The organism is Arenibacter aquaticus (genome assembly GCF_003957295.1).
Classification (GTDB): domain Bacteria; phylum Bacteroidota; class Bacteroidia; order Flavobacteriales; family Flavobacteriaceae; genus Arenibacter; species Arenibacter aquaticus.
The window spans coordinates 57,672-173,014 of record NZ_RQPJ01000005.1 but is presented as its reverse complement, the minus strand read 5'-3'; the positions used below and the strand labels follow the sequence as shown (position 1 = coordinate 173,014).

At 39.5% G+C, this 115,343-nt stretch carries 99 protein-coding genes, 2 tRNA genes, 1 other RNA gene and 1 pseudogene (2 of these 103 cut by a window edge); 39 read left to right on the top strand and 64 right to left on the bottom strand.

What is annotated here, in order from left to right; all coding sequences use genetic code 11:
• The 4 genes in view from EHW67_RS10235 to EHW67_RS10220 are tightly spaced (at most 3 nt apart) and all read left to right on the top strand, a layout consistent with a single transcriptional unit that may run on beyond the window.
• Nucleotides 1–240: the end of a 3-dehydroquinate synthase gene (locus tag EHW67_RS10235; RefSeq protein ID WP_126162290.1), read on the top strand. The gene continues 942 nt to the left of window position 1, outside the view; 240 of the gene's 1,182 nt are visible here — the last part of the coding sequence; the start codon falls outside the window, past its left edge; its stop codon occupies nucleotides 238–240.
• Nucleotides 234–1,427, top strand: coding sequence for a metabolite traffic protein EboE (eboE, locus tag EHW67_RS10230; RefSeq protein ID WP_126162289.1), 1,194 nt, complete (start codon nucleotides 234–236; stop codon nucleotides 1,425–1,427). The genes EHW67_RS10235 and eboE overlap by 7 nt, the downstream gene beginning before the upstream one ends.
• 3 nt (nucleotides 1,428–1,430) lie before the next feature.
• Nucleotides 1,431–2,807, top strand: coding sequence for an alkaline phosphatase family protein (locus EHW67_RS10225; RefSeq protein ID WP_126162288.1), 1,377 nt, complete (start codon nucleotides 1,431–1,433; stop codon nucleotides 2,805–2,807).
• Between the two features lies 1 nt (nucleotide 2,808).
• Nucleotides 2,809–3,171: a transmembrane 220 family protein gene (locus EHW67_RS10220; RefSeq protein WP_126162287.1), complete on the top strand. Its 363-nt coding sequence runs from the start codon at nucleotides 2,809–2,811 to the stop codon at nucleotides 3,169–3,171.
• On the opposite strand, the pseudogene EHW67_RS10215 reads toward EHW67_RS10220, so the two are convergent.
• Nucleotides 3,160–4,967 (bottom strand): annotated as a pseudogene (locus tag EHW67_RS10215) (DNA polymerase III subunit gamma/tau). The gene EHW67_RS10220 and the pseudogene EHW67_RS10215 overlap by 12 nt on opposite strands.
• Before the next feature lie 134 nt (nucleotides 4,968–5,101).
• Here EHW67_RS10215 and rnpB point away from each other — a divergent pair.
• Nucleotides 5,102–5,418: RNase P RNA component class A (rnpB, locus tag EHW67_RS10210), an RNA gene on the top strand.
• 333 nt (nucleotides 5,419–5,751) lie between these two features.
• On the opposite strand, the gene EHW67_RS10205 is transcribed toward rnpB, so the two are convergent.
• Genes EHW67_RS10205 through EHW67_RS10195 form a run of 3 tightly spaced genes read right to left on the bottom strand, consistent with a single transcriptional unit; the run spans nucleotide 5,752 to nucleotide 7,767 of the window.
• Complete coding sequence (locus tag EHW67_RS10205; RefSeq protein ID WP_126162286.1) at nucleotides 5,752–6,303, bottom strand: RsmD family RNA methyltransferase; 552 nt, start codon at nucleotides 6,301–6,303, stop codon at nucleotides 5,752–5,754.
• A complete protein-coding gene (locus EHW67_RS10200; RefSeq protein ID WP_126162285.1) occupies nucleotides 6,303–7,139 on the bottom strand; it encodes a DUF3822 family protein in 837 nt (278 codons plus the stop codon). The genes EHW67_RS10205 and EHW67_RS10200 overlap by 1 nt, the downstream gene beginning before the upstream one ends.
• Nucleotides 7,117–7,767 (bottom strand): hypothetical protein, encoded by a 651-nt coding sequence (locus EHW67_RS10195; protein WP_126162284.1) that lies wholly within the window; start codon nucleotides 7,765–7,767, stop codon nucleotides 7,117–7,119. Before EHW67_RS10195 ends, EHW67_RS10200 begins: the two co-directional genes overlap by 23 nt.
• Before the next feature lie 101 nt (nucleotides 7,768–7,868).
• Here EHW67_RS10195 and EHW67_RS10190 point away from each other — a divergent pair, with 101 nt between their 5' ends.
• The 7 genes from EHW67_RS10190 to EHW67_RS10160 all read left to right on the top strand — a co-directional run bounded on the left by EHW67_RS10190 (nucleotide 7,869) and on the right by EHW67_RS10160 (nucleotide 15,031).
• The gene (locus EHW67_RS10190; protein ID WP_126162283.1) at nucleotides 7,869–9,302 is read left to right on the top strand and encodes an ATP-dependent DNA helicase; all 1,434 of its coding nucleotides are present in this window, start codon (nucleotides 7,869–7,871) and stop codon (nucleotides 9,300–9,302) included.
• A gap of 32 nt (nucleotides 9,303–9,334) precedes the next feature.
• Nucleotides 9,335–9,898 carry a DUF4126 domain-containing protein gene (locus EHW67_RS10185; protein WP_126162282.1) on the top strand — a complete coding sequence of 188 codons (564 nt, stop codon included), beginning with the start codon at nucleotides 9,335–9,337 and terminating at the stop codon, nucleotides 9,896–9,898.
• A 42-nt stretch (nucleotides 9,899–9,940) separates the two neighbouring features.
• Entirely contained in the window at nucleotides 9,941–10,654 is a 714-nt protein-coding gene (gene kdsB, locus EHW67_RS10180; RefSeq protein WP_202911965.1) for a 3-deoxy-manno-octulosonate cytidylyltransferase, read from the top strand.
• On the top strand, nucleotides 10,645–11,346 hold the full coding sequence (locus EHW67_RS10175) for an HAD family hydrolase (protein ID WP_126162280.1): 702 nt from the start codon (nucleotides 10,645–10,647) through the stop codon (nucleotides 11,344–11,346). Before kdsB ends, EHW67_RS10175 begins: the two co-directional genes overlap by 10 nt.
• A gap of 52 nt (nucleotides 11,347–11,398) precedes the next feature.
• Nucleotides 11,399–12,478, top strand: a complete 1,080-nt coding sequence (locus EHW67_RS10170) for an iron-containing alcohol dehydrogenase family protein (protein ID WP_126162279.1) — start codon at nucleotides 11,399–11,401, stop codon at nucleotides 12,476–12,478.
• Nucleotides 12,479–12,590: 112 nt separating this feature from the next.
• Complete coding sequence (locus EHW67_RS10165; RefSeq protein WP_126162278.1) at nucleotides 12,591–13,130, top strand: 1-acyl-sn-glycerol-3-phosphate acyltransferase; 540 nt, start codon at nucleotides 12,591–12,593, stop codon at nucleotides 13,128–13,130.
• Between the two features lie 806 nt (nucleotides 13,131–13,936).
• A complete protein-coding gene (locus tag EHW67_RS10160) occupies nucleotides 13,937–15,031 on the top strand; it encodes a right-handed parallel beta-helix repeat-containing protein (protein ID WP_126162277.1) in 1,095 nt (364 codons plus the stop codon).
• 116 nt (nucleotides 15,032–15,147) lie between these two features.
• Here the strand turns inward: EHW67_RS10160 and EHW67_RS10155 are convergent, their stop codons facing one another.
• The 4 genes from EHW67_RS10155 to gcvT all read right to left on the bottom strand — a co-directional run bounded on the left by EHW67_RS10155 (nucleotide 15,148) and on the right by gcvT (nucleotide 18,204).
• Nucleotides 15,148–15,858, bottom strand: a complete 711-nt coding sequence (locus tag EHW67_RS10155) for a YebC/PmpR family DNA-binding transcriptional regulator (protein ID WP_126162276.1) — start codon at nucleotides 15,856–15,858, stop codon at nucleotides 15,148–15,150.
• Between the two features lie 70 nt (nucleotides 15,859–15,928).
• Nucleotides 15,929–16,213 (bottom strand): 4a-hydroxytetrahydrobiopterin dehydratase, encoded by a 285-nt coding sequence (locus EHW67_RS10150; protein WP_126162275.1) that lies wholly within the window; start codon nucleotides 16,211–16,213, stop codon nucleotides 15,929–15,931.
• Nucleotides 16,214–16,260: 47 nt separating this feature from the next.
• Entirely contained in the window at nucleotides 16,261–17,079 is an 819-nt protein-coding gene (locus tag EHW67_RS10145) for a sugar nucleotide-binding protein (protein WP_126162274.1), read from the bottom strand.
• Between the two features lie 39 nt (nucleotides 17,080–17,118).
• Nucleotides 17,119–18,204, bottom strand: a complete 1,086-nt coding sequence (gene gcvT / locus EHW67_RS10140) for a glycine cleavage system aminomethyltransferase GcvT (RefSeq protein ID WP_126162273.1) — start codon at nucleotides 18,202–18,204, stop codon at nucleotides 17,119–17,121.
• A 270-nt stretch (nucleotides 18,205–18,474) separates the two neighbouring features.
• Between gcvT and EHW67_RS10135 the strand changes: the two genes are divergently transcribed.
• On the top strand, nucleotides 18,475–20,097 hold the full coding sequence (locus EHW67_RS10135; RefSeq protein WP_126162272.1) for an aminopeptidase P family protein: 1,623 nt from the start codon (nucleotides 18,475–18,477) through the stop codon (nucleotides 20,095–20,097).
• Nucleotides 20,098–20,116: 19 nt separating this feature from the next.
• Here the strand turns inward: EHW67_RS10135 and EHW67_RS10130 are convergent, their stop codons facing one another.
• Entirely contained in the window at nucleotides 20,117–21,160 is a 1,044-nt protein-coding gene (locus tag EHW67_RS10130; RefSeq protein WP_126162271.1) for a beta-1,6-galactofuranosyltransferase, read from the bottom strand.
• A 140-nt stretch (nucleotides 21,161–21,300) separates the two neighbouring features.
• On the opposite strand from EHW67_RS10130, the gene glf reads away from it, so the two are divergent.
• Nucleotides 21,301–22,404 carry a UDP-galactopyranose mutase gene (gene glf / locus EHW67_RS10125; RefSeq protein WP_126162270.1) on the top strand — a complete coding sequence of 368 codons (1,104 nt, stop codon included), beginning with the start codon at nucleotides 21,301–21,303 and terminating at the stop codon, nucleotides 22,402–22,404.
• Between the two features lie 5 nt (nucleotides 22,405–22,409).
• Here the strand turns inward: glf and thrC are convergent, their stop codons facing one another.
• The 3 genes from thrC to thrA form a co-directional block, all read right to left on the bottom strand.
• The gene (gene thrC / locus EHW67_RS10120; RefSeq protein WP_126162269.1) at nucleotides 22,410–23,705 is read right to left on the bottom strand and encodes a threonine synthase; all 1,296 of its coding nucleotides are present in this window, start codon (nucleotides 23,703–23,705) and stop codon (nucleotides 22,410–22,412) included.
• Between the two features lie 72 nt (nucleotides 23,706–23,777).
• Nucleotides 23,778–24,704 carry a homoserine kinase gene (locus tag EHW67_RS10115; RefSeq protein WP_126162268.1) on the bottom strand — a complete coding sequence of 309 codons (927 nt, stop codon included), beginning with the start codon at nucleotides 24,702–24,704 and terminating at the stop codon, nucleotides 23,778–23,780.
• 36 nt (nucleotides 24,705–24,740) lie between these two features.
• The gene (gene thrA / locus EHW67_RS10110) at nucleotides 24,741–27,185 is read right to left on the bottom strand and encodes a bifunctional aspartate kinase/homoserine dehydrogenase I (RefSeq protein WP_126162267.1); all 2,445 of its coding nucleotides are present in this window, start codon (nucleotides 27,183–27,185) and stop codon (nucleotides 24,741–24,743) included.
• A 268-nt stretch (nucleotides 27,186–27,453) separates the two neighbouring features.
• On the opposite strand from thrA, the gene EHW67_RS10105 reads away from it, so the two are divergent.
• Nucleotides 27,454–28,998 carry an NAD(P)H-hydrate dehydratase gene (locus tag EHW67_RS10105; protein WP_126162266.1) on the top strand — a complete coding sequence of 515 codons (1,545 nt, stop codon included), beginning with the start codon at nucleotides 27,454–27,456 and terminating at the stop codon, nucleotides 28,996–28,998.
• 44 nt (nucleotides 28,999–29,042) lie between these two features.
• Here the strand turns inward: EHW67_RS10105 and EHW67_RS10100 are convergent, their stop codons facing one another.
• Together EHW67_RS10100 and EHW67_RS10095 are read right to left on the bottom strand one after the other, a co-directional pair.
• On the bottom strand, nucleotides 29,043–29,450 hold the full coding sequence (locus EHW67_RS10100; RefSeq protein WP_126162265.1) for an STAS/SEC14 domain-containing protein: 408 nt from the start codon (nucleotides 29,448–29,450) through the stop codon (nucleotides 29,043–29,045).
• Nucleotides 29,451–29,654: 204 nt separating this feature from the next.
• On the bottom strand, nucleotides 29,655–32,207 hold the full coding sequence (locus tag EHW67_RS10095) for an ATP-dependent Clp protease ATP-binding subunit (protein ID WP_126162264.1): 2,553 nt from the start codon (nucleotides 32,205–32,207) through the stop codon (nucleotides 29,655–29,657).
• A gap of 257 nt (nucleotides 32,208–32,464) precedes the next feature.
• Here EHW67_RS10095 and gyrA point away from each other — a divergent pair, with 257 nt between their 5' ends.
• Both gyrA and EHW67_RS10085 read left to right on the top strand, forming a co-directional pair.
• On the top strand, nucleotides 32,465–34,996 hold the full coding sequence (gyrA, locus tag EHW67_RS10090) for a DNA gyrase subunit A (RefSeq protein ID WP_126162263.1): 2,532 nt from the start codon (nucleotides 32,465–32,467) through the stop codon (nucleotides 34,994–34,996).
• A 37-nt stretch (nucleotides 34,997–35,033) separates the two neighbouring features.
• Entirely contained in the window at nucleotides 35,034–36,296 is a 1,263-nt protein-coding gene (locus tag EHW67_RS10085) for a tetratricopeptide repeat protein (protein WP_126162262.1), read from the top strand.
• Between the two features lie 51 nt (nucleotides 36,297–36,347).
• Here EHW67_RS10085 and EHW67_RS10080 read toward each other — a convergent pair whose 3' ends face one another.
• A complete protein-coding gene (locus tag EHW67_RS10080; RefSeq protein ID WP_126162261.1) occupies nucleotides 36,348–37,100 on the bottom strand; it encodes a C40 family peptidase in 753 nt (250 codons plus the stop codon).
• Nucleotides 37,101–37,119: 19 nt separating this feature from the next.
• Nucleotides 37,120–38,298, bottom strand: coding sequence for an acetyl-CoA C-acyltransferase (locus EHW67_RS10075; RefSeq protein ID WP_126162601.1), 1,179 nt, complete (start codon nucleotides 38,296–38,298; stop codon nucleotides 37,120–37,122).
• Between the two features lie 236 nt (nucleotides 38,299–38,534).
• Here EHW67_RS10075 and EHW67_RS10070 point away from each other — a divergent pair, with 236 nt between their 5' ends.
• From EHW67_RS10070 to EHW67_RS10055, 4 genes are all read left to right on the top strand, one after another.
• Nucleotides 38,535–40,583 carry an HD family phosphohydrolase gene (locus EHW67_RS10070; RefSeq protein ID WP_126162260.1) on the top strand — a complete coding sequence of 683 codons (2,049 nt, stop codon included), beginning with the start codon at nucleotides 38,535–38,537 and terminating at the stop codon, nucleotides 40,581–40,583.
• A 174-nt stretch (nucleotides 40,584–40,757) separates the two neighbouring features.
• Nucleotides 40,758–40,841, top strand: a tRNA-Ser gene (locus tag EHW67_RS10065).
• A gap of 42 nt (nucleotides 40,842–40,883) precedes the next feature.
• A tRNA-Pro gene (locus tag EHW67_RS10060) sits at nucleotides 40,884–40,961 on the top strand.
• Between the two features lie 998 nt (nucleotides 40,962–41,959).
• Nucleotides 41,960–43,870 (top strand): PAS domain-containing protein, encoded by a 1,911-nt coding sequence (locus EHW67_RS10055; RefSeq protein WP_158285119.1) that lies wholly within the window; start codon nucleotides 41,960–41,962, stop codon nucleotides 43,868–43,870.
• 499 nt (nucleotides 43,871–44,369) lie between these two features.
• Here the strand turns inward: EHW67_RS10055 and EHW67_RS10050 are convergent, their stop codons facing one another.
• The 7 genes from EHW67_RS10050 to EHW67_RS10020 all read right to left on the bottom strand — a co-directional run bounded on the left by EHW67_RS10050 (nucleotide 44,370) and on the right by EHW67_RS10020 (nucleotide 50,922).
• Nucleotides 44,370–44,849 carry a DUF4625 domain-containing protein gene (locus EHW67_RS10050; protein ID WP_126162258.1) on the bottom strand — a complete coding sequence of 160 codons (480 nt, stop codon included), beginning with the start codon at nucleotides 44,847–44,849 and terminating at the stop codon, nucleotides 44,370–44,372.
• Between the two features lie 64 nt (nucleotides 44,850–44,913).
• A complete protein-coding gene (locus EHW67_RS10045; RefSeq protein WP_238389891.1) occupies nucleotides 44,914–45,705 on the bottom strand; it encodes a DUF4625 domain-containing protein in 792 nt (263 codons plus the stop codon).
• A 41-nt stretch (nucleotides 45,706–45,746) separates the two neighbouring features.
• A complete protein-coding gene (locus EHW67_RS10040) occupies nucleotides 45,747–48,116 on the bottom strand; it encodes a TonB-dependent receptor (protein ID WP_126162257.1) in 2,370 nt (789 codons plus the stop codon).
• 254 nt (nucleotides 48,117–48,370) lie between these two features.
• Entirely contained in the window at nucleotides 48,371–48,679 is a 309-nt protein-coding gene (locus tag EHW67_RS10035) for a hypothetical protein (protein ID WP_126162256.1), read from the bottom strand.
• A gap of 57 nt (nucleotides 48,680–48,736) precedes the next feature.
• On the bottom strand, nucleotides 48,737–49,123 hold the full coding sequence (locus tag EHW67_RS10030; RefSeq protein ID WP_126162255.1) for a MerC domain-containing protein: 387 nt from the start codon (nucleotides 49,121–49,123) through the stop codon (nucleotides 48,737–48,739).
• A gap of 11 nt (nucleotides 49,124–49,134) precedes the next feature.
• Nucleotides 49,135–49,749 carry a class I SAM-dependent methyltransferase gene (locus EHW67_RS10025; protein ID WP_126162254.1) on the bottom strand — a complete coding sequence of 205 codons (615 nt, stop codon included), beginning with the start codon at nucleotides 49,747–49,749 and terminating at the stop codon, nucleotides 49,135–49,137.
• A gap of 267 nt (nucleotides 49,750–50,016) precedes the next feature.
• A complete protein-coding gene (locus tag EHW67_RS10020) occupies nucleotides 50,017–50,922 on the bottom strand; it encodes an NAD(P)/FAD-dependent oxidoreductase (RefSeq protein WP_126162253.1) in 906 nt (301 codons plus the stop codon).
• Between the two features lie 112 nt (nucleotides 50,923–51,034).
• Here EHW67_RS10020 and EHW67_RS10015 point away from each other — a divergent pair, with 112 nt between their 5' ends.
• A complete protein-coding gene (locus tag EHW67_RS10015; RefSeq protein ID WP_126162252.1) occupies nucleotides 51,035–51,418 on the top strand; it encodes a Fur family transcriptional regulator in 384 nt (127 codons plus the stop codon).
• A 372-nt stretch (nucleotides 51,419–51,790) separates the two neighbouring features.
• Here the strand turns inward: EHW67_RS10015 and EHW67_RS10010 are convergent, their stop codons facing one another.
• Nucleotides 51,791–52,633, bottom strand: coding sequence for a helix-turn-helix domain-containing protein (locus EHW67_RS10010; protein WP_126162251.1), 843 nt, complete (start codon nucleotides 52,631–52,633; stop codon nucleotides 51,791–51,793).
• Between the two features lie 228 nt (nucleotides 52,634–52,861).
• Between EHW67_RS10010 and hxlB the strand changes: the two genes are divergently transcribed.
• Both hxlB and hxlA read left to right on the top strand, forming a co-directional pair.
• Nucleotides 52,862–53,446 carry a 6-phospho-3-hexuloisomerase gene (gene hxlB, locus EHW67_RS10005; protein WP_126162250.1) on the top strand — a complete coding sequence of 195 codons (585 nt, stop codon included), beginning with the start codon at nucleotides 52,862–52,864 and terminating at the stop codon, nucleotides 53,444–53,446.
• A gap of 52 nt (nucleotides 53,447–53,498) precedes the next feature.
• Nucleotides 53,499–54,128, top strand: a complete 630-nt coding sequence (gene hxlA, locus EHW67_RS10000) for a 3-hexulose-6-phosphate synthase (protein ID WP_126162249.1) — start codon at nucleotides 53,499–53,501, stop codon at nucleotides 54,126–54,128.
• A gap of 346 nt (nucleotides 54,129–54,474) precedes the next feature.
• Here hxlA and EHW67_RS09995 read toward each other — a convergent pair whose 3' ends face one another.
• The 10 genes from EHW67_RS09995 to EHW67_RS09950 all read right to left on the bottom strand — a co-directional run bounded on the left by EHW67_RS09995 (nucleotide 54,475) and on the right by EHW67_RS09950 (nucleotide 64,973).
• Complete coding sequence (locus EHW67_RS09995) at nucleotides 54,475–54,876, bottom strand: response regulator (RefSeq protein ID WP_126162248.1); 402 nt, start codon at nucleotides 54,874–54,876, stop codon at nucleotides 54,475–54,477.
• A gap of 6 nt (nucleotides 54,877–54,882) precedes the next feature.
• A complete protein-coding gene (locus EHW67_RS09990) occupies nucleotides 54,883–57,552 on the bottom strand; it encodes a PAS domain-containing protein (RefSeq protein WP_126162247.1) in 2,670 nt (889 codons plus the stop codon).
• A 370-nt stretch (nucleotides 57,553–57,922) separates the two neighbouring features.
• Nucleotides 57,923–58,606, bottom strand: a complete 684-nt coding sequence (locus tag EHW67_RS09985) for an SDR family NAD(P)-dependent oxidoreductase (RefSeq protein ID WP_126162246.1) — start codon at nucleotides 58,604–58,606, stop codon at nucleotides 57,923–57,925.
• 10 nt (nucleotides 58,607–58,616) lie between these two features.
• Nucleotides 58,617–58,847: a hypothetical protein gene (locus EHW67_RS09980; protein WP_126162245.1), complete on the bottom strand. Its 231-nt coding sequence runs from the start codon at nucleotides 58,845–58,847 to the stop codon at nucleotides 58,617–58,619.
• Nucleotides 58,848–58,850: 3 nt separating this feature from the next.
• A complete protein-coding gene (folE, locus tag EHW67_RS09975; RefSeq protein ID WP_126162244.1) occupies nucleotides 58,851–59,549 on the bottom strand; it encodes a GTP cyclohydrolase I FolE in 699 nt (232 codons plus the stop codon).
• Nucleotides 59,550–59,842: 293 nt separating this feature from the next.
• The gene (locus EHW67_RS09970; protein WP_126162243.1) at nucleotides 59,843–60,280 is read right to left on the bottom strand and encodes a hypothetical protein; all 438 of its coding nucleotides are present in this window, start codon (nucleotides 60,278–60,280) and stop codon (nucleotides 59,843–59,845) included.
• Nucleotides 60,281–60,394: 114 nt separating this feature from the next.
• A complete protein-coding gene (locus EHW67_RS09965) occupies nucleotides 60,395–61,819 on the bottom strand; it encodes an SDR family oxidoreductase (RefSeq protein WP_126162242.1) in 1,425 nt (474 codons plus the stop codon).
• Between the two features lie 41 nt (nucleotides 61,820–61,860).
• A complete protein-coding gene (locus EHW67_RS09960) occupies nucleotides 61,861–63,171 on the bottom strand; it encodes an ABC1 kinase family protein (protein ID WP_126162241.1) in 1,311 nt (436 codons plus the stop codon).
• A gap of 9 nt (nucleotides 63,172–63,180) precedes the next feature.
• Nucleotides 63,181–63,837 carry a TetR family transcriptional regulator C-terminal domain-containing protein gene (locus EHW67_RS09955; RefSeq protein WP_126162240.1) on the bottom strand — a complete coding sequence of 219 codons (657 nt, stop codon included), beginning with the start codon at nucleotides 63,835–63,837 and terminating at the stop codon, nucleotides 63,181–63,183.
• A gap of 236 nt (nucleotides 63,838–64,073) precedes the next feature.
• A complete protein-coding gene (locus EHW67_RS09950; protein WP_126162239.1) occupies nucleotides 64,074–64,973 on the bottom strand; it encodes a MerR family transcriptional regulator in 900 nt (299 codons plus the stop codon).
• A gap of 169 nt (nucleotides 64,974–65,142) precedes the next feature.
• On the opposite strand from EHW67_RS09950, the gene EHW67_RS09945 reads away from it, so the two are divergent.
• Both EHW67_RS09945 and nhaA read left to right on the top strand, forming a co-directional pair.
• Nucleotides 65,143–67,377 (top strand): FUSC family protein, encoded by a 2,235-nt coding sequence (locus EHW67_RS09945; RefSeq protein ID WP_126162238.1) that lies wholly within the window; start codon nucleotides 65,143–65,145, stop codon nucleotides 67,375–67,377.
• Between the two features lie 210 nt (nucleotides 67,378–67,587).
• Nucleotides 67,588–68,895 (top strand): Na+/H+ antiporter NhaA, encoded by a 1,308-nt coding sequence (gene nhaA / locus EHW67_RS09940; RefSeq protein ID WP_126162237.1) that lies wholly within the window; start codon nucleotides 67,588–67,590, stop codon nucleotides 68,893–68,895.
• Nucleotides 68,896–68,939: 44 nt separating this feature from the next.
• Here nhaA and EHW67_RS09935 read toward each other — a convergent pair whose 3' ends face one another.
• The 3 genes from EHW67_RS09935 to EHW67_RS09925 all read right to left on the bottom strand — a co-directional run bounded on the left by EHW67_RS09935 (nucleotide 68,940) and on the right by EHW67_RS09925 (nucleotide 73,710).
• Complete coding sequence (locus tag EHW67_RS09935; protein WP_126162236.1) at nucleotides 68,940–70,094, bottom strand: PepSY-associated TM helix domain-containing protein; 1,155 nt, start codon at nucleotides 70,092–70,094, stop codon at nucleotides 68,940–68,942.
• 20 nt (nucleotides 70,095–70,114) lie between these two features.
• Nucleotides 70,115–72,493, bottom strand: a complete 2,379-nt coding sequence (locus EHW67_RS09930; RefSeq protein ID WP_126162235.1) for a TonB-dependent receptor — start codon at nucleotides 72,491–72,493, stop codon at nucleotides 70,115–70,117.
• Nucleotides 72,494–72,864: 371 nt separating this feature from the next.
• On the bottom strand, nucleotides 72,865–73,710 hold the full coding sequence (locus EHW67_RS09925; RefSeq protein ID WP_126162234.1) for a universal stress protein: 846 nt from the start codon (nucleotides 73,708–73,710) through the stop codon (nucleotides 72,865–72,867).
• A gap of 454 nt (nucleotides 73,711–74,164) precedes the next feature.
• On the opposite strand from EHW67_RS09925, the gene EHW67_RS09920 reads away from it, so the two are divergent.
• From EHW67_RS09920 to EHW67_RS09905, 4 genes are all read left to right on the top strand, one after another.
• Entirely contained in the window at nucleotides 74,165–74,383 is a 219-nt protein-coding gene (locus tag EHW67_RS09920; RefSeq protein WP_126162233.1) for a hypothetical protein, read from the top strand.
• A complete protein-coding gene (locus EHW67_RS09915; RefSeq protein ID WP_126162232.1) occupies nucleotides 74,380–74,910 on the top strand; it encodes a hypothetical protein in 531 nt (176 codons plus the stop codon). The genes EHW67_RS09920 and EHW67_RS09915 overlap by 4 nt, the downstream gene beginning before the upstream one ends.
• Nucleotides 74,911–74,950: 40 nt before the next feature.
• The gene (locus tag EHW67_RS09910; RefSeq protein WP_126162231.1) at nucleotides 74,951–75,982 is read left to right on the top strand and encodes a zinc-dependent alcohol dehydrogenase family protein; all 1,032 of its coding nucleotides are present in this window, start codon (nucleotides 74,951–74,953) and stop codon (nucleotides 75,980–75,982) included.
• Between the two features lie 236 nt (nucleotides 75,983–76,218).
• Nucleotides 76,219–77,181, top strand: coding sequence for a bile acid:sodium symporter family protein (locus EHW67_RS09905; RefSeq protein ID WP_126162230.1), 963 nt, complete (start codon nucleotides 76,219–76,221; stop codon nucleotides 77,179–77,181).
• An 83-nt stretch (nucleotides 77,182–77,264) separates the two neighbouring features.
• Here the strand turns inward: EHW67_RS09905 and EHW67_RS09900 are convergent, their stop codons facing one another.
• Entirely contained in the window at nucleotides 77,265–78,686 is a 1,422-nt protein-coding gene (locus EHW67_RS09900) for a sulfatase family protein (RefSeq protein ID WP_126162229.1), read from the bottom strand.
• A 58-nt stretch (nucleotides 78,687–78,744) separates the two neighbouring features.
• Nucleotides 78,745–79,884 carry a response regulator gene (locus EHW67_RS09895; protein ID WP_126162228.1) on the bottom strand — a complete coding sequence of 380 codons (1,140 nt, stop codon included), beginning with the start codon at nucleotides 79,882–79,884 and terminating at the stop codon, nucleotides 78,745–78,747.
• Nucleotides 79,885–80,092: 208 nt separating this feature from the next.
• Between EHW67_RS09895 and EHW67_RS09890 the strand changes: the two genes are divergently transcribed.
• Genes EHW67_RS09890 through EHW67_RS09880 form a run of 3 tightly spaced genes read left to right on the top strand, consistent with a single transcriptional unit; the run spans nucleotide 80,093 to nucleotide 85,956 of the window.
• Nucleotides 80,093–83,179 (top strand): hypothetical protein, encoded by a 3,087-nt coding sequence (locus tag EHW67_RS09890; RefSeq protein ID WP_126162227.1) that lies wholly within the window; start codon nucleotides 80,093–80,095, stop codon nucleotides 83,177–83,179.
• 1 nt (nucleotide 83,180) lies between these two features.
• The gene (locus EHW67_RS09885) at nucleotides 83,181–84,413 is read left to right on the top strand and encodes a hypothetical protein (protein WP_126162226.1); all 1,233 of its coding nucleotides are present in this window, start codon (nucleotides 83,181–83,183) and stop codon (nucleotides 84,411–84,413) included.
• Entirely contained in the window at nucleotides 84,400–85,956 is a 1,557-nt protein-coding gene (locus EHW67_RS09880) for a cellulase family glycosylhydrolase (protein WP_126162225.1), read from the top strand. The genes EHW67_RS09885 and EHW67_RS09880 overlap by 14 nt, the downstream gene beginning before the upstream one ends.
• A gap of 199 nt (nucleotides 85,957–86,155) precedes the next feature.
• Here the strand turns inward: EHW67_RS09880 and EHW67_RS09875 are convergent, their stop codons facing one another.
• Both EHW67_RS09875 and EHW67_RS09870 read right to left on the bottom strand, forming a co-directional pair.
• Entirely contained in the window at nucleotides 86,156–87,385 is a 1,230-nt protein-coding gene (locus EHW67_RS09875; protein WP_126162224.1) for a glycosyltransferase, read from the bottom strand.
• Nucleotides 87,386–87,625: 240 nt separating this feature from the next.
• The gene (locus tag EHW67_RS09870) at nucleotides 87,626–88,861 is read right to left on the bottom strand and encodes an oligosaccharide flippase family protein (RefSeq protein WP_238389890.1); all 1,236 of its coding nucleotides are present in this window, start codon (nucleotides 88,859–88,861) and stop codon (nucleotides 87,626–87,628) included.
• Between the two features lie 249 nt (nucleotides 88,862–89,110).
• Between EHW67_RS09870 and EHW67_RS09865 the strand changes: the two genes are divergently transcribed.
• Entirely contained in the window at nucleotides 89,111–91,186 is a 2,076-nt protein-coding gene (locus EHW67_RS09865; RefSeq protein WP_126162223.1) for a tetratricopeptide repeat protein, read from the top strand.
• Between the two features lie 46 nt (nucleotides 91,187–91,232).
• Here the strand turns inward: EHW67_RS09865 and EHW67_RS09860 are convergent, their stop codons facing one another.
• The 9 genes from EHW67_RS09860 to EHW67_RS09820 all read right to left on the bottom strand — a co-directional run bounded on the left by EHW67_RS09860 (nucleotide 91,233) and on the right by EHW67_RS09820 (nucleotide 98,726).
• The gene (locus tag EHW67_RS09860) at nucleotides 91,233–91,940 is read right to left on the bottom strand and encodes a LytR/AlgR family response regulator transcription factor (protein ID WP_126162222.1); all 708 of its coding nucleotides are present in this window, start codon (nucleotides 91,938–91,940) and stop codon (nucleotides 91,233–91,235) included.
• A 2-nt stretch (nucleotides 91,941–91,942) separates the two neighbouring features.
• Nucleotides 91,943–92,263 (bottom strand): Hpt domain-containing protein, encoded by a 321-nt coding sequence (locus EHW67_RS09855; RefSeq protein ID WP_126162221.1) that lies wholly within the window; start codon nucleotides 92,261–92,263, stop codon nucleotides 91,943–91,945.
• A complete protein-coding gene (locus EHW67_RS09850; protein ID WP_126162220.1) occupies nucleotides 92,260–94,620 on the bottom strand; it encodes a PAS domain S-box protein in 2,361 nt (786 codons plus the stop codon). Before EHW67_RS09850 ends, EHW67_RS09855 begins: the two co-directional genes overlap by 4 nt.
• On the bottom strand, nucleotides 94,610–95,155 hold the full coding sequence (locus tag EHW67_RS09845; RefSeq protein WP_126162219.1) for a heme NO-binding domain-containing protein: 546 nt from the start codon (nucleotides 95,153–95,155) through the stop codon (nucleotides 94,610–94,612). Before EHW67_RS09845 ends, EHW67_RS09850 begins: the two co-directional genes overlap by 11 nt.
• A gap of 75 nt (nucleotides 95,156–95,230) precedes the next feature.
• On the bottom strand, nucleotides 95,231–95,632 hold the full coding sequence (locus tag EHW67_RS09840) for a response regulator (protein WP_126162218.1): 402 nt from the start codon (nucleotides 95,630–95,632) through the stop codon (nucleotides 95,231–95,233).
• Nucleotides 95,633–95,754: 122 nt separating this feature from the next.
• The gene (locus EHW67_RS09835) at nucleotides 95,755–96,252 is read right to left on the bottom strand and encodes a MaoC family dehydratase (RefSeq protein WP_126162217.1); all 498 of its coding nucleotides are present in this window, start codon (nucleotides 96,250–96,252) and stop codon (nucleotides 95,755–95,757) included.
• 63 nt (nucleotides 96,253–96,315) lie between these two features.
• Nucleotides 96,316–97,104 (bottom strand): glucose 1-dehydrogenase, encoded by a 789-nt coding sequence (locus EHW67_RS09830; RefSeq protein WP_126162216.1) that lies wholly within the window; start codon nucleotides 97,102–97,104, stop codon nucleotides 96,316–96,318.
• A gap of 78 nt (nucleotides 97,105–97,182) precedes the next feature.
• Entirely contained in the window at nucleotides 97,183–97,926 is a 744-nt protein-coding gene (locus EHW67_RS09825; protein ID WP_126162215.1) for an SDR family NAD(P)-dependent oxidoreductase, read from the bottom strand.
• A 329-nt stretch (nucleotides 97,927–98,255) separates the two neighbouring features.
• Complete coding sequence (locus EHW67_RS09820) at nucleotides 98,256–98,726, bottom strand: hypothetical protein (protein WP_126162214.1); 471 nt, start codon at nucleotides 98,724–98,726, stop codon at nucleotides 98,256–98,258.
• 207 nt (nucleotides 98,727–98,933) lie between these two features.
• Here EHW67_RS09820 and EHW67_RS09815 point away from each other — a divergent pair, with 207 nt between their 5' ends.
• From EHW67_RS09815 to EHW67_RS09805, 3 genes are all read left to right on the top strand, one after another.
• Nucleotides 98,934–100,505 (top strand): hypothetical protein, encoded by a 1,572-nt coding sequence (locus EHW67_RS09815; RefSeq protein ID WP_126162213.1) that lies wholly within the window; start codon nucleotides 98,934–98,936, stop codon nucleotides 100,503–100,505.
• Between the two features lie 87 nt (nucleotides 100,506–100,592).
• Entirely contained in the window at nucleotides 100,593–101,003 is a 411-nt protein-coding gene (locus tag EHW67_RS09810) for a hypothetical protein (protein WP_126162212.1), read from the top strand.
• Between the two features lie 127 nt (nucleotides 101,004–101,130).
• Entirely contained in the window at nucleotides 101,131–101,619 is a 489-nt protein-coding gene (locus EHW67_RS09805; protein ID WP_126162211.1) for a Dps family protein, read from the top strand.
• Between the two features lie 269 nt (nucleotides 101,620–101,888).
• Here the strand turns inward: EHW67_RS09805 and EHW67_RS09800 are convergent, their stop codons facing one another.
• From EHW67_RS09800 to EHW67_RS09750, 12 genes are all read right to left on the bottom strand, one after another.
• Nucleotides 101,889–102,920 carry an AraC family transcriptional regulator gene (locus EHW67_RS09800; RefSeq protein WP_126162210.1) on the bottom strand — a complete coding sequence of 344 codons (1,032 nt, stop codon included), beginning with the start codon at nucleotides 102,918–102,920 and terminating at the stop codon, nucleotides 101,889–101,891.
• Between the two features lie 25 nt (nucleotides 102,921–102,945).
• On the bottom strand, nucleotides 102,946–103,083 hold the full coding sequence (locus EHW67_RS21000; RefSeq protein ID WP_158285118.1) for a lmo0937 family membrane protein: 138 nt from the start codon (nucleotides 103,081–103,083) through the stop codon (nucleotides 102,946–102,948).
• A gap of 69 nt (nucleotides 103,084–103,152) precedes the next feature.
• The gene (locus EHW67_RS20375) at nucleotides 103,153–103,293 is read right to left on the bottom strand and encodes a hypothetical protein (protein WP_158285117.1); all 141 of its coding nucleotides are present in this window, start codon (nucleotides 103,291–103,293) and stop codon (nucleotides 103,153–103,155) included.
• 269 nt (nucleotides 103,294–103,562) lie between these two features.
• Nucleotides 103,563–106,142, bottom strand: coding sequence for an ATP-binding protein (locus EHW67_RS09790; RefSeq protein ID WP_126162208.1), 2,580 nt, complete (start codon nucleotides 106,140–106,142; stop codon nucleotides 103,563–103,565).
• A 12-nt stretch (nucleotides 106,143–106,154) separates the two neighbouring features.
• Nucleotides 106,155–106,601, bottom strand: a complete 447-nt coding sequence (locus tag EHW67_RS09785; protein ID WP_126162207.1) for a response regulator — start codon at nucleotides 106,599–106,601, stop codon at nucleotides 106,155–106,157.
• A gap of 12 nt (nucleotides 106,602–106,613) precedes the next feature.
• A complete protein-coding gene (locus EHW67_RS09780; protein ID WP_126162206.1) occupies nucleotides 106,614–107,177 on the bottom strand; it encodes a helix-turn-helix domain-containing protein in 564 nt (187 codons plus the stop codon).
• A gap of 260 nt (nucleotides 107,178–107,437) precedes the next feature.
• Nucleotides 107,438–107,752, bottom strand: coding sequence for a hypothetical protein (locus EHW67_RS09775; RefSeq protein ID WP_126162205.1), 315 nt, complete (start codon nucleotides 107,750–107,752; stop codon nucleotides 107,438–107,440).
• A gap of 213 nt (nucleotides 107,753–107,965) precedes the next feature.
• Nucleotides 107,966–108,151: a hypothetical protein gene (locus tag EHW67_RS09770; protein ID WP_126162204.1), complete on the bottom strand. Its 186-nt coding sequence runs from the start codon at nucleotides 108,149–108,151 to the stop codon at nucleotides 107,966–107,968.
• 84 nt (nucleotides 108,152–108,235) lie between these two features.
• Nucleotides 108,236–108,397 carry a DUF1328 family protein gene (locus tag EHW67_RS09765; protein ID WP_126162203.1) on the bottom strand — a complete coding sequence of 54 codons (162 nt, stop codon included), beginning with the start codon at nucleotides 108,395–108,397 and terminating at the stop codon, nucleotides 108,236–108,238.
• A 333-nt stretch (nucleotides 108,398–108,730) separates the two neighbouring features.
• Complete coding sequence (locus tag EHW67_RS09760; protein WP_126162202.1) at nucleotides 108,731–109,468, bottom strand: SOS response-associated peptidase; 738 nt, start codon at nucleotides 109,466–109,468, stop codon at nucleotides 108,731–108,733.
• Nucleotides 109,469–109,603: 135 nt separating this feature from the next.
• Nucleotides 109,604–110,053: a ferritin-like domain-containing protein gene (locus tag EHW67_RS09755; protein WP_126162201.1), complete on the bottom strand. Its 450-nt coding sequence runs from the start codon at nucleotides 110,051–110,053 to the stop codon at nucleotides 109,604–109,606.
• Between the two features lie 306 nt (nucleotides 110,054–110,359).
• Nucleotides 110,360–111,232 carry a mechanosensitive ion channel family protein gene (locus EHW67_RS09750; RefSeq protein ID WP_126162200.1) on the bottom strand — a complete coding sequence of 291 codons (873 nt, stop codon included), beginning with the start codon at nucleotides 111,230–111,232 and terminating at the stop codon, nucleotides 110,360–110,362.
• Between the two features lie 463 nt (nucleotides 111,233–111,695).
• Here EHW67_RS09750 and EHW67_RS09745 point away from each other — a divergent pair, with 463 nt between their 5' ends.
• Together EHW67_RS09745 and EHW67_RS09740 are read left to right on the top strand one after the other, a co-directional pair.
• Entirely contained in the window at nucleotides 111,696–112,994 is a 1,299-nt protein-coding gene (locus tag EHW67_RS09745) for a DUF2254 domain-containing protein (protein ID WP_126162199.1), read from the top strand.
• A 48-nt stretch (nucleotides 112,995–113,042) separates the two neighbouring features.
• Nucleotides 113,043–114,404 (top strand): NAD-dependent succinate-semialdehyde dehydrogenase, encoded by a 1,362-nt coding sequence (locus EHW67_RS09740; RefSeq protein ID WP_126162198.1) that lies wholly within the window; start codon nucleotides 113,043–113,045, stop codon nucleotides 114,402–114,404.
• A gap of 8 nt (nucleotides 114,405–114,412) precedes the next feature.
• Here the strand turns inward: EHW67_RS09740 and EHW67_RS09735 are convergent, their stop codons facing one another.
• Both EHW67_RS09735 and EHW67_RS09730 read right to left on the bottom strand, forming a co-directional pair.
• Entirely contained in the window at nucleotides 114,413–115,102 is a 690-nt protein-coding gene (locus EHW67_RS09735; RefSeq protein WP_126162197.1) for a hypothetical protein, read from the bottom strand.
• Nucleotides 115,103–115,130: 28 nt separating this feature from the next.
• Nucleotides 115,131–115,343, bottom strand: the final stretch of a protein-coding gene (locus tag EHW67_RS09730) for a hypothetical protein (protein WP_126162196.1). 480 nt of this gene lie beyond the right edge of the window; the window shows 213 of its 693 coding nt (coding positions 481–693); its start codon lies beyond the right edge, outside the window; the stop codon is at nucleotides 115,131–115,133.

Below are 115,343 nucleotides of genomic sequence, written 5' to 3'. Positions count from 1 at the left end.
GTGTTGGAAGATATAGGTTTTAACCTGTGTATTCCTCTTGATACCGATGATGAATTGGAAGAGTTGCTTGGCGGAATTCAAGAATTTAGGGAGCATTTGGGAGGAGAGCTTACCATAACCCTTATCTCTAGGATAGGAGCAAAGCACGATGTGCATGAAATTGATATTAATATGATGAGAAATGCCATAGTTTGGTTAAAAGAAATGTACAAGTCCAAAGTTTCCAATAGCATATGTTAATAGATAATAAATATCACTTAAGTTACTGTACCAATATACATCCGGGCGAGGATTGGGAACAGACTTTTGATAGTCTTAAAACCTATCTGCCCAATATTAAAGAAGAAGTTTCCAGGGAAACGGCCTTTGGTATTGGATTGCGATTGTCCAATGTGGCAAGTTTGGGCTTGGACGAGGGCAATAGCTTACAGGAGTTCAAGGATTGGTTGGAGAGCAATCAGTTATATGTCTTTACCATGAACGGATTTCCTTATGGTAATTTTCATAATGAACGGGTAAAGGATCTGGTACATGCCCCAGATTGGACCACCAACGAAAGATTGGAGTATACCCAAAGGCTTTTTAATCAGTTGGCATTTTTAGTTCCCCCGGGTATTTCTGGCGGTATATCTACCTCCCCCGTTAGTTATAAGCATTGGCACGGTTCTGATGAGGCCTTGGATAAAGCTTTTAGGACTGGGGCTGGGAATATGGCGCAGATTGTACTGCAGTTGGTTGAAATTGAAATAAACACGGGCAAATGCCTGCACTTGGATATTGAGCCGGAACCGGACGGGATGATTGAAAATAGTGACGAAGTCATTCATTTTTATGAATCCTATTTAGTGCCCATAGCCAGTAAATTGCTGATGGCAAATTTGGGGTGTGGGGAAAACCAAGCCAAGGAATTGGTCTTGAGACATATAATGGTGTGCTACGATGTTTGCCATTTTTCCTTAGCTTACGAAGAACCAAAGATGACCTTGGAGAAATTTGATAGGGCTGGCATTAAGGTGGGGAAAATACAGGTTAGTTCGGCGCTGAAAATTTTGTTCAATAATGAAAACAGGGAAGAGGTATGGGAGTCTTTGGCGCAATTTGACGAGCCAACCTATCTGCATCAGGTAACCGAAAAAGTTGGTGATAAGGTGATAACCTATGGGGACTTGCCCCAGGTTTTGGCCAAGAAGGAAAACCGAACGGAACTAAGGGCCCATTTTCATGTGCCTATATTTTTGGAAAAATACGGTCAGTTGTTTTCTACCCAAGACCAGATAATTAAGGTTTTGGAGTATCTTAAGAACAACAAGTTTTCAGATCAATTGGAAATAGAGACCTACACGTGGGATGTATTGCCACAAGATTTAAAAGCAGAATTGTCCAGTTCCATTGTTCGTGAAATTGAATGGTTAAAAAGCAAGTTGTAATAAATGGAGAAAACCGTTGTAATTAATGTTGTTGGCTTAACCCGTGGCCTAATTGGGGAGCATACACCTTTTATAAAATCTTTTCTAAATAAAGGGGCGTCTGCAAGTATTAGCCCACAGCTACCTGCTGTGACCTGTTCGGCCCAAGCAACCTATTTAACGGGTAAGACACCTGCACAACACGGTATTGTAGCCAATGGTTGGTATTTTAAGGAGGAGCATGAGGTGAAATTTTGGCGACAGTCCAACAGTCTTATTCAAAGCGAAAAAATCTGGGAAAAACTCAAGAAAAAAAATAAGGATTTTACCTGCGCCAATATGTTCTGGTGGTACAATATGTATTCCAGTGTGGATTACAGTGTAACCCCCAGACCAAATTATTTGGCAGATGGTAGAAAAATACCGGATGTGTATTCCTATCCTGCGGAGTTGCGAGACAGCTTACAAGCGGAGCTTGGCACCTTTCCTTTATTTCATTTTTGGGGGCCTAAAACCTCCATTAAATCCAGTCAGTGGATCGCTGATGCCACTATAAAAACCGATGCCTTGCACAATCCTACTTTAACTTTGGTGTATTTGCCCCACTTGGATTATAATATGCAGCGTTATGGGACAGACCAAAATGTTATAGGCAAGGATTTAAGGGAGGTAGATACAGTTGTGGAGCAGTTGGTGCGTTACTATGAAAAACAATCGGCAAATATTATTTTGCTTTCGGAGTATGGGATAACCAACGTAAATAATCCTATACATTTAAATAGAAAGTTGCGACAAGAAGGTTATCTAAATGTGCGCATAGAAAGAGGTTTGGAACTCTTGGATGCCGGAGCCAGTAAGGCCTTTGCGGTTGCAGACCATCAATTGGCGCATATTTATGTAAAAGACCCTTCGGAAATAGAAACGGTTAAAAAATTACTACAAGACGTTAAGGGTGTAGAGCGTGTACTTAGTGGTCCTGAACTAAAGGAGGTGGGCTTGGATCACGATCGTTCTGGGGATTTGGTGGCTATTGCGGACAAGGATTCATGGTTTACCTATTATTTTTGGATGGATGATAAAAAGGCCCCGGATTACGCAAGAATGGTGGATATACATAAGAAACCGGGCTATGATCCGGTAGAGATGCTTACCAATCCAAAAGATAAATTGGTTATGGCCAAGGTAGTATGGAAGTTGTTGAAGAAGAAACTGGGCTTTAGAACGGTGATGGATGTTATTCCTCTGGACGCAAGCCTTATAAAGGGATCGCATGGAAGGATTCCAGAAGATGCCAATGACCACCCAATTCTTATTACCAATAAAGACAATCTTGCTTTGGGCGATACTTTATTGGCAACTGAAGTCTGTGGGATTATAGAAAATCATTTAATAGAAGGCTAATATGTTAAGCGGTTACAAGGTACTTTCAGGGGTGTTTGCCATATTGTTTGTTTGGGCAGCAATTTTACAATACAATGACCCAGATCCAGTATTGTGGTATTTTATCTATGGGGTAGCCGCTGTGGTGTCCTTTTTGTTTGCTATACAAAAACTGCCTTTGTTGCTTCCGGTGGTCCTTTCTTTTGTTTATTTATTTGGCGCCTATGTCTTTTGGCCCGATGAGTTTGAAGGGGTTGCCATAGGAGAAGGCAATATCAATAATATAGAGCATGCCAGAGAATCTTTGGGCCTGTTTATTATGGCCTTGGTGATGTTATTTTACGCATGGAGGATTAAGGTGGCCAGAAATGGCCTAGATGTCTAGGTCAAACTCTTGTCTAAGTAAATCTATTACAGGGTTTTTCTCCCTTAGTTTTTGATATTTTTCCTCTGGGGTAAATGCAAATTTTTTGGCGGTAGCCTCGTTAACCGTGATTTTTAGTTGAATAAAATGATTGTCGAGTTTTAGTTTTAAATACTCCATTAAGTCGTACTTGTCCCTTTCAATCTCTTTTTTCATGGTGCCATTGGGGAGTTCTATCCAAATGGTATGATCTTTTAGCAGTTTAGGGACGTCGGAATGCAGATTGGATGCCAATATTTTACGTCCATTCTCATCCAAAATTTCCACGAAATCGGCCCAATGTTTTTGCATTTCCTCTTCCGTAAAGGGGCTTCTGGGCAGATTTTTTTCATCTATCACTACCTCTTTTTTGTTGAGCTCATGTTCCTTTTTAGCCTTTAAACTGGAAAGGGATAGTCCGGATACACGCTTTTTAGGGTTCTTGAGGTTTATTTTCGGCTTGGGTGCGGGAGTAGTCGCCGTTTCTTGGTTGCTATGACTACTGCCTTGTGCAGCTTCGTCGGGTTGTTGTTGTTCGGGAGCAGCTACTGCTTTAGGGGCAGGCTGAGCCGTGGATGCACTATGCTGTTGGTTTTGTGAGGGGTTGCTTCCCTTGGCCTCTGTATTCTGTTGTGAGGGGGCTGCCCTGTAGTGTGAGGCGGGTATTATAAAATTTGGCCTGTACTTACCGCTCCCTAGGAATTCAGATTTTTTTTTTCTCCATCAAAATCAATGGAGGCCAATTTCATAAGGGTCAATTCTACCAGAAGACGTTGATTTTTGCTGGATTTGTATTTTATATCACAGTCGTTCGCCAAGTCTATGGCATGCAGTAGAAAGGGTCTCGATGTTTTTTTGGACTGTTCGCTATACTGTTTTTTAGCCTCCTCGCCAACTTCCAAAAGAGCAATGGTGTTTTGGTGTTGACATACCATTAAATCACGGAAATGGGAGGCGAGTCCACTTATAAAATGATGTCCGTCAAATCCCTTGGACAAAGTTTCGTTAAAAAGTATTAAAAGACCCGGAATGTCGTGATTTAAGATAAGCTCTGTAGCACTAAAGTACGTATCGTAATCTAGGACATTTAAGTTCTCGGTTACGGCCTTTCGGGTTAAATTCTTACCGCAATAACTTACTACACGGTCAAATATGGAAAGGGCATCGCGCATGGCTCCATCCGCTTTTTGGGCAATGATGTGCAAGGCATCGTCCTCGGCCTCTATTTCTTGACTTTGAGCAATGTATTTTAAATACTCCGCAGCATCCTTGACAGTTATACGCTTAAAATCGAAAATTTGGCAGCGCGAAAGGATAGTGGGTATAATTTTGTGTTTTTCTGTAGTGGCCAGAATAAATATGGCATGGGCGGGTGGTTCCTCCAAGGTCTTTAAAAAAGCATTAAAGGCCGCTTGGGATAACATGTGTACCTCATCAATAATATACACCTTGTACTTGCCTACCTGAGGTGGTATACGTACCTGGCTGGTAAGTTCCCTAATGTCATCCACGGAATTATTGGAAGCGGCATCGAGCTCAAAAATATTAAAAGCAAAATCCTCTTCCTCATCTTCCCTGCCCTCTTGGTTGATCTGCTTGGCCAAAATACGCGCGCAGCTGGTTTTGCCAACTCCCCTGGGTCCAGTAAACAATAAGGCCTGTGCCAAATGATTGTTGTCAATGGCATTGGTCAACGTATTGGTAATAGCCTGTTGCCCAACAACATCCTTAAATGTTTGGGGCCTGTATTTTCGGGCAGATACAATAAAAGGTTCCAAGACTATTAACTTAACTATTGGCAAATAAATGTACTTGCCGTTATTGAATTACAAATATAAAAATAGCATCCTATTTACAGAGCTATTTAACTTTGTTTAGTATTTTATTTATCAACAATTGAACTACCTTTGCAAAAGCAGGTCGCCTTATCGCTCCCCGTGTTATGCAGGGAGAGGAAAGTCCGGACACCACAGTGCAGTATAGCGGGTAACGCCCGTCCATTGTAAGATGAGGACAAGTGCAACAGAAAGTATGTACAGGTTATGCTGTAGTGAAACCAGGTAAACTCTATACGGTGCAACGTCATGTAAATCAGTGTTTGAGGGCTGCACGCCCAAGCTGAAGGGTAGGCGGTTAGAGTCTATGGGCAACCATGGGCCTAGATAAATGATAAGGAGGCCTTGAAATGCTTCAGGGTTAACAGAATCCGGCTTATGACCTGCTTTTATTTTTAATGAGACAGCATTTTCGCAGAAAATGCGTAGTCGAATTAATGCCGCCATAGGCGGTATCATTTAAGAATGGGAGGGTCTTTTGATTAATGCCGCCATAGGTGGTATCATTATAAGTTAAGGAATGTCTTTTTGGATAATGCCGCCGCAGGCGGTATCAAGTTGGTTATTTATTGGAGAAGGATAATTTTTTTAATCCATGCTCCAAAGGTCAGTTTGCGGCCTTTAACCTGACATTGGTGCCAAATAATTTCTTAAGGCTAGAAAACATCTTGTTTTCCAATTGGTTCAACTTCATCAATGAAAGCAAAGTGTTATTGTAAATGCACTACTATTCGTCCTCTTCGGTCCATTCAAAAAAGCTGAATACACTACTTCCGTACCTTCTGTGGTCTGTGAAGTGTCGCAAATGGGAAAGATCGGTGTGTTTGGAGTGCTCTATGATCAAGACACCATTCTCCAAAAGCAGTTCTTTTTCAAACACTAGTTGGGCAATTTTTGTAAAATCCTCTGTGGGCATGTCGTAAGGTGGGTCGGCAAATATAATGTGGGCCTTAACGGCATTGCCTTCCAGATATTGAAATACGTCCCTTTTAATGGCAGTAATGGGGAAACCGAAATTAGTTGCAGTCTCGGAAATATATCTAATACAGCCCATGTCACCATCTACAGCGGTAATGGTTTCGCTCCCCCGGGAAGCAAATTCATAACTAATATTGCCAGTACCTGCAAAGAGATCCAATACAATTACATCACTGAAGTAATATTGATTGTTCAGGATGTTGAACAAGGATTCTTTTGCCATGTCGGTTGTAGGCCGTACTGGAAGTTTTTTTGGTGCTATAAGCCTCTGTCCTTTATTTTTTCCTGATATAATACGCATTATAAGCTGTTTAGCAGGGTGAAATCTATGGTTTCCTTTTCTAGTTCCCCAAAGTGGTAGAATGAGGTATTGGAAGGTATAAAGATAGAAATATCCTTTATATACCTATGGCACATATCGTATAGTGCATCCCCTTCTTCTATAGACCCAAATAATTTAAGTTTGGTACTTTCGGTGTCCAATTTTAATTGTTCAAAGGTAAATAGAAGATAGTAGATAAAATCCTCCTTGGTGGCAAAACTAAAATTGTTGTACAGTATTAGCTTTTTCTGTGAAATGACAGTGATGTCCATATGGCCCTCAATGAGGTGAACATAGCAAATGGGCTCGTTACTATTGCCCTGGCTGTTGGTCAATGTTTGAATAAGGACACTGGCATGGTGCATAAATTCAAATTCCCCGAAAAGGTCATAGATGTAATTGTTGATGTTAACAAAGGGTACATATACATTTACCAGGTCCAAGTTGTTTACCTCATCATATTCCAAATGGTCATTGGCCAATATTTTGGCATTGAATTTAAGGTAATTGGCCAGTTCGTCTTCATTGAACAGTGGCTTGGGAACAAGGCTAAAAAGGTTGTTTCTGTGGATAACAACCAGCTCAGAAAATGTAATATCCCCAATTTTGTTCTGTTCAAAGAGGTGTTTTATTTCTTTTTGAACGGCATAAGGGGTCAATTCATTTTCGAATACTATTCGCTCTGAGGCAAGAATGGTATTGGAAAGTGTGTCCAGAACACAAAAAGAAAGTCCATTCAAGCTAACTTGAATGGACAATTTATGATATTCCGATTTAGAATTTTCTAAGATGCTATTGGTCGATTCGTTTGTCATAAATAGAAGGCCAATTTCCACTGGTACTTACCTCGGTCAACGATCCAACTTTAATAACATTTCCATTGACCTCGTCAACGTTTACTTGTGTATTCTCTTTGGCCAAAAGTGTTTTAGGCTGATCGTGCAAAACAACGTCCTTGCTAACCTTTACTTCAAAAACTGGGGCCTTATAACCGCCTTTTTCAATGATGCTAGCTTTCATGTCAAATTTTTCTCCGTTGGGAGCAAAGGGAACATTCATCATGTTCTTGTAACGGTTATCTTTCTTAAATAAAGAATCTTTTACCGCTACGGTACCCAAGGTATCTATAATCTTTACCTCTTTCAACATGTCTATCCCATAAGTCTTGTCAAATTCCATATAAGAAGAGTCCCTCTGTTGTGTTATGGTATAGTTTGCGGTATCGATAAAACTTACAAGGGAATTAAAATCTTTAGCATATCTACCATTTACAGTTTTATAAGCTTCTTGGGAATCTCTAATGTCCTTTAATTTAGCTATTACTTGGGCAAATCGCTCTTGCTTAACTTTTTTAAACTCGATAGGTCCATTTACGGAATTGTAAATCATATAACCCAACCCGATACATACTAGCCAAAGAAAAATTTGTAATATGGTCTTCATTTTATTATGTGTTATTATATTTAGTGGTTGTCACAAATCTACAATTTTTTTTTAATGCCAAAAGTATTTGGCCTTAAAAATACTGATTATCTTTGATGGCCATGAATTCTATCACTGACGCTACTTTTTATAAATTACTGAAAGATAAGTTTCCACATGATCCAACCCTAAAACAGTCCGTGGCCTTGGAGAAATTGGCAAAATTTGTTTTATCCAAGGAAAAAGACTGTGTTTTCCTTCTTAAAGGCTTTGCCGGAACCGGAAAAACAACCATTGTTGGTACCATTGTCACCAATCTATGGAAAACAACCATGAAGGCAGTATTAATGGCACCTACGGGTAGGGCTGCAAAGGTTATGTCCAATTATTCCGGAACCCAGGCCTTTACCATACATAGGAAAATTTATTTCCCCAAAAAGCAAAGTGGGGGAGGCATACAGTTTGTATTGGCACCCAATAAGCACAGGAATACCCTTTTTATTGTGGATGAGGCTTCTATGATCCCGGATTCACCGGCAGATTCCAAACTATTTGAAAATGGCTCCCTATTGGACGACCTGTTAATGTATATTTATTCTGGTCATAACTGCAAGCTTATACTTATAGGCGATACGGCCCAGCTTCCTCCAGTTCATTTAGATATTAGTCCCGCCTTGGACCAGGATCAATTATCCCTAAACTATAATAAGGAAGTGATAAAACTGGAGTTGGACGAGGTGGTTAGGCAGGCCGAGGATTCTGGGATTTTGGTCAATGCCACTAATTTAAGGGAACAGTTGCAGGGCGATTTTTTTGATGATTTTAAATTCTCCGTTGCTTCGTACTCCGATATAGTTAGGTTGGTGGATGGGAATGATATACAGGAGGCAATAGACGAATCCTATTCCCAGAATGGTAAGGAGGAAACAGCCATTATAGTGCGTTCTAATAAAAGAGCAAATCTATATAATGAAAATATAAGGAATAGAATACTCTTCCTGGAGAACGAATTGGCAGTAGGGGACTATATGATGGTGGTTAAAAACAACTATTCCTGGTTAAAACCTACTTCAGAGGCCGGATTTATAGCTAATGGAGATATTATAGAAGTACTTGAAATTTTTGCCATCAAGGAACTTTACGGTTTTAGATTTGCCGAGGTAAAGGTGAAAATGGTAGACTACCCAGATCAAAAACCCTTTGAAACGGTACTTTTATTGGATACCATCATGGCGGTGACCCCTTCCTTGTCCTATGATGACGGAAATAGGCTTTATCAGGAGGTCATGAAAGATTATGCCGAAGAAAAATCGAAATACAAAAAGTTTTTGGCAGTTAAGAACAACAAATACTTCAATGCCCTACAGGTTAAGTTTTCCTATGCCATTACCTGTCATAAATCCCAAGGTGGTCAGTGGAATACCGTATTCGTGGAACAGCCCTATTTACCAAACGGTATAGATAAGGAGTACCTGCGCTGGTTGTACACTGCTGTTACCCGGGCCAAGCATAAACTATACCTTATTGGCTTTAAGAACGATTTTTTTGTTGATTAGGAATAGCCTAATTTCGCATTAAAGTTTAGTATATGGCTTTTGAGACCATTTTAAGCATATTTTTAGGTGTGGGACTTGCTGCCTCGGCCGGATTTAGGGTTTTTTTACCCTTGTTTTCCCTGAGTTTGGCAGCCTACTTCAATGTATGGGAACTGAATGAAAATTGGCAATGGGTAGGAAGTTTGGCAACTTTGATAACGTTAGGGGTAGCAACTGTGGTAGAGGTCTTTGCCTATCTAATTCCGTGGGTAGATAATATATTGGACAGTGTAGCTATTCCTTTGGCAGCCTTGGCAGGAACCGCCGTTATGGTCTCTACAGTGGCTAATTTAGACCCATTGATCACTTGGACCCTGGCCATTATAGCCGGAGGAGGTACCGCTACGGCAATAAAAGGTGCCTCGGCAACTGGTAGATTGGCATCAACAGCCAGTACAGGCGGAATGGCCAATCCCATTTTGGGTCTAGTAGAAACTACTACAGCGGTAGTAGTCTCTACGGCATCCATTTTTGCGCCTGCCGTGGCCGCGGTTTTGGTGCTTATTATTTTGATCGTCATGTATAGGTTTTATAGAAAATTCAGACCTAAAGGCTAATCCAAATTAATCTTAAACTATTTTCAAGTGAAAATTATTGCAATGATACCGGCTCGTTATGCGGCCTCTAGATTCCCTGGCAAATTAATGCAAGACCTGCAAGGGAAACCCGTAATTCAAAGAACCTATGAAGCGGCAGTGAATACTGGGCTGTTTGACGATGTATATGTGGTGACCGATAGTACGGTTATTTATGATACCATTTCCAAAATAGGAGGTAAGGCCATCATGAGTAAAAAAGAGCACGAATGTGGAAGCGATCGTATTGCAGAGGCCGTTGAACCCATGGAGGTGGATATCATAGTAAATGTACAGGGGGATGAACCCTTTACAGACCGGGAGAGCCTGGCAAGTGTTATCGAGGTATTTAAAGACGATGTTTCCAAGGAAATAGACCTAGCTTCCCTAATGACCAGGATTTCAGATTGGGTAGAGATCAACGATCCCAATACCGTAAAGGTAATTGTGGATAATCAGAATTTTGCGCTCTACTTTTCCAGGGCACCAATTCCATACCCTAGGTCCAGGGAATTGGATATTCCATATTATAAGCACAAAGGGATTTATGCCTTTAGAAAAAGTGCCCTGATGGATTTTCAAAGGTTGCCCATGCAGATATTGGAAGCTACTGAGAAAATTGAGGCTATTCGTTATCTGGAATACGGCAAGAAGATAAAGATGGTAGAAACCAATGTAACAGGTATAGAAATAGATACTCCCGAGGATTTGGAAAAAGCCAAAAAAGAATGGAAATAGATCTTAGCAATATAAAAGTAGTGGGTTTTGATGCCGATGATACCTTATGGGTCAATGAAACCTATTTTAGGGAGGCCGAGGAGAAATTTGCCTCTTTGTTGGAAAAATACGAGACAAAGAACCAAATAGATCAGGAGTTGTTTAAAATGGAGATCAAGAACCTGGAATTATATGGTTACGGTATTAAGGGGTTTATGCTCTCCATGATAGAATCGGCCCTACAATTGAGCAATAACAATGTTTCACAGAGAACTATTACTGAGATTCTGAACCTTGGTAAGGAAATGTTGACGCGTCCCGTGGAACTATTGGAAGGTGTGGAAGAGGTGTTGCAAACATTGGAGAACAAATATCGTTTGATTGTTTTGACAAAAGGCGATTTGTTAGATCAGGAGCGAAAGCTGGAGAAGTCGGGCTTGTCAAAGTACTTCCATCATGTAGAGGTACTCAGTGATAAAAAAGAGGATAACTATAAAAATCTTTTGGAGCATTTGGAAATACAGGTAGGTGAGTTCCTAATGATAGGAAATTCACTTAAATCCGATGTGTTGCCTATTATAAATATTGGTGCACAGGCCGTACATATTCCCTTTCATACCACTTGGGAGCATGAGGTGGTAGGCCCGGAAGAGCACAATAACGATCACCTTACACTAAACAACATTAAGGATATATTAAAATACCTAAGTTAGGTTTATGAATACCGAACAAATTAATAATAGTATCATTTCTGTCCCAAAACCTATGACAAATTATAAAAACTTTCCTATGGTGCCCAGGGTTATTTTTGGCCCTGGCTGTTTTGATCAATTGGGAGAGATTTTATTACCAAAGCGAATACATTCAGAGGCACCCTTTATTTTTTTGGTGGATGATGTTTTTGAGGGATCCCCATTGGTTTCTAGAATTCCTCTGATGTTCAATGACCAGATTATTTTTATTTCCGCTGATGAGGAACCCAAAACAGATCAGGTAGATGTATTGGTAGAAAAGATAAAGTTCCAATATGGGGCACTGCCTTCGGGAATTATAGGAATAGGAGGAGGAACATTGTTGGATTTGGCCAAGGCGGTAGCCATTATGCTTGCCAATCCAGGCAAAGCTTATGAATACCAAGGCTGGGATCTGGTGAAAAAGCCATCTATATATCATGTTGGTATCCCAACAATAAGTGGTACGGGGGCAGAAGTTTCCCGTACCACAGTATTATTGGGGCCAGAGAAAAAGCTTGGGATAAATTCGGATTTCACCACTTTTGATCAAGTGCTCCTAGATCCAGAGCTTACAAAGGGGGTTCCCAAAGAGCAGTGGTTTTATACCGGTATGGATTGTTATATACACTGTATTGAGTCCCTCAACGGTACTTTTTTAAACGCCTTTAGTCAAAGTTATGGGGAGAAGGCCCTGGACCTGTGTAAGGAGGTGTATTTGGAAGAATTGCAGGAGGGTGATGCCAGGGACAAATTAATGATGGCTTCCTGGCACGGAGGGATGAGCATTGCTTATTCCCAGGTAGGGGTTGCCCATGCCATGAGTTATGGGCTGTCCTATTTATTGGGGGTAAGACACGGTGTTGGGAACTGCTTGGTATTCCAACACCTGGAGGAATTTTATCCGGAAGGGGTAGCACTGTTTAACGCTATGAAAGATAGGCACCATATTGTGCTCCCAGAGGGAATTTGTAAAAATTTGACGGAGGACGATTTTGATATAATGATCAAAGTAGCCCTAAGTTTGGAACCCCTTTGGGAAAATGCCTTGGGAAAAGAATGGCGTAAACAGATCACTCCCGATAAATTGAGATCTATTTACCAAATGATATAATTTTTAACCAAAATTAGCCTTTTGGCGTTATACTTGGAATAGGGATATAAAATTTAGGATAGATAGAGACAGGGGAAGGCTGTTGCCTAATGTTTTATTAATTGGATGGTCTATGCAGGCACTTGCCAAATTTATTTACTTCAAAATTCTAGGCTGGCAACTGCTTGGGTCTTTTCCACAGTTGGATAAATGCGTGGTCATTGTAGTGCCGCATACCAGCTGGGTAGATTTTTTCTTGGGACTTTTGTTGCGAAGTGTATTGAAAGAGGATATTCATTTTATAGGCAAGAAGTCACTTTTTAAACCTCCTTTTGGTTGGTTTTTCCGATGGATGGGCGGTGCGCCTATTGATAGGTCCAAGAGGTTGGATACGGTAGCTGCCATCGCTAAAATATTTAAGGAAAAAAGGAAGTTTAGATTGGCACTCTCCCCGGAAGGGACCCGGAAGAAGGTGACCAAGTGGAAAACGGGCTTCTACTATATTGCCAAGGAGGCCAATGTACCCATTGTGATGGTGGCCTTCGATTTCGGAAAAAAACAGGTCAAAATTTCGGAACCTCAGTATCCCACTCCACAGCAGGAAAAGGATTTTACTACTTATAAATCATTTTTTAAGGGAGTGGTGGGCAAGGTGCCCCAGAATAGTTTTTAAGGAGGGTATTCATAATAAAAAGCAGGACGTTGATGATGAATATAAATGTTCACAAAGTTGAACCAACGTATATGAAGTTAGGAGATGTAGCCAAGCGGTACTAAGCCAGAAGACTAAGCGAGGCGTAATCTATGCTGTTCTTTATACTGCATTTGGGATACGTCACTTCGGGTAGTTTTATGAGGGCAGCATAATAAAATTGTGTCGAGAAGATATTCTACGGAGGTATTTTAAATCGGGAGGCTCCGGGAGGCGGTAGTACAAAAGTCACTTCGCCAGCCTCTTTTTTCAGGACGACGGGAAGTCGCACATATTATGGTTTTGGCTAACATTAATTTATTCTACGGCCACTTGGTGGCTGTATGTAAATTTTATGTGCGAGCGCTAGGTCAGGAGTCTTAGTGAAACGGTTCAATAATTCTTACCGGTAAACCTAACCTCTCTCCAGAGGATAATTTAAGGGTTGCCAAGCGCTAAAAGCATAAAATGGGACCGCTATATTACAATAATGTTGGACCTATTGGGACCGGAATAACCAATCAAACTATTACAGCTAAATTTTTGTAATTAGGCTTATACTTTTGGCACGAAATTGGTTATATGCTAAAAAAGCTAACCGCTTTATTTTGGTGGTTCACAACATATTTTAACACTTATACATCTTTGATGTCCCGTTAAAAGAGGTTTTAGGGTTATAATACTAATTTTGATCATAATACGTTATAAATGAACATGGTGTATGTTGGTTTAAAAGTAGAAAAAAGGAATTGTATTAATCAGCATTTAAAGTATAAAGTACATCGAAAATGAAAGCACATAAAATTCTATACTTTGTTTTGGCTATCTTCAGTTTTTCGGTATCCCTTGCACAAAATGAATTGATGGTTAGTAGCCTAAATGATAATAATAGCGAAGGTACTTTGCGTTGGGCCATCACTACGGCCAATAAGAACAGTGATGTAAAGGAAATCATATTTACGCCAGACCTATCAGGAACCCTAAGGTTGTCTGCTGATTTGCCCCCGATTAATAGCGATATTAAAATAATGGGCCCTGGGGCCGAAAATGTGGTTATTTCCGGCGGCGGTAAGTATCACATGTTTGTAGTGAACAAGGGATCTAATTTGGAGATTTCGGGATTTACCTTTACGAATTCTGCCAACAACTATAACAAAGGTACCATTTTTGATGTGTCCGGATCCACCGTAAAAGCTTCGGATATAGTGGTGGAGGGAATTGCTAACCCAACGGCTTTTTGGTCTAAGGGAGAGCATTCCAATATAAGTATTTCTAACGCTACCTTTAAGAACAATGCCGCCACACTTTTTAGGAGCCATGGCGGGTCTACGCCTATTTATACCTCGGACAATGAAAGTGACTATACCAATAGGATAACGGTAAGCCGTTCTACCTTTAGCTATAATCGTGATCTAATTTTTTCTACAGAGAATTATGTAAAAATAGACGACTGTACCTTTAAAAAGAACTATGGACAAATTGCCAGTTTTAGAGGGGTAAACCGCTATCAGGTATTAAACTCCAACTTTGTGGAGAATAAAGGACATCTCTTATTTACTTTCTCCAGTAAAATTGGGGATACTCCCTCTTGGGGCCGTGATACCTTGGGTGCCAATAACACCCTTTTTGATGGTAACCTATTTCAGGGTAATAGGGGAACCATACTCAATACCGGCGGAGGGTTCAAGTATGATTCCAAAACCACCATTACCAATAATATTTTTATAAACAATGGGAACAAATGGTACGGAAACCCCATTGTAGCAACAGGTAACCAAGAAAATAATTTTATCACTTCGGTAAAAAAGTCTGAGGATGATGGTACTGTTTTTCTAACCCTCAATAAGTCTTTATTGTTGGAAACGGAAGATGAGGGGTATTAAAAAAAATATGGATTTACTAAGGATTAAAAGAGGTTTAAGGCCGAAGAAAAGTAAATAAAACAAAAAAGAGGCCACAATCAGGGCCTCTTTTTTATTGTGGTGTAGTTAATCTTTGGCTACTCTTTCATGGTATGATATACATTCTGTACATCATCGTCTTCCTCAATTTTTTCAAGAAGCTTTTCTACATCTGCCGCTTCTTCCTCACTTAGTTCTTTGGTAACCTGGGGGATACGTTCAAAGCCAGAGGATAATATTTCTATTTCCCTATTTTCCAATTCCTTTTGTATGGCTCCAAAACTCTCAAAAGGGGCGTATATCAATATACCATCCTCATCAGAAAAAACTTCCTCTGCTCCAAAGTCGATCATTTCCAGTTCCAGTTCCTCAGGGTCTATCCCCTCTGCGGGTATCCTGAAATTACAGGTATGGTCAAACATGAACTCCACCGAACCGGAAGTTCCCAAACTGCCGTTACATTTATTAAAGTAACTTCTTATATTGGCTACTGTTCTGGTATTGTTGTCGGTTGCGGTTTCTACCAATATGGCGATCCCATGGGGGGCATATCCTTCAAAAAGTACTTCCTTATAATCGCCCAAACTCTTGTCCGAAGCTCTTTTAATGGCCCTTTCCACATTGTCCTTGGGCATATTTACCGCCTTGGCATTTTGGATAACAGCCCTTAGTCTGGCATTGGAATTTGGATCGGGTCCGCCTTCTTTTACTGCTATAACAATATCTTTGCCTATACGGGTAAAGGCTTTAGACATAGCAGACCACCTTTTCATTTTACGCGCTTTTCTAAATTCAAAAGCTCTTCCCATTTCTTTATTTTATTAGAATAATTTGAAACAAATTTAACAATTTTTACTGCTGCTGCAAGTGCCTAAGGCACTAGCTTTCTATAATTTCCTCAATACTGTGGGCCAATTTAAAATCTTTTTCCGTTACCCCATCGGCATCATGTGTAGATAACCTTATATTGAGGGAGTTGTAAACGTTGCTCCAGTCGGGGTGATGGTTCTGCGCCTCACATTCAAAGGCAATGCGCGTCATAACGGAGAAGGCATCCTTAAAGTTTTTAAATTCGAACGAGGTCTCAATGGCACGGTCTACCAATTCCCAACCGTCCAATTCAGTCAAATGTTTTTCTATTTCCTTTTCTGATAGTTTTTTCATTCCGATAGTTTTTATAAAGTTAATTAAAACGCTACAATGGACAGGGTTTATTCGCTAAAGATGTGATGGTCTATAATTTCCTGACAGGTAAATTGTAAGTTCTGTGGCAAGGGGTTTATTTTTGGCAATACCGCCAAATAGCGATCTTCATTGGTGGTGAAGACGCGTTTGTATATGGGGTTATAGTGGCCCAACCTACCTACTATTTCCTTAATAAAATCTTCATGGTGAATTAAGTCTACACTGCCCAGATGAAAAACTCCCGACTTATTGTGGTTTATCAGGTAATGTATTTGTTGGGTTAGTTTGTCGTCATTGGTGACATTCATGATTAAATTGGGAAAGACTTCCAAGGGTTCTTTATTGGTCAATGCTGTCTTTATTTCCTTGATTCTCGGGGAATTATTGCCAAAAACCATAGGTACACGTAATATGGCCATTTTGGAGGGAGATATCCTAAGTAGCATATTCTCTATCTTAATTTTTAAACGGCCATAAATGCTCAAAGACAGGGTTTTGTCATTTTCATAAGAGGGGTATTTGCTATAGGCATCAAAGACATTGGCCGATGAGATAAAGAATATTTTGCAATTTTTATCTTGAATATACTCTACCATATGTTGATGCGCTATGACCTGGGCCTGGAAATTACCGCGAAGCGCAGAAATAATCAGATCGGGCTTAACCTCTTCCAAAATGTCAAAAATATCATCTTCCTCCAAGTCGTACCTAAAAAACTGCTGATTGTTCTCAAAGCTCCTTCTGGACAAGTGATAGGTTCCGTAGGTGTCAAAGTAGGAATGCAATTCCTTATAAATGGCATTACCTATAAAACCACTTGCTCCTAAAATGAGTATTTTATTCATTCTATCACCTTCGTTTTCCAAACCCAATTCTCACCTTTGTCAACCCTTATAAAATGGCAATTTTACTATTGTTGCCGGAACCGTGTTCTTTCTTATTTGTATTTGTATTTGGTTAGCTGTTTTGGAGTTTTGTGTAGGTACATAGCCTAGGCCAATACCTTTTCCCAAAGAAGGGGACATGGTACCAGAAGTAACCACACCTATTTTATTTCCTCCTTCATCAACAATATCATAACCCTGTCTGGGAATACCTTTGCCATCCAATATAAACGCCACCAATTTTTTAGCTACGCCCTCTTCTTTTTGCTTGGCCAAGGCCTCGCTATTCACAAAGTCTTTGGTGAATTTGGTGATCCAGCCCAAACCGGCCTCTAATGGGGAGGTAGTGTCGTTAATATCATTGCCATATAAGCAGTAACCCATTTCCAAACGTAGGGTGTCACGGGCGGCCAGTCCAATAGGTTTTATATTGTACGGGGCTCCAGCTTCAAATACTTTGTTCCAGATCTGTTCTACTTCTTCATTTTTACAATATATTTCAAATCCACCGGAACCTGTATAGCCGGTAGCGGAAATGATAACATGGCCTATACCTGCAAAATCGGCCACCTCAAAAGAGTAGAACTTTATGGCCCCCAAATCTATGGAAGTAAGGGACTGCATGGCTTCTACCGCTTTAGGGCCCTGAATGGCCAAAAGGGAATAACCATCTGATATATTTCGCATGTCAGCACCAAAGTCTTTGTTGTACTTGCTAATATGATCCCAGTCTTTCTCAATATTGGAGGCGTTTACCACCAACAGGTACTGTTCTTCCTTAATTTTATATATGATAAGGTCGTCTACAATACCTCCAGTTTCATTGGGCATACAACTGTATTGCGCCTTTCCAACGGTTAGTTTGGATGCGTCGTTGGAGCTTACTTTTTGTATAAGGTCCAAGGCATTTGGCCCCCCTATTAGGAATTCTCCCATATGGGATACGTCAAAAACACCCACCCCATCACGAACGGTTTGGTGTTCTGCATTGACCCCTTCGTAGGAAACGGGCATATTGTAACCAGCAAATGGTACCATTTTGGCACCAAGCCCTTCGTGGACTTTTGTCAGTGTAGTATTTTTCATTGGATATGATTAAGGGGTAAAAATATCGAAAATTAATCGATGTGAAAATCTATATACTTATTGTTTTACATAAAAAAATGTTAATAGGGGTTGGCTATAGGGACTCCTAAATTGGAATTGGACCATTTATTAGGACAAGGTAACAATATGTATAGTGGGGAATGGTAAATAACCGAAATAAACTATCAATAGATGAATTTGGTTATTGGGGAATGATAACTGCTGTATAAAATCATTAATTTTGGATCTAGATTATTATATGGAGGTTTTATGAAGAATACAATAGTGGGCTGTTTTTTGCTCTTTGTAGGTTTAATGGCTTGGTCACAGAATGTTCCAACTGATTATTTATCGGCCGATTTCCATAAGGGAAGGCGTAAGGCAGTTAGGGATCTAATGCCCAAGAATAGTGTGGCCGTTTTTTTTGCCAATCCGGTAAGGAACAGGGCCAACGATGTGGACTACGTATACCACCAAGATCCGGATTTTTATTATTTAACCGGATATAAGGAGCCCAATGCAGTGTTGCTTATTTTTTCGGATGCACAAATAGACGCAATAGACGCAATAGGCGCTAGTTTTAATGAGGTGCTATTTGTTCAAAAAAGGGACGAAAAGGCCGAACAGTGGACCGGTAGGCGTTTGGGAGTGCAAGGGGTTCTAAAGCAATTGGGCTTTACGCACGCTTTCAATGCCGAGGATTTTATCACCTTCGATATCGATTTCTCCAAGTTTGATAAGGTTTTGTTTTTCAATTTTAAACATGATTATAGGGATAGCAGAGACCCAGCAGATCTTTATGATTTAATACGCAGTTTTAAAGAGAAATCCAATTACCCATCGGATTACGACCCTACCAAGCAACAGCTATATACAATGATAAAGTCTACAGAAATTGAAAATGCTGCCAATGTGGCCCAAACGGTGGGGCGTTACTTGAGGTATCATAAGGAATTAAATTCCGATAGCTTATTATTGGGGTATGCAGAGGCTGTCGATCTCCAGTCCAGGGCCGAAATTAGGGAGCAGGTTTCCCTTAAACTAAAATCTAATAATTTGGATAGCAATATGTTGGGGGAGATAATGAATATTTTAAGGGAAACAAAGACCAAGGAAGAGCTGAAGTTATTAAAAAAGGCCGTGGAAATTTCAGCGGTCGGACAATTGGAAGTGATGAAGGCCATGCACTCCAATATGTCGGAAACGGAGATTCAAGGTGTGCATGAGTTTGTATATAAGAAATACGGAGCAGAATATGAGGGATATCCCTCCATTGTTGGCGGAGGTAATAATGGCTGTATATTGCATTATATAGAAAATAACAAACCCAAAGTGGGCAATGATCTGGTTTTAATGGACCTTGGAGCCGAGTATCATGGTTATACGGCCGATGTTACCCGCACCATTCCGGCCAATGGGAGATTTAATAAAGAGCAGAAACAAATATATAGTATAGTTTTTGAAGCACAGGAAGCCGGTATTAAGGCAAGTGTGGTAGGGGCACCTTTTCAAGCCCCGGGGATGGCGGCCAAGGAGGTCATAGCAAGAGGTTTAAAAAAACTGGGGATCATAGCAGACCCAAAGGAGGTTGGTAAGTACTTCCCCCATGGCACTTCTCACTATTTGGGACTGGATGTGCATGACAAGGGTACTTATGGGCCCCTGAAGGAAAATGCCGTTATTACGGTAGAACCGGGTATCTACATCCCCGAGGGCAGTGCATGTGATGAAAAATGGTGGGGTATTGCTGTGCGTATAGAGGACGACATTCTTATTACTGGGGATGGTCCAGTAAATTTATCCCAAATGGCCCCAAGGACCATTAAGGAAATAGAGGCGGTTATGAGGGAAGCGAGTCCCTTGGACAATTTTATTCTACCCCATTTGGATTAAGAAAGCCCTTATATTTGGGTTAAGACAGGTGTAAAAGTGCCTTTTTCATTGCGGTTTTTAAAAATCCTCCCGATATAATCTGTTCCCGAACTTCGGAAACGTTCTGTACCATCTTTTGATATTCCGCCTCAGACAAGTTTTTCAGCTTTTCATCCAACTCTTCAAGAGAAGATATACAAATTCCCAATTGCCGCTCTTTAATAACATTGGCAACAGCGGCTTTGTCCCAAATAATGATAGGCAATCCGCAGAGCAAATAAAGGGAGGTTTTATGAGGGTTGTTGTATAATAGGTATTGTCCAAAATGACCGGCACATTCGTGAATGGAATTACCGTTCCATACAAGACCAAAAGAGCCACTTATGTGTTTGGCTACATCATCTGGTGAAAACATACCCTCAAAACTTATGATAGAGTTGGAAGGGTCTACATCTTCCTTTATAAAACCACTTCCGTAAAGTTTTAAGTGAAAGCTATTGTTTTTTAAGGCATCCAGCTTATAGATAAAGGCACTTTTTTGCATGCCAAGACCACCGGCAAATACTACGTCGAAGGTACTTTCTTTGGACATGGACGGAGCCGTATAGGTATTGGTGTCATCCAAATAATCAAAGAGGTATAAGGGCACCAACTTAGCTCTGGAACCTTGATCCTGGAACCATTTTTTCATGCTTTCGTTGTGAACAATGATTACATCGGCACAGGAGAATTTTTTCATTTCCCTGGCAATGTCCTTGTTCTTGCCCATGAGGTACTTTACATCATGAACTATAAGGATAATCCTGCACTTTTTTATCCTCGCAATGGTAGTGATATATTTATAGTATTTACTAAGAGGGTATTGTATGGCCAGGGTTGCATGTTTGGGCAAACGGATAACTCCTTTGGTGATACCCAAAAAACTAATTACCGCACCTATGGCAGAACTGGCATAAGTGGTCTGTTTAAAACCTAGATTCTGAAATCCAATGGTATCCAAAATGCGTTCGCAATCTGTCTTGGGTTTGGAGGCGGCGCTGTTGGTAGCTTTGTAGTTGCGGGAGATATAAAATAATTTGGACATTTTAAGTAGCTTGATTATGCCCTGCAAATATAGTTATGTTATCCTAATGCACATTTTTTTTTGAAATCAATAAAAATACAACATATTATGACTTAGTTTTACTCTTTGATAATATAGCAGTGTGTTGTAAATATTCATAAATGAAATATGACTACCTAATTGTTGGAGCCGGACTTTTTGGTTCTGTTTTTGCCCATGAGGCCCAAAAAAAAGGAAAAAAGTGTTTGGTGATAGACAGGCGTTCCCATCTGGGGGGCAATGTGTATTGCGAGGAGATTGAAGGGATTAATGTTCATAAGTACGGGGCGCATATCTTTCATACCAATGATAAGGAGATCTGGGACTATGTAAATAGCTTTGTAGCATTTAACCGCTATACCAATTCGCCTATGGCCAACTACCGGGACCAGCTATACAACCTGCCTTTTAACATGAATACCTTTTACCAATTGTGGAAGGTAAAAACGCCGGCAGAGGCCAGGGCCTTTATAAATAAGCAGGTGCAACAGGAGGGGATTAAAAACCCCAAGAATTTGGAAGAACAGGCCTTGTCCCTAGTAGGCAGGGATATCTATGAAAAATTAATCAAGGGCTATACGGAGAAGCAATGGGGAAGAAAGGCTACGGAATTGCCAGCTTTTATTATAAAAAGATTACCCCTGCGATTTACCTTTGACAATAATTATTTTAACGACAAATACCAAGGTATTCCCATTGGTGGCTATAACAAGTTGATCAATGCATTATTGGAGGGGGTTGAGACTCGCTTGGAGGTCGACTTTTTCCAAGATAAGACGGCCTTGATGTCTATGGCAGATAAGTTGGTTTTTACCGGGAAGATTGATGAGTTTTATGATTATCGCTACGGAAAATTGGAGTATAGGAGCTTGGATTTTAAGCACCAAACCTTGAATATGGAGAACTATCAGGGCAATGCCGTAGTAAATTATACAGACGCCGAAATTCCGTATACCCGTATTTTGGAACATAAACATTTTGAGTTTGGAACCCAGAAAAAGACGGTTATAACCAAGGAGTATCCCACGGAATGGTCAGGGAACAAGGAGCCCTATTATCCCATTAATGATAAGAGAAACAATGAAATGTATATTAAGTATAGGGACCTTTCCCTGCAAGATGACATTATTTTTGGGGGTAGGCTGGCAGAGTACAAATACTATGATATGCATCAAGTAATTGCCTCTGCCCTGGCCAAGAGTAAAAAAATATTCAACGCACAGTAGTGCTGTTAACTATTTAGTAAAAAGTCTTTTAGTTCCTGGTATTCGGATATTTGAACAGATTTTTTAGTTTTATCCATTACCGCTATAATACTGTCCGGTAAGGCAATGTTATCGCGTATGGTATCTTCCACTACGTCCAGGAATTTTACTGGGTGTGCGGTTTCCAAAAATATTCCATAGGTATTGGGGTGGCTTTCTTGATATTTCTTTAGCCCTAAATAACCCACGGCACCATGTGGATCGGCTACATAGTTATAATCGTTGTGCAATTTTAGGATGGTTGCTTTGGTCTCTTCATCTGTAAACGAATAGGAGGACAAGTTGTTGGACAAGGAATCAAAATTGTCTTCAAATAAATGTCTTATCCTGATAAAGTTGCTAGGGTCCCCCACATCCATGGCATTTGAGATAGTTGCTATGGAGGATTTTGGCTCGTACTTTGCCGATTGCATATAGCGGGGAACAACATCGTTTACATTGGTAGAGGCAATAAAGTGACGGCAGGGCATCCCTAAGCGTTGGGCCATGATACCTGCACAGATATTTCCAAAATTACCGCTTGGCACAGAGAATACTATGTCCTTGCCTTTTGATTTCATTTCCTTATAGGCGAATAAAAAATAGAACATCTGGGGAAGCCATCTGGCTACGTTGATACTATTGGCCGAGGTCAACTGCATGTTATTCGTTATTCCTTCGTCCAAAAAGGCTGTTTTTACCATGGTCTGACAATCGTCAAAGGTACCTTCCACTTCAAGGGCCGTAATGTTTTGGCCCAGGGTGGTCAACTGCTTTTCTTGAATATCGCTAACTTTTCCGCTGGGATATAGGATTACTACTTTTACCCCATCTACACCCAGAAATCCGTTAGCTACAGCTCCACCGGTATCTCCGGAGGTGGCTACCAATACGGTTACATCCTCGGTCTTTTCAGTGGAAAAATATCCTAAGCACCTTGCCATAAAACGGGCACCTACATCCTTAAAGGCAAGTGTTGGGCCATGGAAGAGTTCCAAGGTAGCTGCATTGTCCTCAATTTCAACCACCGGAAACTCAAAGTCCAGGACCTCTGCCAGAATTTCTTTTAGGGCATCCGCTGGAATATCCTCGCCTACAAACTGTTCAATGGCCCTAAAGGCAATCTCGAGGTTTGAATAGTCTTCTATGTTATTAAAAAAGGTCTCTGGTAATGCTGTAATTTTCTCAGGGAAATATAACCCTCTATCTGGAGCTATACCTTTTATTACAGCTTCTTTAAAGGAGACACTGGGTGCTTGTTTGTTAAGGCTATAGAAGTTCATATTTATTATAGTTTAGGTATAATGTTAGTTTATAGATATATTATGGCCCCAAGAGGTGCTACAGGGATGGCCCTATATAGTTTTAACTCCCTCCGTATTTATTTTAGAAACGTGAATATCATATTCAACACCAATCTTTTCGTATACGTTTCTCATAGCTTCCCCTACCTTGGCAGCGGTTTCCTTTCCTTTGCTCAATGCAAAAATAGATGGACCAGATCCCGATATGCCGCAGCCTAGGGCACCGGCACCCATGGCGTTTTCCTTTACCTTGTCGAACCCTGGGATTAGGATAGACCTAATAGGTTCTACAATGTGGTCTACCAGGGATCTGCCAATAAGATCGTAGTCATTGGTGTAGAGACCGGCTATTAGGCCACCTACATTGCCCCACTGCTTTATGCCGTCCTCCAAGGAAATGGAGGTTTTAAGGATACGTCTGGAATCTGAGGTCCTTACTTCTATTTGCGGGTGAATAACGGTGGCGTACAATTCAGGCGGAGTAGGAACCTTAATAATGTCCAAGGGCTGGTAACTGCGAACAAGTGTAAAGCCCCCAAAAAGAGCAGGAGCTACATTGTCTGCATGGGCCACCCCACTGGCCAATCGCTCTCCTTCCATCGCAAATTTAACAAGGTCTAGGTTGCTGAAAGGGGAACCCAATAGTTGGTTCATGGCCCATACTGCCCCGGTAGAACTGGCAGCACTACTTCCAATACCACTACCCGCCTTTATTTTCTTGTATATCTCGATCTCAAAACCACCTACATGATCACTTTCTGCCAATAAGGCCAAGCCGGCTACCCCGGCCACGTTCTGCAGGGTTTCGGTAGGTAGGTCCTGCCCGGTGAGTTTGGTGATCTTGATACCTTTTTCATCGGTTTTTCTTACTACCATCTCGTCACCAACGGCATCCAATGCCAATCCCAATACGTCAAAACCACAGGATACATTGGCTATGGTGGCCGGACAGAAAATTCTAATTTCCTCAGTTTTCATTATAGGTTGTTATGATTTCAATTCTTATAAACAATCTTAAAAATTTCCGATACGTACAATATCCGCAAATATCCCCGAAGCGGTAACATCGGCCCCGGCTCCGGCTCCTTTAATGATCATTGGTTGATCTGGATAACGTTCCGTATAGAACAGGACAATATTGTCACTTCCTTCCAAATTATAAAAATCATGTCCTCTAGGTATGCGTTGTAGCCCAACACTGGCCTTGCCATTTTCATATTGGGCTACGTATTTTAGCTTGCTATCTTCTTCTACAGCCTTGCGGTACATTTCTTGAAATGACTCCTCGTGCTTGGTCAGGGTCTTAAAGAAATCGGCATTGTTGTTGGTCTCCAAACTCTCTTTGGGCAGAAAGGAATCGTTTTGGATATCCTCAATATCCAAAACATTGCCACTTTCCCTGGCCAAGATCAGGATTTTTCGCATAACGTCCACACCACTTAAATCTATAGTGGGGTCCGGTTCTGTATAGCCCTCCTCCTGCGCTTGCTTTACAACATCGTGAAAGGTGGTGGTATCATTAAAGTTGTTGAATACAAAATTTAAACTGCCCGATAAAACCGCTTGTATCTTAAGTATTTTATCGCCAGAAGCCACAAGGTGTTTAAGGGTGTCTATAATTGGTAGTCCTGCTCCTACATTGGTTTCAAATAGGAAAGGTGCATTGTATTGGCGGGCCAAATCCTTTAATTCCTGATAATTACTGTATTCTGAAGAGCAGGCTATTTTGTTGCAAGTTACTACCGATATGCTATTTCTTAGGTAAGAGTTATAAGTCTCTGAAACCTCCTGACTAGCGGTGTTGTCTACAAAAATGCTGTTTCTGAAGTTTAGCTTATTTACGGTTTCAAAAAATAGCTCTTTATCAGCCTTCTGTCCCTTGGCCAATAGCTCTGGCCAGTTTTTAAGGGCAATTCCGTCTTCATCAAAAACCATGGTCCTTGAGTTGGAAATACCAATGACCCTAATGGAAAGTTTAAGCTTTTCCTTTAAATATTTCTTTTGAGTTAGAATTTGGTTTAAGAATTTAGCACCAACGTTCCCAACACCCATTACAAATAAGTTCAGCTGCTTAACGTTTTCTTCAAAAAATTCTTCGTGCAGTGTATTGAGGGCCTTTTTTACGTCTTCTTTAAGGATAACGGCAGATATATTACGTTCCGATGCTCCCTGGGCAATTGCGCGAATATTAACATTGTTCTTGCCCAAGGTACTGAACATCTTACCGCTTAGTCCCTGGTGACTTTTCATATTGTCTCCCACAAGGGCTATGATGGCCAAGTCTTTTTCGGCCACCACAGTTTTTATTTTACCCTGGGAAATTTCAACGTTAAAGGCATCGTTTATAACCTGTACGGCATGGTCCGCATCATGGTTGTCCACACCTATACAGATAGAATGCTCTGAAGAGGCCTGTGTTATCATTACTACACTGATGCCGGCTGTAGATAGTACTTCAAAAAAACGTTTGGAAATACCGGTAATACCAACCATTCCAGGACCTTCTAACGAAATAAGCGCTATGTTTTCTACATGACTGATACCGCGAACGGTTTTGCCTTCCCCATTTTTATTTTTGGTAATCAAGGTACCTGGCGCATGGGGGTCAAAAGTGTTTTTTATGAGGATTGAAATGCCTTTGGACAGTACGGGTTGTATGGTTGGAGGATAAAGAACTTTGGCTCCAAAGTGCGATAGTTCCATGGCTTCCTCATAGGATATTTTTGGGATGGCCATGGCCTGCTTTACTATTCTAGGGTTGGCGGTATACATGCCACTAACATCTGTCCATATTTCCAAAGCCTCAGCATTGCCGGCGTTGGCTATTATGGCAGCGGTATAGTCCGATCCCCCGCGTCCCAAAGTGGTAGAATCCCCGTTCACCGAAGAGGCTATAAAGCCCCCCATTACTGCTGTACTGTTACTACAGTTGGTTAAGAAATTGGAGATATTATGGTTGGTGCGTTCAAAATTAACGGCTGCCTTTCCATAGGTGGAATTGGTTTTTATTAGTTCCCTACTGTCGGCATAGGCAGTGTCTATTCCTTCTGAAATAAAGTATTCACTTATTATATAGGAAGAAAGAAGTTCTCCATAGCTAACTATTTTGTCCGATAACTTAGGGGTGATCTCACCAATTAAAAAGGCCCCCTCAAGAAGGGTTTCCAAGGTGTTTAGTTCACTTTTTACCTTGCTGAGCACTTTGCTCTGGGATTGGATAGGGATAAGTTCTTTAATGGTTACAAGGTGCCTATCCTCTATTTCTTTTAGCGAGGTCATGTAGCTTTTGTCCTGCTGGGAGGCCAAGGCAGCTGTTTTTAATATGAGGTCTGTAATTCCCCCAAGGGCAGATACCACAACTACGGTTTTGTCGGATTTTAAATCGGCAATAATATTTTTTACTAGGCTTATGTTTTTTGCGTTGGCAACTGAAGTGCCCCCGAATTTAAGAACTTTCATGGTTCAATAGAATTAGATAATAAAAACTGAATTTTGATAAAATTGTATGACAGACGTATATGTAGTAGCTTACCCCAAAGGGGTAGTGGTGCCGATAACGGTACTTGTAATGCAACCATTGAATAATGGTGAATGATTAGGTTTTATATCCGTATTGCTTCTTGTCATTCTTAAAATAAAGAACCAAATGTAGTATTTTTGACTTCCCAATCAAATGTTTGGTTGAATTTTTACTAAATCATCAATTTTTTATAAATAATCTTGTGGAATGAAGATTTTTAGTGGTAAACAGATATACGATGCTGATAAATTCACAATAGAAAAGCAACAAATTACTAGTGAGCAACTTATGGAAAGGGCTGCAATCCAGATTTTTAATTGGATTCATTCCAGATTGCAGGGTGCACAGATAAAAATTCATTTGTTCTGTGGCATAGGGAACAATGGGGGAGATGGCTTGGTTTTGGCAAGGCATCTTAACGAACATGGGTATAATATTGATGTTCATATTGTTAATTATAGCGATAGTAGATCTGAGGACTTTTTAATTAATTTGGATCGACTAAAAGAGAAAGGTATCTGGCCAAATTTCTTAAATGAGGACGCTACCTTCCCTGCAATTGCCCAAGAGGATGTTGTGGTGGATGCTATTTTTGGAATAGGTTTAAATAGGGCCCCGGATGATTGGGTGCAAAACTTAATAGTGCACTTGAACAATTCCCAGGCTTTTATTTTAGCAATCGATATGCCATCCGGGGTGTTTATGCAGGATATGGTGCCTAGTTCCGAAGGGGCTATAAGGGCAAATTATGTGTTGACGTTTCAGGTTCCCAAATTGGCCTTTTTTCTGCCTCAGACAGGTGTTTTTGTGGAGCAATGGGAGATTTTGGATATAGGTTTGGATTGGGAATTTTTGCAGGGAATGGAGACCGATTATGAGCTGATAGGGAAAAATGAAGTATTGGCCATGTATAGGCCAAGGGAGAAATATTCCCACAAGGGCACCTATGGGCATGCCCTAATTGTTGGGGGGAGCTATGGGAAGATTGGGGCGGTTACCCTTGCCTGCAAAGGCAGTTTGTTGGTCGGAAGTGGCTTGGTTACAGCTTTTGTTCCCAAATGTGGGTATCTACCCTTGCAGAGTTCTTTTCCGGAAGCTATGGTATTGACCGATAGTGCGGAGGAAAAGATTTCCAATATTGATTTTAGTATTTCCCCCAATGTTATAGGAATGGGAGTGGGGATTGGGACCCATCCCACAACAGCGCAGGCACTCTCAAATTTTTTGGATAACAACACCATACCTTTGGTCCTTGATGCGGATGCACTTAATATATTGTCCGAAACCCCAGGTCTATTGGATAAAATGCCGGCTCAATCCGTTCTAACCCCGCACCCTAAAGAGTTGGAGCGCTTGCTGGGCAAGTGGGAAAATGATTTTGATAAGCTTAGAAAGGTCAAGGAGTTTTCGCAGAAATACGACTGTATAGTGGTAATAAAAGGAGCTCATACCATTACGGTTTACGGCAATCGTGGATATGTGAATACTAGTGGAAATCCGGGAATGGCCACCGGGGGTAGTGGTGATGTGCTTACAGGTATAATTACGGGTCTAAGGGCTCAGGGGTATTCTGCGCTTCATGCGGCTATTTTTGGAGTATACTTACACGGTAGGGCAGCAGATATTGCGGTTGGGGAAACTGGCTTTCAAGCTTTGATCGCCAGCAGTATTCTAGATCATATAGGCAAGTCTTACTTGGATCTGTTTAAGGTGGTTGAACCTGAAGATGCCAAAGAAGAAAAGGGAAAATAAGGTACTGTCTGGTTTTGGAAGTATTGGGGGCTATAAGTAGGTCGTTAGGATTTTGCCGTTCTTACACGTCTTTTTATCCAGTTGAGAGCGTTGTCCTGGTCTATGAAAAATTTCATCGGTTTCTTGTAAAATAACCTTTCTATATTGAAATTGTGCATATCAATTTCTTTGATGGAAACCACGGCAAGCGCTTTCATATTTTCTATCTCCCGTATTTGATTGTATACCATTGGATCTATGGCATAAGAGTTTTTTCTTAGGCTTATATAACCGAAATTTTTATTTCTAAAATGAATTTCCATTATTCCAATGAGTTGAAAAACTCTCTCCTTTGTCATGGTGATTCCTTCATTAAAAATGGAAATCATGTGATCGTCAAATACCTGGACTTTTCCAATATCCAATTGGTATTCTCTTACGATAATAGTCTTCTTGGGTCGTCCGACTTTCATTCTTCGTATTTTATATAGTGTGTCTGTGGCGAATGTAGAATTAAGTGTATGCAATAGAAAAATTATTAGATAAAAGACAGTTTAATCGTTTATGTGGAAAGGAATTGGCTTAGATGTCTATTATTTCTTACAATTCAAGATGAATTCATAAAAAAAGGAGTAGCTGTTTGCTACTCCTTTTTTAGTAAAAATACGGTTCAATTTTTATGTTTTGGAGGATTTCTCCGACTTGATGATCTTTATGCTCAGTTCGTCTTTTTTGCCTTCTAGATCCATGTGAATGGTATCGCCTTCCTCTAGTTTGGAGTTGACGATTTCTTCGGCAAGGGCATCTTCAATGTATTTCTGAATTGCTCTTTTAAGTGGTCTGGCGCCATATTGTTTGTCAAATCCTTTTTCGGCTATATAGTCCTTGGCCTTATCGGTAAGTTGTAGATCATACCCAATATCCTTGATTCTAATGAACAATTTGTTCAGTTCAATGTCTATAATTTTATGGATATCTTCCCGTTCCAAGGCGTTAAATACGATTACATCATCTATTCTGTTAAGGAATTCCGGAGCAAAGGCCTTTTTCAGGGCATTTTCAATAACACTTTTCTGGTGACTGTCTGCCTGTGCCTTTTTTGCCGAGGTTCCAAAGCCTACACCTTGTCCAAAGTCTTTTAGCTGTCTGGCCCCAATATTGGACGTCATAATGATAATGGTATTCCTAAAGTCGATCTTTCTGCCTAGACTGTCGGTCAAATATCCATCGTCAAGTACTTGCAACAGCATATTGAACACGTCTGGATGGGCTTTTTCTATCTCGTCCAAAAGAATAACGGAGTAGGGCTTACGCCGTACTTTTTCGGTTAATTGGCCACCTTCCTCGTAGCCAACGTATCCTGGAGGTGCTCCAACAAGTCGGGATATGGCAAATTTTTCCATATACTCGCTCATGTCTACCCTGATCAGGGCGTCTTCCGAATCAAAAAGTTCCTTGGCCAATACCTTGGCCAATTGGGTTTTACCCACCCCTGTTTGGCCCAAGAATATAAAGGAGCCAATAGGTTTGTTGGGATCTTTTAAACCGGCGCGGTTACGCTGAATGGCCTTGGCCACTTTGGCTACGGCATCATCTTGACCAATTACATTGCTTTTGATGAGCTTCGGCAGTTCGGCCAATTTGTTGCTTTCGGTCTGTGCAATCCTGTTTACCGGGATGCCGCTCATCATGGAAACTACGTCTGCAACATTATCTTCGGTAACCGTTTCTTTATGCAATTTACTGTCTTCTTCCCATCTTTCTTGAGCTACGGCCAAATCTTTTTCTATTCGTTTTTCGTCGTCCCTTAGTTTGGCTGCTTCCTCGTATTTCTGTTTTTTAACCACGGTATTTTTTAATTCCCGTACATCTTCCAGCTGTTTTTCCAGTTCTAGAATTTGTTTGGGCACATCCATATTAACTATATGTACCCGGGAACCGGCCTCGTCCAAGGCATCTATAGCCTTGTCCGGTAGGTACCTGTCCGTCATATATCTGTTTGTTAACTTAACACAGGCCACTATGGCCTCATCCGTGTATATAACGTTGTGGTGGTCCTCGTACTTGCTTTTTATGTTTTTTAGTATTTCAATGGTTTCCACTACGGAGGTAGGTTCAACTATAACCTTCTGGAAGCGTCTTTCCAGAGCGCCGTCCTTTTCTATATACTGTCTGTATTCGTCCAGAGTTGTGGCTCCAATGCATTGAATTTCGCCCCTGGCCAATGCAGGTTTAAACATGTTGGAGGCATCCAAACTGCCAGTGGCGCCACCAGCACCTACAATGGTGTGGATTTCGTCTATGAACAGAATAACGTCATCGTTCTTTTCCAGTTCGTTCATGACGGCCTTCATTCTTTCTTCAAACTGACCGCGGTACTTGGTGCCTGCCACTAAGGAAGCCAAATCCAAGGTTACCACCCTTTTATTGTAGAGTATTCTGGATACCTTTTTATTGATGATCCTAAGGGCTAAGCCTTCGGCTATGGCACTTTTACCTACACCGGGTTCGCCTATCAACAGGGGATTGTTCTTTTTTCTTCTGCTAAGAATTTGGGAAACACGTTCTATTTCCTTTTCACGTCCCACTACGGGATCCAGCTTATTTTCTTCTGCCATTCTGGTAAGGTCGCGTCCAAAATTGTCCAATACCGGGGTTTTGGATTTTTTGCTACCTTTTTGACCGGTGCCCGAACTACCAAAAGTACCCTCTTTTTCATCTCCGGGTTCGTCCGAATCGCTTGGGAACGATTCCGAAGTAGGGGTGTCTATATAATCGTCATCACTAGTTATCATTGATTTAAACTGGTCTTTTACTCCGTCGTAATCAACTTTTAGTTTGTGTAATAATTTTGTAGTAGGGTCGTTCTCGTTTCGCAAAATGCAAAGTAATAAATGAGCGGTATTAATAGAAGAGCTTTGAAATAATTTAGCTTCAAGAAATGTTGTCTTTAGCGCACGCTCTGCCTGTCTGGTCAAATGCAGATTCTTTTTGTCTTTTTGTGAGCTACCGGCATTGGGATTGGCTGGACTCAAAATCTCCACTTTTCTTCTCAAGTGGTCTAAATCCACGTCCAAGGCATCCAATATACTGATGGCTTTTCCGTTACCGTCCCGCAGTAATCCCAGCATTAAGTGCTCAGTACCAATGAAGTCGTGGCCTAATCTTAAGGCCTCTTCCTTGCTATAAGCAATTACATCTTTTACTCTAGGGGAAAAATTGTCGTCCATAAAATATCCTTTCAACTTTAAAAATAGTAAATCTATACCAATCTATGGCAAATACTGTACCTAATATTCGACAAAGGTGGTGTAATTGACGAAAAAATCCACTAATAACAAAAATATTAACAATCAATTTGTTAACCGAAGCCTATAGTTAAAGTGTTAATAAATTATTTACAAAAGTATGTTGTAAGTGCTTGTATAGTATCGATTTTACGTATATTGTCGTGCTTTTTTAACTATAAATAAATAGAAGATTTTAAATGGCAGAAGGAGAAAAATTAATTCCGATCAACATTGAAGATGAAATGAAATCTGCGTACATTGATTATTCAATGTCGGTCATTGTGTCACGTGCCCTGCCAGATGTAAGGGATGGTTTAAAGCCCGTACATAGAAGGGTTTTGTTCGGAATGCACGAATTAGGGGTTAGATCTACTAGCGCCCATAAGAAGTCGGCTCGTATTGTCGGGGAAGTTTTGGGTAAGTATCACCCACATGGTGATACCTCTGTTTATGATTCTATGGTGCGTATGGCCCAGGAGTGGAGTTTGCGATATATGTTGGTCGATGGTCAGGGTAACTTTGGTTCCATAGATGGCGATAGTCCGGCAGCTATGCGTTATACGGAGGCGCGTATGCGAAAGATTGCCGATGATATGTTGATCGATATCGAGAAAGATACCGTAGATCATCAGCTTAACTTTGATGATTCCTTAAAAGAGCCAACGGTTCTTCCTACCAGGATACCTAATTTGTTGATAAATGGGGCTTCCGGTATTGCTGTGGGTATGGCTACCAATATGCCTCCCCATAACTTATCCGAGGTAGTTGATGGTACTGTGGCCTATATAGAGAACAATGATATTGAGGTAGATGAATTGATTACCCACATAAAAGCACCAGATTTCCCAACTGGGGGTGTTATATATGGTTATGACGGGGTCAAGGAAGCTTTTCATACCGGACGTGGCCGTGTTGTAATGAGGGCCAAGGCAAGTTTTGAAGAGGTGCAGGGTCGCGAATGTATCGTGGTAACAGAAATTCCCTACCAGATCAATAAGGCGGATATGATTAAGAAAACCGCCGATTTGATCAATGAGAAAAAGATTGAGGGTATTTCCTCCATAAGGGATGAGTCCGATAGGAGTGGTATGCGGATCGTATACATTCTTAAAAGGGACGCTATTCCCAATATAGTACTTAATACCCTATTTAAATATACTTCGCTTCAATCTTCGTTTAGCGTCAATAATATAGCCTTGGTAAATGGAAGGCCGCAGTTGTTGAACGTTAAGGATATGATCCACTATTTTGTGGAGCATCGCCATGAAGTAGTAGTTAGGCGTACAGAATTTGAGCTTAAAAAAGCAGAAGATAGGGCCCATATCTTGGAAGGACTTATAATTGCTTCTGACAATATAGATGAGGTTATCGCTATCATAAGAGGGTCTTCCAACGCGGATGAAGCTAGGGAGAAGTTAATGGAGCGCTTTAAGCTTAGTGAAATTCAGGCCAAGGCCATTGTAGAAATGCGTTTGCGACAGTTGACCGGACTGGAGCAGGACAAACTAAGGTCTGAATACGATGAGATAATTCTAACAATTGCCGATTTAAAGGATATCCTAGCCAGGAAAGAAAGAAGGATGGATATCATTAAGGAAGAGCTTTTGGAGATAAAGGATAAATACGGTGATAACCGTAGGTCCGAAATTAATTTTGCCGGGGGTGACCTTAGCATGGAAGATATGATTCCGGATGAGCAGGTGGTGATTACCATTTCCCATGCCGGTTATATTAAAAGGACCCCTCTTACGGAGTATAAGACACAGCATAGGGGAGGTGTAGGTCAAAAAGCATCCTCTACTAGGAATGAAGATTTCTTGGAGCATCTTTTTGTTGGGACCAACCACCAGTATATGTTGTTCTTTACCCAGAAGGGAAAATGTTTCTGGATGCGGGTGTTTGAAATTCCGGAAGGAACCAAAACATCTAAGGGAAGGGCTATACAGAACCTGATCAATATTGAGAATGACGATATGGTGAAGGCCTTTATCTGTACACAGGACCTTAAGGATGAGGAATACGTAAACAGTCATTTTGTAATCATGGCCACTAAGAAGGGGGTTGTGAAAAAGACTTCTTTGGAGCAGTATTCAAGGCCTAGACAAAATGGTATTAATGCCATAAGTATTAGGGAGGATGACGAGCTGCTGGAAGCTAAGCTTACCACTGGATCCAGTCAGATATTCCTTGGCTTAAAATCTGGTAAGGCCATTAGATTTGAAGAGGTTAAGACCAGACCTATGGGTAGAAATGCCTCTGGGGTACGTGGAATAACCTTGGCACATGAAAATGACGAGGTAATTGGAATGGTAAGTGTGCATAATTTTGAAGAAGAAATATTGGTAGTTTCTGAAAAAGGTTATGGAAAACGATCCAGTATAGATGATTATAGGGTTACCAATAGAGGAGGTAAAGGGGTGAAAACGATATCCATTACCGAAAAGACCGGTGGTCTGGTGGCAATTAAAAACGTATCGGATTCGGATGATTTAATGATCATCAACAAATCGGGTATCGCCATTAGAATGAGTGTCGAGGATCTAAGGGTAATGGGTAGGGCAACACAAGGTGTTAAGCTCATCAATATTAAAGGTAAGGATTCCATTGCAGCAGTGGCCAAGGTAATGAAGGAAGAGGACGATATTGATGACATAAGCACTATGGATGTTGATGCTAAAGAAGAGGATGGCACGGCTCTTGATAATGATAGTGCAGAAACAAAAGAATAACATTTAAACACTAACAGGTAATTTAATAAATATAGAAATGAGAACAAGTATTATCATAATGGGGGCTATGTTGATTTCCGTAGCTGGATTTTCCCAAAAAAGTGAGATTAAAGCGGCCGATAAGGCCTTGAAGTCGGGCGATGCCATGGCGGCCAAATCTGCTTTGGAGTCGGCATCTTCATTGATTGGCAGTGCCGATCCAAAAATGCAGGCCCAGTATTATTTTTTAAGAGGTAGCGCCTATGCCGATTTGGCAAAGAAGGGCACTGAAGGAGCTTTTGATGAAGCTATTTCTTCCTTAAAAAAAGTAAGTGAAATTGAAGAAGAAAGTGGTAAAAACAAATATGGGGCAGATGCCCAAGAGAAGCTTTCCAATATGACCGCCGATCTAATCAATTCTGCTGTTGAGGACAACAACAATAAAGAATACGAGGCTGCTGCCGATAAACTCTATATGGGGTATAAGCTTAGTCCAAAGGATACCGTATATCTTTATTATGCTGCTAGTAGTGCCGTTAATGGCGGACACTATGAAAAGGCACTTACTTTTTACAATGAGCTTAAGGATTTAGGCTTTGACGGTAGCGCTGTTGTATATAAGGCTACCAATGTATCTACAGGAGAGGTAGAGGAGATGGACAAGACCCAAAGGGATTTGATGATCAAATCTGGAGCATATAAGGATCCAATTGAGGAAAAAACACCGTCCAAGACTACTGAAATAGTAAAGAATATTGCTTTGATATATACCCAATTAGGTCAAGATGACAAGGCGTTGGAGGCGTACAAGGATGCTAGGGAAAAAGATCCACAAGATGTGAACCTTATTTTGAACGAGGCCAATTTATACTATAAGTTGGGTGATAAGGAAAAATTTAAGGCGCTAATGGCCGAGGCTTCAGAAGTAGCCCCTGATAATCCAGATTTGTTTTATAACGTAGGGGTAATTAATATGGAGCAAGGTAACTTGGAAGATGCTAGGAAGGCCTACAAAAGGGCTATCGAAATTAATCCGGGTTATGTAAACGCTCAATTGAACCTTTCAACTACCTATGTAAATGAGGGGAACGAATTAATTGATGAAATGAATTCTTTGGGGAATTCCAAAAAGGATATTGCCAGATATGACGAATTAAAGGCCAAAAAAGATAGTTTATTCCGTGACGGGGCTATTATTTTGGAGGATGCCTTAAAATTAAATCCGGACAACCAAAGTATTCTTTCCCAGTTGAAAAATATTTACGGGGCTTTGGGAGACAATGAAAACTTCTTACGTCTTAAAAAGTTAATGGGTGAGTAATTTGAACCTATTACTAAGAAAAAGGGCCAACGGAAAACGTTGGCCCTTTTTTTATATAATTTTTTTAATGACCCTTAGTTTGTGGGTGTAGGTATTGGTCTCTGTATTGAAGATACCTGTATGGTCTATCCTGTCTATGCGTACTTTGCCATAGGAGTGGATAACATAGTTGTTCTCCATGATTATCCCTACGTGGTCTATGATGCCTTCATTATTATCAAAAAAGGCCAGATCCCCTGGTTCGCTCTCTTCAATAAAGCTTAATGCTTCCCCTTGTGTGGATTGTTCTTGGGCACCTCTAAGTAGACGGTAGCCATTTATTTTGTAAACCATTTGGGTAAAGCCGGGTCCGTCTATACCAAATGTTGTTTTGCCGCCCCATAAAAAAGGGGCGTTTAAATAGAGCAGGGCCTTGTTAACTATTTCTCTCTTGTCCTGCATTCCATCGCTGTAGGAGCCGTCAAAACTGTTTTGCAACAGGCAGTGTTTAGGAATGGGAGAGCCTAGTACAATAGGTAGTAGAACAGTATTTTCTGTTTCTATAAAAGAAATTAATTCTGATGTTATTCTGTAGGTACCCAAATCTTCAATTCCGTTGAATTCATCTTCAGATATAAGGGTAAACTGCTGATTGCTTATCCAGCCTTCACATTTATCAAAAGCGTTTCGGATCCTACTCCATTTTTTTCGTTGTTCCAGAACTTTAAAATGTTCTCCATACAAAAGTTGGGAAACCATTTCGCCTGCGTCATCCGCAATGGCACGTACAGGGACAATACTAAGGTGGCAAATACCGTATTGCATGGGCTTGCTTTACAAGAACTTATTTATTTCTTTCAATAATTATGGCCGAAGCTCCACCGCCACCATTGCATATGGCTGCGGCTCCGGTTTTTGCATTGTTTTGTTTTAGAATACTGAGCAATGTAATAATGATCCTAGCTCCTGAACAGCCTAAGGGGTGGCCTAGTGAAACCGCTCCACCATTCACATTTACATTTTTATCGTCTAGCCCGAGAATTTTCATATTGGCTAGGCCTACAACGGAAAAGGCCTCGTTAAACTCAAAGAAATCTACATCTGCCAAACTAAGACCCGCTTTGGCCAGGGCCTTGGGGAGTGCTTTGGCAGGAGCCGTGGTAAACCATTCTGGTTCCTGGGCAGCGTCGGCATAGCTTTTTATGGTGGCCAAAGGGGTAAGCCCCAGTTCTTTGGCTTTTTCACTGCTCATCAATACCATTGCCGCAGCCCCGTCATTTATGGTAGAAGCGTTGGCGGCCGTAACGGTGCCCTCCTTGGAAAAGGCAGGTCTTAAATGTGGAATTTTATCGAGCTTTACGTTTTTGTACTCCTCGTCTTCAGTGACCATAATGGGTTCCCCTCTTCGTTGGGGGACTTCTACGGGTACAACTTCATCTGCAAATTTACCGATCTTCCAAGCTTCCTCAGATCTCTTGTATGATTGTATAGCGTAATTATCCTGTTCTTCCCTGCTAAAATTATATTTTGTGGCACAGGCATCGGCACAGGTGCCCATGGCTTGTTGGTCATAGGCGTCTACAAGTCCGTCTTTCTGCATACCGTCTATTAGCGTGGTGGGACCAAATTTTTGACCATTCCGTAAGTGGACATAATGGGGGATAAGGCTCATGTTTTCCATGCCTCCGGCCACTATTATGCTGTTGTGGTCAAGGGCAATGGATTGGGCTGCCATCATTACCGATTTCATTCCCGAGGCACAAACCTTATTGATTGTGGTGCAGGGAACCGTGTTGAGTATACCGGCATAAATGGCCGCCTGCCTGGCAGGTGCCTGTCCGGTTCCCGCCTGTACAACGTTTCCCATGAGTACCTCGTCTACCATGGAAGGGTCCAATTTAATCTTATTTAACGCACCTTTTATAGCTATGGCACCAAGTTTGGGAGCGGAAATGGTAGATAAAGCTCCCATAAAACTTCCAATAGGTGTCCTTGCTGCAGAAACGATCACAACCTCTTTCATCATGTTCATTTTTTATTCTTTGCGAAATTAATAAATAATAGTGCAATGAGGTGGGGAAGAGTGGAATAATCCAAGTTTTTTGTAAATAGTTCACCTAGATATAGGGTACGGCAACAATAGTTAGTTGTAAGCAGAATCCAAAAATGGAAGAAGGCATTCTTATAATACTCCCTAAATTGCTTAAAGTCCCGTTATAAGTTAATATTTTTCTATTTTTGATCATATATACTACACGTATGCGTAATTTTTTGGATAGCCTATATAAGAACCATTCCTTGGTTTACAAGTATTTCTTATATGTACTAACTGTTTTTTTTATAGTCTTTTTCTTTCCCCGTGGTGGAAAGTTCAAGTATGAATTCCAAAAGGGAAAACCTTGGCAGTATAACAATTTCTATGCTCCTTTTGATTTTTCTGTAATTAAGAGTGAGGCAGAGATTGCCAAGGAACGGCAGAAGGTAAAGAACAATCATATAGAATATTACTATTATGATCCTGAAATTGTACAGGAGGTAGATAGTTTACTACAGGAAGAACTGCAGATGGCCTTTAGTGCTTCAGATCTTAGTGGTGCTGAACTTAACCGGGTTAGATTGGTAGCCAAGGAGGTAGTGGCAGATTTGTATGAAAATGGTATACTGTCTAAAATAGAGAGGAGGAATACCAAGAACAGTCTGTATTTGGTTAAAAACAATGAGGCCAAAAAGTTGCAGTTTAAGGATATCCATAGTTTATCCGATGTAGAAGGTGTAATAAGGGAAAAGCTTGCGCAGCATGGGTTAACGGCTTATGAATCTGCCTTTCAGGAGTTGTTCTTTAATCTTATTAAGCCCAATGTAAGTTTTGATGCGGATCTTACCAATAAGGAGTTGGAATCTGAGTACTCCAAGATTTCCTACACTTTGGGCAATGTGGATGAAGGGAAACTTATTATTGCCAAAGGGGAAGTGGTGGAAGACGAGGATGTGCGGGTGTTGGAATCCTTGAAAAGTGAATATGAATCCGAACTATGGAAAGCCAGTAATCAATATTATATACTCTTTGGCTATACGGTTTTGGTGGCCATGGTATTAATGATGTTGTTCTTGTTTTTCAAGAAATATCGTCCAGACATCTTTAAGGACAATACCAAGGTAACGTTTATTGTGGTCAATATCCTTATCATGGTCTTTTTGACCACAATGGTGGTAAAGTACAATGTAGCCTATGTCTTTGTGGTCCCACTCTGTATTTTGCCTTTGATCCTTAAAACTTTTTTTGACCCAAGGCTGGGCCTCTTTGTGCATGTCTTAACGGTATTGATACTGGGGTTTGTGGTGCCCAATAGTTTTGAATATATTTTTCTGCAAACCTTAGCGGGTATTGTAACCATATTGTCGGTTTCTGAACTCTACAAGCGGGCCAATCTATTTATTTCTGTGGGCCAAATAACCCTAGTTTACATTATAGGCTATTTTGCCTTTCATATGATTCACGAAGGCAATTTGGACGATGTGGAATGGATGGCGTTCGGTTTCTTTCTGTTGAACGGTATGATAACCTTATTTGTTCAACCGCTGATATATATATATGAGAAAATCTTTGGATTGGTTTCGGATGTATCTTTGCTGGAGTTGTCGGATACCAATTCTAAGCTATTAAAGGAGCTGTCTAACAAGGCTCCAGGGACTTTTCATCATTCGCTACAGGTGGCCAATTTGGCCGAAGCTGCCGCCAATGAAATTGGGGCCAACGCTATGTTGGTCAGGGTAGGGGCCTTATATCATGATATAGGAAAGATGAACAATCCCACTTATTTCACCGAGAATCAAATAACCAATGTAAACCCTCATGATGATCTAGAGCCAACAGAGGCTGCGTCAATAATTATAAACCATGTTATTGCCGGTATAGAAATAGCGCGAAAAAATAAGGTGCCAGATAGGGTAATAGATTTTATTAGGACGCACCATGGCACTTCATTGGTCTTTTATTTTTACAAGAAACAACAGGCCATGGATGAGGAGGTAAACGAGGAGGACTTTAGGTATCCCGGCCCCGTGCCATTTTCAAAGGAAACGGCGATTTTAATGATGGCCGACTCGATAGAGGCGGCTTCAAAGAGTTTAAAAAACCCTACTTTTCTTGTGATTGATGAGTTTGTAGAGCGGATTATAGAGGGGCAAATAAAGGCAGAACAATTTTTGAATGCCAATATTACTTTTAAGGAAATAGAAGCGGTAAAAAAGGTTCTTAAGCAAAAACTGGTCAATATTTACCATTTGCGGGTAGAATACCCGGAATAGTGGGTTAGTTGGGATAAGGCATTTTGTTTTTTTAGGTTCTAAACGGGTTGATGCTGAATGAGATATGGATATAGTTTCAATTTAATCAAAAAAATATCAAAAAAATGTTGCGTTCTTGTGAATGAAAAAGTACATTTGCAACCGCATTTTTAGTGCGCGATCTTTAAAATTATTGGAGAGGTGCCGGAGTGGTAACGGAGCAGATTGCTAATCTGTCGACGGGTAACTGTCGCCAGGGTTCGAGTCCCTGTCTCTCCGCTTTTTTAAAAATAGTATTGTTGAGGTGGTTATTAACCATTTCGGGGTGTAGCGTAGCCCGGTTATCGCGCCGCGTTTGGGACGCGGAGGTCGCAGGTTCGAATCCTGCCACCCCGACCAAAAAAAACCGATCACAAAAGTGATCGGTTTTTTTATTTTTAACGGTATAGTGCCGTCAGGCACTTAATCCGGGAAAAACAAAAAATAAGTGCAGCCGCTAGGCTGTGTCGGATTTTCTTGAGCACCGCCCCCAGAACAGGATCACCGAGAGCAAGGAGGTAATCCTTCAAGTAAGTGGGTCATTTTAGTACTGTCAGGCATTTAAGCTATGGAAAACAAAAAATACGGACAGCCGTTAGGCTGTATCGGATATTCGTGAGCCCCGCTCCCAGAACAGGATCACCGAGAGCAAGGAGGTAATCCTCCAAACAAGTGGGTCATTTTAGTACTGTCAGGCACTTAAGCTATGGAAAACAAAAAATAAGTGCAGCCGCTAGGCTGTGTCGGATATTCGTGAGCACCGCCCCCAGAACAGGATCACCGAGGGCAAGGAGGTAATACTGCATGCAAGAGGGGTATTCCAGAAAAAGTATTATTTTTGTTAAAAAATTAAGGGAGAGCAGGTTTCAATAGCGATACCTTAATTGTCTTTATCCCCTCTAAATTATGACACGTATATATTTTAGAACTTATTTCTGTGACAGGGATATTGGGACCTATAGATCGTTTATAAGCAACCCACTAAGATAACCAAATTCTTCTATCAGACTTATTTATAACTAATAGAGGGGGCAGCGGACTTATGTTGATTCTTTTATTTATCAAGAATCCAATTACAAATTGGTAGGTGCTTTAAGGAAGTGTATTACCATTCGTGCGTTACGGATTTATGGCTTAAATGGACCTCACTCATGTTTCAACTTAATGACGAATAAAAAAGAAGATTTTTCTAAAGTATTATGCGTCATATATTCTTAGTTTTTCGGATCAAGCTTCCAAATTCTTAAAATAATTAAATTAAAGTAAAAATGTACTCCTGCAGTAACAATGAAAATGAATTTCGAAGCGAGTTAGTTGTTAAACTTAGCTGGATATGGATAATTGTAAACACTCTTGTAATGGTAGGAGGGATTATCATATATGCCCCGGCATCGGTTTTTAGATGGGTTTCTATTATATTAACCGTGTCAGGTATAGGTTTGTTGACATTGGGGCTTAATCGTTTCGGGCATACCAAAATAGCCGCGTATGTATTGCCGTGTTGTATGTTTTTACATATTACTAACCTAGCTTATACCGGTGGGGGAACTATTTTGCCTGGCATTGCGAATTATATCCCTATTGTATTAACGACTGGTTTTTTGCTTGGTAGGCAAAAGGGTATTATAATGGCTGTTTTATGTATAGCAGTAACATTTGGGCTGGCTCTGCTTGAAGCAAACGGCAACTTGCCCGAAGTACAATTTGTTAGATCCCCAATTGGACGGGGTGTGGCATTAGTTCTTCCTATTTCCTTAGCAGCTGCAATACAATATTTTGCTACCCACCATCTAAGTACCAGTTTAGTTGCACTTCAAAATGAAATCCAAAAGAGGGAAGTGGCTGAAAAAATAAAAGACCAATCTGTTTACGATCTTGGAGAGCGGGTAAAAGAATTGAAAGTTCTATATAATGCGAGCCATATTTTACAAAATTTAGACGTGACATCTGATCAACTTTTTCAGGAATTGGTTGAAGTTATTCCAATGGGTTGGCAGTATCCAGAGATTACATCGGCCCGTATTTGTGTAGATAATAAGGAATATGTCACACCCAATTACATGCCTTCCAACAACGCGTTATTCGTTGAGATGAAAACTATCAAAGAATCTAAAGTTAGTATAGAGGTAGTTTATTCGCAATCCAAGTCGGATAAACATAAAATACCTTTTTTGAAGGAGGAGCACAATCTTCTTAACACGTTGGTAGAAATGCTTAAAGTTAATTTGGAGCACAGGGAGAAAAGAGCAGAACTGAAAGATTACAAATATGCTCTGGACGTCGCTGCTAGTATCAGTATAACAGATATTGATGGTTGTTTTTCGTTTGTGAACGAAAATTTTTGTCGAGCCAGCAAATATAGGTCAGACGATTTAGAGGGTGAACACTACAGTATTATCATGTCTGGTCTTCATCCGCCAGATTATTTCTTAGATCTAAAAGTAGCCATGCAAGAAGGTAAGCCTTTTAGGGGAGAGTTTTGTAACAAGGCTAAAGACGGCTCACTGTATTGGGTAGACACTTTTGTTGTCCCATTTTTTGATGACAATGGGAATATTTATCAATATTTATCTATTCATCATGATATAACAATACGCAAAGAGGGGGAAACAAAAATTAAGGAAAGTGAACAATTATTAAGGAAAATTACTAGTCAGGTTCCTGCTAATACCTATATGTTTGAAATAGATGAAAAGGGAAGTACTAAAGTACTATTTATGAACAGCGGAAAAGACATCTTGAACTATGATTCCGATATTGAACAAGCTCTAAGACACCCTGAAATGTTCAGGGGGTTGTTGCATGATGATGATAAGACTAAATTTAATAATGCCATGAAAGAGGCATATCTTACAGAGGCATTGATTAGTGTGCAATATAGGGTAGTCGTAAATGAACAAGTCCGATGGCGGTGGATGCAGGCAATTCCTGAAAAGGATAAAAATGGAAAAATAGTATGGTATGGAGCAACAGGTGACATTACTCCACTTATTGATTATATTACATTCATAGAGCAGATTCTGTACGATATCAGTCATGTTATGCGTAGACCTGTTACTACAATGATGAGCTTAACCAGTTTAATAATTGACACAGATCTAAGTGAAAAAGAGATAAAAGAGTTTTCTCGGAAGCTCTATGGGGTTTCGGAAGAATTGGAAAAGTTTACGCGTGAACTAAGTCATGTTTATTATCAGAAAAGGCAAAACTCAAAGTTTGATGTAGACATTGATTTACTTATTGACAAGCGAGGTAATTTATTTGGCTAAAATGGTTTTTTATAGCCTAAAATTCCCTGCGATAACATAGCTGCCGGTCCACCTGACGCAAGGAGGTAATCCTGCATTAAGGAGGTTCTTTTTTACACCGAGACTCTTAAGCCGGGAATAACAAAAAATACGTACAGCCGTTAGGCTGTATCGGATTTTCTTGAGCACCGACCCCAGAACAGGATCACTGAAGGTATCCCGGCTCAGCTTAAAACTTCAGAAACCGGTATAGTTCTTACCTTTGATAGTATTAGAAGTAATCTGGACCAGGTCTAACTTATCACCCGCTACAATCTCGGCGTTTAGGTGAAAATCCCTACCAATGACCCCAATTTCATTTATACTAAGTCCAATCGCAACCCTTGATATGGTGGGTTGGAGAAATCTAATTTAGTGGTCATCCCAACTGCCAGAAGTTAAATGCAATAGGAGTACAATAGGTGCTGCCATTATTAGTTTTTTAAGAGCCGAGGTTGTTTTCATGTTAGAAATAGAATTGTTATTCTATAATTTTTATATCTACCGATGTCCTGCTTTGCCACCCTGTTTCATCTATTACCGAAAATGAACAATGGTAGTCCCCAGTATCAATATCATTGGGAATCGTTAGGCTCAGGTTTATTTCATAGGTGGTCAATCCATCTTCAATAGAATAATTTTCAATAAATATCCATGGATCCGTGGCAGTTTTTTTAGGATCTAAACTACAGCTCCCTTCTTGATCATCGTGAGTGTGATGGTCAAAATTGTGATGTATATCCAAGCTGTAAGAGGCCAATTCCACATCATCTGTGACCATCGCCCTAAAAGAATAAGTTTCCCCTCTTACAAGTTGGGAACAGCCTTGGGGAAACCCTTCGTCATAATTGATACTGATGGTTGGTTTCTGTTCGTCTTTTTTAGTGTTGTCATCGGTAGTACAAGAAGTGAAAACAAGGCTCAGAAATAGAATGAAAATGTATTTTGTTGAAAAGCTCATAATGTAAATTTTAAACCGCATGTCATAAAATGGCTCTATGACATGCGGTAAGGTTATGGTATTCTTAAACGGTAACATCTATATGGGTTTCATACGCTGTTGTATTACCATCTTCATCTTCAACGGTGAATAAGACATGATACTCACCGGCAGGGGCATCAGCAGGAACATCGATATGTTTGTGGAATTCAGCCTCGGTCTCTTCATGGAATCCGTCCTCAAAAATTACTTCCTCGTCCCATTCCACTTCCCCTTCACCAACTGCTAGATCATGTCCATGGATATCCACGGTAATGTTATGTATACCATTAATCGCATTGATCATGAATTCTACATGAAAATCGCTTCCTCTGGCGACGGTGGTATCCATATGAAAGTCACTTATAGTGATTGGATCCAAAATTTCCAGATGTCCCTCAATCTCTGTACTATTTCCCATCTCGTCTGTGACGGTCAGTTCTATATGGTATTCACCAGCGGGAATGTTGGATGGAATGTCGATATGTTCATGGAACGTTGGGTTAATTACCAGATAGGAGTCTTTTGTATAGGTAGCTTCATAATCCCATTCAACTTCGCCGTCTCCAACCTCAATATCATCGGCATGAATGTCTATGGATATGCTACTAACAATTCCTTCTGCGTTTATTTCTGCCTCCAGATGAAGGTCGGACCCTTTGTAGGCAAATGGTTCCGTAGAATGTTCACTACCCTCTCCAAATTCGAAATTTGTAATTACCGGGGCCGCTACATCGGTTGTATTGTCGTCGTCAGTGCTACAGGAGTGTAAAAAGAGTCCTAAAAATGCAACAATGGCAAGTGTTTTAAATTTTGCTTTCATAATGTTTGTTTTCATGTGTTTAATTTTAATTGTTATTAATTAATGTTTACTATTTATTAAAAAGGTACTGTCAATGAGATGGATAGGTTTCTGCCGGGTTCTGGCACATCTATCAAACGGTAAAAACTGCTGTGGTCATAGTAATGGGTATTGAATACATTGTTGAGTTTTACCCGCATTTCAACGGGCATGCTGCTTTTAAAAGGGCTTAACTTGCTGCTAAAAGCCATGTTCAACACCTGATATCCTTGCGTTACTTCTTCGGGAGGCACTATTTCATTCTGTGCTGCCGTAATCCTATAGTTGGCCTTTACTTCTGGTTCTCCGAAAAAGAGAAAATTTTTGAATTGATAGCTGGCTGAGAAAAGTCCCGACAAGGGGGGTGAAAACGGAAGTGTAAAGTCTTTCTTAGGTCCACTTGTCTGCCTTGAATAAACGTATTCTGCAGAAGCATTCAATTGCAGATTTTTTAATACAGTGGTACTTGCCCTAATCTCTCCTCCAACCCTAAATACCTGACTCTGGGTATACTCATATATTTGGAGGGTTTCATAATAATTTGAGGTGGGATTGAGATAGATATAATTCTCAAAAAGGTTTACAAAGGGACTAGCACCAAAACTAAAGGCAGCAGTGGTATGGTCTATATCCAGATCCAATTGATAGGATGATTCAGGGTCAAGATCTAGATTTCCCCTTTCGTACCTATACATATGGTAGTTTACCCCGTCCGAGGCCAGTTCGTTGGCCAGAGGCATTCTAAAACTCTTTCCTAGATTAATTTTATAGGTAGTGGTATTATGTATATAACTTAGTCCTAAGGAGGCACTGATATTGCCAAAATCGAGGGTTTTGTTTTGCGCCCTCTGCATATAGATGTAGGATGTAGATCCGTCACTGTTGTTCACCGTAGTGGGGTACCAGTCATAATAGGATTTGCTGTCCAGTACCCCATAATCATAGCGTAAGCCGCCCAATAAATGTAGATCTTTATGGAGCTCAAATTGGTCATAGGCAAAGACCCCGATGGTAAAACGGTTATACGCAGGAATTAGAAATCCCCATCCTCCAATGTTATTATCTTGATATTCCAAATTTACACCGGTGGTAAGATCATGTCTTTCATTGGGGCTAAAAGAGTCCCTTATATTTAAGGCATAGGTATTCTTATCAAATATCCGTTCCTTACTATCAGGTGGCGTAGGCATATATCCATGGGGGACGGGTTCGGAGAGTTCTTCTCTGTGATTGTTTTGATATCCCAGATCCAATTGAAGGTGATGTTCTCCAATAGCAATGGAGGTATTGTTTGTAATTTTAAAGTGGTTAACCTTGTGATAAGGTAAATCGATATCCCTGTTGGAATTATCGTAATCAATGCTGGAGCTTCTGACCTCCAAGCCATGGGCATTGGCAAAAAATCCATTTTTAGCATTTACATTACTGAAAGTAGTTTCGGACTTTATGTTGTCTGAAATATAACCGATCCCAAAACTTGCATCAGCTTCCCGCCCGGCAGTATTTCTTAAATTATTGTCATGTAGTTCAAAGACGTAATTTTCATAATTGATCTTGTCTGTTGGTACTTTGTAATCACCAAAATCCCTATAGGTTAATCGGCCGCGATAAAACCACTTGTTTTTACGTGCCTGTATGCCTGCCGAAACCCCGAATAAATCGTTGTTATTTTCGCCTAATAAGTTTAGTTCTCCCTTTAGTGAATTTTGTAATGGCAATTTTAATGCCTGTATATCTACCACCCCTGCAATGGCATCGGAACCATATTGCAATGAAGCAGGGCCCTTTATAATCTTCACTGTTTCTACCCCATACTGGTCAATTTCCAATCCATGATCATTGCCCCACTGTTGGGCCTCATGCTTTATACCGTTTTGGACTACAACTACCCTGTTAAAACCTAAGCCCCGGATTACTGGTTTAGATTGCCCAGAACCAATATTGATGGTGCTTACACCGGGTATGTTCTTCAAGGTCTGCATTAGACTGTTCTCCCTGTTCTTATCAAGAAAATCCTTGGAGACTGTGTGCGTCACAGCGGCGTATTCCTGGTTCTGCCTTTTTTTGGATTTACCGTTGACTTCTACCTCTTGGAGCTGTGTGGCAGACTCCTTTAGGGCAACTGTTAGCGAGTCCATTTTTGGTCCCACCTTGATAGTAACCATGTTGGAGGAGTAGCCTATGTGGGAAATGGTTAAGGACCGTGTACCACGGGCCACATTCTCTATGGTAAATGTCCCAGTTGAGGATGAAATGGAAAATAAGCCTTTACCAATAACATTGGCACCTTCTATAGGCTGTAGGGTTTTGGCATTTATCACTAATCCTTTAATTTGAAAAGAATCCTGTGCAAATACCATAGAGCATAGGCTAAAAAATAGCCATGCGCTCAGTACTTTATGAATCATGATTTATTACAATAAGTTTGGACAATTCCCCGTGGAGGGGTGATTACAAAACCTATGCAAATAATTCTATGGGAAATTTATTATAACTTCTTGATATTAAGCGATAGCGATAAGACAGTGGCATAGCCACTTCTTTAACTTTAAATAGCGATTATTTTAATAACCTATATACCGCTCTCAATTACGAAATAGGTGTAACTATAAAGAATTGGAGTTAAATAAGAATATTAGAAAGAATTAAGTGCAAAGGAAACTTATAGTAAAATTGGAGGGGGACGGGAAAAGAGTTGGTCTGGTGCAATAGTACTGGAAACAAGGAAATGGTAAATTTCAGCTTTCTCTATTTGTAAAGAGAATTCTGTGTTTTTAATACCATAATCCAGTATAGCCGGTGAAATTGCCGGAGTTAAGTTATGGGAAACGGCATGGTCACATATATAACAATGCAAGGCATGCTCCTTATCGTCCGTATGGGAAAGCACATGTAGCCCTGCCATCTTCATTGTGAGGAAAAGAGCAAGGAACAGAATGCTGATATTATTTTTTAGACGACTATTTTTCATCAAATGCAAACATACTAAAATAAGGAGAATACGGTGTTAAAATAATCTTAACTAAAATTATTGCTTGTGATGTACTCTGAACCTTAAAAGTTTCCAATTATAATAGTGCGCCAAGGAAACCAATAAGGTGCCAATGATGGTATTGCTTATTTCCCATAAATCTGTGAAATGGAGCCTAGCCAAACCAATAAATATAAATCCCAAAGTAGCAAATTGCAAGGGTTTTAATTTACGGTGAATTTTGTTATAACTGGGCCACAAGGAAGTAAGGACAAAGACGAGGCCTAGGACAATAAATATTATTTCTATTATTGGATTTGCTAAAAAGTGCATACTGCTAAATGTGGCGAGAGAAAGCACTACTGGTGCTGCAACGCAATGTAAGGCGCATATTAGGGAGCTAGATAAGGCTATGATGTCCAAGGTATTATTCTTAATTTTCATATTTTTATTTTCTATTTTAAGCTTTTGTTTTTTTGGCACTGGATGTAGTAAAGTGGTTGGTCCTCATTGATCTCTTCTACTTTAAAAAGTCCTACTTCACTAAATTCTTCTTGTACAGAAAATTCGTCGTAATAAAATAGTTTGGCGCCTTGGTGAAACTCATAGCGATCCTTGCCTATACGTCTTCCTTTTCCAAAATTCGATGCTTTTTTTGTTATGGCCGTAAAAATCATATATCCGTTTTCAAGGAGCTGGTCATAACAGTTAAGGATTAGTTTTTTCCTTTCTTCTTTGGCCAATAAGTGAACCAAGGCATGACAAAAAATCCCTCCATATCTTCCTGAATCTAGGGGCATATTACTTACTGTATCGTGATAGATCGTCATATTATGACCCAAATACTTTCTTGCCATATCAATGGCTGTTTTAGATATTTCAATTCCGGTTATATCAAAACCATTTTCTTTAAATACTTTGGCGTTTCTACCATAGCCCATTCCTGGAATAAGAATGTTTTGTATTCCTTTTTCATTGAAAAGGTCTTTTGCCAACAGCGCTGATCTTGCCGGCTTTAGACCCCACATTTCTTGGTTTTTCTTAAAGCTTTTTTCCCAGAATCCAGTCATTTAGTGATTTGTTTGGAGTGTAATTTATCTTTTGGCATATCCATGTTTAAATTGGATTATGAGCCAATATCTTAAAACCCTTGACTTGCATTCTTTCTATTTTAACCCAATATATTTTGAGTTTACGGGGTAGTGAATAATTTTAGGTTCTAGGTTGATACTAATTTTTAATCCTGAATAGTTATTCTCAAGGGTTGCAGTGCCAACAATTGCCAGAATTTCATTTGGGATCTTTGCCGTGAAAAGGTAAAACACATTAAAACTTGTTTAAAATTGTTTTTCGGATAATACTTTATTGACCATGGCACCCGCAATATTTCCGGTGGCTACAGCATGGGCTATTGATCTCATAGGGCTGGAATTGTCCCCACAGGCAAAAACATCTTGGACGGTAGTTTGCTGGAGATAATCTGCTTTGATATGACCGTCCTCTGTTAATTCACAACCTAGTTCCAAAGGAATGGAAGTTTGTTGTTCAAAAGGAAGAGGCCCATAGGCGGCAAGGAATCTTTCTTTACTACCATCTTTAAAAACTATTTTATGCAAATGACCATTTTTGTGTTCAATTTCTGAAATTTCCTTTTCATTTATCTCAATAGAATTGGTTTTTAGTTTTTTTAATTGCTGCTCATTGAAATCCATGGGGCCATTGGTCAAAATGGTTAAATCCTTGGTGAGGTTGTTTATCAAACTAGCCATGTGATATGTTCTTTCTCCATTTGCTAAGAGGGCTGTTTTTGCTTTTTTGTATTCGTAGCCATGACAATAAGGACAATGTATCATACTTATTCCCCAGCATTCGGAAAATCCTTTTATATTGGGCATTATGTCCTTAATTCCTGTGGCAAGAATTATTTTTTTTGCAGAAAAGACTCGGTCAGATTGTGTTTGAATATCAAAACCAATAGGTGTTTTTTGCCCATGTACAGCAAGGTCATTTAAAAAAGAAACGGTGTTGTATTGGGTTACTTGCTGTTTGGCAATGAGCGAGATTTCTTTGGGTGTCTTGCCATCTTGAGTTAGGAAGTTATGGGAATGCGGTGTTTGTTGGTTACATGCTTTGCCACTGTCTATAACAAGTACTTTTCGCAAAGATCTACCAAGACTTAATGCCGCAGAAAGGCCCGCATAACTTCCACCAATAATGATCACTTCAAAAGCTTGATTCTCCATAACTTTAAATTTTAATGCAATGGTGTCGCATTAGTTTGCCTTGCAAATATATCTTTATTTTGTAATATTGCAATACAATCGCAATAAATAATTGCGAACAAATCGCGTTAATGTGAAAAAAAGAAGGAATACGCCTACCAAAGAAGCTGTTTTGGAGGTATTGTCAAAGACCGGGAAAGCGATGAGTCAAGATGCCATTGAGCAGAAGATAGACATTGATATCAATAGGGCTACTATCTATCGTGTTTTGAACCGTTTTTGCGACGACGGCATTGTACATAGGGTGGTTGCGGAGGATGGCAAACAATATTTTGCCTTATGTGTGAAATGTGAGGATAATAAAGAACCTAGTCATCATTTTCATTTTAGATGTCTAAGATGCGAAACTATCGAGTGCCTGCCGGTAGAAGTTAATTTTACCATTCCGGATGAATATTTGGTTGAAAATGTAAATTGTGTTTTAACCGGCACATGTAGGGATTGTTCCCGTATATAGAGCCATTGTTGGTTGGATACTTAAGTTTATTTGGCAATATTTTATCTATAAATACAATCCTTAACTTCCACTTTTAAATTAAATTATCATGGACCAAGTCCATTTTTTTGGTATTCGGATATGTATGTAAGTATTGCGTTGCTCTAAACAGCTTGTATTCTGGGTTTCTAAGGCCTCTGAACTGTTCCTGGAATGCCTTTATTCCGGCCTCCGGAAGGCAGGTTGGCAATGAGATTCTACGGATACATTTGTGTTTCTTAATTGGTTCAGGATAGATCCATAGTTGGGCGTTATTGAGTTTGCGACGGTGCAAAATGTTATAAATCCCGTATTTTTTACATCCCTGTGCCCATGGGTACCTAGCTTGTTAGACTAACTGTACAAGGTATTATCATGTGTTGCAACATGCTCTTTTGCCTTATTCTGGAACGCTATTGGCGTTTGTCCTGCATGGGTTCTAAAAAAGCGACTGAAGTAGGAGTGGTCTTTAAATCCTAAGTTATAGGCTATTTCCTTAATCGTATATTCGCTGTGGATCATTTGTCGTTTTGCTTCCAGAATTAAACGGTCATGGATTATCTGCACAGCTGTTTTACTCAATTTTTCTTTTAATATTTGATTTAATCGTTTGGCGCTAATTCCCAATTTCTCGGCATAAAACTTGGCGTTTCGTTCTTCTTGATAGTTCATTTCTAGTAGTAGCATAAACTCGTACACTCGCTTTTCATTAATATCCTGCAAGGTAAAGTGCTGTTCCTTCAGTTGTATCAATTTTAGTAGGAAGACCTTTAGGAGAGCTTTCATCATAATGAGATTGATGGTCTTTTGATTGTACTCATCCTGGAGCAACTTAAATACGGCAACCAAGGTATTGGAGCTGTTTTCGTCTACCTGTAAACAGGAAAACTCCCCCTGAATATTGAATATCCTAAAGACGTCCAATAAGAACTCTTTTAGATCCCCCTCCAATAATTCCTGTTTAAAGGAAATTAGAACGCCATTTTTGCCGGATTTGTTTAATTGATGTACTCTATAGGGGGGAATCAAATAAATCCAATTTCCCTTTAAGGTCTGAAAATCATGTTGTGGAACATGTAACGCTTCTTCGTTTCGCAACCAAACGATCTCAAAAAAGTCCCGCCTTGCCGGGTCATTTAAATAAGCGGGAGGACAATTTCCTAAATCCCTAATATATAATACCTCGTTACTAAGCATAAATTTGATGTATTGATTCCAGGCAGGAGGGATTTAAAAAGTTAAAACCAATCATTTAAGAGCCTGTTTCCAAATTATACCACAAAAATAGTGAATAACACCATCAATTTAATTCATAAGGGCAAATTGTACCATATATCTATCAAATAGTATAAGTTCCTTGATGCACTGCCAGCTTATCTTTGCCACAGAATTTTGATCGTATAAAAGTTTCAAGTTAAATAGTCTATGAACGTTATAGCTGCAAATAAGCTGGCCCAGGGTATTGAAAGAGCAATCAATACCATTATGGAAGAGAACCAAAGAACAATAGGTGCTATTGAATATAAGGAAATTGCCATTATGCTAACATCGCTGACCAAGACCGGAACTATTTTTGTAATGGGTGCGGGGCGTACTGGGCTTATGATGAAGGCCGGCGCTATGCGATTGATGCACCTTGGGTACAAGGTATATGTGGTAGGGGAGACCACCACCCCTGCAATAAGTGCAGGAGATTTTCTTATGGCCGGGTCTGGTTCAGGGACAACAAGCGGAATTGTAAAAGCTGCAGAAACGGCCAGAAAAGTGGGGGCCAAAGTACTGTGCTTTACTACCGATGGCAATTCTCCCTTAGGGACCACGGCCAATTATTCTGTGATTATTCCTGCAGCCCAGAAACAGGAACGTGATGAGGATATTTCCAAACAATATGCCGGTAGTCTTTTTGAGCAATCCCTGCTGTTGGTTTTGGACGCCCTAATACAAACTTTATGGGAAACGGATGGCAGTGAGGCATCTGAATTATGGAAACGTCATGCCAACATGGAATAGCAAAAGCAAATTATAACATTTCATAAATATAAATTAATCTAAATAGAATACTATGGCTAAATTACAAGTAGCAATCGATTTATTAAAAATAGAAGATGCCATTGCATTGGCAACAAAAGTGGCACCCTACATAGACATAATAGAATTAGGAACCCCACTTATTAAAAGTGAAGGCTTATCCGGAATTAGAAAAATGAAAGAGGCCTTTCCTGATAAGCTGGTTTTGGCCGATTTTAAAACGGCCGATGCCGGGGAATTGGAAGCCGATATGGCTTTTGGGGCCGGAGCGGACTACATCACCATTTTAGGCACTACGGGCGATTCAACCATTGCTGGAGCAGTAAAATCTGCGTTGGCCCATGGGAAAGGAGTTGTGGTTGATACTATAGGTGTAAAGGATAGAGTAAAACGAGCACAGGAAGCCATTTCCCTGGGTGCCGAATTTGTAGAATTGCATGCCGGTTTGGACGAACAGGCAGAGGCTGGATATTCCATACAAGTTCTAATAGATGAGGCTAAAAGGGCTGGAGTTCCCGTATCTATTGCTGGTGGCGTTAATAGTGGTAGTATTACTGCCGTAAAACAATCTGGGGTAACCGTGGCGGTTGCTGGAGCGGCCATTTATGGGGCCAAGGATCCTGCCGAAGCAGCTAAGGAATTAAAAGCACTATTAAATGCATAAGAATTTTTAGTTTAAGCAATTACTTCATATTGAAGGTGATATCCCCATAAATTTAAGTTTTATGGGGATTTTTATAGGTGGGTAGTGGCCAATATGAATGCAGGGCCAGCTAAATAGGAGTTTCCTGGTTGCCTATTGTATTTTTTAGTGTATTGGCAGGGCATAGCCTACCCTAATCCTATGATAGTGTAGGCTGGTTGTTCACAACCTCAATCTGTTGTTGAAGTAGATTGACCATTGGCATAAAGTTGTCATAACTTGGCCTGTAATTCCAATCATCTGTCCCACTGTTATGGCCGTGATTTTTTTAGGGTAAAAGAATTATGGTATAGACTATTAAAGAGGTTTAGTTTAAATTTTCCAATATGGATTTTAATCGGTCAGAACTTATGGGTTTAACTATATAATCCGAAATTGAGGATATTTTTTTAGCGCTGTCAATATCTACGGGGTCCAAGGAGGAAGACACCATATAGATAATCATGTCTTTACTTACATTGGATTTAATTTTTTCATATTCCTCCATAAACTGAAATCCATCCATAACGGGCATGTCTATATCCAAGAAGATAATATCTGGAAGTTCAGCATCTTCGTTAAGATGGTCCGATATAAAGTTAATGGCCTGTTCCCCATCCGAGAAGGCCATGGTCTTTGTAGAATACTCTAGTGATTCCAATGTTCTTTCTATAGTAAATCTATAAATGTCGTCATCATCAACAATACATATTTTGGTTAGTGTACGCATATTGTGTTAATTAAAATTTATGGTGAAGGTTGTTCCCTCATCTACTTTACTGGTTGCCGAAATATGGCCACCCATTGCTTTAATTTGTGTTTTGGTTAAAAATAATCCAACACCCTTGGCATCAGGGTGTCTGTGGAATACTTTGTTTAGACCAAATAATTTATGTCCGTGTCTTTCCAAGTCAATTCCCAAGCCGTTGTCTTTAAATGTTAAAACAGCTTTTCCTTCATCGGTTAGGGCCGATTCGATACATATTTCAGGAGTACGCAAATGTGATCTATATTTAATGGCATTGCCAATTAGATTTAGGAAAATACTCTCTAAATATATCCTTTTATATTTAATTTTTGGACATTTGGAGAAATCACTATCTATCACGCTGCCTGAATTTATAATCTCACCGCTTAGAATTTCTTTTGTTTTATGTAGGATGTCCTCAAAACGAATAGTTTCCAAATCTTCCTCTAAATCCTCACTTTCTATTTTCAAGGCCAGCATAAGGGTGTTCAGAGTAGAGGTAAGATGGTGGATTACAGTTTCAAATTTGTTGAACAAATCGTTTTTGTCCACTTCATTTGTTCCTTCTTTGTATAGGGATAGCAGAGCATTTAGGTTGCTTACCGGCGCACGTAGGTTGTGGGAAGTGATATGGGTGAAGTCTGCAAGTTGTTTATTTTGGTGCCTTAGTTTTTCGGCAATGATCTCCAAGTTTTCTTTGGACTCAATAATTTTTTGCTCGGCCAATTTCTGTTTGGTAATATCTCGTATCGCGGCCGATACCAATAGCCCTTCTTCGGTATGAAGGGGACTCAAACTTATCTGAACGGGTATTTCCTTTCCATTTTTTTTCAGGCCGTACAATTCTTTACCTTCTCCCATTATCCTTGTCTTTGGAGTGAGGAAAAAACGTTTGCGATCATCTGTATGTTTGGTCGTAAACCTTGCTGGAATAAGGATTTCTACCGGTTTATTGTGTAATTCTTCCGTTTGGTACCCAAATAATTTTTCTGCCTGTTTGTTAATGAGCTGTATTTTTCCTGTCGCATTAACGATGACTATGGCATCCGGGGCAGATTCCAAAAGGCCCCTAAATTTCTTTTCTGCCATCTTTTGCTCTGTTACATCTTGGCAGGTACCAATCATCTCTATGACTTCTCCTTGGTCATTGGTAATTATTTCAGCAAGAAGTTGAACTGTTTTTGTTTTTCCCGTTTTGGTTATGATACGGTGAATAAAGTCGTGGAATTTTTTATCTTTAATGGATTGCTGTACAATGGTTGTTACGTCTTTTTGGTCATCTGGGTGTACAAAACTAAAATAGGTGTCATAGGTCAATTCCTCCTGACTTTCATCCAATTCAAAAATGGAATAAAGGTTTTTGGACCATTTAACCACATTGGTAATGGTATCCCACTGCCAATTTCCCATCATGGTTATTTTCTCGGCCACATTCAGCATTTGGTTTTTCCGCAGTAGTTCGTTTTCTACTTTTTTAATCTCGGAAATATTGGTTGATACCGCTATAAAACCTTCGTTTTGGCCTTCACTGTTTTTAATGGCAGACAGGGTACAGAGGGCAGGAAAGGTGGAACCGTCTTTTCTTATGTAGGTCCATTCCCTGGTATCGTTTAATTCCCGACCGGCTAGGTCTGAATAGTGGTTAAAGTTAGCTGCGTTTTTTCCAAATGACTCTGCTATATCTTTTGTGAATTTTTTAACTTCTTCCTCCAGAAGGTATACACTGGGTTTTTTTACACCTATTACTTCATTGGCTTTATATCCCAATAATGCTTCGGCTCCCCGATTAAAGTTTTTAATAATGCCATCCTTATCGGTAGAGATAATGGCTATGGACCGGGAATTAAAAATGGCTTTTAATTCGGAATGCGCCCTATCCAGTGCCAATTCAGAAAGCTTAATTTTGCTGATATCCTGAAAGATCCCAAAGAGTCTATTAGTTTTACCTTCAGTAGTCTCTGATTTTCCTATGGCCCGTACCCATCGACTATTGCCTTTTGCGGTTACTATTTCCAATTCCAGATCAAAGGGGGTACCCTTGGTTAATGCATTGTTGGTGGCGTTAACTGCTTTTTCACGGCTCTCCCCTTCCTTGAAAAATAGTAGACACTCCTCAAAATTTGGTTTGTAATCTTCGGGTACTTCGTGTATTTCCTTAATTATTTTACTCCAGAAGATTTCATTTTTTATTATGTTAAATTCCCAGGTCCCTATACGGGCAACCTCATTGGTCTTTTCCAAGATGGCTTCTATCCTGCTTTTTTCTAGGTCTTTTTCCTTTAAGTGTGTAATATCACCAGTGTGCATAATGAGCCCGCCTATACTACCATCAGTAATATACCAGGGGCGCACATCCCAATAAATCCATTGTACAGAACCGTCAGCCCGCCTAAAGGGAGCTTCATCGCATTTATTTATTTCGCCTTGTAAGCATTTCTTATGGTTCTCTTTCCAATCATCCCCTATTTCGGGGAAGATTTCGTAGTGCGAGCGACCAATAATTTTCTGCCCCTCCAATTTATAATCCTTTAGCCAGCGTTGCGAGACGGCAATGTACTTCATATCGTTATCAAGCATGGCAATGGCCGTTGGCGCCTGCTCAATAAAGATTTTGTTGTATTCTTCCTGTACTTTCCGGTTGCTCTTAGGCTTGTTCAATTTCTTATGGTTTAGTAAGAATTTGCTCTCAGGTTAAACATATATAAACAGCAAAGATGTTACCCTGAGCTATTTCTTATTTGGTATTAGGGGGAGTTTTTAGTGCATTTAAATGGAGTAAGGTGTGACCTCGATTCTCCGATTGGTCGGAATACTATTTTCTCTTTTTTTATAAAAGACAAAAGTAGTTCAAATACAATAAACAACGCGGCCAATATAGGTGTTAATTTAACTTATTATTGCTTTGTTCCCCTCCAATGAGGTAAAAGTTTTGGGAAGTAATTTTAAAAATATGCTTTCAATAAAATAGAAGTATTGTTGTTAGTTTAGCCAATTGGCAACATCCCATTTGAGTATTGCCACTATGACCTCAAATTTTAAAGCTAACAATACCGCAATCCATTTCAAATACCTGTCCTGATATAGCGGAGGCTTTCTCTGAAACTAGGAACTGGGCCATATGGGCTACTTCTTGGGGATCCAGGTATTTTTTTAAAGGATGCCGTTCTTTTATATTTTCAATCATTTTATCATTACGAAGCAATTTTGAGGCCAATTGCGTATGGGTTACCGTTGGGGCTATGGCATTTACCCTAAGGGTAGGGGCCAGTTCTGCTCCCAAGGATTTTACCAAGCCTTCCACAGCCGATTTTGCCGTAGCAATACTGGCATGGTAGGGCATACCCAATTTAGCAGCCACCGTACTAAAGAGCAACAGGGAAGGGGAAGTACCCTTCTTTAGGACGTCCAAGTATTTTTTTATGGTCTTTACTGCTCCCAACACATTAATTTCAAAATCTTCCCTAAAATCCTCCAGATTCAGTTGGCCAATTGGTTTAAGGTTAATACTGCCAGGACAATAAACCAGGGTATCCATGGCGGATATGTCTGGCAAATTGTCCTGAAGTATATCACAATCGAAATGGGTGAGGTTACTGTGCTCAACTTCTGGCCTGGACCTACTTATGTTAATTACCTTGTGGGTAGGTAACATTGTCCGTACAATTGCCAAACCTATTCCTTTACTACCACCAATTATGACCAATGTTTTCATCGAGGTTAGATTATATATTGGTCATCAAATGTTTTCCATTCAATCGTTTCTCTACTTTGCGTTTTATGGCTGTTAAACGCTTCATAATGTCCATAATCTGATCATCTTTTTTTCGCTTATAGATTTCGTTCAGGCCTAAGATCAAGGTTTTGGCTTTTCTCGAGATCTCTACTCTGTCACTGGTTGAAAGCGACTTTAGTTTTCTTTGTTCAAATTCCAATGCTTCTTCAATGATATCCATGAGTTATTGATTTATATAGTTGAGTAATTCTGTTATTTTTGTTGGGGAGCTAAATGCACCTCCGTAAAAGGAGGTTACCGTTGCAGAGGTATCGTCCTTGATACCACGGGAAGAAACGCATAAATGCTTGGCGTCTATAATGACAGCAACATCATTGGTGCCCAATATTTGTTTTAAATCTTCCGCTATTTGATTGGTAAGTCGCTCCTGTACTTGAGGTCGCTTGGCATAATATTGAACAATTCTGTTCAATTTGGACAAACCAATTACCTTTCCCGAAGAGATGTAGGCCACATGGGCTTTCCCTATTATAGGTACAAAATGGTGTTCGCAGTTAGAATAGAAGGTAATGTTCTTTTCTACCAGCATTTGATTGTATTGGTATTTGTTATCAAACAAAGCTACCTTGGGCTTATTTTCGGGATTTAGTCCGGAAAATATTTCATCAATGTACATCTTAGCAACCCGTTCTGGAGTTCCTTTTAGGGAGTCGTCCGTAAGGTCCAGCCCCATTACATCCATAATTTCATGGAAAAGTTGGGCTATACGCTCCTTTTTCTCGGAATCCGACAAGGCAAATGCTTCGGATTTCATGGGAGTTTCTAATCCAGTAGATAGGTGGTCGTCCCCTATTTCGCCATGGGTAAACCCATTTAATGTAGCGGTTTTTTCTTTGCTGGCAACTAATGCGTCTATTTTCATTCGGTCTTTTTTATGTGCTGTCCCGGTATAGTAGTTACACTTGGCAAAGCACGATGTGATTTTTAATTGAGTTAGAATAAATATTTAAAGTGATTTAATAATCTTTTTTTATAAAAATGTCTTCTTTTTGTCGTATTGCTATTGGCTTCCTTTCACGGGTTTAGAATCAAATACTTATTGGCCAAAATGGTTTTTTATTTTTTTCCCTGTCTTTATTCTTAATTTTGGTTTCTTTTTTTTTTTAATCATTATCATTCTTAATGGGACAATGTCCTTGGCTAAGGTTGAACAATTCAAGAACCACTATATTTTAAAGACCCATATTTTGATTCATAGGTTGCTTTCTGATTCAATAATTTATGAAAATAAGCCTTATTTTTTTCAAATATATGGTCTTTTTTGAATCGTAAAAAACGTCCATGGGCGTGTATGCTGTTACAGTCCTTTTTGTATAGTACCAGTTGATAGAATGGTACTACCCAAGTAAATGTTTTTATACCCTTAAAAATTCTAATCAGTACCCCCAAAGGTCTAAGTTCTATGTCTGCAAGGGTTACAGTATTGGCTTTATTTAAATAAAGGCCCATATAAACGCTTGCATCCGCTATTATCATTTTTTTGCTAAAACTACCTTTCATTTTTAAAAGCTGTATAAAGCTATAGGGCTTGCCTACCAAATCATTGATGAGTAAAACTATATTCTTATTTTTATTTGACGTATCTAGAACCATTGTAATTTTAATCCAATCAAATTTACAAAATGTTTAAGTATTTATGAAAAAAGTTAAACAAAATGGAATTCTATTTTCTTATAGTGCAATAGAAGATACCTATGTGGAATATGGTTAGTTGTTGGTCAGTTTGTTGATTAGACCATTAAATATAAGCCCGTGAAAAGGGTATACGCTGTACCAATAGAGTCGGCCGGCCAGTCCACGTGGTCTAAACGTAGCGGTCTGCTTTAGAATTCCTTTATCAATTTTAAATTCTAGCCACGCTTCACCAGGAAGTTTCATTTCGGCATACAGCAGTAATTTCTTTTCATTTTTGTCGCTGAAAATTACTCTCCAAAAATCCAGGGCATCACCGGCAGCCAGTTCTGAAGTGTGTGTGCGGCCTCGGCGCAGGCCAATACCACCTACCAATTTATCTATATAGCCTCTTATTTTCCATAAAAAATTTCCGTAATACCAGCCTGTGGCGCCACCTATAGACCAAATTTTGTTTATGGTGTCTTCCTCATTAATAATAAGGCGCTCCTTATAATCTTTGAAGCAGCCATATTTGGGGACATTTATGTATTTGTGCAGACTTTTTTTTAATCGCCCGCTGCTCACCATACTATCTTTCCAACTAGATATAATACTGTTTTGTTCAATTTTTTCGAAGGCCAATTTCACGGCCTCTTTATAAGTTATTGGGTCTACTCCCAATATTTTGTTGATGTTGCTGGGTTTCCCCACTATAGCAACGCCCATACTATCTACCAGGGTGGTTGCCAGTTTGTAAGAGGTAGAGGTTACAAAATATAACCAGTAGGAAGATAGTTTTGGTGTCATGACCGGAACGGTCAATATATATCTATTTAGCCCTCTTGTTTCTGCAAATTGCAAGAGCATTTGTTTGTAGGTGAGTATTTCCGGACCAAAGACATCATATGATTTATTATAGAGTTCTTTTTTTTCTTTTGCTCTGGACAAGAAAGCCAATACGTCCCGTACCGCTATGGGTTGGGTTTTGGTATTAAGCCATTTTGGGGCAACCATAATGGGCAGCTTTTCTACTAGGTCCCTAATGATCTCAAAGGAGGAACTTCCTGACCCCACTATGATTCCTGCCTTAAAAATGGTAAGAGCATAGGAATCTGAAGTTAATATCTCTTCTACATTTTTTCTGGAGCTTAGATGTTTGGATAATTGTTCTTCGTTGGTAATACCACTTAAATAAATGACTTGTTTTAATGGTAAATTGGAAAAATAATCTTTAAAATTGGTAGCACAACGGGCCTCCAAACTGGAAAAATCGTTGGAGGAGTTAGACATGGAGTGGATTAAATAGTAGGCCACGTCAATATCTTGGGGAATATTGTTGAGAGTTTCCGGTTTTAAGAAGTCGCATTCTATGATTGAAATGTTGTCTTCCTCAAGATGTGTTTTGTCCGCTCTTAGCTTATCTCTTACCGCGCAGACCACATGATGTCCTTCATTGATCAGAATGGGGATCAAGCGTTTTCCTATATAGCCTGTGGCACCGGTTACGAGAATTTTCATTTAGGGGCTTATTTTAATACATCTTTGCTGGTCATAGTACTTCAGGATTCTTTAATATTGTGGATATTAATGTTCGTTGCTTTTAAATCGAACATAAGGTTATATAATCCAAAGAACGTTCTGTTAATATAAATAAAATGTTTGGAACCTCTATTTGCGTTCATTTTTCGGAGTTCTGTGTTCTGGGAATACCGCTGTCCCAGTTCATTTATCTTTCCAAAGAAGTCTGTATCCGAAAAATCGAAGGTTTCTGCATGGAAGGGTAGTGTAAACAAACTTAACAGTTCATGAAACATCTTTGTAAAGAATTCAACTTCTGCTGCCGAGTCGTCCTGGCGCAAAATCTCCAATTCATATAATTTGGAAACAAAATAGCTTTGGTCGGAAATATTTTCGGGTTTGGCCAATTCAAAATAGGGTTCATAGAATTCCATTGGTATGGTTTTCATACAGCCAAAATCCAACGCAATCAATTTTGCGTCTTCGGTAATTAAAAAATTTCCGGGGTGGGGATCGGCATGGACTTTCCTTAATTTATGGATTTGATACATATAAAAATCCCATAATGCCTGTCCCAATTGATTGGCTTTTTCCCGATCTGTATTGTGGGCAGTAAATTCGGAGAGGTGTTCGCCCTCCATATAATCCATAGTAATGATTCGCTCCGAAGACAATTCTTCGTAATAGCCGGGAAACAAAAGATTGGGAATTCCTGAACATGCTTTGGCTATTTCCTTGCTTTGTTCAATTTCCAGTACGTAATTTGTTTCCTCAATAAGTTTTCCTTCAACTTCCTTAAAGTATTTGTCAGAATCTTTTCCCTTGATATTGAACATCTTAATAGCGATGGGTTTTACCAAGGCCAAATCTGAGGCAATACTTTCGGCAACTCCGGGATATTGGATTTTCACAGCAAGTTTTTTCCCATTTTTCGCTGCCAAATGGACTTGGCCAATACTGGCAGCATTTACCGAAGTAGTGTTGAAGGAATCATATAATTCATTGGGCAACTTCCCAAAATAATTTTTAAAGGTTTTAAGTACCAGGGGAGGGGATAAGGGCGGTACTGAAAATTGGGCCAAAGAAAATTTCTCCACATAGGCCCGGGGCATAATACTTTTTTCCATGCTGAGCATTTGGGCAACTTTTAGGGCACTGCCCTTTAATTGCTTAAGACTGTCATAAATATCCTCGGCGTTGTTCTGGTTTAATTTGGACCTGGCTTCTATTTCCGACTTGGTCAATTTATCTCCGTAATACTTAAGGTAGTTAACCCCTACCTTGGCTCCGGTGGAAACCAATTTGGAAGCACGCTGTATTTTGGAAACGGGAATATTGTCTATGGTTTTCATTGGCCAAAATTAGTTGCTGTGCATTTTTTCCTTGAAAATGAACTTTCCCAAGTCAATGATACTTTTTATAGGTGCCACATTTAGGACATCAAAACTGGCGTTTACCGATTTTTCTATAAAGATATCTGTCTTTTCAAAGGAGGCAGAACTATCATCTAACCAAAATTTAATGGTCAATACCAGCTGTAACCAAGCCGATTCCTGCAGAGCTCTTTTTTTAATTTTATCTATATCCTCTTGTTTGATATCCAAAGTTTCAATTTCCAATTCGTCTATATAGCTTGTAAAAGCTCGTTTGAGGTTGGACAAGAGCGATAAACTTTTAATGTGGTTTTTGTGCTTATACAAGCTGTATACCACATAACTCCTATTGGCAGTCATAAGTTCAAAAAATGTGAAGTAGAAACTTAGTAGTTTGTTTCTGGCATCATAGCCAGCATAGTCTTTGCTTTTTTCCAATAAGGTTAGGGTATTGGAGAAAAAAGATTTGTAAACCTGCTTGTCAATGGCCTCAAAAGAACCAAATAGTGCATAAAATTCTGATTCTTCAAAATTGTTGGCCTTGGCAAAGGCGTAAACCGATTTTGGTTTTTCATGTTGCTCTAAGACATAATCCATATACAAGGAAATGATGTCGTTTTTTGAAATAGATTTCTTTTTGGCCATAGTGCTCATTTATAAGGAACAAGATACAAAATGTTTAATCTTTTTATATAAATATTAAACAAAATTTAACTTTGGCGTATTTAACAGAGTTGGGTCAAATCCATAGATGCCCAATTCTTTAGCGTAATTGGACATGGGAGATGTACCTGGGAAGGATAGCTGTCCAGGGTGTATTGTGTATGGGGATTGGCGGTTTTTGTAGAAAAATATTATTGGGAGAATTGGTCTTGCAGGGGTTAAAGCTTTTTAACCAGTTCGTCCAAACGGGAAAAGGGAATAATCTTAGTAGGCAACTTTTTGGTGTTTACTTGCTTTAACATTCTTCCCAATACCCATAGTTCCGCATCGCTATTTCTTAACAATTCCTCATAAAAATTCATTAGATAAGAATTAACCTTATCACCATCGGGTTTTACGGTAAAGTAGGATAGAAAGATAAGATTGTCGTAGAGGCTGAGAAAATCTTTTAATTCCTCTATTGGTATGCTAGGGCCTAGGAAAATTGCCCGGTAGCCTTTCCGTAAAATTTCATAATTGAGGAACAATAGTCCCAGCTCATGTATTTCATTGTTGGGAAGAAATAAAATAAAGGTTTTTGAAATATTACTTGGGCTAAGGGACTGGTACTTTTCAGTATTGACCAGGATTTTTTGCTTTATCAGGTTGCTAATAAAGTGTTCGTGGCATGGGGTTATAGTATTGGTCTGCCACAGCATTCCCAGCTCGGACAGCAGCGGGATAAAGTCTTGATAAAAAAGATCTTGGAACGATTTTTCCTTTAAAAGCTTATTGTACGTTTCCGAGAAAAGTACCTGGTCAAAATTCAACATGGCCATTTTAAAAGAACTAAGGATATGTTCATTAGCCTTTTGTTCGGAAGTTAAATTCCTGACTACGCTGGAAATCTTCTCCTGACCCAATGCCGAAATCTTGGAAATTTTAAATCCGTTATTATAGAGATAGGTAACGTTTAAAAGCTTTTGAAGGTTTTCTATATCATAGTATCTAATATTGGTGTCCGTTCTACTAGGTTGCAATAGATTATAGCGTTTTTCCCATATTCTAATAGTATGGGCCTTGATCCCGGAGAGGTTTTCAAGGTCCTTAATGCTAAAGGTGCTTTTAACGCTGTTCATTATTTAGTAAAAATGATTAAACAAAAATATCATTTTTAAAGTTCAATTCAAATTCTTGTTCTGGGTAATGGTGCAACAGGTTCCATTGGACAAATAATCCCAAAAGCAGTTCCGCAGCATTTGTTGAGCACTTAATCTAATTGTATCTTTAGGGCTGAACAATTGTACAGTGAAGTTATTTGGCCCAACCACTTTCCCATCTGGCAGGGAGCTTATTCTGTTCTTAAAGAGCACTAATTTTTCCAAGGCGATCCTAATAGCTATAGCTGTTACCGTCCCCATTGTGCTAGGCATTAAATTTGGTTATTTTGAAGTGGGTCTGGCATTTTGTTTTGGAGCGTTTTGGAGTTCGCCCAGTGATGTTAGTGGCAGTTTTCGGCATAAAAAGTACGGCATTCTCTTTTCGGCCGCCTTAATTATGTTGGTAAGTTTTATAGGGGGCTATCTACATTTAAAGTTGTGGCTGTTACTTCCCATTCTGGGATTGTTGACATTTGCCATAGCCTTTATTTCCGTCTACGGATTTAGGGCTTCGTTAATTAGTTTTTCGGGCTTGTTGGCCCTTGTCTTGAGCTTTGCCCATGATTCCACGGAACTTGAAATATATCAATATGCCTTATTTATTGGTGCCGGTGGACTGTGGTATCTGTCCTTGGCTATGTTGTGGTACCGTATTAATCCCAAGGCGCAGACAGAGGAGTTATTATCAGAAACCTATACCCTTACTGCCGAATTCTTGGAGACCCGGGGAAAACTGGTAGGTCCCCAGATAGATAGGACCCAATTGCAGTCCAAGTTGTACGAGTTGCAAAGTGAACTTATTGAACATCACGAAAAGCTTAGGGAAATATTGATATTGTCTCGTAAAAGTTCAGGTAGATCCCACTATCAGGCAAAACGTTTGTTGGTCTTTGCACAATTGGTAGATATGCTGGAGACGGCAGTGGCCAACCCTGTAAATTATGATAAGATGGATGGGCTATTCAAGGATCATCCCGAGTACATACAAAGTTTTCAGGACTTAATTTACGAAATGTCCCATCAACTGAGGGTTATAGCCAAAAAAGGACATAATATACGAAAACTGCCTAAGAACAATAAGGTGGCAACATGCTTGAAAATGCTAAAACAGCAAATTAATTCTTTTCGAAATGAAGTGGAAGCCAAGGATTATGAAGGGTTTCTTATGCTTCAGAATCTTATGGAATATCAGGAGAAACAGGTTGATAAGCTTAAAAAAATAACTTGGTTGCTGGGCAATCCTGATATGAACGCTGTAGACACCATAGATACGGCCACCTCCATGCAATTCTTGGTGCCTCTGGATTATGATCCACGGCTTTTGGTAAGGAATTTTAGTTTTAAATCGGTTTTGTTTAAACACTCCCTTAGGTTGGCCATCACAGTTATGCTGGGGTACGCTTTAGGTAATTTCTTCGATTTTCAAAATCCCTATTGGATACTACTCACTATTATCGTAATAATGCGCCCCAGCTACGGACTCACCAAAGAGCGTTCCAAGGACAGGATAATGGGGACTTTGATAGGAGGTGCTATTGCAACGGCAATTGTCTTTTTAACCCAGGATCCGTATGTGTTCGGGGCAATGGGAATAGTATCCTTGATCATTGCCTTTTCAATGGTTCAAAAGAATTATAGGGCTGGGGCGACCTTTATTACCCTGAGTGTGGTATTCATTTATGCCATTATCAGGCCTGATGTACTTACTGTAATCCAATATAGAATATTGGATACCCTTATTGGTGCAGGGCTTTCCTTTATGGCCATTCTATGGATTTGGCCCGCTTGGGGGTTTATGGAAATAAGGCTGCATATAGAAAAAAGTGTGGAGGCCAACCGTGAATTTTTACTTCAAATTGGCCAATATTATGAAAAGAAGGGAAAAGCACCCACCTTATTCAAAGTAAGTAGAAAGGAAGCCTTTGTGGAAACATCCAACTTGGGCTCCGCTTTTCAACGTATGGCACAGGAACCGGAATCCAAACAAAGACATGTAGATAAAATATACGAATTGGTGGTGCTAAACCACACCTTTTTGTCTTCCCTGGCTTCCTTAAGCACATACATACAGAATAACCCCACTACAGAGGCTTCCAGGAAATTTAAGGCGGCAGTAGCAAAAATAGATGAAAATTTAGCCTTAGTACTGGAGTCGTTAAAGGATAAAAGTTCTGTTGTGGCCCCTTCTTCCAAGGATGCAGAAGTTCTCTTTAGACGGATGTTACCAGGTGCTTTCCCCGATGATCCCGAACTGGCATCTAGAACAGACCCTCAGATGGAACGGGATTTACAAGAGGTCCATTTGATACGCGAGCATTTGCAATGGCTGTTTTCTTTAAGCAATAAAATGTTGCGGTTAACATCAAAAATAGAATTTGATTAAAGCGTATCCCAGTTCCCAGTAATTAATGGTTGTTAGCTGGGCTATAAGTATAATGCATTGATCTTTATGTGGGTAAAGGTAGATGAAAAGCTATTTATACGGGGCGCAAGGGTCTAATAAATAAAATCTATAGGGAATAGCTTGGCTTAGCTCTTTGAAGTATTTATGTATTTTTACCTTTATGACCTTTTATAAATCACATTAAATTATATGATAAAAAGAATTATTCTTACACCTTTTCAAAAATTTGTAAAAATCGAGAGTTTAAGTGGGGTCCTCCTATTTAGTGCGACACTCATAGCTATGATTTGGGCAAATTCTGGCTTTAGTGAATCCTACAATGCGTTATGGCAATATAAAATAGGCATTGGCTCAGAAACTTTCCAACTTACAAAACCATTGATCCTATGGATTAATGACGGACTCATGGCCTTATTTTTCTTTCTGATAGGGTTGGAAATCAAAAGGGAACTTCTGATAGGGGAACTCAATGGATTGCGAAAAGCAATGTTTCCGCTGTTCGCGGCCATAGGGGGGATGATTTTTCCTTTGATGTTATTCCTTTTCTTGAATGATTCGCCTCAAACCTCACAAGGATGGGGGATTCCCATGGCTACGGACATTGCCTTTTCCCTGGCAATCTTGAAGCTATTGGGGAATAGAGTTCCTTTAAGTCTTAAAATTTTCCTGACCGCTTTTGCTATTGTGGATGATTTGGGGGCCGTAATGGTCATAGCCATTTTTTACAGTGGAGGTGTGGATTGGCTTTTAATTTTATACGCATTAATTCCATTGTTGATTCTCTCTTTTCTCGGGATAAAGGGCATATATTCCAAATACTGGACAATAATTCTTGGGATAATTATTTGGGTACTTTTCTTAAAGTCTGGTATACACCCAACCATAGCTGGTGTATTGGTAGCCTTTACAGTGCCAATTCGGCAAAAGATAGATATGCAGTCTTTTAAGGATAACTTATTGGATATAATGAGGGGAATTACCAAAACCAATAACGAGAATGTTCCGGTTTTATCAAATGAGCAATTGGGATATATAGACGATTTGGAGGATTTAACCGATAAATTTACCTCACCATTACAAAAATTGGAGCATCGACTCCATGGCTGGGTGGCTTATTTCATAATGCCCATTTTTGCCTTGGCCAATGCAGGAGTTGTTTTTGGGTCCAATATGCAGTTAGATGCCGCATTGATAATTAACATAGCCTTGGCGTTGTTTGTGGGGAAATTGCTGGGCGTTACATTATTGTCATGGCTAGGGGTAAAATTAAAGATGGCAGAACTGCCAGAGGACCTTAATTTTTTCCAAATTTCCGGAATTGCTATTTTGGCCGGAGTGGGTTTTACCATGTCTATTTTTATAGCCAATTTGGCATTTGCCAACAACGTAGTTTTTGTTGATTCGGCCAAGGTGGGTATCCTTATAGGGTCTGTTGTATCCGGTATTGTTGGATACTTGGTGCTTCGATTTACAGGAGCAAATAAAAAGGGCTTATAAAAGCCCTTTTTATTTGCTGGAAGTTACTTTTTTGCCTCAATAATTTAAGCGAAAGCCACTTTCTTTTTTTTCTTTTTCTTGGCTTTTAATTTATTGATCCAGATAAGTGTACCTGTTATGGGTAAGGTAGTGGCGATCAAACAGGCGAAAAAGTATATTATTTTAGAGAAAGTTCCGTAAATAGTGCCCATATGTATGGGCTTTATAAGGGAAGCAATCTGCACGTTTAATGGCTTGTCCCTAAAGATTTCTTTGTGCATTAGGGTTCCGTCTTGGTCCAATACCAATTTATCCTTGATGACGGGTGACCAGCTGTTGGCATTGCTTTTTGTTATGGTAAAGACATCCTTGTCCGTTGAAGGAATGGTGATGCTAACCTCTCCTTTATAGTTTAATTCCCCGGCAGAAATTTCCAGTATCTCTTTAAAAGTCTTGACCCTTGCATTGGGGCTAAGGGCTGAGGTAAATTTTGGACCCCCACCTCGATTGCCAAAAACCTTGGTACCCAGAACTTCGCTACCGGCATCGCGGTACCACTCAAAGGACCAAAATAGTCCGGTAAGCGACATGATTACCAAAAAAATACAGGCGTAAAATCCAAGGGTATTGTGTAGATCGTGATTAATACGCTTCCAATTGGCAGAGAACTTGATCTTAAATCCGGGTTTGAAATTCTTCCAACGCCGTTTTTTGGGAAACCACAATATAATTCCACTAATGGACAAAATAAGAAAAATGATGGTGGCAATACCTACTACAGGTCTACCTATGGTTGTATCCATTAAAAGCCATCTGTGCATTTTAAACATACTTAGAAAGAAACCGTCCAATTGGGATTTTTGCTTTTTTTGGTATTCCCCGGAATAGGGGTCCACAAAATAGGTAGTCCCGCGTCTCTCTTTTGGCGAGGTTTTTACATTGAATTGTAAAGGTTCCCCAGTTTCAATAGGCAGGGTAACGCTGGTGACCGTGCCTTCCTTGGATAGGGATTCCGAAAGTTGTTCTAAAGAAAGCCTTCTATTGCTGCTTTGGGCAACCTTAAAATCCTGGGTAAATAGATTTTTTATTTCCTCTTCAAATGTCAGTATGGTACCACTTAAACAAACTAGGAACAAAATAATCCCACTGCCTATTCCCAACCAGAGGTGGATGTCGTTTATTAACTTTCTAATGGTGTATTTTTTTGATTTTTTGGCCATGTTTTAAAACTTGTAAATGGTTAAAGGGTGTATCTCAATATTCCACCAAATGTCCTTGGGGCTGTTTGGTTTATATAACTGGTTCTATAGGCATTGTAACCTATTTGATCAAATACATTGTTCACCATCAATCGCAGATCCCAATGGTTGTTAAACCTATATCCGGCCTGAAGATTGGTCAAGGTATAGGCCTCTACATTGAATGGTTTTTCATTTGGGACTATACCTTCGTGAGTAACTGCCCCGGAAGACCAATCGTTGATGGGTCTTTCACCAGTATAGTATACGCCTCCACCCAAAGACAGGCCATCCAGCATTCCGCTAAACTTATAATCCAAATATATATTTGCGGTATGTCTGGGTGTATTTAGAGGGGCCGATCCAAAAACATAGGAAGTATGATCTTTGTATTGGGCATCAATATAGGAATACCCTGCAACGGCCGTTAAACTCTCAAGTATGCGGCCGGTAAGTTCTACCTCCACTCCTTGACGCTGATCATTACCGCCCTTTTGATAGTATCCAGTGGCTACCCAATTTTCGTCATAAACGGGTAGATTTATATTCTTGTTATTGATCTTAAATATAGTAAGATTAAAGCGTAAACGGTCTTCCAGCCATGAGGTTTTTATTCCTGCCTCCAATTGGTCAAAGCGTTCATTGCCCAGGGCCTCCCCATTCACGCCCAGTCTGGCCGCCGTTCTTGGGTAGGCACTGTTGGTGTAGGAAGCAAATAGGTTGATATTTTTATACGGGCTAACGATAAATCCGCCTAAAGGACTAAAAGCATCGCTCTTGTTGTTCTCTATATCGGTGATGGTTTCGGTACTGCTATACCTAATTCCTATAAAACTCCTTAACCAGTTATTCCATGAAATTACATCTTGGGCTACAAGTCCCAAAGACTTGCTTTCTGCTCCACCAGGGGTGCCAGCTACCAAGGCAACGGAAGGAAGTGTATTGGAATTTGTTTCAAAAACATTGATGGTATCTATGACACTTTGTCTTTGGGAAGTGGTGCTGTATTGGGAGGTACGGTAATCAAATCCCACTTGAAAGGTATGATTAATAGAACCTGTTTGTACCTTCGTGCCAATAAGATCAACTTGTAGTACCCCATTGTCATCACTTCGGGTAGAAGTGGAGTAACCTCTAGCTCTTAAATTGTATTGTTCTACATCATCTATAGTAACTACACTTCCTAGACTGGCACCTTTGTCGTCCAATTTTAAATGGGATTTATAAAAAGCCGTCTTTAGGGTTAGCTTGTCGTTAAACTGCCTGTCAAAACGTAGGGAATAGGTAGTGTTTTTAGTAAGGGACCTGTCGTTTTCATATCCTAAAAATTTATCTGAAGGAAGGTCATAGATGGCATTTTGGTCATTTGGACCTAAATTAACAGTACCCAGATCTGGAGTTCTACTGTCATCAAAATGATCAAATTCCACTGTAATCTTGGACCTGTTGTCTATCTTCCATTGTAAAGAGGGGTTTATATAAATGCGCTCGGAACTTACTCCGGAACGAAAACTATTTGCGCGCTCCAAGGCTCCATTGATTCGGAATGCCACTTTTTGATTGTCGTCAATGGGGCCATATATATCAAAGGTTGGTCTTACTTGTCCGTAACTGCCAAAACGCTGTGATACCGACCCTCCAAATTGATAGATTGGTGTTTTGGTCACGATGTTAATGACTCCACCAGGACTCCCCAAATCCGTGGCAACCCCCTGGGTTATAGAGGCGGAACCCTTTAATACCTGTATGTTGTCTACTCCCTGCATATCGGTAAGGATGCCTACTCCCCTAAAATCCGAATGTACCCTTACGCCGTTTTTTAAGATTGGAATACCCCTAAAACCGCGGGAAGACATACTTTCGCGCTTGTTGCCATAGGTGGCAAAGGTATAGACCCCAGGTACATTCTTGGTGGCCTCAGAAATGGTCAGCGCTCCTTGATTTGTTATTAGCTTGTCCGATATGACGGAGATACTTTGGATTTGTTCGTATGGCTCCAAGGGTAAACGGGTAAGAGCCTCTATTTTGTCAGGATGCGAAGCTCTCCTGCCAAATACTTCTACTTCGCTCAGGTGATTTTCCATTGCTAATTGAAGGGGCTTGGCAGTAACCTCAGGATTGTTAATGGATATCGGAAAAGTCTTAGTCTTAAAACCTACGGCGCTTATGCGTAATTGCCATGTGCCATAAGGAATATCCTTGAGTTCATAGGTACCATCTTCGTTGGCCATACTTCCCTTTTGTATGTCTTCCAAAAATACATTGGCAAAGGATATAGGGTTTTCATTGCCATCTACTATGGTCCCACGTAATGTGCCACTATTTTGGGAAAATAGGACGGTGACTATCAATAAATGAACCCATAATACTATTTTTTTCATTCTATTTTAATTTAGACTTGTTATAAATAAGGTGCTAAAATAGAATGCAATTTTATATCGACCAAAATTATTTAGAATTATTTTAAATAATATTCGGGAAAGTGTTTTTTATTTGTGTAAGCATGCCATGGTCTGGTTGAAGTGATAACTGGTCATTGGCCAATAAGGCTTCTTACTTTAACTATAAACTGCAGGCCTATGTATAAAGGTAATTATAGGTCCATACCACTTTGTTGCACTATCGCCTATTAGGGAGTTTCTAAGAGATGCGGGAATTAGTAAACTTTGGGTTTGTTGATTGGCTTTTTACTGGGAAAGTCTTGTTATTGCAGTATGGTCATGGCATAGCCCTGAGTTATGGGAGACCCTTACTACAATCCGCTAACATTAAAGCTTAATAGGGGGATGGTTAGCTGGGAGGCCATTTTTTTTACTTTGTCGCTCTGCAGGTATTTTTGAATAAAACTACTGTCTTTTCGTTCTAGCATAGCCAACAGATCAGCATTTGTCTTTTTCAAATATCCGTTTAATTCCTCCAAGATGTCATCGGAGAAGATTAAATGGAATTCCATGTTTTTATACTGCACCTTTTGTCCTAGTATTTCCTTAAACCATTCCATTTGTTGGTCACCGGCATATTCCTTTGAGGTGGTGATGTGAACCACTTTTATACGGGCTTGAAACTGGGTGGCAATTTTTACCAGTCTCCCGATAGCAAAAATATCGGCTTGTTCAAAATCGGTTGCATAGATCATTGTTCCAAATTTACCTATAGTTTTCATATTTGGAACGGACAGGACTATGGTGGGGGCCTTCTTAATGAGTGCTTGGGCAGTACTTCCCAGCAGAAACTCTTTTAAGGGGCTGCCACCTTTGGCGCCTAGCACGATAAGTTCTACACTATTCTTCATTACGTATTCTAGAATGGCGTCTACCACAGAGCTGTTATGTACCACCTCAAAGGATATTTGTAATTCTTCACATGCATCCCCTAAATGTTTTGAGCAAAATTCTTTCAGTTTTGATCCGTGCTCCAGCAACAGTTTTTTCGTTTTTTTCATATGGCTAATAGAAACCGTACTGGCTAGGGAGATCGGCATATCCAAAACGTGCATTACAATTAATTTGGCATGGAATGCTCCACACAGCAGGTGGGCTAGCTGCAATGCCGAGGCAGAATTTTGGGAATAGTCCGTTGCGTAGAGAATGGTCTTCATATAGTGTAATTTAGATAGCTGTTTTCAAGCTAATATTTATGATCGAGCTTTAAAATGACCAATGTCATGCCCTAGTGGGCTCTACATGATTTATGTCATTTTAAATTACTAGTACCTAGATTATATTTATTGAACCATTCTTGTTAATGGATGGTTTCAGAAACGCTGGAGACCTTGGAAATCTTGCTTTAATTGGGAACCCACTTTGGATATCGGGTGCATATAGACCGCATATTTGTCAGGTATTGTAGAGTTTTACCTGGATGCCCAAGGACTTGGGCACTGCCAAGAGAATCCTGTGTTTTGTTTAAAACTAACAGCATCAGCACCTCGAAGAATGATTTGTACAGTTAGTACAACTATTCCGGACTATTGTTTATAGGGTTTAATATAACATTAGCTAAAAGGGATAGGAGGAAATTTTTAGCTAGTTGGAAACCTAAAATTTTATAACATGAAAGATTTACAGCAAATATTGAAGAACATTACCCAGTTGACCAATAATATTGAGACGAACTATCCGGAACTTTATCATTTTTTGGATGAAAATCCCATGACCTTGCCCGCTACGGCGAACCCGCAATTGGATATCAATGTATTTAGTCAGTATTTAGATGACCTAAAACTACTCTTAAAGCGGCATCTAAAGAGTCACAAAGGTAAATTGGAATGAAACGATTAAAAAAAGCATTGCTTTTTGGTCTGTTTCTGCTAATGGGTCTTATAATACTGTCACTTTGGTATAGCATCACCTTTTCCATGGGGGTGGTGCAGGCTTATGACGTTAATGAGCCCTCCCTAGAAAAAAAGCTATTGATAGCTACACAGGGGAGCGATTTTAAAAACGCCCTGACCTCTGCTGTAGTTGAACGCTATAAACAGGACTCTGTATATATCCGGGTTGTTGATGTTACTTCATTGGATACCATAAATCCAAAACCATTTAATGCTATTTTGATTGTTCATACCTGGGAATACTGGAAACCTCCCAAAGCGGTATCTGCCTTTACTGAAAGAGCAAAAGAATACCATGAGAAAATGGTCTATCTAGCTACCTCCGGTGATGGAAACTATAAAATAGATGGTGTAGATGCCCTTAGTGGGGAATCTATCCTAGGGAATGCACCTTTTTTTGTAGACGAGGTCAATCATAAGCTAGGTACAATACTTGGTTTTAAGGATCTTCCTAAATCCGATTAAACAGCAGGCTGCTAAAAAATCTAATAAATTAAAGGTCCATATGAAAGCAATGATTTTGAACGGCATAAGTAATTTAAAGGTTAATAAGTTTCCTTTGGATTTGGTAGACATTCCCATGCCCATTCCCATCTACGGTGAAGTACGGATAAAGGTTTTGGTTTGTGGGGTATGCCATACAGAGCTGGATGAAATTGAAGGTCGATTGGCACCAATAGCTTTCCCTGTGGTTCCTGGGCATCAGGTTGTGGGTATTGTGGACAAATTGGGCCCTGGGACTTGTAAATTTAAGAAAGGCGATCGGGTAGGGGTTGCATGGATCCACTCGGCATGTGGCCGCTGTACATTTTGTTTGGAGGGGAGGGAAAACCTGTGTGATCATTTTAAGGCTACTGGTAAGGATGCCAATGGCGGTTATGCCGAATATATGACGGTAGGGGAAAAATATGCCCATAGCATTCCGGATTTTTTTTCAGACATCCGGGCAGCTCCTCTTTTATGCGCTGGTGCAATAGGGTACAGGGCCGTACAGCTGGCTAATATAAAGGATGGCGACCGTGTAGGCCTTACCGGATTTGGAGCTTCTGCACACCTTGTCCTTAAATTGTTGGGTTACACCTATCCCAAGACCAGGATTTTTGTATTTGCCAGAAAGAAGGAAGAACAAGCCTTTGCTAGGGAATTGGGAGCCGTATGGGCAGGGGATACCGCAAATTCATCCCCAGAAAAACTGGATAGTATCATTGATACCACCCCGGCATGGAAGCCGGTGGTAGAAGCGCTTGCCAACTTAAAAAAAGGAGGTAGATTGGTAATCAATGCCATTCGTAAAGAGGAAATGGATAAGAACTACCTTCAAAAGCTAAATTACCAGGATCACCTTTGGATGGAAAAGGAAATTAAATCGGTTGCCAATTTAACAGCAAAGGATATTGAAGATTTTCTCGTGCTCGCCGCTAAAGCTTCTATTGAGCCAAAAGTTGCGGTATACCCCTTGGAGGAAGCCAATACAGCACTACTAGATCTAAAGGAACGACATATAAAAGGGGCCAAGGTGTTGAAGATACACAGATAGGCAAATCTTTATTTATAGCTTTGTCAATTGTATATTTAAGCTGTTGCTTCCTTATATTGGCATAATATTAAACCTTAAATTTACAGCCCATAAGAGGGGCCTGTCACTTATTTATATATTTCTTTTAAGTATAGATAAGTATTGGCAATTATATGTACTATTGATAGTTGTAGCGACTGTTAAATGCCTAATGTTGTAAGGAGCCCGTTTTTGATAAATGTAAATTTTTTATAGGAATGAAATTTAAAATCGATGGGTTTGTCCTGTTCATAATAGCCGTCATTGGAATAGCTTATATATTCCCCCATTGGGGCATGGCAGATAGTAAAATCCCGATTGATACCATTAGTGCGATAGGGATCTCTTTGATTTTCTTTTTTTACGGGTTAAAATTGAGTCCGAATAAATTAAAAGCGGGACTTAAAAACTGGAAGCTACACCTGTTGGTGCAGCTATCCACTTTTATGATTTTTCCTATTATTGTTTTGGCGTTTTATCCGTTTATGCAAACTGAAGATCAGCAGACCCTGTGGTTGGCTTTTTTCTTTTTGGCAGCCCTGCCCTCTACGGTTTCATCTTCCGTGGTAATGGTATCTATGGCCAAGGGCAATATTCCTTCCGCCATTTTCAATGCCAGTATTTCAGGAATTATTGGAATTATGATTACCCCACTGTGGTTGGGGCCCTTTGTAACAAATGCCATGACAGATTTTGATTTTACCGAAATCTACGGCAAACTAATCCTGCAAATTATATTACCTGTAGTAATCGGCTTTCTTTTACAACGCTTTTTTGGGGACTTGGCGCAAAAGTACAGTAAGCGATTAAGCTTGTTTGATAAATTAATTATCCTGCTTATTATTTACAAAAGTTTTGCGGGATCATTTGAAGGAGATATATTTAGTGCGGTATCCCTTATAGATATGCTAGTGCTCTTTCTTGCCGTATTGGCATTATTTTATATAGTGTTTTATTTAACAGGTCTTGTAGCCAGAAAATTTAAATTCAGTCCGGAAGATCAAATTACGGCCCAATTCTGTGGCACTAAAAAATCTTTGGTACACGGTACGGTTTTCTCAAAAATATTATTTGGTAATATGGCCTCGCTGGGCATTATTTTGTTGCCCATTATGATATTCCATGCCACCCAGATATTTATTTTGAGTATTATAGCCGGTACAAGGGCCAGACAACTGTAGGCATAGAAATTGCTTTTCCTGTATTGGGGCAAAACTGTTATGGCCAATCATTAGTGGCCTTTGCTTAGGTTTTTATTATAGTTTTATTCCTTGGCAACCAGTTGGTCTTTTCCCTTTACCATTTTGGATCGGTGTTCTTTTACCACGGCGTTGATCTTAGCAATGATTTCAGGATGACTGGCGCTCAGATCAAAGTTTTCAGATGGATCTACACTTAAATTGTACAAGATGGGCGGGTCATGTACTTCCTTCTTGCCAAACTGACCATAGGAACCCTCTGTAATATAATGTGCTTTGTAATCACCAAGTCGAGCTGCATATAGCTGTGTTCCCCTATAGTAAAAAACACTGTTTCTAGGAGTAGGTTTTCCTTCCAGTAAGGTACCGCTTAGGTCAAACCCATCCATAATCCTATCCTTGGGCATTTCAGCACCTGCCAAGGCACTAAAGGTAGAAAATAGGTCCATGGTAGTGCCCAATTGGCTTACTACGGCGGGCTCAATATTGGATGGGGACCAAAAGATACAGGGTTCGCGCATGCCACCTTCCCAGGTCATACCTTTCCCCGCTTTCAATAGTCCTGCACTTCCACCATTAACACCATAGGAAAGCCAAGGACCATTGTCCGAAGTAAAGACCACAATGGTATTCTTGTCCAAGCCTTCTTCCTTTAAGGTGGAGATTATTTGTCCTATACCGTGATCAATTTCCTCAACCACATCACCATAGAGGCCCCTTTCGCTCTTCCCTAAAAATTCGTCCGATGCAAATAGGGGTATATGGGGCAGATTATGGGCCAGATAAATAAAGAAGGGCTTATTCTTATTTTTTTTAATGTAGTCTATGGTCTCTTCCGTATACCTTTTGGTAATGGTATTCTGGTTGGCTGGTCTTTCAATGATTTTGGTATTCCTCATCAAAGGAACATTATAGTTCTCAGTGGGTAAATTTCCTTTGGTTCTTCTTTTTACCTCATAATCACCTACAAAATCCATATCGTTGGAGTAGGGGATACCATAATAGTAATCGAAGCCGTTATGTGTTGGCAGGTATTCTTCTTTGTGCCCAAGGTGCCATTTACCTATACAGGCTGAGGTGTATCCAACGGTCTTTAATTGTTCTGCTAGGGTTATCTCCGAGTTTGGCAGGCCATATTTAGAATTAGGGAACAACACCCTTTTTACATCACTGGCCATACCACTTCTTACAGGTAAACGTCCCGTTAATAAGGCTGCCCTGCTGGGCGTACATACACTGGCCCCAACATAAAAATTAGTCCACTTTTGCCCTTCGGCGGCCATTTGATCCAGATTAGGTGTTTTTATGGTGGGGTGGCCATAAGTTCCAAGGTCTCCATAACCCAGATCATCGGCAAAGATGATAATGAAATTAGGGGAATTGCCCAAGTTCTCCTGGCTATAACCCAATCCGTTAGAGACAGTAATTAGCAATAGGGTAAAAATAGTCTTAAGGAATCCCTTTATTCCACACCGTTTTGTATTCATGGTCTAGTTTGTTGGTTTTTGAAGGCGGAAGATAACAAAAAACAACCATTTATGGGTTTTATTTGTATACTACCGCAATTTGTGCCAATTGCCCCACAATTTTGAGGGAATCTTTCATGGATAATTTAGAGCCATCGGCATGAATCCAACGTTTTAAGGGTTGTTCACATATCATATTTGTGGCCTCCTTTTTGCCATAGTGCTTGCGCATGCGCATAAATATTTCAACATCGAACAGCCACTTGGTAACAAACTTCTTTTTAAACATGGATGAGGCAATTTCCCTGTTCATTACCTTGGCCCCGCACTGGGTATCCTTAAAGGGCATTCCAAGGATTTTTTGGATAATTATATTTATTGTTTTACTAATAATTTTTCTGGCAGATTCCTTGGTAATGTCGGCCCCCATTCTACTAATACGTGAGCCACTTACAATTTTAAATTGAGAGGTTTCCATGGTTTTTACCAAATCGTCAAAATCCCTAAAATCTGTAGAAAGATCCGCGTCCAGATAACCTATATAATCAAATTGTTCATCCTGCATCAGATACTGGATTCCCTGTCTTACTGCTTCCGCTTTTCCACCATTTTTTTTGCAATTATAGACACTTATATTGGACTCGTTGCCTTTTCTCAATTCCTCCAATACTGCCAAGGTGTTGTCTGTACTTCCATCGTTTACAAAACACAGGTGATAGCCAAGGTTTTGGTAGGCAAAATTTCTAAATTCATCACTGGAAAGTCTGTCCTCTTCATTATAACAAGGAATGACTACACCAACGCAATTTTTTTGCAGCATGCGGGTACTGTCAGTTTGTTGGGTTACCTCTGGCAATTTAGGACTGCCGATTATACGTTTTATACGTGCTGTCATTTCATCTAAACTTACCGGTTTTTTCATATAATCGTCTATACCAAGAGTAAAGCCGTTTAATATTATAGATTCATCGGTATTTCCGGACATGACCAAGATAGGGGTCTTGGAATCCTTAAAAAACCGAATGTGCTTAACTACTTCCATACCGGACATGTCTGGCATGTTCATATCCACTAAAACAAGATCCGGTTCATAGGTGTCGTAGAGTTGTATTCCGCTAATAGCGCTATTGGCCGTTTGAACTTCATAGCCAAGTTGAGTTAATCTTTTTTCTACGGATAAGCGAATTAGTTGTTGGTCATCTATAGCTAAAATTTTCATAGGTTAAGTTTTAGGTTTTTATTTAAAAAGACTTGTTTGTTGATGTTATTTAAGCAAATGTAGCAACATACTGCCCCTCAAATTTGGGTGCCAAAGTTCAATGGCGGTTTTCTGTAGGTGAATGGTTTTTTTGATGCGATAGCTGATATATAGTCTCTTATACAATAATGCTATCTTTAATTTGTTATTAATTTGTTATAACCTTTCAATGAAAAACACCAATAGCTTACTGGTCTTGGCCTTGTTTTTTGGACTTGCATTTCACGGTGCCAGCATCTTTTTTACGTTGGAATCTACCTATGATGCCCTGATCCATTTATTTTTTGCCGATCACTACGCCAGTAGTTGGTTTGAACCTTGGGATTATAGATGGTACACGGGGTTCACTGTGCAAGGGTATCCGCCTTTGGTTCATCAATCTATTGCCCTATTGTCTTATGTAGGTGGATTAAAATTTGGAATGTTCACGGTAGCCCTTATAGCCATTGTGTTATTCATTACAGGTGCATACCGTTTTGGACTTTTAATGACAGGCAACCAGAAAGTGGCGGGCTATACGGCGCTATTGGCGGTTTTCTCTTCTACTTTTATAGAAACATTACATATTTTTGGACAGCTGCCCAGTATTATAGGGCTTTCTGTTCTCTTACATTCCCTGCCCGAAATATATTTATGGATCAAAACGGGGAAGTATTATTATTTGATAACCTCTTTGTCCTTAATAGCCGTAACGGTTACCTCCCACCATGTGACTCCCATTTTTGGAATGGTATTCTTTATTTTTCCTCTGATAGGAATGGTTATTATGGATGATTCCAGAGATAGGGTCAATACCAATAGGGAACTCACTTTTGGAGTATTCTTTAAATCTTTCACCAAATTATTTTGGCGCATCATAACATTTGGATTTTCTTCCTTAGTACTAATAGTGGTATGTATTTTGCCCTATTGGATCAATTCCAAAAAGAATCCCATAACCCAAATTCCTATTCCACACGGTTCTAGGGATAACTTTTTGGAGGTAACCTCTTCTGGCCTGGTATTCTTTATCATTCCTTGGGGTATACTATTGTTTTTGCTCCCCTATATTTTTTATAGGTATTACAGTAAGCGCTATTTGTTCTTTGGGCTGTCCATATCGGCACTCAGTATTTTAGGAACTGGTGGTACAACCCCTATTCCCTTAAAGGTATTGGGGGAAACAGCCTTTAATATCCTAACCTTGGACCGGTTTACTCTTTGGGCCACCATTATGGCACTTCCTATTTTTGGGGAATTCGTTTATAGATTGGTAGAAGGTGATTTAAAGAGTCAACTTCAGCATCGTTTTGGAGCCATTTATCACAGGCTACTTAGTACGGTTTTGGGAGGGGGAATCCTTCTTATGGTTGGTTTCACCATGACTCTAGGGTACTTTAGGCCATCACAGCCGCAAAAAATAAATATGTTGCCCATCGTTAATTTTTTAAATCAGGACCAGCATGACAAGTGGCGATACCTACCCTTGGGCTTTGGAGATCAAATGGCATGGCTATCGGCACAGACAAATGCTATGACGGTTGATGGAAATTATCACTCGGCAAGGCGATTGCCCGAATTGACCACCAGGGCCATTGAACGTTTGGAGAATTCCAAATTTAGGGGGGTAGAGGGCATTGGTTCCCTACAACAGTTTTTGACCGTGCCAGAGAAATACAACCTAAAGTATATTTTTAGCAATGATAAATTTTACGATCCCATTTTATACTTCTGTGGATGGCAACGCCTGCAGCAGCTAGAAAACGGGATAATGGTGTGGGAAAAATTAAATGTACCTCCGCTGCCTGCCAACCTGCCCAAAGAGGATGTGGCACAGTGGTTGAAACTGATGTGGGGCACCATCCCCATTTTAACGGTGCTTTTGGCCTTTGTAATAAATATTCAATTGCTATGGTATAGGGTGTTGAATTCCAAAAAACTTCCGCTGCCAGCCTACATGAAATATGGGGTTAACTATACTAAATTTCCCTCTGCTCTAATTTTGGTAAACCATATCTGGGCACTTTTGGTTTTTTTGTGTTTCGGATTTGGGATCTATCAATTTTATTTGCAGAATACCGCGCAGCGATCTCCCCAAAATGTGGTCAAGGCCTATTACAACGCCTTGGATTTTAAAGAATTTGAGACAGCCCATTCTTTATTGGATACGGAAAAGGGAGTTTCCATAGCACAATACATGCAGGAGGTTTCAGTAACCGATGGTATTCTTAGTTCATATGCCAAATTGGATGCTATGGAAATAAGGTTGTTACATGAGACCCGGCATAATGCAAAGGCAGAGGTGAAAACCTTTTGGGTAACACCCCTAGAAAACATTCAGAAGACCTATACCCATGATTTGGTGGAACGCGATGGTAAATGGTATATAGTTCCTACATATTTGGATAGCGACCTTCCTCCTGATCAATTGTTCAGTAGCAACAATACTACTTTTTACAACCATGGAAGAAGGAGAATAACTACAGAACAGACACATCATGAGGATGTGTTACAACAGCCAGTCCTGGAGGTACTGAGTGCCAAATTGGTGAAAAAAGATGGACGGTTTTCAGTAATCGGGGAATTGCAGAACGTAGATAATGTACCTGCCGACGTAGTGATAAAGGCTACCCTTTATAATGAAGACGATAAGGAACTGGCACATTACAACGCCAAGTATCATATGAAACACAAGCTTATGCCCATGGAGACCACAACCTTTAAAATTAATTTTGAAGGTATTGCCTGGTCACAGACCACGGATACGCTACCCCCGAGTTTTAACCCGGATGAATTTACCCCAGTGGAACTTGAGGGACAGCCAACAAAATTTAATCTTCAATGTGCCGGAAATGTGGCCAATATCGATCTTTATAAAGGTTTGGTGCTACAGGAATTAAAAAAGGTCCCTACCGGCCTTAAGGGACAGCTTTTTAATTCTGGAATTCAAGAAGTAACCATTCCCCTGTTGTTGATATCGTATTACAACAAGGAAAAAGAACTCCTCTGGGTTGACCATAAATTTATAGGGGATGGGGTTAGGGTACAACGCAAACAATCCTTTAACTATACCCTATTGGAAATGGATAGCATTGTGGTTATTAACAGCAGTTTAAAGAACTGCTTTGTAAATGGTCTTCCCAATGCAGAGATTGCAGATAAATTAATTACAGAGCGTAATACACAACATGTCTTTGAGCAACTACAGCCATTTTCAGGATCTGGCTTTGAGTTTATAAAATTGGAGATGAATAGCTATATTGGTAATCCGAGATAAGATGAAGTGGTCAATCTACATTCTGGCATGGTTTATTTTTCTTGGCTGTAAAGAAAGGGCAGAGGTACCAACGTCTAACCTAAAGGTGAAAAGGCAGACTGTTAGCGTACCTTCAACTGTTGGCATGGGATTGGAATTTGAATTTCATGTTCAGGGGGATGGAAATCTGGCACTACTGCTGGACAGTAGTTTTGGTTCTATGCTCTTTAAACCTAAAATATCCAATGATAAAGTCCGGTTCACGGTTTTGCCCAAATTTACCCAACAAGCAGGGGAATATAGCTGGAAGCTTTTAGGCAATTCCAAGGTATTGTTTTCAGATACTTTTGTCTTGGCACCTAGAAGTGGGGGCACTCATGTAATGGAAACCTATTTTGGACCAAGAAATGTTAGGGCAGGGGGGGATGACTATGCCATGCTTACCGTAATGCCTACAGATGATTATGACAACCCACTTCCGGATAGCACTTTGGTTTCTATAAGCCAACAAATTAGTTCCAAAACCAAAGTATTTGAAAGTAGCATTAAGGATGGTATTGCCTGGAAGTTGCTTTATGGGGAAGAAAGTACTGGCCGTATGTTGGTAAGTGCAGCGGTGGGCAATACGCCTTCCAAAGAACTTACCGCTATGATTTCTCCATCAAATAGCCGCAACTTCACCATCGGATTTGAACGGGTACATGAGTATGCAGACGCTAACCAGGTAATCAGCTTTACAACCTCGGTTATCAGGGACAAATATGGGAACAGGGTAAGTGATGGGACCTTGGTGAATTTTATAGTGGTGAACAAAGAAGGTGCATTGCTTAAATCTATGGGGACTACGTTGGGCGGAGTGGCAACTGCCAAAATGTTGCACCCTAGCCATGCCGAAGATTGGCAGGTTAAGGCTTTTATTACCGGAGAGGCGGAAAGTGATATGTTAAAACTACATTTTAAAAGTGCAGTACAAGATTTTAAAGTAGGGTTGTCCAAGACCAATCGTAAGATTACAGTGGGCCCTATCCTAGGGTTTATGGGCCAGTTGGTGCCGGAAGGACTGCTTATAGAATTGGAAATTTATGATGGTAATGGAGATTTTATTGAGGTCAAACAAAACAATTCTAGAATGGGAAAGGGGTCTTTTGAATTGAAAGAAGGATTTTACCCTAGTGGCCAATACCAAATAGTAGTCCACTTGGCTGGAATTAAAAAAGAAATGAACATAAAACTGACCCCTAATGAAGTGGAATAAAAACATCTTAAGGGTTCTTTTAATAGGTTCATTTTTGGCTGTAAATGCTTTGATCCTTTTTGGTATAAGTTCTGTTTGGTCCTATCTTAATACAGGTGCAGACCGCTCAGCTATCCTTCACCTGGTAACTGAAAAGTCGCCCACCTATTTGCCCTCGGTGGTTTGGGACACCACTGCAGTGGAAGGTCGGCCCATTGAACAACAGACCTTGGCGAAGGTAGAAAGGGATTATTTGGACGGATGGTTGGTTAGAAACAATGCCATGGCAACCAACAATCCTTATGGGATCTCCGATTATTTTACCAAGAAGGCTAGGGCCAAACTCTATAAAATACTAGAAGCTAACAAAAATAGTGGCGCCAGTTTTGTACAGACCACCTTAGAACATTTTCCCAAGCTAAATTTTTACAGTGCGGATGGAACCCAGATTTCTTTTCTGGATAGGAATGTATTGCTTTATAAGAAGAGCTATGTTGACGGAAATCCGGTCCTGGAATACAAGGAAACGGCAAGCTTCCAGGTGATTATGCTATTGGAGGATGGTTTTTGGAGGGTACGTCACCTTATACGTGTTGCTTCCCAGCCTAGGGAAGAGGAAGAAAAGCCATCTATGAGTGATGGTGTCAAGGAAGCTTTGAGCAACATTAAAGGACTTAATTATTACCCTAAGGACAGTCCGTGGGATACTTTTGGGAATCACTATAGCGATGGTATTGTTGCAGCCGATTTAAGAACCATTAGAGGTATGGGGCTTAATACGGTTCGTATATTTATTCCGTATGCAGATTTTGGAAAGGCCCGTATAGAGGAGGACCGACTTGCCAGGGTACGGGCATTTTTGGATGGTGCAGAGAGGGAAGGGCTTCAGGTGGTCATTACCCTATTTGATTTTTATGGCGATTACAGTGTGCCCAATTGGACACAGACCTTTGCACATGCCCATAAAATGGTAAACGCCTTAAAGGATCATCCCGGTCTATTGGCGTGGGATCTAAAAAATGAACCTGATTTGGATTTTGAAGCAAGGGGGAAGGAAGAGGTGTTGGCCTGGTTGAGCGAGCTTGCCCTAAGGGTGAAAAAATGGGACGGATTGCATCCAGTCACCATAGGTTGGTCAAGTCCGGAAGCGGCGGTGAATATGGCCAAAGAAGTGGATTTTGTTTCTTTTCACTACTATAGGGATACGGGTGATTTTATATCTGCATATGAAAAAATGCTAGGAGCTATTCCCAAAGGAAAAATAACGGTGTTACAGGAATATGGGAAGTCTTCCTATAGCGGCGTATGGAATGCCTTTCTAAACTCGGAAGCACAACAGGCTGCCTATTATGAGGAATTTCAATCTATTCTGGACAAGAAACAGATACCATATTTATTCTGGACATTATATGATTTTAAAAAGGTGCCATCAACGGTTGTGGGCAGTCTGCCATGGCGCAGGGCCCCGCAGCGATATTTTGGTTGTCTGGATGCAAGTGGTAAACCCAAAGAAGCGTATTACATTTTTAAGGACACCCTTGAAAACAGAAAAGGGAACAACTAATAAAACCGTTCCCCTTTCCTCACTTAACCTAAAACTATATTTTATTAGTGAAACTCAATTTTGAGAAGTCAGTAAGACGCCCTGAAAATTGAAAGTTGAACTAATCCCGCCTTTTTCGGCGGGATCTAGGTTCAATACCTCGACCCTTGGGTCGATTCCTATTATAGGGTTCAGGGCTTGCCCTGAGGTTTAATACCTTTTATTTTTCCAGTTCTGCCACTCTTTTAGGTAATTTTAAAGAAAAACCTTCGGATTTCGCCAATTGAATCGCTTGAAAATAATTCACATACATATTGGTGATTTCGGACATTGGCAAAGAGCAGGCCGCTTTATAATTGTTCATTCCCAGTTGAATGCGATAAAGATCATCTTCTAATATATTCTGTATGGCATCGGCCAAGGATTCTGCGCTTTCTGGTTTAAAAAACTCACCCTTATAACCTTCCTCTTTTACAAGAATACTCAGATCGCCCAGGTTGGGAAGGGCAACAGCTTTGCCATAACTGCCTGCCTGGTGCAATACCCCGGAACTGCCCGTGGTGGAAGTATAGGGAAACACGGTAACTGCACAGTCCTGAAAAATTCGGGGGACATCTTCCTCGGCCACGTAGCCCGTAAACCGCAGTTGTGGCACGTGCTTATATTGTTGCTTTATTCCTTCCAAATAGCCAGGAGTATTGGGGCTGTCCGTACCTGCAATTACAATTTCCAAATCCAATAGGCTACGTTTTCTAATAATTTCTACGGCCTCTATGAGTATTTCTACCTTTTTGTAGGTTCCAAATTTACCAAATGCCATGATCTGTTTTGGGCCTTCCGGCAAACAATAATTGGGTTCCGGTGGTGTTTCAAAGGCACCGTGGGGTACAAGTGCAACGTTTCTAGCCTTGTATTTTTTCTCTAGGACATCAACATATTTACTAATGGTAACAGCAAGGACATCAGAGGCTAAAACAAATCTGGTAAGGGTAGCACCTATAAGTCCGTAGATTTTTTGAAGAAGGATATTCTTGGTAATGCCCGCATTGGCTAGATCTACTTCCTCCATAATATTGTGTAGTAAGGAAATGGTGGGGATTCCTTTAAGCTTGCATATTAGAGGTAAGAGCAGACCTAGGGCAGCGGGAATTTTTTTATCACCAAATTTTAGGAATTGAAGGTTAAACAATACCGCATCCGGCTTTGTTTCAGTGATGGTTTTACTTATGCTTAGCATGTTGGTGTAACTATTAAAACTCCAACATTCCTTCACGGTAATTTTACAACCTTCCTCTTCAAAATTCAGATCTTTTTCTTCAGTGGTCTTATCGGTGATCAAAACAATTTCACTTACCTCATTTTGCATTCTAAAATGCTTTACTAGATGATATCCGTATTCGGTTAGCGTTACTTTACTGGGGGGATAAGCGGTTACAATTGCTAGTTTCATAGGTTAAGTTTTATATTGGTTTTTAAATTTTATTTCTGTTACAAATATCCTTATTATGTAATGTTTGTTATGGGGATTAAAGGTGGTTGGTCTTTTGGTGTAGACGAATGGTAAAGGAGTTTGGTTAAGTTGATATTTGTTGATCTTGGGTATGTTGATAATTGTAATGTTTTCGCTGTCATGGTTTTGAAAGGACATGGGAGCCAAACGGCAAAGAACATTTTATGGGAACCGGGATCATTATTTTATGGATTTACTGAAAAAGTAAAGTGCTTGGGCTACCAATAGAGCTATCATTACCACAATTTGAATTTGAACGATCATTGTGAGACTACTGTGAAAGATAATAATCAATAGCACTTGGGATATTCCCAATATCCCGGATAGCAATATGGGTATGTAATGGTCCAATGACAAAAAATAGTAAGCAAAAATATTGGAAATAGCAAAAAGTGATGTTGCCAAGGCATATTGCCATAGTAAGGGTCCCATTGAGAGGTAGGCCTCCCCAAACAATAAATTTATGATGGGTTGGGGAAATAGATAGCAGGCCAATACAATTCCGAATGATAATAGTCCAATTAACCCTATGTATTTTGAAAGTACCGGTACGGTAGGTTCCCCATCCTTATGTCTTTGAACCACTTTGGGAAGTAGTAGCATTACAAACATCCAGGCTACAAAATAGACCACCCTACCAATCAGAGCCAATGAGGCGTATAGCCCGGCATCCAATGCATCAAAATAGTGCTTTACTAAAAGAATGTCGCTGTTGTTTATAATGATCTGTGTTAGCTCATAACCTGCAGTAAGCCCTATAAATTGTAATACTTTTTTGGATTTTTCTTTTGAAAGTTTATTCTTGGTGTAGACCTTCACTCTCCTCATATCAATAGGAATCAATCCAAATAGAAAAGAAATCCCAATGCCCAGGGCAACCAAAATAGAAGGTTCAAATGGGAGGAGTACCAATAACGTAATGGTAATGGCCAATCTGCTCCACATTTCAGTTTGGTAGGTAAATGACAATCTACCAAAATCTTGGAACCCCTGGAATTTACCGCGATTAACACTCATAAGAAAGTAGATGGGGATACCAATCCCAAAGATGGTGAACATACCCGTATTTTGGGTCCGAAACAAGGTTTGAAGTTCAGGTGCAAAGTAGACAACCATTGTCCCAATAACAAGACCAAATGTAAGGGCATAGGAGTAGATGGTATTTTGAAAATGGGCATAATCTTCTTCCGAAAATAAAACGGCAAACTTAGCAGTCACCAGTTGAAAGGTCATTCCAACAAAGGAAAGCACCAACAGAAGCGTAATCAGTAGTGCAGCCTCGGCGAAGGCCTCAGGGCCCAGTATTCTCCCCAGGGCTAAGTTGTACAGGTAGTTGCCCCCATTAACTAGGAGGGCACTACCCATAAACAACTGTGCGGGGGAAATTTTTTTGATAAATGTATTGGTTAAGGTCATACGTTTAATCTATTGTGTTAGCCTATATTCAACTATGGTTTTTAAGACTTATAAACCGTGTTGTTATAAGGCAAATATCTACACAATCGCCTTTTTAAAATGGTCGCTATAGACAGATTGTAGTTTGCTGTAGACGAATGGTAAGTTTTGCACTTCCGGTAAAGTGAAGTAGGACGTAGCTTTACATAAGCTTAATAATAGGATTTATGGCGAACCAAATAGCGACCTTAATTCCACAAAACTTAACCTATGTATACTTATAAAATAATTGCATTATTTTTCTTGTTGTCATTTACTGTTCAGGCCCAACAATCTATGCAAAAGGGATTTGAATTATTGGAAAATGGAAATTTTGCGGATGCCGAAGATTTTTTCGACTCTTATCTAAAATTGGATGCTACCAATAAGACGGCACAGATCTGTTATGGAAGGGCTGTTGGTTTAAACGGAACGCCAGATAGAGCCAATTCCCTTTTTGCCAATTTGGTCCAAGAATTCCCCAATGACTATGAGGTGGCCATTAATTATAATGAATCCTTTTTATGGGCAGGAAAATATGAGGAGGCAAAACCGTTGTATAAAAAAATGGTGGCAGATTATCCCAATGAGTTTGGGGCTTTGTTGGGCTACGCCAATACCTTGAGCAACCTGAAGGAATTTAAAGCAGCCTTGTATTGGGTAAATAAAGCCATTGCCCTGAAGCCGGATAATGAAGGTGCCAAGGTTTCCAGAAAATATATAAAATTGGGCTATGCCAATGAGTATGTAAATGCTCAAAATTATAGGCTGGGGCAACAGTTGTTACAGGAGATTTTTGAGGATTTTCCAGAGGATAAGGAAGTATTGTTAAATATGGCAAATATACATTTGATAACCAAAGAGGTGGATAGCGCCAAGCGTATCTACTGGCGATATGCCACATCTTCCAAAGATTCTATCACCGCTAAAAATGGGATTGCACTGGCAGAGCATATAGGGGGAAATGAAAGGAAGGCCTTGAAAATGGCTTTGCAGGCTAAGGAAAAGGTTCACTCCCTTGGTGATACGGTATTGAGTCAACTCACCTATGACCGTTATGTCCAAGCCCTGATATGGAACAGAAAGTTTAATGACGCCAAAAAGGAAATAGACAGTTTAACCAGGGTACATCCTAATAGTAGTTGGGTACAGGCGTTGAATGCAACCTTAGGGATGTATACCGGGGATTTTAAGGTAAGTTTGTCCAATTATGACACTATACTCTCCAAGGACAGCATCTCATTTGACGGGAACTTGGGAAAGGCAAATGCCCTTTTTGCCTCAGATCGTATCGTTCCCGCATACAAGGCTGCTTTTCAGACCTTGAAAATATTTAAGGATCAAAAGGATGCACAGGGCTTTATTGAAAAAGTAAATGGATTACATACCCCTAGTATTGAAGAGCATGCGGCCTACACCTTTGATAATGGAAATAACATAGCCTTTTCCAATATAATAAATACTTTCCTGCCTTTTTCTACCAAATTTAAAACTACCCTAAGTTATCAATATCGTACTACAGAAAATACGGTTACCCAAAACAAGGCGGACTCCCATGTTGTGTTGGCAGGTTTGGGATACAAATTAGCACCCAATGTTGACTTAACCACAATTTTGGGGTTTAACAACAGTAGGTTTATGGAAACTGCCTATACCCAACCTGTACTACATGCCAAATTGAAGCTGAAACCCTATAAATTACAGCATTTGGAATTGGGGTACCAGCGTGAGGTTCAGAATTTTAACGCAGATCTAATAGAGCGGGAAATAGTAATGAACCATTATGGACTAAATTACAACCTAGGTACCAATATAAACCTAGGTTGGTACACGCAATTGATGCACACACAACAGACCGATAATAATAGCCGAAATCTGTTGTTTACCTCTTTGTACTATACAGTCTTACAAAAACCAGCACTTAAGTTTGGTCTAAATTATCAGTATATAACCTTTGGGGAGCAAGTGCCTACCATTTATTTTAGTCCTGAAAAATATCAGGCCGGAGAGGTTTTTGGGGATATTAGAGGAAAAATATCAAAACACACCAACTATATGGGCAGCGTGGCTACTGGAATCCAAAAAGTGGAAAGCGATCCCCAGACCGCAATTTTCAGGGCCGAAGCAGCTATACAGCACCAATTTGGCAAACGTCTTAGTGGAAATATTTATGGAAAATATAGCAATATAGCATCGGCCACGGCTGCTGGATTTGAATTTACGGAAATCGGTTTTAAATTAAAATGGTCCATGACCCAAAAACCCTTGTTCTACGCCAAACTTAAGCAAGCATATCAAGTGGATTAATATTTACTAAAGCTCACCTGAATAGTAATATTTTTTAGGGGATAATTTAAAGAAGGTTTAACCGTCTCATTAATTCAGGCCTGTTAGAGCGACTGATAGGGATTACGTTCTTGCCAATTAAGACACTGTTGTCCTCTATGTCTATGATCTTGTTAAAATTGATGATATACGATCGATGTATTTGGAGAAAAATCTTTTCAGGAAGTTTTTCCTTTATTTTCTTAAGGGTGGTATGTACGTGATAGGTTTCTTTTTCGGTTTTGATATCAATATAATCACCTTTGGCCTCAATGACCATAATCTCATTGAATTTTAATTTAATCAAGCGTCTGTCAATATTGATGTACAGATCTTCACCATCTATGGTGTTCCCCTCTTCCTGGGTGGGACGGCTATTTGAAGGAGTGGAGTTTTTTATTTTTCGGATCGATTTTTCAAATCGCTCCATGGTAATGGGCTTTACCAGATAGTCTACTATGGACTCATATTCATAGGCCTCTATGGCAAAATCCGTGTCGGAGGTGGTCAATACAATTTTAGGGGAATTTTTTAGGGTTTGCACAAAATCGACTCCTGAGAAACCAGGCATATGAATATCAAGAAAAACTATATCTATGGACTCTTGGTTTAAAAATTTTATAGCATCAATAGCGTTGTCAAATTCGGCAATTACATCCAATTCGGGGATTTTGGAACACAATTGTGATACAATGGCCCTGGCCGTTAATTCATCGTCTATGATAATACAGTTCATATTTATATGGTTCTAAGGTATTGGCTAATATGGTTTAGGATTTCTTGGAAGTCTTTATCCAGACCTGTATCCTTCTTTCTTAAATTTTCCTCATAAATAACGGCAAGGCCATAGGCTTGCTCCATACCAAGGATATTAAATTTATGCTTTAGTTTATGTACAATTTCGGCTGCCATATCCCATTGGTTTTGTTCAATATGATGGCAGTAGGTATTCACTTCTTCCGGGAATTCCTGTTTAATAATGTCAATGAATTTTTTTTCAAAATCCGTATCCTCTCCAGACAGTTCCTTTATATAGTTTAGGTTAGGTGTCTCTGTCATGTTGTTTTCTTTAAAGTGAAAAAGAAGGTAGTGCCCTTATCTTTTTCAGAATTTAACCATATGTCCCCTTCGTATAAATCTACTATTTTTTTTACAATGGAAAGTCCTATTCCGGTAGAACGCTCTCCTTCGCCAATAGACTGGAATATTTTGAATATTTTTTCATGATACTCTTTTGGGATGCCTATTCCGTTATCTTCTATACTAAACTGCCAATGGGTTGAGGTCTCCGTGCTACTTACTTTGACCAGACCTTCGGTATTGGTAATGTGCATTACGGCGTTGCCTATGAGGTTCTGGAATAACTGGTGCATTTTAGTCTTATCGGTTTCCAGAACAGGAAGTGTATTCATAATTACAACCTTAACATGGTCTGGAATAAAGATGATTTCGCGTATCTCTTGTATTACGATGTTTAGGTCTACCCGTTCAGTTTTTAGGTTATCACTGTTTATGCTGGAATAGTTTAATATGCCATCAATAAGTTTATCCATACCCTCTATTTTCTCCTGCATCATCTGCAACTGGTTTAGGCCATTGCCATCCAACACTTCCTGGTAATCCTCCTTCATCCAACTGGCTAGGGCACTAATACTGCGCAGTGGCGATTTTAGATCATGCGAGACAATATGGGCATATTCCTGAAGTCCCCTATTACTGGTTTCCAACTCCCGAAGTAATTTTTCCTTTTGAAGCTGCAGATGTTTTTGTTGTGTTATATCCAAATGTATTCCAATTGAACCTACTATAGAGCCGGCTTCATCATATCTTGGCGCACCACTTACCAACCAATGTTTTACTGTACCGTTTTTATCCACAATTTCTATTTCATAGGAATCGGACTTGCCCTGCTGCCTTTTTTTGTTTTTATCGTTAATAATATTGTGGTCGGTTACCTTTATAATATCTATGGCTTTTTGTCCCAGCAGTTCCTTTTTTGTATAGGAGCTCATGTTGCAGAAACTTTGGTTTACCATTTGTATCACATCATCGTTGTCTACTTCAATGAGTCCCAGATTCATATTGGCTATTATACTACTGTATTTTTCCCGTTGGGCCTCCAACGTTCGCTTGTAATTGCGTCTTAGGGTAACATCTTGGTAAGTCCATAAATGACCTTTGTACTTCCCGTTGTTAAAAATGGGAATGTAGTCCCGCTCCAGAATTCTACCATCCACCATTTCCAGTTCATCCGAGACCACCATTTTTTGTTCTTTCAGAATTTCTTCAATTCGCTGAACAAAAGCTTTTGGTTTTTTAAAATGGACTTTGTTCTGCTCTGCGGCAGCCTCACAATCTACTCCTACTAATTGCTCTGGGGTTGCCGGTATTTGAAAAAGGTCACAAAAAAGTTGGTTGGTAAGGGCTATTTTGCGGTCTTCGTTTTCTAACAATACCCCGGTTTGTAAGTTTAGAATAAGAGTTGAGAGTCTGTTTTCACTAGCCTTTAACTGTTCTTCCGCCTCCAACTCCTTGGAGATATCCTCAATAATGGCCACCTGAAATTCTACCTCCCCTTTAAAATTCCTAACAGCGCTAACATTGGTCTTGGCATGTAATAGGCTACCATCTTTTCTGATATACTGTTTGGTAACCGTAAAACTGTCCAATTCACCAGATTTCATTTTCTTAAGAAATTGGTCTGCCTCTTGGGTGTTATATGTTGCGCTGATATCATTGACGGTTAAATTTTTAAGTTCTTTTTGCGTATACCCCATCAACCTTGAAAAACTGGGATTCGCTTTTACAATATTCCCTTCTACACTTAGGACGATGCCCAAAGGCGAATTTTCTACTATGATATCCTGTTGTTTTTTCTGCTCGGCCAACAATTGTTTTATTTCCGTTTCCTGGCTCACATCCCTAATGATACCCTGGGCAGCAATAGGTTTCCCATTTGGATCATAAATTAAGTTGGCGTTGATCTGTACATGCTTTTCGGTTTTATCCTTTAGAATGATTTTAGCCTTATAATTCTTTAGGGTTCCAACTTCTAATAAAAAATTAAAAGACTTTATTGTGTACTCTAGATCATCTTGGTGGACCAATTTGGATAGATTAATTTTATTTTTGGTATGGTCATAGCCCAAAAATTCTTTGGCAGAATTATTCATGTTAATAACATTGGCCTTTAAATCCATCACCACATATGGGTCTATAATATTAATAAAGGCACCATCCAGCTCAGAAATTTTTTCATCTAGCAGATGTTGTAATTTGCTATTCTCCTGTTTTAGGTGATGCACTGTATTGTAAAGTTCATGTGACTTGGCCTCCAAAATTTTTTCTGCTTGAATGCGCGCCTTTTTTTGGCGTTCCAGAGCCTTTTTCAAAAGTGTAACCTCTTTACTTTCCATTTTGAACAATATCGAATTTTACTTCAGTGCCATCTTCCTGTAGCAGTTCATAGCTCACTTTTGCCGAACTATTAAAATGCTCAAAACACTTTTCAATTAGTCCGTGAGCCAAGGAATACAAACCCCGTGATGAGGCGTAGATCATAGAAATGGAATGCTCTGTTTTATCTAGGATTTTGAAGGTGGGGAGTTCTGCATCGGGATATAGTTTTTTTACATGAACATGTATGTGGTCCTCAATGCTATATAACAGCCCTAAAGGATTGGAGTAGCTCTTTATTACCTCAGGGTGTGCTTTCCCTAGGCTGCTGAATAGGTAGTAGCCAAAGGTATGGAGTAGAGTATTCGCATCTATTTTTACCGTGTTGCTTAAATTGGTAATCAGATTCACCATTTCGTTGAATTCATAGGTGCCAACGGATGTATAAATGCCTTCGGATTCCAAACTGGATTTTTCAATGATTTCATCTACTACCTCCAAGCCGAATTTGGATTCTACCATTTCCAAAAATTCCGTAAATACAATTCCTTTCATCTTAACTGATTTATGTTAAATGTAGGAAAACGCTTAACGGTGTAAAAAAAAATGTTGTGAATGCCCAGAAAGTTGTTATTTTTTCACCAGTTCGTTTGCCTCCCAATACGCCAAAACTTTGCTTAGCTTTTCTGCATAATCCTCATATTTCAGGGGTTTTAGAACATATCCTGCAATTCCTATTTTATAACATTCCAATAAGTCGGCCCTGTTTTGCGATGTGGTTAAAACAACTGTGGGCAGATATCGGAAACTATCGTGCCCCTTAAGGATCTTTAGAAATTCAATTCCACTCATACGCGGCATATTAAGATCTAAAAAGATAATATCGGGCAGCCCTGTACCTGAATTTAGAACCTTCAACGCCTCTTCTCCATTCTTTGCTTCAGTAATTTCATGTTTTAACCCTAATTTGGCCAGGGTCCTATGAAGTTTCATGGTTTCAATGACGTCATCCTCAATAAATAATATATTCATTATGGGCATATTTAAATTAGTAACAAAGTACGAAAGATTGGTCTTAATAAAAACGGTAGTGTAGACGAACGGAAATTAAGTGTAGACCAGTGGACAATAAGGTGTGGTGGGTGTATTGTAATTTAGACGGGATTTGTATAGGCCTGGACCAGGAATTCTGCTACACATGCCGGCTTTTCTTCTCCTTTAATTTCAAACACAATTTTTAATTTGTATTTGCCACCCCCTTTAATTGGAGTAAAGTCCATTAGGGAGACAGTTGCCCTTATTAAGGATCCCACTCTGGTAGCGTTCATGAAACGTACTTTGTCCAATCCATAATTCACTCCCATGGCCACATCCTGTATATGGTAGGTTTCGTAGCAAAATTTAGAGGTTAGTGAAAGGACCAAAAAACCATGGGCCACAGTTGTTTTGTAGGGGGAATGGGCGGCAGCTTTTTCAGGATCCACATGTATCCATTGCTTGTCCCCCGTAGTGTTGGCAAAATTATTGATCATTTCCTGGGTTACGGTCATCCAATTGGAAATTCCCAAGTCCTTTCCTATGTAATCAGTTAAATCTGATAGATGTGCAATTTCTGTAGAGTATCCCTTGTCCAATGCTTTTTTGTTTGCCATATCGTATTTTCAATTTATATGTTTCCCACTGGTTATGGTCCACTGGGTTGGTATTATTCATGTTTAAGCCAATCCGCCAGCAACCATATGTCCTCCATCTGCCGTAAATACAGATCCGGTACAATAACTGGAAGCATCGGAGGCCAAAAAACAGGCCAGACCGGAAAGTTCATCGGGAAGTGCCATTCTCCCTGTCGGTAAATGTCGTGTTATTTGGTCCAATATTTTTTCGTTTTGCCAAAGTGCAGCACTAAATTTGGTTTTAATAAGCCCTGGGCAAATGGCATTGGAACGAATCCCATGCTTGCCCCATTCCACGGCCTGCGACTTGGTCAACATAATTAAGGCAGCCTTGCTTACACTGTATAAACCAAGGCCGGCACTAGGTTTCATTCCTTCAACCGAGGCAATATTGATGATACTGCCCCCGCCTTTTTCTTTCATCAGAGGATAACAAAGGTTGGCCAATAAGAAAGGAGCCTTAAGGTTTATATGCATTATTTTATCAAAAAGACCTTGATCCATATTTTCCAATGTCCCATAATAGGGATTGGTTGCGGCATTATTCACTAAGATGTCCACCCCTCCATAGGTTTCAACAGTTTGTTCCAGAAGATTGTGTAGGTGTAAGACATCGCCAACGTGACAGGCAATGCCTTTGGCTTCCAGTCCGTCCGATCTTAAATTGTTCGCCACTTGGTCTACTGCTTCCTGGTTGCGGGAGCTTATGACTACCTTGGCACCAAATTGAGCCAGTCCCCTGGCAATAGATTCCCCAATACCTTTACTGGCACCCGTAACAATAGCTACTTTGCCTGTAAGGTCAAATTTTTGTTGTATTCTTTCTAGCATAGTAAGGTTTATAATTGAACAAATGTGCCTAAGAATTAGCGGGATGTTATAAAAAAAATGAACATAACAAAGGTACCACTACATGGGCATGGCACCCCCATTGGCATGTAAGGTGTGGCCACTAATAAATCCGGCCTCCCTGGAAGCCAGGAATAAATAGGCATTTCCCATATCTTCAGGGGTACCTATTCGTCCCACAGGAATGGTGGCGATCCCAGCGTTAATTACATCTTCTGGCATGGAATCGGTCATATCGGTCTTTATGAATCCGGGGGCAACGGCATTAACCGTGATATTATATTTGCCTACTTCCCGACATAGTGAATGGGTAAAGCCAACAATGGCAGCTTTACTGGCGGTATAATTGGTTTGCCCAAAAGCCCCTTGAAAGGCATTTATAGAAGAAGCGGAAATAATCCTACCATATTTGGCACTCTTCATATGGGGTATTACCGCTTTGGCGGTTATGTATAGGGAGTCTACATTTACGCGCATTACCTGGTCCCATTCCTCTCGGCTCATTTTTAGGATAGATCTATCACGGATAACTCCTGCATTGTTGATCAGAACGTCTATTTTACCATATTTGGCTATAATTTTTGCTACGGCCGTATCAACCGATTCCTGCTGGGCCACATCTACTTTTTGGAAAAATATTTTGCCGCCTTTCTTAGCAATTTTATTGGCTGTTTCCTGTCCATCATCTAAAATATCCCATAAGGCTACGGTAGCCCCTTCTTGACAAAAAATGGAGCAAATTCCTTCTCCAATGCCTCTTGCTCCACCAGTAATAATGACTACCTGTCCCTCTAGTTTTTTCATTTCTAAGGTTTAATCGATTTTATTTCAGTAATTTAAAAAAAACTTAGGAGAGAATCAATAAAGAAAGATCAAGTGTTGTTTAAAGGGCAATAGTCAATATTTTTGAGTACAAGCCTAGCAAGTGGTCCATTTGGGATACTTGGGAGCTGAGTGGGAATTAATTGTGGGCGCAAGCTTTTGGCCGGTTTAGGCTGGGGAGAAGGTGTGAAAAGGGAATCTGAAACAATTCTGTTTTTCTGAATTGTATTGATAAAGAAAGAGCTAAAAAAAAACACCCTAGAAATCAATGATTGAATCTAGGGTTGTTGGTTTTGTTGCGGGATTTTCTATTAAAACTGGTATCGTATTCCCAATGCAATATCCAAATCCAAATCATCAGAATAGTTGTCATTGAATCCTAACTCTGGCCGAATATCCAAAGAGAGCAATAGTGGAAAATCAAAATTACATTCAATACCTATATCCCCTGCCACCAAGGCAAAAGTTCCATCGCCGCCGGGAGAATCAAAAGAACCAATTCCGGCTCCTGCCCCAACGTACCAATTAAATACTCCCTCAATTGGCATAACCCATTGGTAGAGTCCAACTAATTTAAAAGCATCCACATTGTTGGAATCGCGCCACCCTAGATCAAACTCCAATCGATTGTCTTCAGATACAGCGCGTTGATAGGTAATTTCTCCTCCAAATCCGTCATTGTCCCCAAACCGTAGACCAAGGGCATTTTCAGAAATGGATTGGGCATTGGCCCCAATGAAGGTAAAGGTCAAAATAGCAAATAGACTTAGTGTTTTTTTCATCATCGATTTATTTTTCTACAATATTACTAAAAAGGTATAAACCTCTTGGTCTTCATAAAAACAAAAAATAACGCCATTGATAGGTAGTTTATATATATTACTTAGACCAAATAGGTCAATTTTAATTTCGCTTGGATCAGATATTAATATTTTATGATTGAATTTTGTATGAAAACCTTTCATAAAGGAACAGGTCTTTAACTTATTATGGCAATACAGGTATCCAAAACAAGGGTGTTTAAAATTATTGGTATTCCAATTGGGATCGCAATAGTACTATTGGCCATTATGCAGTTCCAGGCCAAGAAATACGTAACGGCTTATATTAATGAGGTAATCCCCAAAGATATTAACTTCACTTATGGCCAATTACAATTGAACATATTAAAGGGTTCTATTATATTGAATGGCGTTAGCATGCACTATATAAAGGCTGATACGACTTCAAAAATTTTGGATATTCAGATAGATGCCCTTAGTATGGACGGCTTTGGATATTTTAATTATTTTTTTCACAATAGGATAGGAGCTCAGAAAATTAGCCTGCTCAACCCAATAGTGCGTTATCGCCTTGGCCACGATTTTAAAAACAGCAAAAGAAGGGGGGAGATGGCGGCAAAAATAAAATCGAAAATGAGCCTTGATCGCTTTGAAATTATTGACGGGGAGCTAATAGGCATGGCAAGAGCGGGCGATTCCGTTAAACTTAAGGTAGAGCAATGGAATATGGAAGTAGAGGAACTTAAGACGGATGGGAATATAATACAAAACACTATACCTCTGCACTATGAGGGATATTCCTTAAATACAGGCAATGTATTTTTGGATCTGGGGCCTTTTGAAACCTTGAGTATAAAAGCCTGTACTGTAGCTGGGGACGAGCTTAGCTTAAAACAGCTATTGTTAAAGTCCAAATACACAAGGCAGGAGCTTTCCAAAAGACTAAATAAGGAACATGATCATATACAATTGTCCATTGCCGAAGTTTCATCTGCCAAAATCGATTTCGGCTTTAATGTAGAAAAATTTTTTATAAAAGCACAAGCTTTAAATATCCATGATCCAAACCTAGTTGTTTATCGGGATAAATTGGTGAAAGACGATTGGGAAAAAAAGAGGTTGTACAGTAAGATGATACGGGAATTGCCCATAGATTTGGATATCTCCCGAACGAGAATTACCAATGGTGAAATTGCTTATTCAGAATTGGTCCAAGCAGGGGGAAAACCAGGGCAACTTACCTTTACCCATTTAGATGCTACCCTTAATAATATTTCCAATACCTATGAACCCGGTAATAAAACTAAAATAGATATCACCTCAAAGTTAATGGGGCATGCCCCAATTCATATATATTGGGATTTTGACTGTAACGATAATAGCGATGCCTTTTTCTTAAAGGGAGTGGTCAGGGATTTTAAATCGCGAAGTATCAATGAATTTCTGATACCCAACCTTCGCACAAAAGCGGAAGGTGATATAAAGGAACTTTATTTTACTATTAGTGGAGACGCCATTAGTTCGGGTGGAGATATGAAAATGAAGTATGAGGATTTTCGTTTTGAGGTTTTAAAGAAAGACCGCTTGAGAGTAAATAAGTTATTGACCTTTATTGGCAATATTTTTACCAATGACGGTTCCAATACCGATAAAAACGGGTATAGATATGGCTCCGTATATGCAGAACGCGATGTTACCAAATCCTTCTTCAATTATTTGTGGCTCAATGTAAAGGACGGTATTGTTAATACACTTACCGGTGATGGCGAAAAAGACTAGAGCTTCTTTCGCTGTAATAGCATTAAATTAAAATTTAAATGCGCCATCCCAATTGCTCCTATTCCTTATCTTTTAATTAAAAACAAAATGGGTACCATTTCAAAGGACGCAAGAAAAATTACGCTTTTTTATCACTCTGGAACCTCTTTGGGCAAGAAAACCTATCCCTATGTTACCACAGCTAAAAGGAGTGTTCTGGCTATCGATATTGCAAAAACCAAAGTTACTGGGACGCAATGGACAGAATTAGCAGAAGGTCTGGGCATAGGGATTGCGGATCTTGTTCATAGGAAGCATCCAGATTTTATTAAGGAATACGGCAGTCCAGATGTAGATTTGGAATCGGAGGGCTGGCTCAATATTCTTAGAAACAAACCTCATTTGCTCATTTGCCCGATTATAATAGTGGGTACTGCATTTTTTAAGGTGCATTCCCCAACTGATTTTATACGGATAATGGAAGAACAGAATATTGAAAATAAAGAAATAGGAAGCTAAAATGACCGTAAAGTAGATGTTGGCATCCATAAATTAATAGTGATAAGTAAAAAATGGTTTACGTCAATGTTATTAGGGTCTGAGGTTTATCTTGTAGCAAGTAACAATAATAAAAAATATAGATTTTATGGAAACAACACAAGCTACTATCGGAATTGAAAAAAACAATAGAAAAGCGGTGGTAGGTATGCTGCGTAAACTGTTGGCAGACGAATATTTACTCTATACCAAATTAAGAAATGCACACTGGAATGTGGAGGGAATCGACTTCCATACCAAACATGTCTTTTTTGAGGAAGAATACAATAAAATAGAAAAGATTGTGGATGAGGTAGCTGAGCGGATTAGAATGTTGGGATTTTATTCCCCAGGGACCCTGGGAGACTTTTTGGAGCTATCCCATTTAAAGGATACCAGTCCACAGAAGAACGACAGTGCCAGTTTTATGGAGCAATTACTGGAAGACCACAATACCATAATTAAGTTTATTAGAAAAAGTATCAATGAGAATGCAGAAGAACACAATGATGAGGGAACAGCCGATTTTATTACGGGAATTATGCAAGTGCATGAACAGATGTCCTGGATGCTGAGGGCTTCCTTAAAAACATTCTAAGGTTTAGATCTTATTACAGTTTACCAAAAACGGCAAGAAACCAATATCTTGCCGTTTTTTTGTGATCAAAAAAACGAAATGGCCCTAGCAGGTAAAGCATTGCTTCTTCTTGGGCTTACAGGAGTTTCTAATTTATATTAATGGATGAAGAAATTTCTAGGCATTATATAGATCCGTGGCGACTAGTGTTTTGGGATATACATCTAAATGAAAAGCACAAAAAAACCAGTCGCTTAGACTGGTTGTGGAGAATGTAATCAAACTATATATCAGGCTGTAACAGCTATCGAATTTTGATGGTCCTGATAGTATTTTGGACTACAGTTGTATTTTTCCTTAAATATTTTAGAGAAATAACTTCTACTGGTAAGTCCAACACTGTACACAATTTCGGAGATATTAAGGTCAGTGGTTTTAATAAGGTTTTCGGCTGTTTCAACTCTAACGTTCCTAATGTAATCCGTTACCGTTCTATTGAACAACAGTTTAAACCCTTCCTGTAATTTAGCGGGTGAATAACCAGATTTGGAGCTAAGGTATTTAAGGTTATATTGCACCTCTGGGTAATTTCTGATGAACTCTGCCAATTCTTTTATATCTTCAATTTCTTCCTTACTCAAGGAACCAAAGTTATTTTTAGCATTTTTCTTATCCTCTTTGTGCTGCTGTATTTCCAAGGCCAGCATAACATGTACTATTCCTTTTATCAAAAGGTTTCTTACCAACCCTTTTTGGTTGATACTTTCTAATTGTTGCATTTTTTCGGCTATCTGTAAATTATAGGACCCCGTATATGCAAATATTTCATTATCCTTTTTTGGCATAAATGTTTTTAAAAGCTGTTTTTGCAGAAGATCGGAACCCTCGTCCCCAGAGTTCTGCTTTTGGGTGTCTACCATAATATTAGAGAGCTTTACATTTACATTTTTCTCAAAGAACAGGGTAGTGTCCATACTGGGGTCACATGAAAAAATTCCTGTTTGAAATTGATTCAATGGCCTTTTCTGTCCCTTTATACCAAAACTATGGGCTATTTTGCCTTCTGCACAGTACATAAAATGTATGGGGTTGGAAACGGGCATATTATTAATGATAACCGTATTATTACTAAAACAAAGGTCATACTCCATAAAGGATATGTTATTCTTAAAAGAAACTCCTGTAATAATTCCACGAACCAATTCATTGTCTAGCCGTAGCGTATATTCCTGAGGACGAGTCGTTAAATTCCCTCCCATATCCTGCTGTAACTGATTAAATATACTTTCTATATTATTTGATTTTAGATATACTATTTTCATGGTTCTTTGTTTTAAGATTAGTGTTCTATTTTTCTCGTATCACCCTTATAATAATGAGTACTACAGCCAGCAAAAGAGTAAAATGTATGTTTATGCCCATGTCGTAGATAAAAAGGCCAACAGCCCAGATAGCGAGCATAATTGAGGCTGTAATGATCAACATTTTGGACATTTTGCTTTTTGGTTAACCTTCCAATGACTTATAAAGCCTTGGCATTTAACGTTATTGACCCTATTGGGAGTCAATTTTTTGATGGGTCATTCCCAGTATAAAATTTTCGGAAAGACCATTGATCTTTTCGGGAAGTGAATCCAAAGTCCAACTTTTACCAACTTTAGAATTCAATGAAAATTGATTTAATGTTTTTTTCATGGTTGTTGTCTTTATATGTTTATTTCTGTGTTGTACAAATTTCGATATAGAGTGGGCTTTTTTTGTTATACAATTTTTATATTCTGTTATATAATTCCATGAAAAAGGGGTGTTTTGTGTGATAAGGGCAGTAATTTATTGGGTTGGAGCAGTGTTTTTGAGGAGGAAAGTGTTTCGGTAAGTTCCGTACAATGGCCATAGTGGGGTGCCCCCAAAAGAACTGGAATGGTCTACGGGAAGGATAAAAAGTTTAATTGGTACTGTGTATTTTAGGCCGGTAAATAAATGTGAAAAGTAGCTCCTTTATTCGGTTCGCTAATAGCTACTATATGACCTTTGTGTTTTTCTATAATTTTCTTGCAGATGGCCAGACCTATACCTGTCCCTGAATATTGGTTCTTGTTATGCAGGCGTTGGAATAGCTCAAATATTTTGTTGGCGTCCTCTTGGGCAAATCCAATACCGTTATCCTCTATGGAAATGCAGAAATAGTGTTTGGCCTTTTTTCTAAATTTGTCTTTGATCTCGCCGCGCTCCAGTTTTGTACTGTTTATTAAAATTTTTGGAGAGCATCCCTTACTGTGGTATTTGACCGAATTGGAAATTAGATTTCTGAACAGTTGTTCTATCTGAAAGGATATTCCTTTTACCATGGGAAGTTCTCCTGTGATAATTTGGGCACCTGTTTCTTTTATAGGAGCCTCAAGATCTTCCTGTACCTTTTCCATAACAAGGTTTAGATTAACCTTGTCATAATCTTTTTTTGTGGTAGTTAGCCTTGAATAGGAGAGCAAATACTTGATTAGGGTTTGCATTCTATTGGCAGATGAGGATATTTTTTTAAGGTATTCTTCCTCTTGTTTGGAAAAGGAACTGTTATCTCTTTCGGTTAATCTGGAAATAAACAGCTGTATTTTTCTTAGGGGTTCCTGTAGGTCGTGACTGGCCACACGGCTAAAGGATTCCAATTCTTTATTGGAACGTTTAAGTTCCAGATTTTTATCTATTAACTTTTGTTCGTTCCTTAATTCGGTGGAGATGTCCTTTACCACACCAACGAATTCATTTTGGAGGTAATGCCCTGAATTTTGTAGGTGTTTTACCTTGCCTGTTTTAGTAACGATGCGGTAGGTAAAACTGTTGGTTAATTTTTCTTCAAGTGCACTTTTAAAGTTTTTTTCATATTCAACAAGGTCCTTTGGATGAACAAAAGGCCGGTAATTTTCCGGGGAAGGAGGGAATTCTCCAGGTTCACATTCCAGTAGTCGGTAAAAATTATCGGACATAGTGGCCTGCATAGTTGTAATATTCCAACGGTAGCTACCAATTTTGGCAACTTCTTCTGCGTCGTTCAAAATTGAGTTTTGCACCGATAATTGTTCATTTAGTTCCTGTAAACGTTGTTTGGCTTCAACAATCTGGGTACTGTTGTGGGAGGTCAGGGTAAGACCATTGTTTAAGTTATTAATGGTAGTATGTATCCATGCCTGCCGATCCTGAAAGGTATACTTGGCTTCGTGGGTCTCCATGCTTTTTTGGTTGACACATTTAACCATAAGGTTAAATAATCCGTTCTCTTTTATAAATGGGAATATTTGGGATATGGATTTACCTACTATTTCCGCAACGGGTATACCTGTCAGCTTTTCTATTTCCTTATTGGCGAACAAGTATTTAAAATCTTTTATTTGTCCCTGGGCATCCCGTTGCGTAGAGAGGTGGCTTACCGTATTGCTCGTACTTTCCAAGATACTGTTCAAAAATGCCTGAGTATCTTCCAGGTGGTTATTTTGGGTTTCCAACTGCTGGTTCAGAACCTTTAGGTTTTGATTATGCTGTCTCTCCAAGGTGGTGTCTATAGAGGTTGTAAGAACCCCATTTTCCATTTCAACAGCAGTGGTCTTAAACCAGAATGTAGTACCCTTAAATTCAAAAGGCTTTTCAAATTTGCGTGCTTTTTTATCCTTGAGAACAGCAACCAATTCTTGGAATATACCATTCTTAAAATTATCCGGGATTAAATCGGACATCTTACCGTTAACTAGTTCATCTGGCTTTTGGCTTAATACCTGTTCTATTTTTTCATTGGTGAAGGCTATACTAAAATCTTTGATTTCCCCAGCGGAATCGTAGATGGGTAAAAAATAACTTATAATATTCTCTGTGCTGCTCAATACATTTTGAAGAAATTTCTCTGTTCTCGCTGTTTTTTTCCGTTGGCTGTTGATTTGCAAATAGGAAATAACGAAAATAATCAAGGCGAACATTCCCAGCAATAATGTCATTAAAGGGGTGAAAAATATTTGGGATTTATAGTCGTCCTTTCTTTTGGCAAGCTGCAGCTGCATCTCCTGCTGCATTTGGTTTTTTAGTAAGTTGAGCTGCGTCAAAACCTCGGATACTTTTGCTATTTTATCCTGATCGCTTTTAGAATAGGTGGTCTTTTGGAAAGGAATGGAAGACATGGTCGCCAAGGCTCGGTAAAGGCTATCTTGCCAATGCATGACTCTTAGGAGTGTTTTTTGCTGAACCGGATTGTTGTATGTTAGTTCTTTTAATTTTTTATGGGAAGATAGTACTTGGGGTTTGTAAACTTCATAGCTAGATATGCCCAAGGTATCTCGTAAAAGCAGGTTCTTAAATTCAACGGACTGCATTTGGTGGTAATACGAAAAAAGCTGGTCAATTTCCATGTCCACTTTCAGGGACTGGGAAACCCAATCGGCCGATTCGCCTAGGCGAATCACTTGCTTGTAACTAACACTGCCAATAAACATTAACAGGGCAACAGCCAGGACTAGTAGGATCGCAAAAAATTTAGTTGATGATACCACTTTGTGCCAGGTCATACCAAATCCACTTTAAATTCGTAACAAAAAGTTATCCCTGTTCAAGGCAGATGTATGGTATTGCCAATTAAGCTGTAAGACTTTGTCTATGGCCTTTTTAAGGGCCCCAAAACTATTGGGTTTATTAATATAGATGTTGGCGCCATTAATAAAGGTTTCTTCTATGTCGGCTTCCGAAGAGGAAGTAGAATAGATGGCTACCAATAATTCTTTTAAACAGGGGGTGTTTCGTATTTCATGCAGACATTGCATGCCATTCTTTATAGGCATATTTAAATCTAGAAATACAATTTGTGGCAAAACTACCCCTGGCAGACTTAGATGCTCCATTAATTCCTCACCGTTGTTGAACAATGATAATTTGGTCTTTATCTTAATTTCATCTATGGCTTCCTTAAATAACATTCGGTCATCTTCATCATCATCGGCCAAGGCAATATTGAGGGTGTGTAAAGGCATAACTACGTTTGGTTATTCTTTGGTTAATGATCTTTCTTTTCGCTTTTTAATTATTTTCTGAAAGCTTGAAGGGGTTAAACCGGTCGTTTTTTTGAATTGGGCAGATAAATGTGCCACACTACTATAATTAAGTTTGTATGCTATTTCTGTTAACGTTAAATTGTTTTGACCAATAAAGGTTTTTGCAATATCGATTTTCTTTAAGATAACGAAATTTTCAATGGAGGAATAGGTGGCCTCAGAAAAGATAGAGGACAAATAGGTGTAGGTGTAATTAAGTTTATCCGATAGATAGGTAGAGAAATTGTAACGTTTGGGAAGCTCCTCGTCTAGGATCCATTCCGTTACCGTATCCTTTACTCTTTGTACCAAGGCTATTTGATGATCATCCATGATTTCTATTCCATAATTACCCAACATATCCTCCATTCTTTGCTCTTCATCTTGAGTGGGCTTCCTTCTAAATTCAACCTCTCCAACCCCATGGATGGTGTAATCCATGCCCATAGCGTTCAGTTGCTCCTGTATCACAGTTTTACAGATTGTGTTGAAATCGAATTTTAAATAGATTCTCATCCTTTGCTTTTATTGGTGTATAACGGTATCTATCCTGCCGCCTAGCAGAGAACAGTACCGTTTAAGCAAAGATGATGATTTTTTAAATTGGAAGATAACTAGATAAACATTTTTTTAACTAGTTAAAACTAACTTTCGACTTTTGTTCTAGCAATAGGACCCGTTAGGGTATCGTATTGCCATGCTATTTACTTTGTCCTTTGTTATTGTTACATCAGAGGTAAAGACCTCATTGTCACGTAGTTCATAGTATTATAGGTTTACAAGTAATTTTTCTTGGGGATCTTTTTAAAAAATTCGGCTGTCTCTAGATTACTGGCAGGGCTGTAATTGGCCAAAATAGTCCCTTTGCTACCATCCATTGTTTTTAAGATGTACAAAATAGACATGTCCGAAGGATTGCTCATACCTTCAAAACGATGTTCTGCTACAATATGCACGTCTTCCGGAATGTAATTCTTTTTGCTATCCAAGTCCAATAAGCTATTGTTTTCAACTCTATAATTACTTGTATATCCTTCCCTTTGATATTTTTGAATAATTTCCTTTTCATTTTTTGCAAACTCACTTGTCATGTCCTAATATTTTAATAATTGTCTTTAATTTCTAATACTTAAGCCTTAGCAATCTATTTAGTAAAATGTTGCCGCATTTTTACCTTCATATCTCCCATTGAACTTTTGGTTCAGCTAAATTCTATAATTTGAAGATTAAAAAAACGGACATGGTCCGGAAAGGAAAATGTCCGTTATAGATAGATGTTTCTTAATCTGGAAAGTTTTCCAATGCTAGTCCGTAGCATCATCTATTTCATCCTCAACCTCCTCTACACCTTCTTCAATTCCATCACCTACATCTTCAACTCCTTCTTCTATTTTCTCTCCCGCAGATTTATCTTCCCTACAACTATTTAAGGTTGAAAGGGAAAAAGTAAATAATAAGGTTAATACGAAATATACTATTGATTTTTTCATGTTTTTAAATTTTAAGATTTGTAAAATTTGTGTTCTGCTCAATGGCTATATATCTATTAAGGACTATAGCTCGGTAAATCCTTCTTAGACTTTTTTCCTCCCTGTAAATAAGGAGATAATAAAAAGAACCAAGAAAATAAAGAATAAAATTTTAGCAATACTTGCGGCCCCTGCGGCTATACCACCGAATCCAAAAATTGCGGCTATGATTGCCAATATTACAAATGTGACTGTCCAACGTAACATAGTTTTTTGTTTTTAGGTTAATAATGCGGGCTTTATCAATTGCCCTCTATACAAATATCCTAGTATTTTTAGAGTTGGCTTGTCGATATCCAGTTAATAATTGACTCAGATAAATTTAGTGTTGGTGCCTGTAAATTTTTGATAAATAGGCTGTTAGCTGTTGATCTAAATTATACTGTTAGACCTCTTATAATATAGGCTGTAAATAAATTTAAGGCTATTTGTTGGGCAAAGCGATTTACACTAATATTAGTATGGAAAGCGGTCCTTTTAGTAGGGTATGCAAAATATGAGTATGGAAATTGGGATTGCGGGGATAAGCAAGGGTCAGTTTTACAAGGTAAATAGTTCTATCCCGTTTTTAAGGATCATGCCTCGAGGCGCTTTTTCATAGTAAACGGGCTCTAGCATGGAGGTGTAGGAGATATTATTTTTGAAAAATTCCTTTGAAATGGGGTGTGCTACTAAATTGTAGTTGGGGGCGCTATTTAACATTTCTTGAATATCAACCTTGTTGAGATCCGGACTTAGCCATGCGTGATTAAGATTTTTTGGCAATAGCAAAGGAATACTACCATCTATATTTTGAATCGTTTTTGGCCCCTGTTTGTTATGGGTGGTGATGATGGTACAGCTAAGGAAACCATCTTCCAGTTTGTTATAAATGCCGCTTAAGCAAAATGGTAATCCGGACTTCCTGTGAAAATAGTATGGATATAGAATGCCGTCAATTAAGTAGGAAGTGAAAAATCCTGTAACAGGAATAAGACACCTCCTGTTAAGAAGGGCATTGGAGTACCAGGAGGGGTTGTCAAGGGAATTAATATTTAAATTTAAAGAATTGAAGATGTTCTGAAAAACACTCCAATCATCTTTATAATTTTCTGGTAGAATTCCCCAAATGGCAGGTACAATCAAGTTTTCTTCTTCCATGGGTATTATAGGAATAGTTACTTCGTCTATACCGTTTATCAATATATGTTTTTGATATAAATTCGGATATTTAAAACGCTTGTTTAATTCCTTTTCCAATGTTGTTCTACTAGCGGTATTAGATAGTTTGTGGTACATAAATTTTATTTAATAAAAATTATTGTTCACAGGTATAATTTGGAGAGCAGTTAATCTTTGTATCATCAGGACTATTTTTTAAAACCTTAAAGAGGATGCCAGGCATCCTCTTTGCTGATTTAATTGTTATGGTACTTAACTTAAGTCTTCTAAGCGCTTTACTTCATTGAGATCTGCTTCAATTTGGTTCATTTGTTGTGTTAATAAGGTAGTAGTACTGGGTGGTAGACTGGCATCAGAAAGTACCTCCTTATATTCCTCCACAGAGGCTTTTTCTCCCCTTATGGCCTCCTCTAACATAGCCTCATCGTCATCGGCCGAAAAAAAGGCCTTGAAATCCATCCATGTTCTGTGTGCCGCAGCTGCCAGGCTTCCGTCTTTTTTCCATTCTTGTCCCAAGCTACCGATCTCGCTTTTTAGTTGCAGTCCAAATCGTTGTCTGTCTGCACTCTTTTTTTCGAAGAACGATTTCAGATACGGATTGTCCGTGTTGTCACAAGCCTTTTTGTATCCTTTTTCGGCGTCGTAGGTCTTTTCCAATAGGTCATTTAACTTTTCACTTACTGTTGCAGTGTATGTGCTCATTGTATATGTGGTTTTAAAGTTAGCGGAGAGAATTTTTTAAGTGATGCCTCCCGCATAACATCATCTAGGACGAAGGTAATATGTTGTTACGGAAGCTGTTGACCCAATAAATCATATTTTTTGTTCCATTACTCTTATATAGGGAAAATTGAGTTTTATGTGCTGTTTTCCATTTATGGATATTCTACAATACCAATAAAAATACCCATGATGCGAGGCGAAAGGAAAATTCTGGGCATTGATACAGCTATACAATCTTTATTGTGGGCCTAAAATGGCCTTAGGGCAATGGATTACCTCTGAATCCTAGATGTTCTTTCTAAAATCTTTAGGCAGGTCCAATGTACGTATGGGGAACGGAATGTTAATGTCATTGGCATCAAAGGCCTTTTTAATGGCGATCATGGCTTGGGTCTTGGCCTTGAGTACCTCAAGGGAAGAGGTGGAGGTAATCCAGAACCGGGTCTCAAAGTTTATGGAGCTATCACCAAATTCTGTATATAGAAAAATAATTTCCTTGTCTGTCCCCACATTTTCAAAGCTAGACTCTATGGTCTTGATCACCAAATCCCGTACAAATTCCAAGTTGGACGAATAATCTACCCCACAGCTAAGTATTACCCGTGATTGTGAGGTAGTAGAGTAGTTCTTAATTGGGTTCTCCAATACCAATTTGTTGGGGATATACACCAAATTGTTATCAGGTTGTTTGATGGTAACCGCCCGTAGGTCAATGTCGATTACCTCCCCGGAAAAATCATTGCTTTCTATCCAGTCCCCAAATTTAATATGCTTTATATAAGACAATACAATCCCTGAGAAGGTATTGGCCAAGGCACCTTGCAGGGCCAACCCTACTGCTAGTCCCGCAACCCCCGCACCGGCTAAGATGGTGTTTAGGGTTTTGCTTAGATCCAGTATTCCCAATACAAAAAATAAGCCTGTAAGAATAACCAGCACCGAAAGTAATTTGGCTATGACATTCTTCATGGATTTTTGAAGGCTACTTTTTTTCAGTAGCTTCCAAGTAAGTTTGGTAACATATTTAGAAAGTATTAAAACGATTATAAATACGACCGAGGCTAGAATGATGTTGGGTAAGTTTACTATTAGACTGTCTAACCACGAGGTCAATCTATTGAGCATTTTGCTCCAGGCATCGTTTATTTTTAAGTCCATAATCAAGGTGTTTGCCAATAATTCCAAGTGTTCAAAGGAAAATTCTAGGGTCTTTAGGGCAATATATGCAGGTATTTTTAAATAGAAAAATGGCTCCGATAAAAAAAAGTGTCTCGGAACCATTTTAAAACAACCAACCTAATCATCTATATCTTAAAATGAAATACCTTTCCTTCTTATTTTAAGATATATTATACTATTTAAGCGACTTAAGTTTAAGAACTTGTATAGTAAGTCTATCCATAGTATTGCAGTAACCCTTTTGTTTGATACAAATTTATTGGCTTTTCATTGCTTATCCGTCCTGTATTCCAAATATTCTTGACGCTAATGGAGTGTGGGGTTTTGTAAGTATCTTATAATCAGTAGCCATTTGGTGTATTTCGTCAAAAACTAACTTAGGAGGGCTTTTTTGCGATAGAACTATTGCCTACCTTTAGGTAAGCGGTAAATTAGTTGTATTATGCTAAAATCCATTTTAAAATATTCTAAGAAGATTTACGGGCGAGTGCTTCGCAGTATTGCGTTTTACCCTGTTCTTATTTCTATGATGTTTTTTTTAATGGCTTTGTTAATGTTGCAGTTTGAGACTATAGAACTCGCTAAGTCCCTCAAGGAAGAGGTTCCATATTTTTTTATAAAGGACAAAGAAACCTCACGGGCCATATTGACTACCTTGATATCCGGGATTCTCTCATTGACCGTTTTTAGTTTTACCATGGTAATGGTAGTGCTGAGTCAGGCTTCTGCCAATTTTTCGCCCCGGCTGCTGCCCGGGTTGGTCTCCAACAAGCGGCATCAAATAATTTTAGGGGTATATATAGGATCGTTGCTATATTGTATACTGGTGTTAATTGTCTTGGGGGCCCGAGAGATGGATGCCAATTCCGTTGGACTGTCAACCATGTTGGCGGCAGTTTTGGGAGTGTTGTGCGTGGGGCTGTTCGTTTATTTTATACACAGTATTTCCACGGCTATTCAAATAAATAATATAATAGACAACATTTTTCAGACTAGCTCAAAATACATGGATAGGGAGTTGAAACAGCAAGCTAATTCCCAACTTGGATTACAAGAATTTAAAATGACCAACGGTACAACCATCAGGGCCCATAAGTCGGGTTACTTCAGAGGTTTCGAGGAGAATTTTATTGACGATTCCCTGCTTGAACAAGGTCTTACTATGGAAGTTTTGCCTTATGTGGGCGAGCGTGTTTGGGAAGGAATGCCGGTATTGGGTATAAAACAGTCTATAGCGGATAAGGAATTGGAAAAATTGTCGCTTTGCCTTCATCTGTCCAAGAGTAGAACCGACCTGGGAGATGGACTGGGGGGAGCAATTAAACTTATGGAAATAGCGGTGAAAGCAATGTCACCCGGTATTAATGACCCAGGAACGGCAATCAATGCCATAAATAACCTTGTACCCTTACTAATTAAAATGATGCGGCTACCAAATAAAACTTCCATCTCTGTAAAGGAGGGCAAACTTGTTCTGGTGCGGAATAATATTTTGGCCAAAGACCTTTTACAACTATTGGTGCAGCCTATCCGATTGTATTCCAAAAAAGATAGTTCCGTGGTCAAAACACTTTTGGATGCCTTGGTATATGCAGAAAGAGACACGGAAATTTCAGCTGTAAATAAAGAAGCGCTGCAAGGGGAGCTGGTAGCTTTAAAAAAGGATGTAGTAGATAATATAGACAACAAGTTGGATAGGGAAAGACTTATTGAAATCTTTCCAAAGAGTATAAATAAATAATGTTAAACAGGCTTCCGTGAATTTGTGGGCAAGCCTAAAATGTTACAAATGGAATATATAGAGTCAGTAAACCCATACACAGGGGAGTCATTGAATAAGTATAAAATATTATCGGAAACGGAAATTAATACTGTTCTGGATAGCGCATCAGGCTGTTATCAGGAATGGAAGGTGGAAAGTGTTGAACATAGAGTGGCACTCCTAAAAAAACTGAGCTCCTTGTTGTTAAAGAAAAAAGAGAACTACGCCATGCTCATGTCCAAGGAAATGGGAAAACCTATTAAACAGGGGATTTCTGAAATTGAAAAATGTGCATGGGCCTGCGATTTTTACGCCAAGAATGCGGTTCAATTTTTATCTGATGACCTAATTGAAACAGAGGCGGACGAAAGTTTTATTAGTTATGACCCCTTGGGGTGTATATTGGCCGTTATGCCATGGAATTTTCCTTTTTGGCAGGTTATCCGCTTTGCGGCACCAACCCTAACGGCCGGTAATACGGTACTTTTAAAACATGCGAGTAATGTTCCAGGCTGCGCAACAGTCCTTCAGGAATTGTTTTTGGAGGCAGGTTACCCTGAGGGTTGCTTTCAAAGTATTTTTGTTGGCCATGGGCAATTGGAATCAATTGTTGCCAACCCTATTGTTCAGGGGGTAACCTTGACAGGTAGTGAAAAAGCGGGTAGGGCTATAGCGGCAATGGCAGGTCAGTATTTGAAAAAAACGGTTATGGAACTCGGAGGTAACAACGCTTGTATTGTATGGGAGGATGCCGATTTGGACCAATATGTGGATACCATGGTTATGGCCCGCATGCAGAATACCGGTCAGAGTTGTATTGCAGCCAAAAGGTTTATTGTGGTAGAGGAAATTTATTCGGAATTTTTGATGAAGTTCAGGGATAAAATAAGTGCACTAAAAACAGGTGATCCCCTGGAAATGGATACGGAAGTTGGGGTGATGGCCAGGGAAGATCTTGCTGCAGACCTGTCCCAACAGGTAGCAGTTTCAATTGAATTGGGCGCCAAGGTATATTATGGAAACAATAGGGAGGCTGCTTTTTATGAACCTACTATATTGACCGATGTGGCTCAGGGTATGCCCGCATTTAACGAGGAGCTTTTTGGTCCGGTGGCAAGTGTAATTAAGGCAAGTAATAGACAAGAAGCTATTACGTTGGCCATGGAATCCAAATATGGTCTGGGAACAATGTTGTTTACCCAGGATACTGATGCGGCCTTGGATTGCATTTCCGATATTCCTGATGGGGCATTTTTTATTAATGAATTGGTTAAATCCGATCCTCGATTGCCTTTTGGGGGAACCAAAGCTTCTGGATATGGCAGGGAATTATCTATGGAAGGGATGTTGGAGTTTGTAAATAAAAAGACCGTGTATCTTAAAAAGTAGAGGGCATATTAAATCCAGAACTTTTTTTTCATCCTCACAAAACCAATAATAAAACAGCTGTAGGAGACTATTATCAGGGTAAGGTGTATCCTTCTAAGATGTATATATTCTGTATAAAGGCTTAGGTAACTTTGATATATGGAAACTTTTATAGGAAAATATCCGGCGTAAAAAATAAACAGGCCAATACTGATCCATTTAATACCGGTATACCTAAAATCCAGTTTATCCTTTGCATTGCGGTGGTCAAGGAAGAAGAGTACAATACACATTAGCATGATAATGGCCCCGGTTAAATAACTGTACATCTGTGCTTCCAATTTAAAATCCTGAAAGAATGGGTTTATAGCCGACAGGATAAGAAACAATGACCCACTGGCAACTATAATATTTTTGTAGAAACGATTATTTATATATTTCCAATATACAAAGAAGAAATAGCTAAAAAATATGATATTATAAATGTTATAAATTATCACATTATAACTAGCATAGGAAGAAAAAATAGCAATATGGTATACCTCATAGTTTCTGGTAATATGTCCCAATACCTCAGTTAATAAGGTGTACATAAGAAGTATTGGGAAATATTTCAATGGGGTACTAAAGTATTTTGGATACTTTATTAGGGCTATGACAAGGGTTAGGGCATAAATGGGCTCACTGGCATTCTCTAAAAAAGTATCCAATATCTGCATTTTGTCTATAGTGTTATCAGAACTTTAGTTAATCCTCGTGATACGGGGGAGGAACCATATTGGATTCATTCATTATTAGACTTTTGTTTTTTTCGTAAAACATGTCAGGGGCGGCGTTGGGAAGGAAAGAAGCCTCGGACTTACGTTCAGTTTGCTGTTGCATATCGGAATCATTTCCTTTTTTGGGATTTAGATTATCAGTTAGTAGTACGGGAACATTTTTACCATCGTCTTCTTCCCT

What these genes read in the sequence shown, in the direction of transcription:
- gcvT (WP_126162273.1), bottom strand. Translation starts at nt 18,204, where the DNA reads ATGAAAAATACTACACTGACAAAAGTCCACGAAGGGCTTGGTGCCAAA.
- EHW67_RS09820 (WP_126162214.1), bottom strand. Translation starts at nt 98,726, where the DNA reads ATGAAAAAAACACTAAGTCTATTTGCTATTTTGACCTTTACCTTCATT.
- kdsB (WP_202911965.1), top strand. Translation starts at nt 9,941, where the DNA reads ATGATACCGGCTCGTTATGCGGCCTCTAGATTCCCTGGCAAATTAATG.
- EHW67_RS10130 (WP_126162271.1), bottom strand. Translation starts at nt 21,160, where the DNA reads ATGTCCAAATTATTTTATATCTCCCGCAACTACAAAGCTACCAACAGC.
- EHW67_RS10010 (WP_126162251.1), bottom strand. Translation starts at nt 52,633, where the DNA reads ATGCTTAGTAACGAGGTATTATATATTAGGGATTTAGGAAATTGTCCT.
- EHW67_RS10040 (WP_126162257.1), bottom strand. Translation starts at nt 48,116, where the DNA reads ATGATTCATAAAGTACTGAGCGCATGGCTATTTTTTAGCCTATGCTCT.
- EHW67_RS09870 (WP_238389890.1), bottom strand. Translation starts at nt 88,861, where the DNA reads ATGACCTTAACCAATACATTTATCAAAAAAATTTCCCCCGCACAGTTG.
- EHW67_RS10205 (WP_126162286.1), bottom strand. Translation starts at nt 6,303, where the DNA reads ATGCGTATTATATCAGGAAAAAATAAAGGACAGAGGCTTATAGCACCA.
- EHW67_RS10020 (WP_126162253.1), bottom strand. Translation starts at nt 50,922, where the DNA reads ATGGAGAATCAAGCTTTTGAAGTGATCATTATTGGTGGAAGTTATGCG.
- EHW67_RS09810 (WP_126162212.1), top strand. Translation starts at nt 100,593, where the DNA reads ATGGGTACCATTTCAAAGGACGCAAGAAAAATTACGCTTTTTTATCAC.
- EHW67_RS10085 (WP_126162262.1), top strand. Translation starts at nt 35,034, where the DNA reads ATGAGAACAAGTATTATCATAATGGGGGCTATGTTGATTTCCGTAGCT.
- EHW67_RS10145 (WP_126162274.1), bottom strand. Translation starts at nt 17,079, where the DNA reads ATGAATAAAATACTCATTTTAGGAGCAAGTGGTTTTATAGGTAATGCC.
- EHW67_RS09855 (WP_126162221.1), bottom strand. Translation starts at nt 92,263, where the DNA reads ATGACAGAGACACCTAACCTAAACTATATAAAGGAACTGTCTGGAGAG.
- EHW67_RS10055 (WP_158285119.1), top strand. Translation starts at nt 41,960, where the DNA reads ATGGTAGGAGGGATTATCATATATGCCCCGGCATCGGTTTTTAGATGG.
- EHW67_RS09805 (WP_126162211.1), top strand. Translation starts at nt 101,131, where the DNA reads ATGGAAACAACACAAGCTACTATCGGAATTGAAAAAAACAATAGAAAA.
- EHW67_RS09915 (WP_126162232.1), top strand. Translation starts at nt 74,380, where the DNA reads ATGAAACGATTAAAAAAAGCATTGCTTTTTGGTCTGTTTCTGCTAATG.
- EHW67_RS21000 (WP_158285118.1), bottom strand. Translation starts at nt 103,083, where the DNA reads ATGTTGATCATTACAGCCTCAATTATGCTCGCTATCTGGGCTGTTGGC.
- EHW67_RS09930 (WP_126162235.1), bottom strand. Translation starts at nt 72,493, where the DNA reads ATGAAAAAAATAGTATTATGGGTTCATTTATTGATAGTCACCGTCCTA.
- EHW67_RS09850 (WP_126162220.1), bottom strand. Translation starts at nt 94,620, where the DNA reads ATGGAAAGTAAAGAGGTTACACTTTTGAAAAAGGCTCTGGAACGCCAA.
- EHW67_RS09980 (WP_126162245.1), bottom strand. Translation starts at nt 58,847, where the DNA reads ATGGATATCATTGAAGAAGCATTGGAATTTGAACAAAGAAAACTAAAG.
- EHW67_RS09770 (WP_126162204.1), bottom strand. Translation starts at nt 108,151, where the DNA reads ATGAAAAAATCAATAGTATATTTCGTATTAACCTTATTATTTACTTTT.
- EHW67_RS09835 (WP_126162217.1), bottom strand. Translation starts at nt 96,252, where the DNA reads ATGGCAAACAAAAAAGCATTGGACAAGGGATACTCTACAGAAATTGCA.
- EHW67_RS09760 (WP_126162202.1), bottom strand. Translation starts at nt 109,468, where the DNA reads ATGTACCACAAACTATCTAATACCGCTAGTAGAACAACATTGGAAAAG.
- EHW67_RS10030 (WP_126162255.1), bottom strand. Translation starts at nt 49,123, where the DNA reads ATGAAAATTAAGAATAATACCTTGGACATCATAGCCTTATCTAGCTCC.
- EHW67_RS09935 (WP_126162236.1), bottom strand. Translation starts at nt 70,094, where the DNA reads ATGGCCAAAAAATCAAAAAAATACACCATTAGAAAGTTAATAAACGAC.
- EHW67_RS09965 (WP_126162242.1), bottom strand. Translation starts at nt 61,819, where the DNA reads ATGAAAATTCTCGTAACCGGTGCCACAGGCTATATAGGAAAACGCTTG.
- EHW67_RS09890 (WP_126162227.1), top strand. Translation starts at nt 80,093, where the DNA reads ATGAAAAACACCAATAGCTTACTGGTCTTGGCCTTGTTTTTTGGACTT.
- EHW67_RS09755 (WP_126162201.1), bottom strand. Translation starts at nt 110,053, where the DNA reads ATGAGCACATACACTGCAACAGTAAGTGAAAAGTTAAATGACCTATTG.
- EHW67_RS10070 (WP_126162260.1), top strand. Translation starts at nt 38,535, where the DNA reads ATGCGTAATTTTTTGGATAGCCTATATAAGAACCATTCCTTGGTTTAC.
- EHW67_RS10050 (WP_126162258.1), bottom strand. Translation starts at nt 44,849, where the DNA reads ATGAGCTTTTCAACAAAATACATTTTCATTCTATTTCTGAGCCTTGTT.
- EHW67_RS09925 (WP_126162234.1), bottom strand. Translation starts at nt 73,710, where the DNA reads ATGAAGACCATTCTCTACGCAACGGACTATTCCCAAAATTCTGCCTCG.
- EHW67_RS10185 (WP_126162282.1), top strand. Translation starts at nt 9,335, where the DNA reads ATGGCTTTTGAGACCATTTTAAGCATATTTTTAGGTGTGGGACTTGCT.
- EHW67_RS09960 (WP_126162241.1), bottom strand. Translation starts at nt 63,171, where the DNA reads ATGAAAACCATAGACAATATTCCCGTTTCCAAAATACAGCGTGCTTCC.
- EHW67_RS10035 (WP_126162256.1), bottom strand. Translation starts at nt 48,679, where the DNA reads ATGAAAAATAGTCGTCTAAAAAATAATATCAGCATTCTGTTCCTTGCT.
- EHW67_RS10220 (WP_126162287.1), top strand. Translation starts at nt 2,809, where the DNA reads ATGTTAAGCGGTTACAAGGTACTTTCAGGGGTGTTTGCCATATTGTTT.
- EHW67_RS09750 (WP_126162200.1), bottom strand. Translation starts at nt 111,232, where the DNA reads ATGGACTTAAAAATAAACGATGCCTGGAGCAAAATGCTCAATAGATTG.
- EHW67_RS09875 (WP_126162224.1), bottom strand. Translation starts at nt 87,385, where the DNA reads ATGAAACTAGCAATTGTAACCGCTTATCCCCCCAGTAAAGTAACGCTA.
- EHW67_RS09985 (WP_126162246.1), bottom strand. Translation starts at nt 58,606, where the DNA reads ATGAAAACATTGGTCATAATTGGTGGTAGTAAAGGAATAGGTTTGGCA.
- EHW67_RS10175 (WP_126162280.1), top strand. Translation starts at nt 10,645, where the DNA reads ATGGAAATAGATCTTAGCAATATAAAAGTAGTGGGTTTTGATGCCGAT.
- EHW67_RS10195 (WP_126162284.1), bottom strand. Translation starts at nt 7,767, where the DNA reads ATGAAGACCATATTACAAATTTTTCTTTGGCTAGTATGTATCGGGTTG.
- EHW67_RS09860 (WP_126162222.1), bottom strand. Translation starts at nt 91,940, where the DNA reads ATGAACTGTATTATCATAGACGATGAATTAACGGCCAGGGCCATTGTA.
- hxlB (WP_126162250.1), top strand. Translation starts at nt 52,862, where the DNA reads ATGAACGTTATAGCTGCAAATAAGCTGGCCCAGGGTATTGAAAGAGCA.
- EHW67_RS09785 (WP_126162207.1), bottom strand. Translation starts at nt 106,601, where the DNA reads ATGCCTTTACACACCCTCAATATTGCCTTGGCCGATGATGATGAAGAT.
- EHW67_RS10150 (WP_126162275.1), bottom strand. Translation starts at nt 16,213, where the DNA reads ATGAAAAAACTATCAGAAAAGGAAATAGAAAAACATTTGACTGAATTG.
- EHW67_RS09765 (WP_126162203.1), bottom strand. Translation starts at nt 108,397, where the DNA reads ATGTTACGTTGGACAGTCACATTTGTAATATTGGCAATCATAGCCGCA.
- EHW67_RS09910 (WP_126162231.1), top strand. Translation starts at nt 74,951, where the DNA reads ATGAAAGCAATGATTTTGAACGGCATAAGTAATTTAAAGGTTAATAAG.
- EHW67_RS10045 (WP_238389891.1), bottom strand. Translation starts at nt 45,705, where the DNA reads ATGAAAACAAACATTATGAAAGCAAAATTTAAAACACTTGCCATTGTT.
- thrA (WP_126162267.1), bottom strand. Translation starts at nt 27,185, where the DNA reads ATGAAAGTTCTTAAATTCGGGGGCACTTCAGTTGCCAACGCAAAAAAC.
- EHW67_RS09845 (WP_126162219.1), bottom strand. Translation starts at nt 95,155, where the DNA reads ATGAAAGGAATTGTATTTACGGAATTTTTGGAAATGGTAGAATCCAAA.
- glf (WP_126162270.1), top strand. Translation starts at nt 21,301, where the DNA reads ATGAAATATGACTACCTAATTGTTGGAGCCGGACTTTTTGGTTCTGTT.
- EHW67_RS10165 (WP_126162278.1), top strand. Translation starts at nt 12,591, where the DNA reads ATGCAGGCACTTGCCAAATTTATTTACTTCAAAATTCTAGGCTGGCAA.
- EHW67_RS09865 (WP_126162223.1), top strand. Translation starts at nt 89,111, where the DNA reads ATGTATACTTATAAAATAATTGCATTATTTTTCTTGTTGTCATTTACT.
- gyrA (WP_126162263.1), top strand. Translation starts at nt 32,465, where the DNA reads ATGGCAGAAGGAGAAAAATTAATTCCGATCAACATTGAAGATGAAATG.
- EHW67_RS10135 (WP_126162272.1), top strand. Translation starts at nt 18,475, where the DNA reads ATGAAGAATACAATAGTGGGCTGTTTTTTGCTCTTTGTAGGTTTAATG.
- EHW67_RS09895 (WP_126162228.1), bottom strand. Translation starts at nt 79,884, where the DNA reads ATGAAAATTTTAGCTATAGATGACCAACAACTAATTCGCTTATCCGTA.
- EHW67_RS10225 (WP_126162288.1), top strand. Translation starts at nt 1,431, where the DNA reads ATGGAGAAAACCGTTGTAATTAATGTTGTTGGCTTAACCCGTGGCCTA.
- eboE (WP_126162289.1), top strand. Translation starts at nt 234, where the DNA reads ATGTTAATAGATAATAAATATCACTTAAGTTACTGTACCAATATACAT.
- nhaA (WP_126162237.1), top strand. Translation starts at nt 67,588, where the DNA reads ATGATAAAAAGAATTATTCTTACACCTTTTCAAAAATTTGTAAAAATC.
- EHW67_RS09800 (WP_126162210.1), bottom strand. Translation starts at nt 102,920, where the DNA reads ATGAAAATAGTATATCTAAAATCAAATAATATAGAAAGTATATTTAAT.
- EHW67_RS10160 (WP_126162277.1), top strand. Translation starts at nt 13,937, where the DNA reads ATGAAAGCACATAAAATTCTATACTTTGTTTTGGCTATCTTCAGTTTT.
- EHW67_RS09815 (WP_126162213.1), top strand. Translation starts at nt 98,934, where the DNA reads ATGGCAATACAGGTATCCAAAACAAGGGTGTTTAAAATTATTGGTATT.
- EHW67_RS09995 (WP_126162248.1), bottom strand. Translation starts at nt 54,876, where the DNA reads ATGCGTACACTAACCAAAATATGTATTGTTGATGATGACGACATTTAT.
- thrC (WP_126162269.1), bottom strand. Translation starts at nt 23,705, where the DNA reads ATGAACTTCTATAGCCTTAACAAACAAGCACCCAGTGTCTCCTTTAAA.
- EHW67_RS10155 (WP_126162276.1), bottom strand. Translation starts at nt 15,858, where the DNA reads ATGGGAAGAGCTTTTGAATTTAGAAAAGCGCGTAAAATGAAAAGGTGG.
- EHW67_RS10190 (WP_126162283.1), top strand. Translation starts at nt 7,869, where the DNA reads ATGAATTCTATCACTGACGCTACTTTTTATAAATTACTGAAAGATAAG.
- EHW67_RS09740 (WP_126162198.1), top strand. Translation starts at nt 113,043, where the DNA reads ATGGAATATATAGAGTCAGTAAACCCATACACAGGGGAGTCATTGAAT.
- EHW67_RS09950 (WP_126162239.1), bottom strand. Translation starts at nt 64,973, where the DNA reads ATGAACAGCGTTAAAAGCACCTTTAGCATTAAGGACCTTGAAAACCTC.
- EHW67_RS09775 (WP_126162205.1), bottom strand. Translation starts at nt 107,752, where the DNA reads ATGACAAGTGAGTTTGCAAAAAATGAAAAGGAAATTATTCAAAAATAT.
- EHW67_RS10200 (WP_126162285.1), bottom strand. Translation starts at nt 7,139, where the DNA reads ATGACAAACGAATCGACCAATAGCATCTTAGAAAATTCTAAATCGGAA.
- EHW67_RS09970 (WP_126162243.1), bottom strand. Translation starts at nt 60,280, where the DNA reads ATGGTTCTAGATACGTCAAATAAAAATAAGAATATAGTTTTACTCATC.
- EHW67_RS09905 (WP_126162230.1), top strand. Translation starts at nt 76,219, where the DNA reads ATGAAATTTAAAATCGATGGGTTTGTCCTGTTCATAATAGCCGTCATT.
- EHW67_RS10105 (WP_126162266.1), top strand. Translation starts at nt 27,454, where the DNA reads ATGAAGATTTTTAGTGGTAAACAGATATACGATGCTGATAAATTCACA.
- EHW67_RS10075 (WP_126162601.1), bottom strand. Translation starts at nt 38,298, where the DNA reads ATGAAAGAGGTTGTGATCGTTTCTGCAGCAAGGACACCTATTGGAAGT.
- EHW67_RS10170 (WP_126162279.1), top strand. Translation starts at nt 11,399, where the DNA reads ATGACAAATTATAAAAACTTTCCTATGGTGCCCAGGGTTATTTTTGGC.
- EHW67_RS09840 (WP_126162218.1), bottom strand. Translation starts at nt 95,632, where the DNA reads ATGAATATATTATTTATTGAGGATGACGTCATTGAAACCATGAAACTT.
- EHW67_RS09825 (WP_126162215.1), bottom strand. Translation starts at nt 97,926, where the DNA reads ATGAAAAAACTAGAGGGACAGGTAGTCATTATTACTGGTGGAGCAAGA.
- EHW67_RS10115 (WP_126162268.1), bottom strand. Translation starts at nt 24,704, where the DNA reads ATGAAAACTGAGGAAATTAGAATTTTCTGTCCGGCCACCATAGCCAAT.
- EHW67_RS09745 (WP_126162199.1), top strand. Translation starts at nt 111,696, where the DNA reads ATGCTAAAATCCATTTTAAAATATTCTAAGAAGATTTACGGGCGAGTG.
- EHW67_RS09735 (WP_126162197.1), bottom strand. Translation starts at nt 115,102, where the DNA reads ATGCAGATATTGGATACTTTTTTAGAGAATGCCAGTGAGCCCATTTAT.
- EHW67_RS09830 (WP_126162216.1), bottom strand. Translation starts at nt 97,104, where the DNA reads ATGCTAGAAAGAATACAACAAAAATTTGACCTTACAGGCAAAGTAGCT.
- EHW67_RS09900 (WP_126162229.1), bottom strand. Translation starts at nt 78,686, where the DNA reads ATGAATACAAAACGGTGTGGAATAAAGGGATTCCTTAAGACTATTTTT.
- EHW67_RS09920 (WP_126162233.1), top strand. Translation starts at nt 74,165, where the DNA reads ATGAAAGATTTACAGCAAATATTGAAGAACATTACCCAGTTGACCAAT.
- hxlA (WP_126162249.1), top strand. Translation starts at nt 53,499, where the DNA reads ATGGCTAAATTACAAGTAGCAATCGATTTATTAAAAATAGAAGATGCC.
- EHW67_RS09880 (WP_126162225.1), top strand. Translation starts at nt 84,400, where the DNA reads ATGAAGTGGAATAAAAACATCTTAAGGGTTCTTTTAATAGGTTCATTT.
- EHW67_RS09780 (WP_126162206.1), bottom strand. Translation starts at nt 107,177, where the DNA reads ATGAGAATCTATTTAAAATTCGATTTCAACACAATCTGTAAAACTGTG.
- EHW67_RS10095 (WP_126162264.1), bottom strand. Translation starts at nt 32,207, where the DNA reads ATGGACGACAATTTTTCCCCTAGAGTAAAAGATGTAATTGCTTATAGC.
- EHW67_RS09885 (WP_126162226.1), top strand. Translation starts at nt 83,181, where the DNA reads ATGAAGTGGTCAATCTACATTCTGGCATGGTTTATTTTTCTTGGCTGT.
- EHW67_RS10100 (WP_126162265.1), bottom strand. Translation starts at nt 29,450, where the DNA reads ATGAAAGTCGGACGACCCAAGAAGACTATTATCGTAAGAGAATACCAA.
- EHW67_RS10025 (WP_126162254.1), bottom strand. Translation starts at nt 49,749, where the DNA reads ATGACTGGATTCTGGGAAAAAAGCTTTAAGAAAAACCAAGAAATGTGG.
- EHW67_RS09955 (WP_126162240.1), bottom strand. Translation starts at nt 63,837, where the DNA reads ATGGCCAAAAAGAAATCTATTTCAAAAAACGACATCATTTCCTTGTAT.
- folE (WP_126162244.1), bottom strand. Translation starts at nt 59,549, where the DNA reads ATGAAAATAGACGCATTAGTTGCCAGCAAAGAAAAAACCGCTACATTA.
- EHW67_RS10080 (WP_126162261.1), bottom strand. Translation starts at nt 37,100, where the DNA reads ATGCAATACGGTATTTGCCACCTTAGTATTGTCCCTGTACGTGCCATT.
- EHW67_RS09790 (WP_126162208.1), bottom strand. Translation starts at nt 106,142, where the DNA reads ATGACCTGGCACAAAGTGGTATCATCAACTAAATTTTTTGCGATCCTA.
- EHW67_RS20375 (WP_158285117.1), bottom strand. Translation starts at nt 103,293, where the DNA reads ATGAAAAAAACATTAAATCAATTTTCATTGAATTCTAAAGTTGGTAAA.